The organism is Paenibacillus sp. FSL H3-0469, assembly GCF_038051945.1.
Lineage (GTDB): Bacteria > Bacillota > Bacilli > Paenibacillales > Paenibacillaceae > Paenibacillus_AQ.
On record NZ_CP150302.1, the window covers coordinates 5,128,242 to 5,243,584 of the forward strand.

Annotated in this window: 98 protein-coding genes, 1 pseudogene and 2 riboswitches (2 of these 101 cut by a window edge); of the genes and pseudogenes, 71 read left to right on the top strand and 28 right to left on the bottom strand. The window is 54.8% G+C overall.

Annotated elements, in window-relative coordinates; genetic code table 11:
- From NSS83_RS22600 to ytxJ, 4 genes are all read right to left on the bottom strand, one after another.
- Positions 1-256: the 5' portion of a hypothetical protein gene (locus NSS83_RS22600; protein WP_341182765.1), read on the bottom strand. It extends 200 nt beyond the left edge of the window; only the first 256 of its 456 coding nucleotides appear in the window; the start codon lies at positions 254-256; the stop codon falls past the left edge of the window.
- Positions 257-390: 134 nt separating this feature from the next.
- A riboswitch (cyclic di-AMP (ydaO/yuaA leader) is annotated at positions 391-560 on the bottom strand.
- Between the two features lie 235 nt (positions 561-795).
- Positions 796-2,127: a hypothetical protein gene (locus tag NSS83_RS22605; protein WP_341182763.1), complete on the bottom strand. Its 1,332-nt coding sequence runs from the start codon at positions 2,125-2,127 to the stop codon at positions 796-798.
- Positions 2,128-2,234: 107 nt separating this feature from the next.
- Positions 2,235-2,477: a glutaredoxin family protein gene (locus NSS83_RS22610; protein WP_341182762.1), complete on the bottom strand. Its 243-nt coding sequence runs from the start codon at positions 2,475-2,477 to the stop codon at positions 2,235-2,237.
- Entirely contained in the window at positions 2,474-2,800 is a 327-nt protein-coding gene (gene ytxJ / locus NSS83_RS22615) for a bacillithiol system redox-active protein YtxJ (RefSeq protein WP_036700214.1), read from the bottom strand. The genes NSS83_RS22610 and ytxJ overlap by 4 nt, the downstream gene beginning before the upstream one ends.
- Before the next feature lie 229 nt (positions 2,801-3,029).
- On the opposite strand from ytxJ, the gene NSS83_RS22620 reads away from it, so the two are divergent.
- The gene (locus tag NSS83_RS22620) at positions 3,030-3,752 is read left to right on the top strand and encodes an SDR family NAD(P)-dependent oxidoreductase (RefSeq protein WP_341182761.1); all 723 of its coding nucleotides are present in this window, start codon (positions 3,030-3,032) and stop codon (positions 3,750-3,752) included.
- Between the two features lie 48 nt (positions 3,753-3,800).
- Positions 3,801-4,436, top strand: coding sequence for a ThuA domain-containing protein (locus NSS83_RS22625; RefSeq protein WP_341346514.1), 636 nt, complete (start codon positions 3,801-3,803; stop codon positions 4,434-4,436).
- Between the two features lie 106 nt (positions 4,437-4,542).
- Here NSS83_RS22625 and NSS83_RS22630 read toward each other — a convergent pair whose 3' ends face one another.
- Positions 4,543-5,430: a CHAD domain-containing protein gene (locus tag NSS83_RS22630; RefSeq protein WP_341182759.1), complete on the bottom strand. Its 888-nt coding sequence runs from the start codon at positions 5,428-5,430 to the stop codon at positions 4,543-4,545.
- 224 nt (positions 5,431-5,654) lie between these two features.
- Between NSS83_RS22630 and NSS83_RS22635 the strand changes: the two genes are divergently transcribed.
- Positions 5,655-6,560: a lipoate--protein ligase family protein gene (locus NSS83_RS22635; protein ID WP_341346515.1), complete on the top strand. Its 906-nt coding sequence runs from the start codon at positions 5,655-5,657 to the stop codon at positions 6,558-6,560.
- Between the two features lie 350 nt (positions 6,561-6,910).
- On the opposite strand, the gene NSS83_RS22640 is transcribed toward NSS83_RS22635, so the two are convergent.
- Entirely contained in the window at positions 6,911-7,693 is a 783-nt protein-coding gene (locus NSS83_RS22640; protein ID WP_341346516.1) for a carbon-nitrogen family hydrolase, read from the bottom strand.
- A 107-nt stretch (positions 7,694-7,800) separates the two neighbouring features.
- Here NSS83_RS22640 and NSS83_RS22645 point away from each other — a divergent pair, with 107 nt between their 5' ends.
- The 8 genes from NSS83_RS22645 to NSS83_RS22680 all read left to right on the top strand — a co-directional run bounded on the left by NSS83_RS22645 (position 7,801) and on the right by NSS83_RS22680 (position 15,085).
- Positions 7,801-8,229 (top strand): MarR family transcriptional regulator, encoded by a 429-nt coding sequence (locus NSS83_RS22645; RefSeq protein WP_341182756.1) that lies wholly within the window; start codon positions 7,801-7,803, stop codon positions 8,227-8,229.
- Between the two features lie 39 nt (positions 8,230-8,268).
- Positions 8,269-8,904, top strand: coding sequence for a nitroreductase family protein (locus NSS83_RS22650; protein WP_341182755.1), 636 nt, complete (start codon positions 8,269-8,271; stop codon positions 8,902-8,904).
- A 24-nt stretch (positions 8,905-8,928) separates the two neighbouring features.
- Positions 8,929-9,225, top strand: a complete 297-nt coding sequence (locus NSS83_RS22655; RefSeq protein WP_341182754.1) for a putative quinol monooxygenase — start codon at positions 8,929-8,931, stop codon at positions 9,223-9,225.
- A 209-nt stretch (positions 9,226-9,434) separates the two neighbouring features.
- A complete protein-coding gene (locus NSS83_RS22660) occupies positions 9,435-11,063 on the top strand; it encodes a phosphatidylserine/phosphatidylglycerophosphate/cardiolipin synthase family protein (protein ID WP_341346517.1) in 1,629 nt (542 codons plus the stop codon).
- A 67-nt stretch (positions 11,064-11,130) separates the two neighbouring features.
- A complete protein-coding gene (locus NSS83_RS22665) occupies positions 11,131-11,511 on the top strand; it encodes a hypothetical protein (RefSeq protein WP_341346518.1) in 381 nt (126 codons plus the stop codon).
- 116 nt (positions 11,512-11,627) lie between these two features.
- Positions 11,628-11,954 carry a metalloregulator ArsR/SmtB family transcription factor gene (locus NSS83_RS22670; protein ID WP_036700195.1) on the top strand — a complete coding sequence of 109 codons (327 nt, stop codon included), beginning with the start codon at positions 11,628-11,630 and terminating at the stop codon, positions 11,952-11,954.
- Positions 11,955-12,060: 106 nt separating this feature from the next.
- Positions 12,061-13,839: a SulP family inorganic anion transporter gene (locus tag NSS83_RS22675; RefSeq protein ID WP_341346519.1), complete on the top strand. Its 1,779-nt coding sequence runs from the start codon at positions 12,061-12,063 to the stop codon at positions 13,837-13,839.
- 538 nt (positions 13,840-14,377) lie between these two features.
- Positions 14,378-15,085 (top strand): DUF1361 domain-containing protein, encoded by a 708-nt coding sequence (locus NSS83_RS22680; RefSeq protein ID WP_341346520.1) that lies wholly within the window; start codon positions 14,378-14,380, stop codon positions 15,083-15,085.
- Here NSS83_RS22680 and NSS83_RS22685 read toward each other — a convergent pair.
- On the bottom strand, positions 15,082-15,441 hold the full coding sequence (locus tag NSS83_RS22685; RefSeq protein WP_341346521.1) for an MGMT family protein: 360 nt from the start codon (positions 15,439-15,441) through the stop codon (positions 15,082-15,084). The two genes, NSS83_RS22680 and NSS83_RS22685, sit on opposite strands and share 4 nt — an antisense overlap.
- A 276-nt stretch (positions 15,442-15,717) precedes the next feature.
- Between NSS83_RS22685 and NSS83_RS22690 the strand changes: the two genes are divergently transcribed.
- The 10 genes from NSS83_RS22690 to NSS83_RS22735 all read left to right on the top strand — a co-directional run bounded on the left by NSS83_RS22690 (position 15,718) and on the right by NSS83_RS22735 (position 25,672).
- The gene (locus tag NSS83_RS22690; protein ID WP_341346522.1) at positions 15,718-17,265 is read left to right on the top strand and encodes a spore germination protein; all 1,548 of its coding nucleotides are present in this window, start codon (positions 15,718-15,720) and stop codon (positions 17,263-17,265) included.
- On the top strand, positions 17,262-18,419 hold the full coding sequence (locus NSS83_RS22695; protein ID WP_341346523.1) for a Ger(x)C family spore germination protein: 1,158 nt from the start codon (positions 17,262-17,264) through the stop codon (positions 18,417-18,419). Before NSS83_RS22690 ends, NSS83_RS22695 begins: the two co-directional genes overlap by 4 nt.
- A 2-nt stretch (positions 18,420-18,421) precedes the next feature.
- Positions 18,422-18,625 carry a hypothetical protein gene (locus NSS83_RS22700; protein ID WP_341346524.1) on the top strand — a complete coding sequence of 68 codons (204 nt, stop codon included), beginning with the start codon at positions 18,422-18,424 and terminating at the stop codon, positions 18,623-18,625.
- 27 nt (positions 18,626-18,652) lie between these two features.
- Positions 18,653-19,777, top strand: a complete 1,125-nt coding sequence (locus tag NSS83_RS22705) for an endospore germination permease (RefSeq protein WP_341346525.1) — start codon at positions 18,653-18,655, stop codon at positions 19,775-19,777.
- Between the two features lie 128 nt (positions 19,778-19,905).
- A complete protein-coding gene (locus tag NSS83_RS22710; RefSeq protein ID WP_341346526.1) occupies positions 19,906-20,526 on the top strand; it encodes a hypothetical protein in 621 nt (206 codons plus the stop codon).
- A gap of 15 nt (positions 20,527-20,541) precedes the next feature.
- Positions 20,542-20,838 (top strand): antibiotic biosynthesis monooxygenase, encoded by a 297-nt coding sequence (locus NSS83_RS22715; protein WP_341182747.1) that lies wholly within the window; start codon positions 20,542-20,544, stop codon positions 20,836-20,838.
- 16 nt (positions 20,839-20,854) lie between these two features.
- Positions 20,855-21,655: an aminoglycoside phosphotransferase family protein gene (locus NSS83_RS22720; RefSeq protein ID WP_341182746.1), complete on the top strand. Its 801-nt coding sequence runs from the start codon at positions 20,855-20,857 to the stop codon at positions 21,653-21,655.
- 40 nt (positions 21,656-21,695) lie between these two features.
- A complete protein-coding gene (locus tag NSS83_RS22725) occupies positions 21,696-22,241 on the top strand; it encodes a DUF1697 domain-containing protein (RefSeq protein WP_341346527.1) in 546 nt (181 codons plus the stop codon).
- 161 nt (positions 22,242-22,402) lie between these two features.
- Positions 22,403-24,604, top strand: a complete 2,202-nt coding sequence (locus NSS83_RS22730) for a glycosyltransferase family 39 protein (RefSeq protein WP_341346528.1) — start codon at positions 22,403-22,405, stop codon at positions 24,602-24,604.
- Between the two features lie 84 nt (positions 24,605-24,688).
- Positions 24,689-25,672 (top strand): glycosyltransferase family 2 protein, encoded by a 984-nt coding sequence (locus NSS83_RS22735; protein ID WP_341182743.1) that lies wholly within the window; start codon positions 24,689-24,691, stop codon positions 25,670-25,672.
- A gap of 280 nt (positions 25,673-25,952) precedes the next feature.
- Here NSS83_RS22735 and NSS83_RS22740 read toward each other — a convergent pair whose 3' ends face one another.
- From NSS83_RS22740 to NSS83_RS22750, 3 genes are all read right to left on the bottom strand, one after another.
- Complete coding sequence (locus tag NSS83_RS22740) at positions 25,953-26,519, bottom strand: FAD-dependent oxidoreductase (RefSeq protein WP_341182741.1); 567 nt, start codon at positions 26,517-26,519, stop codon at positions 25,953-25,955.
- 230 nt (positions 26,520-26,749) lie between these two features.
- Positions 26,750-28,219, bottom strand: coding sequence for a HAMP domain-containing sensor histidine kinase (locus NSS83_RS22745; RefSeq protein WP_341346529.1), 1,470 nt, complete (start codon positions 28,217-28,219; stop codon positions 26,750-26,752).
- Positions 28,216-28,902 carry a response regulator transcription factor gene (locus NSS83_RS22750; RefSeq protein ID WP_341346530.1) on the bottom strand — a complete coding sequence of 229 codons (687 nt, stop codon included), beginning with the start codon at positions 28,900-28,902 and terminating at the stop codon, positions 28,216-28,218. The genes NSS83_RS22745 and NSS83_RS22750 overlap by 4 nt, the downstream gene beginning before the upstream one ends.
- A gap of 489 nt (positions 28,903-29,391) precedes the next feature.
- Here NSS83_RS22750 and NSS83_RS22755 point away from each other — a divergent pair, with 489 nt between their 5' ends.
- The 3 genes from NSS83_RS22755 (at position 29,392) to NSS83_RS22765 (ending at position 34,223) form a co-directional block, all read left to right on the top strand.
- Positions 29,392-30,555, top strand: a complete 1,164-nt coding sequence (locus NSS83_RS22755) for a glucose-1-phosphate adenylyltransferase (RefSeq protein ID WP_341182738.1) — start codon at positions 29,392-29,394, stop codon at positions 30,553-30,555.
- Positions 30,556-30,579: 24 nt separating this feature from the next.
- Positions 30,580-31,683, top strand: a complete 1,104-nt coding sequence (gene glgD / locus NSS83_RS22760; RefSeq protein WP_341182737.1) for a glucose-1-phosphate adenylyltransferase subunit GlgD — start codon at positions 30,580-30,582, stop codon at positions 31,681-31,683.
- A 107-nt stretch (positions 31,684-31,790) separates the two neighbouring features.
- Positions 31,791-34,223 (top strand): glycogen/starch/alpha-glucan phosphorylase, encoded by a 2,433-nt coding sequence (locus NSS83_RS22765; protein WP_341182736.1) that lies wholly within the window; start codon positions 31,791-31,793, stop codon positions 34,221-34,223.
- Positions 34,224-34,458: 235 nt separating this feature from the next.
- On the opposite strand, the gene NSS83_RS22770 is transcribed toward NSS83_RS22765, so the two are convergent.
- Complete coding sequence (locus NSS83_RS22770) at positions 34,459-34,938, bottom strand: GAF domain-containing protein (protein ID WP_341182735.1); 480 nt, start codon at positions 34,936-34,938, stop codon at positions 34,459-34,461.
- Positions 34,939-35,169: 231 nt separating this feature from the next.
- On the opposite strand from NSS83_RS22770, the gene NSS83_RS22775 reads away from it, so the two are divergent.
- From NSS83_RS22775 to NSS83_RS22785, 3 genes are all read left to right on the top strand, one after another.
- The gene (locus NSS83_RS22775; protein ID WP_036700151.1) at positions 35,170-35,469 is read left to right on the top strand and encodes a hypothetical protein; all 300 of its coding nucleotides are present in this window, start codon (positions 35,170-35,172) and stop codon (positions 35,467-35,469) included.
- A gap of 179 nt (positions 35,470-35,648) precedes the next feature.
- Positions 35,649-36,227 carry a GNAT family protein gene (locus NSS83_RS22780; protein ID WP_341182734.1) on the top strand — a complete coding sequence of 193 codons (579 nt, stop codon included), beginning with the start codon at positions 35,649-35,651 and terminating at the stop codon, positions 36,225-36,227.
- A 9-nt stretch (positions 36,228-36,236) separates the two neighbouring features.
- Entirely contained in the window at positions 36,237-37,751 is a 1,515-nt protein-coding gene (locus NSS83_RS22785; protein WP_341182733.1) for an MDR family MFS transporter, read from the top strand.
- A 147-nt stretch (positions 37,752-37,898) separates the two neighbouring features.
- On the opposite strand, the gene NSS83_RS22790 is transcribed toward NSS83_RS22785, so the two are convergent.
- The gene (locus tag NSS83_RS22790) at positions 37,899-38,366 is read right to left on the bottom strand and encodes a MarR family transcriptional regulator (protein WP_340757330.1); all 468 of its coding nucleotides are present in this window, start codon (positions 38,364-38,366) and stop codon (positions 37,899-37,901) included.
- A gap of 335 nt (positions 38,367-38,701) precedes the next feature.
- Here NSS83_RS22790 and NSS83_RS22795 point away from each other — a divergent pair, with 335 nt between their 5' ends.
- Together NSS83_RS22795 and NSS83_RS22800 are read left to right on the top strand one after the other, a co-directional pair.
- Positions 38,702-39,499 (top strand): ABC transporter ATP-binding protein, encoded by a 798-nt coding sequence (locus NSS83_RS22795; protein WP_341346531.1) that lies wholly within the window; start codon positions 38,702-38,704, stop codon positions 39,497-39,499.
- On the top strand, positions 39,478-40,746 hold the full coding sequence (locus NSS83_RS22800) for an ABC transporter permease (protein ID WP_341346532.1): 1,269 nt from the start codon (positions 39,478-39,480) through the stop codon (positions 40,744-40,746). The genes NSS83_RS22795 and NSS83_RS22800 overlap by 22 nt, the downstream gene beginning before the upstream one ends.
- A gap of 138 nt (positions 40,747-40,884) precedes the next feature.
- On the opposite strand, the gene NSS83_RS22805 is transcribed toward NSS83_RS22800, so the two are convergent.
- Positions 40,885-42,144, bottom strand: coding sequence for an NAD(P)/FAD-dependent oxidoreductase (locus NSS83_RS22805; RefSeq protein WP_341182730.1), 1,260 nt, complete (start codon positions 42,142-42,144; stop codon positions 40,885-40,887).
- A 197-nt stretch (positions 42,145-42,341) separates the two neighbouring features.
- On the opposite strand from NSS83_RS22805, the gene NSS83_RS22810 reads away from it, so the two are divergent.
- From NSS83_RS22810 to nadE, 3 genes are all read left to right on the top strand, one after another.
- Positions 42,342-44,027: an ATP-binding protein gene (locus NSS83_RS22810; RefSeq protein ID WP_341182729.1), complete on the top strand. Its 1,686-nt coding sequence runs from the start codon at positions 42,342-42,344 to the stop codon at positions 44,025-44,027.
- A gap of 182 nt (positions 44,028-44,209) precedes the next feature.
- Positions 44,210-44,644 (top strand): BrxA/BrxB family bacilliredoxin, encoded by a 435-nt coding sequence (locus tag NSS83_RS22815; RefSeq protein WP_341182728.1) that lies wholly within the window; start codon positions 44,210-44,212, stop codon positions 44,642-44,644.
- Between the two features lie 146 nt (positions 44,645-44,790).
- Complete coding sequence (nadE, locus tag NSS83_RS22820) at positions 44,791-45,600, top strand: ammonia-dependent NAD(+) synthetase (RefSeq protein ID WP_341346533.1); 810 nt, start codon at positions 44,791-44,793, stop codon at positions 45,598-45,600.
- Between the two features lie 75 nt (positions 45,601-45,675).
- Here the strand turns inward: nadE and NSS83_RS22825 are convergent, their stop codons facing one another.
- Positions 45,676-46,494, bottom strand: coding sequence for an alpha/beta fold hydrolase (locus NSS83_RS22825; RefSeq protein ID WP_341346534.1), 819 nt, complete (start codon positions 46,492-46,494; stop codon positions 45,676-45,678).
- A gap of 281 nt (positions 46,495-46,775) precedes the next feature.
- On the opposite strand from NSS83_RS22825, the gene acpS reads away from it, so the two are divergent.
- The 13 genes from acpS (at position 46,776) to NSS83_RS22890 (ending at position 66,853) form a co-directional block, all read left to right on the top strand.
- Positions 46,776-47,180 carry a holo-ACP synthase gene (gene acpS / locus NSS83_RS22830; protein WP_341182725.1) on the top strand — a complete coding sequence of 135 codons (405 nt, stop codon included), beginning with the start codon at positions 46,776-46,778 and terminating at the stop codon, positions 47,178-47,180.
- Between the two features lie 31 nt (positions 47,181-47,211).
- Positions 47,212-48,585 (top strand): A/G-specific adenine glycosylase, encoded by a 1,374-nt coding sequence (gene mutY, locus NSS83_RS22835; protein ID WP_341346535.1) that lies wholly within the window; start codon positions 47,212-47,214, stop codon positions 48,583-48,585.
- A gap of 843 nt (positions 48,586-49,428) precedes the next feature.
- Positions 49,429-50,466, top strand: coding sequence for a LacI family DNA-binding transcriptional regulator (locus NSS83_RS22840; RefSeq protein ID WP_341182722.1), 1,038 nt, complete (start codon positions 49,429-49,431; stop codon positions 50,464-50,466).
- Positions 50,467-51,264: 798 nt separating this feature from the next.
- Positions 51,265-52,680 (top strand): extracellular solute-binding protein, encoded by a 1,416-nt coding sequence (locus NSS83_RS22845; protein ID WP_036700024.1) that lies wholly within the window; start codon positions 51,265-51,267, stop codon positions 52,678-52,680.
- 156 nt (positions 52,681-52,836) lie between these two features.
- Positions 52,837-55,746 (top strand): extracellular solute-binding protein, encoded by a 2,910-nt coding sequence (locus NSS83_RS22850; protein WP_341346536.1) that lies wholly within the window; start codon positions 52,837-52,839, stop codon positions 55,744-55,746.
- A gap of 12 nt (positions 55,747-55,758) precedes the next feature.
- Positions 55,759-56,724 (top strand): sugar ABC transporter permease, encoded by a 966-nt coding sequence (locus tag NSS83_RS22855; protein WP_036700028.1) that lies wholly within the window; start codon positions 55,759-55,761, stop codon positions 56,722-56,724.
- Between the two features lie 5 nt (positions 56,725-56,729).
- Positions 56,730-57,593 (top strand): carbohydrate ABC transporter permease, encoded by an 864-nt coding sequence (locus tag NSS83_RS22860; RefSeq protein ID WP_341346537.1) that lies wholly within the window; start codon positions 56,730-56,732, stop codon positions 57,591-57,593.
- Positions 57,594-57,612: 19 nt separating this feature from the next.
- The gene (locus tag NSS83_RS22865; RefSeq protein WP_341346538.1) at positions 57,613-59,055 is read left to right on the top strand and encodes a tetratricopeptide repeat protein; all 1,443 of its coding nucleotides are present in this window, start codon (positions 57,613-57,615) and stop codon (positions 59,053-59,055) included.
- Positions 59,042-59,665, top strand: a complete 624-nt coding sequence (locus NSS83_RS22870; RefSeq protein WP_341182718.1) for a Yip1 family protein — start codon at positions 59,042-59,044, stop codon at positions 59,663-59,665. Before NSS83_RS22865 ends, NSS83_RS22870 begins: the two co-directional genes overlap by 14 nt.
- Before the next feature lie 18 nt (positions 59,666-59,683).
- A complete protein-coding gene (locus NSS83_RS22875) occupies positions 59,684-62,224 on the top strand; it encodes a DUF5696 domain-containing protein (RefSeq protein ID WP_341346539.1) in 2,541 nt (846 codons plus the stop codon).
- Positions 62,224-63,123 carry a sugar ABC transporter permease gene (locus NSS83_RS22880; protein ID WP_076085557.1) on the top strand — a complete coding sequence of 300 codons (900 nt, stop codon included), beginning with the start codon at positions 62,224-62,226 and terminating at the stop codon, positions 63,121-63,123. The genes NSS83_RS22875 and NSS83_RS22880 overlap by 1 nt, the downstream gene beginning before the upstream one ends.
- 22 nt (positions 63,124-63,145) lie before the next feature.
- Positions 63,146-64,159 (top strand): carbohydrate ABC transporter permease, encoded by a 1,014-nt coding sequence (locus NSS83_RS22885; protein WP_341346540.1) that lies wholly within the window; start codon positions 63,146-63,148, stop codon positions 64,157-64,159.
- 15 nt (positions 64,160-64,174) lie between these two features.
- Positions 64,175-66,853, top strand: coding sequence for a glycoside hydrolase (locus tag NSS83_RS22890; RefSeq protein ID WP_341346541.1), 2,679 nt, complete (start codon positions 64,175-64,177; stop codon positions 66,851-66,853).
- Positions 66,854-67,054: 201 nt separating this feature from the next.
- Here NSS83_RS22890 and NSS83_RS22895 read toward each other — a convergent pair whose 3' ends face one another.
- Positions 67,055-67,663, bottom strand: coding sequence for a superoxide dismutase (locus tag NSS83_RS22895; protein ID WP_341182715.1), 609 nt, complete (start codon positions 67,661-67,663; stop codon positions 67,055-67,057).
- A gap of 416 nt (positions 67,664-68,079) precedes the next feature.
- Here NSS83_RS22895 and NSS83_RS22900 point away from each other — a divergent pair, with 416 nt between their 5' ends.
- The 5 genes and pseudogenes from NSS83_RS22900 (at position 68,080) to folE (ending at position 71,571) form a co-directional block, all read left to right on the top strand.
- Positions 68,080-68,499 (top strand): GNAT family N-acetyltransferase, encoded by a 420-nt coding sequence (locus NSS83_RS22900; RefSeq protein ID WP_341182714.1) that lies wholly within the window; start codon positions 68,080-68,082, stop codon positions 68,497-68,499.
- Between the two features lie 204 nt (positions 68,500-68,703).
- Positions 68,704-69,321: a signal peptidase I gene (gene lepB, locus NSS83_RS22905; RefSeq protein WP_341346542.1), complete on the top strand. Its 618-nt coding sequence runs from the start codon at positions 68,704-68,706 to the stop codon at positions 69,319-69,321.
- 35 nt (positions 69,322-69,356) lie between these two features.
- Positions 69,357-70,547, top strand: a pseudogene (queG, locus tag NSS83_RS22910) (tRNA epoxyqueuosine(34) reductase QueG); the annotation flags it as partial.
- Positions 70,548-70,666: 119 nt separating this feature from the next.
- Positions 70,667-70,912 (top strand): YneF family protein, encoded by a 246-nt coding sequence (locus tag NSS83_RS22915; RefSeq protein WP_076161298.1) that lies wholly within the window; start codon positions 70,667-70,669, stop codon positions 70,910-70,912.
- A gap of 65 nt (positions 70,913-70,977) precedes the next feature.
- On the top strand, positions 70,978-71,571 hold the full coding sequence (gene folE, locus NSS83_RS22920) for a GTP cyclohydrolase I FolE (protein WP_341182712.1): 594 nt from the start codon (positions 70,978-70,980) through the stop codon (positions 71,569-71,571).
- Between the two features lie 418 nt (positions 71,572-71,989).
- Here the strand turns inward: folE and NSS83_RS22925 are convergent, their stop codons facing one another.
- Both NSS83_RS22925 and NSS83_RS22930 read right to left on the bottom strand, forming a co-directional pair.
- Positions 71,990-73,177, bottom strand: a complete 1,188-nt coding sequence (locus NSS83_RS22925; protein ID WP_341182711.1) for a Fe-Mn family superoxide dismutase — start codon at positions 73,175-73,177, stop codon at positions 71,990-71,992.
- Between the two features lie 186 nt (positions 73,178-73,363).
- Positions 73,364-74,362 carry an alpha/beta fold hydrolase gene (locus tag NSS83_RS22930; protein WP_341185147.1) on the bottom strand — a complete coding sequence of 333 codons (999 nt, stop codon included), beginning with the start codon at positions 74,360-74,362 and terminating at the stop codon, positions 73,364-73,366.
- A 285-nt stretch (positions 74,363-74,647) separates the two neighbouring features.
- Between NSS83_RS22930 and NSS83_RS22935 the strand changes: the two genes are divergently transcribed.
- The 3 genes from NSS83_RS22935 (at position 74,648) to NSS83_RS22945 (ending at position 79,025) form a co-directional block, all read left to right on the top strand.
- Positions 74,648-75,400, top strand: a complete 753-nt coding sequence (locus NSS83_RS22935; RefSeq protein WP_341182710.1) for an IclR family transcriptional regulator — start codon at positions 74,648-74,650, stop codon at positions 75,398-75,400.
- 165 nt (positions 75,401-75,565) lie between these two features.
- On the top strand, positions 75,566-77,785 hold the full coding sequence (locus NSS83_RS22940; RefSeq protein ID WP_341182709.1) for a helix-turn-helix transcriptional regulator: 2,220 nt from the start codon (positions 75,566-75,568) through the stop codon (positions 77,783-77,785).
- Positions 77,786-78,005: 220 nt separating this feature from the next.
- Positions 78,006-79,025 carry an ABC transporter substrate-binding protein gene (locus NSS83_RS22945; RefSeq protein WP_341182708.1) on the top strand — a complete coding sequence of 340 codons (1,020 nt, stop codon included), beginning with the start codon at positions 78,006-78,008 and terminating at the stop codon, positions 79,023-79,025.
- Positions 79,026-79,119: 94 nt separating this feature from the next.
- Here the strand turns inward: NSS83_RS22945 and acnA are convergent, their stop codons facing one another.
- Positions 79,120-81,864, bottom strand: coding sequence for an aconitate hydratase AcnA (acnA, locus tag NSS83_RS22950; RefSeq protein ID WP_341182707.1), 2,745 nt, complete (start codon positions 81,862-81,864; stop codon positions 79,120-79,122).
- Between the two features lie 309 nt (positions 81,865-82,173).
- Between acnA and NSS83_RS22955 the strand changes: the two genes are divergently transcribed.
- The 8 genes from NSS83_RS22955 to def all read left to right on the top strand — a co-directional run bounded on the left by NSS83_RS22955 (position 82,174) and on the right by def (position 89,225).
- Complete coding sequence (locus NSS83_RS22955) at positions 82,174-83,202, top strand: amidase domain-containing protein (protein WP_341182706.1); 1,029 nt, start codon at positions 82,174-82,176, stop codon at positions 83,200-83,202.
- A 19-nt stretch (positions 83,203-83,221) separates the two neighbouring features.
- Positions 83,222-84,313: a D-alanine--D-alanine ligase gene (locus NSS83_RS22960; protein WP_341182705.1), complete on the top strand. Its 1,092-nt coding sequence runs from the start codon at positions 83,222-83,224 to the stop codon at positions 84,311-84,313.
- 47 nt (positions 84,314-84,360) lie between these two features.
- A complete protein-coding gene (locus tag NSS83_RS22965; protein ID WP_341182704.1) occupies positions 84,361-84,678 on the top strand; it encodes a hypothetical protein in 318 nt (105 codons plus the stop codon).
- Positions 84,675-85,682, top strand: coding sequence for a UV DNA damage repair endonuclease UvsE (uvsE, locus tag NSS83_RS22970; protein ID WP_341182703.1), 1,008 nt, complete (start codon positions 84,675-84,677; stop codon positions 85,680-85,682). The genes NSS83_RS22965 and uvsE overlap by 4 nt, the downstream gene beginning before the upstream one ends.
- Before the next feature lie 180 nt (positions 85,683-85,862).
- Entirely contained in the window at positions 85,863-86,750 is an 888-nt protein-coding gene (locus NSS83_RS22975) for an inositol monophosphatase family protein (RefSeq protein WP_341182702.1), read from the top strand.
- A 16-nt stretch (positions 86,751-86,766) separates the two neighbouring features.
- The gene (locus NSS83_RS22980) at positions 86,767-87,057 is read left to right on the top strand and encodes a hypothetical protein (RefSeq protein ID WP_341182701.1); all 291 of its coding nucleotides are present in this window, start codon (positions 86,767-86,769) and stop codon (positions 87,055-87,057) included.
- A 207-nt stretch (positions 87,058-87,264) separates the two neighbouring features.
- Complete coding sequence (locus tag NSS83_RS22985) at positions 87,265-88,557, top strand: stalk domain-containing protein (RefSeq protein ID WP_341182700.1); 1,293 nt, start codon at positions 87,265-87,267, stop codon at positions 88,555-88,557.
- A 104-nt stretch (positions 88,558-88,661) separates the two neighbouring features.
- Positions 88,662-89,225 (top strand): peptide deformylase, encoded by a 564-nt coding sequence (def, locus tag NSS83_RS22990; RefSeq protein ID WP_341185146.1) that lies wholly within the window; start codon positions 88,662-88,664, stop codon positions 89,223-89,225.
- 432 nt (positions 89,226-89,657) lie between these two features.
- Here the strand turns inward: def and NSS83_RS22995 are convergent, their stop codons facing one another.
- Together NSS83_RS22995 and NSS83_RS23000 are read right to left on the bottom strand one after the other, a co-directional pair.
- Positions 89,658-90,974 carry a glutamate-1-semialdehyde 2,1-aminomutase gene (locus NSS83_RS22995; RefSeq protein WP_341346543.1) on the bottom strand — a complete coding sequence of 439 codons (1,317 nt, stop codon included), beginning with the start codon at positions 90,972-90,974 and terminating at the stop codon, positions 89,658-89,660.
- 105 nt (positions 90,975-91,079) lie between these two features.
- Positions 91,080-92,138, bottom strand: a complete 1,059-nt coding sequence (locus NSS83_RS23000) for an LCP family protein (RefSeq protein ID WP_341182698.1) — start codon at positions 92,136-92,138, stop codon at positions 91,080-91,082.
- Positions 92,139-92,240: 102 nt separating this feature from the next.
- Here NSS83_RS23000 and bcp point away from each other — a divergent pair, with 102 nt between their 5' ends.
- Entirely contained in the window at positions 92,241-92,702 is a 462-nt protein-coding gene (bcp, locus tag NSS83_RS23005; RefSeq protein WP_341346544.1) for a thioredoxin-dependent thiol peroxidase, read from the top strand.
- A 120-nt stretch (positions 92,703-92,822) separates the two neighbouring features.
- Positions 92,823-97,109, top strand: a complete 4,287-nt coding sequence (locus NSS83_RS23010; RefSeq protein WP_341346545.1) for an acyl-CoA dehydratase activase-related protein — start codon at positions 92,823-92,825, stop codon at positions 97,107-97,109.
- A 222-nt stretch (positions 97,110-97,331) separates the two neighbouring features.
- Here the strand turns inward: NSS83_RS23010 and NSS83_RS23015 are convergent, their stop codons facing one another.
- Entirely contained in the window at positions 97,332-98,015 is a 684-nt protein-coding gene (locus NSS83_RS23015) for a DinB family protein (protein WP_341346546.1), read from the bottom strand.
- A 130-nt stretch (positions 98,016-98,145) separates the two neighbouring features.
- On the opposite strand from NSS83_RS23015, the gene NSS83_RS23020 reads away from it, so the two are divergent.
- Positions 98,146-98,598, top strand: a complete 453-nt coding sequence (locus NSS83_RS23020) for a MarR family transcriptional regulator (protein WP_341346547.1) — start codon at positions 98,146-98,148, stop codon at positions 98,596-98,598.
- Positions 98,595-100,127 (top strand): DHA2 family efflux MFS transporter permease subunit, encoded by a 1,533-nt coding sequence (locus tag NSS83_RS23025; RefSeq protein ID WP_341346548.1) that lies wholly within the window; start codon positions 98,595-98,597, stop codon positions 100,125-100,127. The genes NSS83_RS23020 and NSS83_RS23025 overlap by 4 nt, the downstream gene beginning before the upstream one ends.
- Positions 100,128-100,405: 278 nt before the next feature.
- Here the strand turns inward: NSS83_RS23025 and NSS83_RS23030 are convergent, their stop codons facing one another.
- Both NSS83_RS23030 and NSS83_RS23035 read right to left on the bottom strand, forming a co-directional pair.
- A complete protein-coding gene (locus NSS83_RS23030; RefSeq protein WP_341346549.1) occupies positions 100,406-101,359 on the bottom strand; it encodes a YafY family protein in 954 nt (317 codons plus the stop codon).
- Positions 101,360-101,397: 38 nt separating this feature from the next.
- Positions 101,398-102,078, bottom strand: coding sequence for a DedA family protein (locus tag NSS83_RS23035; RefSeq protein WP_076161329.1), 681 nt, complete (start codon positions 102,076-102,078; stop codon positions 101,398-101,400).
- Between the two features lie 108 nt (positions 102,079-102,186).
- On the opposite strand from NSS83_RS23035, the gene NSS83_RS23040 reads away from it, so the two are divergent.
- The 3 genes from NSS83_RS23040 (at position 102,187) to NSS83_RS23050 (ending at position 107,671) form a co-directional block, all read left to right on the top strand.
- On the top strand, positions 102,187-103,611 hold the full coding sequence (locus NSS83_RS23040; protein WP_341346550.1) for a polysaccharide deacetylase: 1,425 nt from the start codon (positions 102,187-102,189) through the stop codon (positions 103,609-103,611).
- 210 nt (positions 103,612-103,821) lie between these two features.
- Positions 103,822-105,312: a DUF58 domain-containing protein gene (locus tag NSS83_RS23045; protein WP_341346551.1), complete on the top strand. Its 1,491-nt coding sequence runs from the start codon at positions 103,822-103,824 to the stop codon at positions 105,310-105,312.
- Positions 105,281-107,671 carry a transglutaminase domain-containing protein gene (locus NSS83_RS23050; protein WP_341182688.1) on the top strand — a complete coding sequence of 797 codons (2,391 nt, stop codon included), beginning with the start codon at positions 105,281-105,283 and terminating at the stop codon, positions 107,669-107,671. The genes NSS83_RS23045 and NSS83_RS23050 overlap by 32 nt, the downstream gene beginning before the upstream one ends.
- Positions 107,672-107,718: 47 nt before the next feature.
- Here NSS83_RS23050 and NSS83_RS23055 read toward each other — a convergent pair whose 3' ends face one another.
- Positions 107,719-107,967, bottom strand: coding sequence for a hypothetical protein (locus NSS83_RS23055; protein ID WP_341182687.1), 249 nt, complete (start codon positions 107,965-107,967; stop codon positions 107,719-107,721).
- Positions 107,968-108,262: 295 nt separating this feature from the next.
- Between NSS83_RS23055 and guaA the strand changes: the two genes are divergently transcribed.
- Complete coding sequence (guaA, locus tag NSS83_RS23060) at positions 108,263-109,801, top strand: glutamine-hydrolyzing GMP synthase (RefSeq protein WP_341182686.1); 1,539 nt, start codon at positions 108,263-108,265, stop codon at positions 109,799-109,801.
- A 118-nt stretch (positions 109,802-109,919) separates the two neighbouring features.
- Here guaA and NSS83_RS23065 read toward each other — a convergent pair whose 3' ends face one another.
- The 4 genes from NSS83_RS23065 to rsgA form a co-directional block, all read right to left on the bottom strand.
- Positions 109,920-110,429, bottom strand: coding sequence for a DUF3278 domain-containing protein (locus NSS83_RS23065; protein WP_341182685.1), 510 nt, complete (start codon positions 110,427-110,429; stop codon positions 109,920-109,922).
- A complete protein-coding gene (locus NSS83_RS23070; protein ID WP_341182684.1) occupies positions 110,419-110,622 on the bottom strand; it encodes a helix-turn-helix transcriptional regulator in 204 nt (67 codons plus the stop codon). Before NSS83_RS23070 ends, NSS83_RS23065 begins: the two co-directional genes overlap by 11 nt.
- A gap of 150 nt (positions 110,623-110,772) precedes the next feature.
- The gene (locus tag NSS83_RS23075; protein WP_341346552.1) at positions 110,773-111,780 is read right to left on the bottom strand and encodes an aminoglycoside phosphotransferase family protein; all 1,008 of its coding nucleotides are present in this window, start codon (positions 111,778-111,780) and stop codon (positions 110,773-110,775) included.
- Positions 111,777-112,850 carry a ribosome small subunit-dependent GTPase A gene (rsgA, locus tag NSS83_RS23080; RefSeq protein WP_341346553.1) on the bottom strand — a complete coding sequence of 358 codons (1,074 nt, stop codon included), beginning with the start codon at positions 112,848-112,850 and terminating at the stop codon, positions 111,777-111,779. Before rsgA ends, NSS83_RS23075 begins: the two co-directional genes overlap by 4 nt.
- Before the next feature lie 538 nt (positions 112,851-113,388).
- A riboswitch (purine riboswitch) is annotated at positions 113,389-113,488 on the top strand.
- A gap of 128 nt (positions 113,489-113,616) precedes the next feature.
- On the opposite strand from rsgA, the gene NSS83_RS23085 reads away from it, so the two are divergent.
- Together NSS83_RS23085 and NSS83_RS23090 are read left to right on the top strand one after the other, a co-directional pair.
- Positions 113,617-115,017 (top strand): NCS2 family permease, encoded by a 1,401-nt coding sequence (locus NSS83_RS23085; protein WP_341182681.1) that lies wholly within the window; start codon positions 113,617-113,619, stop codon positions 115,015-115,017.
- A 157-nt stretch (positions 115,018-115,174) separates the two neighbouring features.
- Positions 115,175-115,343 carry the start of a hypothetical protein gene (locus NSS83_RS23090; protein ID WP_341346554.1) on the top strand. Its footprint extends 1,832 nt past the window's final position, so the window shows 169 of its 2,001 coding nt (coding positions 1-169); its start codon is at positions 115,175-115,177; its stop codon lies off the right edge, out of view.

The following is a 115,343-nucleotide window of genomic DNA, read 5'->3' on the forward strand; positions in this document are numbered from 1 at the left end:
GGCTACGATCCCGGGTGAGCATGGCACATTGGCGGATGCACTCTCTGTAGGCAGCCGCAGCAGCACCGTCCCCGGAGAGGCTGCCCTTCAGCCATAGTGGATGGAGTGCCACGAAGGTGGCGGTGGTTGCTTGTTCGGCACGGGCGCCTTTTTCCAGCAGCAGACAGCTAAGCGCATAGACGGGCCCGCTATATTGCTGGGTGTAGTGGTTGAATCCGGCAGCAGCTGTTAGTTTGGGCGGTAAGGGGTCAGGCATGTGGTCACGTTCCTTTCTGAATCTATACTGTGCAGTTCATTCCAGTGCGCAAAAAACCGCAGGCAGAGGAGGACCTCTGCCTGCGGTTTTGGGTAACAGGCATAAGACGCCTGGCACAAAAGCTTGGCGGATCAGGGCTCTCTCCTTACGCTTACGAGGTTAGCTGTCGGATTCGGACGGTGAGAGTCGCCCTACCTGCCGGAGACCTGCGCGTGGCATTCTCCTTCGGATTCACCCCAAGTCGGCCAGACGGCCGGATGGTTCCCCCGTTTTCCACATGACGGAAATTCAGCGTGCATGCATTGCTCATTTTCATGAATACACTCATTTGCTTTCAACACGAATCATACACTTTTCGGAGGTGGGTTGTAAAAATGGAAAAGAGTGCTATTCGCCTTATTTTCAGCAAATGGCTGAATGGCTGTGCATAGGGAAGCCAAAACTCACATTTGTAGCAGATTATCTGCCATTTATCTCGCTCAAGCGCTGTTTTTTATTTTTGGCAGACGGCGGTGGGGATGAAGGCCCCTTGTATTAGACTACCACCACAGCGGAACCTTCTGATTCTTCCAGGCAATGATCCGCTTCACCTCACGAACGGTTCCTGTTGTAATCGCATAGTTGCTTCGCTGCGCTGCATGAAGGTCCAGGAAGTGCAGCATCCCTCCATAAGTCCCTACAGCCAGCAGAGTCTCATCCCGATTGACAGCTAAGCCTGAAATAGTGCTTCCGGCATAATAACGCCACAGCTCCCGCCCCTCTGCATCAATGAGCCTCAAGTAGCCATAGGCATCGCCAATCACAACACCATTCTTCAGCGCTGCCGCCGCATACACCCGGGCTTCCTCGTTAACAAGCGGATATTCCTGATCTGCCGGGAGTTCTCCTCCTTCCACATCTTCAAGGGGAACGGCAAGGGTAACGCCATTATAGAAGTGGCAGGAATTGTACCATACGCTATGCTGGTCCTTTGTAAATATTGTATAGTGCGGGTAACTGGATTCCGGATTGAATAGGTGAACCTGCCCTGAAGTTGTGTCATATAAAAGATGATCACTGCCCTGGCTGCCATAGGCAATCCATCTTCCATCCGGAGAGACGGCACCATGCGGCATGTCAATTTCAATATGCTCCAGCTCATCTGCTTTATATTCTTCGAGATCCGGATGCAGCAGCTTCACCTCCCAGGGCTTCTCCTGCGATTGCTGGACCAGGAAAATCCCCTGGCTCGTAACAAGCAATAACGCCCCGCCCCCGTTAAAAGGAATGACCTGCTCCAAGGGTAACGCCTGGTCCAGGCTCTCTATGTCCAAGACGGGAAAGTCCGGGTCCAGTGCTTGAATCGTTCCATTCAGCTCACGCCATGAGAGGGTGGCTACAACTGTACCCTGAAGTGTGCTGTTCATAGAATGCATAATGGTAATCCCCTGAGTTCCGGCGAGCGCATAGAACTGATTATCAGGAGATGCCCCAACCAGGCTATACTCGCCGAATACGGAAATAACATCCTTATGTACAGCCACAACTGCTTTCTTCTCCCAAGGGGTGCCGGTGCTGAATACCACAGCATCATCACTGATGAAATGGATACTGCGGATCGCCTGCATCTCCTTCTGAAAGTGGCCGGAGAGCGGCCACGTTGCCGCCGGCAATTGCGCCCGCAGCTCAGCAATCTCACCGCGCTCATTAGCTCCCCGAATCATCTTATAGATTTTGGCAGCGAGGGCACCGCGTGTATCCTCTGCGGGTTCATTTCCCGCTTTGTCCCAGCCTTCAGTCAGTCCTTTATGTACGAATTGGTTAACGTCGCGCGCATAACGCTGCCCTTCTTCACGCCATTTAGCAGCCTGCTCATCTTGTAGCCAGTTCAATTGATCAGTCCTCCTGTTCCAGATATATATAAATATACATATTTTACATCAATGAATCGCAAAAAAAAGGTGCTGCTCCTCTTGAGAGGAGAGCACCTTTGTGTATATTACAGAACAGCAGCATCCATAAGCTCCTGGAGCTCAGGAAGATTGAAGCCCTTGACTGCGCGGTCCCCGGATACAGTGACTGGAATGCCCATGAAGCCCAGCTTCTCCACTTCCTCCTGATAGACCGAGCTTGTCATCACATCCCGCACCTCGAAGGGAATGCCTTTGCTCTCCAGCAGCTGCTTGACCTGATTGCATTCGCTGCAGCCGTAGGTCGAATAGACAATTACGTTCGCGCTCATTGTTCCACTGCTTCCTTTATCGCTTTTTGGGTAATCTTCCAGTGTGAGGTGTTCCAGCGGACTTCGCTGTCCTCCAGCAGGAAGATTTGCGGGGATTCATGCTTGATCCCGAAATCCTCAGCAATTTGATTGGAGACAGGACGGTCTTCGATCACATGGACAACGGCTGCAGGAGTATCTGAATGCTGGGCATAGGCCTGGAATTCCTCGTTGGCCTTGGCGCTGATCGGGCAGGTGGTGCTGTGCTTGAAGAGCAGTTTTTTGCCAGGCTGCCCGATATATTGCTCTAGTTCTTCCTTGGTGTGAATTTGTTGAATAGACATCGGAGGATCACCTTCCTGGGTAAGAGTTAATGAAACCTGTTGTCAACAATTGTGTTGTTAACAACTATTAGTCATGATTGTAGCATAGTTCAAAATTAAAGCAAAAGTAAAGTTCTGCTTAGCCCGGCCCCTCCCTTGCAGGATGTTGTTAACGGCCCGAGGCCATGCTAATGTGAGAGGGATGAACCTAGGCTCGGTGCATAATCATGCAGATATGAGGGGGGAGCTCATGAAAAGGGTTGCTTGTGTTACCGGTGCTGACCGTGGACTGGGATTTTGCCTCGTTCGATCTCTTTTGGAGAGTAAGTACATGGTGTTTGCCGGACAGTATTTGCCGGACCCTGCGGCATTGGAAGCTTTGAAAGCGCAATACCCGGATAGCCTGAGGCTGGTCCCTCTTGATATCGGCAATGCAGGGAGCGTAAAGGAGGCTGCACGGAGTATTGCCGGGAGTACAGGGCACCTTGATATAATTATCAATAACGCGGGGATTATCCACCGGTCGGATGATGCAACGGTGCTCGTGGATATGGATGATGAAGCAATGGCGGAGATTTATAACGTGAACACGCTGGGTGCGCTAAGGGTGAGCAATGCATTGATGGGCTTACTGCTGCAAGGCCGCCAGCGTCTGGTGGTTAATATCTCATCGGAGGCCGGAAGCATCGGACGGAACAAGCGGATCAATATGTATGGCTATTGTATGTCCAAGGCAGCGCTTAATATGCAGTCTTCGCTGCTGCACAATCATCTGCGTGCGATGGGCGGACAAGTGATGGTCTTCCATCCCGGCTGGCTGCAGACCTATATGAACGGGGAGAAGGATGCGAAGGCGCCTGTAACTCCTGAAGAATCGGCAGGCAAGATTATGACGATCGTTCATAACCATAAGATGTATCTGGCCGAAGAACCGGCTTATATTGATCTGGACGGCAATCTCTGGCCCTGGTGATACGAACATTCAGACAGGCTATCTTGGCAAAAGAGAGGTGTGTACATCATGTCTTCATACAAAGCACTGGCGTTCGGCAGCTATACTGAAGTGAAGTACCATCCCTTCGAGGGAGTAGACCGTGAACTGGAGCAGCTCCTTGAGCCCGAGTTCCAGGTGGTCTCCACCGAGGATTACGGACGGATGAACCGGGCAGAGCTGGCAGAATGCAGACTGGTGATCTCCTATACGGAGTTCTCCGAGGAGCAATTACCCGCTGCGCAGAGCGGGGCCCTGCTCGCTTATGTGGCTGGCGGCGGCGGGCTGCTTGTCGTGCACAACGGCATATCCCTGCAGCGTAATCAGGAGCTTGGGGCGATGCTGGGTGCCCGGTTCACCCATCATCCGGCGTTCACAGCGCTGCAGATGAAGGTGACTGCGCCGGAGCACCCGATTATGGAGGGGATCTCTGATTTTGTGATAGAGGACGAGCCTTATTATTTCGAGCGGCATCCCCATTTCGGGACAACGGTGTTGGCCGAATATCCGCATGACGGAGCGATGAGACCGGCTGCATGGTGCCATGCCTTCGGTGAAGGCCGGGTGGTCTATCTGATGCCTGGGCATCATCTGCCTTCCTTCTCCTCAGAGCCGCTGCGCCGGATGATCCGCAGAGGCGGATTGTGGGCTGCCGGAATGCTGTAATACGTGACGCTTATGATAAAAGGCAGGATACCGCTTGGATAACATGCGGTGTCCTGCCTTTGTGTAAGAAATGGGATGATCAGCTATGATGCCCTATTTCGGGGGCTTAAGCATCAGCAACAGGGACGACCCCGTTCTGATGAAGAGCCTCCAGTATCTCTGCCCGCAGCGTATCGGTGAAGGCGGCCCAGACTTTTTTGCCGACATCCAGCTCTTCGCGTCCAATCGATTGCAGCGTCTCCAGCCACACCCGCTTGTCATTAATGAGTCCGAGCTGGTCCTGGATGTCCTTATAGAAGGCTTCATGGGCATGGAATTTCTGATCCAGCGCAAAAGCAGCCGCATTCGCCGTATACCGCAGTTCCTTGGCGGCGATCCGCAGCTCATGCAGAGCTTCGAAGGCTTCCTGCGATTCGGCTGCCGGACCCTTGAAGAGGGTCTTGCAGGCTTTTTTCTTTTGTTCAAAGGCGACTTCAAGCTCGCGCATGGCGACATTGGCGTCTTTTTTGGCAGCGAGAGGCTCTAGCCCTGTCTTAATAAAAGGTGTCCACAGCGCTTCGAGCGCTTGGCCGGACAGCTTGGGCAGTGCCTTCTTCAGCTTCTTGCGGGCGGCCTTCCGTGTATCCTTCTGGTGTTCTATTACCGCCTTCAGCAGCTTGGCAGTCTTCTTATCGCCCGCCGCCTCCGCCGCCTTGCGCCGGTCCTCAAATGACCCGATCAGCACATCTGCATCACGGACTCTGCCGAGCTTCTTCTGGGCCTGCTTGAAGCTGGCGTACAATTCTGCCGTTGCAGTATGGCCCGGATCAAGAATGGACAACAGGGTCAGCAGCTTGCGGCTATTGATTCTGGCCTGATGAATATCCTCATCGTTGAACCCTTTGCGTGCATCCTTGCTGTAGTCCTGAAAATTAATATACAGCTTGTGCATGGCCTGTTCCCATTGCCTGGATTTACTTAGTTGCCTGTCCTTTGCCTGTGGTTCGGTTGTCATGCAGCATCACTCCTAGAGGTTGTGTATAGCATGAGCTTATGCGCGAATCTTATGGCTGGTATATTCTTCTTTACTACATTAAGGATAACGGGTTCGCTCCGTCATTTCAAATCTGTAAGGGTATACAAGGCCGGTTGTACGGTGCGGGGAGAGATCGGTTACAATGTGAATAGTTAACGGAGTTAAGATTAGCGCAGGTCTTATAGATAGAAAGGGGAATCAGCATGCGGAGTGAACCTTATGATGTACTGGAGAATGGGGCGGCGGGAAGGCTGCCGGAGCAGATGGTCCTCTTCACGCATACCGGCGGTGAGGCAGGGGAAGAGAGAGAAGAGGCATCTGCGGAGGATATGCTGATTCCGTTCGCTTTTGAAGAGGTGCTGTGCCGTGATGTCGGGGCCGGGAGGGTCCCGCCGGTGCTGCATCTCTGGAGCCACCCCGGAGGAGTCGCGCTGGGGCTGCGGGACAGCAAGCTGCCCCGCGCAGCAGAGGCGATGCAGGCGCTGGAGCAGCAGGGCATCCGTACGGCAGTCCGCCATTCGGGCGGCGCTGCGGTACCGCTGGATGCGGGAGTAATCAACGTGTCCCTCCTGCTGCCGAAGCCTGCGGGCAAGCTGGACTTCCACGATGATTTCCGGCTGCTGGCTTCGGTCATTACCGAAGCGGTAGCTGCGGGCTATCCGCAGGCAGCCGCGCAGATCCGGGCGGAGGAAGTCACTGGGTCGTATTGCCCCGGTGACTTCGATCTGGCGATCGGCGGCCGCAAGTTCTGCGGCATCGCCCAGCGCAGACAGAGCAGCGCGTACTTCGTCCACGCGTTCGTGATTGTGTCCGGCCCGGGGCTCGCACGCGGTGAGCGTATCCGCCGCTTCTATCAGGAGGCAGCGGACGGCGATGCCTCCCTGGACTATCCGCGCGTGCGGCCGGAGACCATCGCCGCGCTCGCGGAGCTTGGCGGCCCGTCTTCGGCGGCCGAATTCACCGCGGGCATCCGGCAGGCAGTTGCCGGCCGGGGAACCCGCCTGCTGCCGTCGGATCTGCTGCAGCAGGAGACGGGCTACAGCCTGCGGTACAGCGACCCGCAGGTGCTTGAAGCAGCGCGTATGCTGCGCGAGAGGTATGCCCGCTGAGGCGGGCGGCTTCTGGCGGCAGCTGTGGCCGGATGTATGCGAAAAATCGAACACAATGTGCGGTTAGAGGGCGCACGGGCCGAATGTATGCGAAAAACAGCATACAATGTACAGGCTGGAATGTGCGCGGCCTGAATGTATGCGGAAAACAGCATACATTCGGTAGGCTGGGGTGTGCGCGGTGCGAATGTATGTGGAAAACAGCATACAATGGGCAGGTGAGGGTGTGCGAGGCCCGAATGTATGCGAAAAACAGCATACAATGGCCAGGCCGGAGACAGTCCAAGAGGATGACCGCGTGGGCAATAGATGGAGCCCCGCGATCATCCTCTACGTTTGTACCGTCCAAACTACATATACAACTCCGGACGCCGGTCCGCGAAGACCGGAATCTGCCCCCGTACCTCCCGGACCCGGGCAAGGTCAAGCTCGCCGCTGAGGATCTCTTCGCCGGCGGCGGCCTCGCTGACAATCTCGCCCCACGGGTCGATGATCAGGGAATGTCCGGCGAAGGTATTCGCCGGATCAGCGCCCGCCCGGTTACAGGCCACCACGTAGCACTGGTTCTCAATCGCCCGGCTGATCAGCAGCGCGCGCCAATGAGCTAAGCGGGGCAGCGGCCATTCGGCGCTGATGAACAGGATCTCGGCCCCTCCCGCCATATGGACCCGGACCCATTCCGGGAACCGGATGTCGTAGCAGATCAGCCCGGCGCAGGAGATACCGTCCAGCGTGAACAGTCCTTTTGTACCGCCGGGCTGGAGGTAGAGATGCTCCTCCATCAGCTTGAACAGATGAAGCTTGCTATACTCCCCGGTGCACGCCCCGCTGCGGTCAAAGACATACATACTGTTCGTAATGCCGCCGTTCTCCTGCCTGACGGCAATAGAGCCGGCGACGATATTCACGCCGTATTCCCGGGCCAGACCTGACATCAAGGCACCTGTGGTCTGTCCGCCGGGGTCCGCGATCTCACCCAGCCGGGTCAGATCATATCCCGTTGTCCATAGCTCGGGAAGAATAATGCAGTCCGGCCGGCCAGCGGCAGCCTCACGAATTTTGCGCCCGGCGGCAGCATAATTCACCTCCGGTTTGCCAAATGCTATATCGAGCTGAATCAGGGCTATTCTCATACAGCAGCCTCCTCCAAAAATTATTAGTTGACGGGTCAACGAATTGGGTGTAAAGTATGTTTTGTCGAAAAGGTTTTGCACAATTTACTTGCGTTAGGGGGTTAATCTTGAGCAAAGTTCAGCCGGATGAACATAAGATCTTTCAACTGCTGCAGGCCCTGCACAAAGAAATCGGCCCCAAATTCGAGCGCTGTGCCGGCATGACGCCAACCCGCTTCAGGCTGCTGCAAGAGCTGTACCGGACTTCCGAGATCAGTCAGATTGCACTGCAAAAGCTTCTGGAAATCGACGCAGCAGCAGTTACCCGCCACCTGAAGGGACTTGAAGAGAACGGGATGATTGCCCGCCGCAATAATCCATCTGATAACCGGGTGACGCTAGTCTCCCTGACCGGTCAGGGCCGGGATCATATCCATGACTACCGGGAGAGCAAGACCGAGTTCATCAGCGATCTGCTGAACGGATTCAATGAACAGGAGCGCACGGTGCTCGCAGAGATGCTTACCCGGCTGCAGCATAATATCAATGTACTGTAGCTGTAACCTATAATCAAACCCATAAAGGAGCACTTTCACATGAACACTACCAAAAACAATGATTTCACCAGCATTATTACAGGACGCCGCTCGATCCGCAAATATGATCCAGCGGTTAAAATCAGCAAAGAGGAAATGACAGAGATTCTTACAGAGGCTACACTGGCTCCTTCATCCGTGAACATGCAGCCTTGGCGTTTTGTGATCATCGAAAGCCCGGAAGCCAAAGCGAAGCTGGCCCCTATTGCCAAGTTCAACCAGACTCAAGTCGAAACCTCTGCAGCGGTGATTGCCGTATTCGGTGATATGAATAACTTCGATTACGCTGAACAAATCTACGGAACGGCTGTTGAACGCGGACTTATGCCTGCCGAGGTCAAAGAAAGACAGCTTGCCGCCCTCGGCGCCCACTTCGCCAAGCTGCCCGCAGATGTGAATAGAGAGACTGTGATGATTGACGCCGGTCTGGTCTCCATGCAACTGATGCTGTCCGCCCGCGCACACGGGTATGACACTAATCCGATCGGCGGATTCGAAAAGGATCAGATCGCTGAAATGTTTGGTATGGACAAAGAGCGCTACATTCCGGTTATGCTGATCTCGATCGGCAAAGCGCTGGAGGAAGGCTACGCCTCCGTCCGTCTGCCTATCGACACGATTGCTCAGTGGAAATAAATCTATTCTAGGAGGAATAACCCCATGTTAATTATCCATGCCCTGCTTCATGTGAATCCTGCACGGGAGGAAGAGTTCCTGGCCACAGCGAAGACGCTGATTGCCGCCACGCACGAAGAAGAGGGGAACCTGTCCTACGAGCTGTATAAGCATGCAGCAGACGGAAGCCTGTATCTTATGGTTGAGACCTGGCGTGACCAGGCAGCCATTGCCGCTCATAATACAAGCCCGCACTTCACCGCCTTTGCCGCCAAAGCGGGAGAGTTTCTGACTGCACCGCTTGATGTTAAGGTGTATAGTGCTGAGGAATTGAGCAAATAATGGAATTCCGGGATGCTCCGGCAGTCTAATGACTGCTGCGGCATCCTTTTTTTGTTTTGGGGTCCCCGCAAAGCACCTGAGTCATCTTATTTTGAATGACACCATGCCGTTTATAAAACGTACAAGCCGGGTATCTTACCTTACCCTGACTTGACTTGTCATTTGCTGGCGAAGGAAGGCGCGGGAAGAACGAAGGAGATGAAGACAGCATGACTAGTGTACATAACAATCACCGGTTAACCTCAATTTCTGCTGCTGCGGACCAGGACAAACAGCTCCAGCAGGATCTCATAGATTACGTGAATTATCACATTTCGGGCGGCTCCCTGGCTTCGCTTACCGAAGGTGCGGAGGAGGCTGAGCCGGCTTTTGCCCCTCTTTTGCAAAGTGATACCGCGCGCGCTTACCGACAGGAGTGCGGGGGCGTCATAACCGATATGCAGCAGCTCGGGCAGCTGCCGGGTATAAGCCTGGAATGGCTTAATCAGCTCGCGGACACAGTAGCGGGACTCGATTCCGGCAAGCTCAGGGCTCTGGCCCCGCAGACCACCCGGCATAACCGGGTAGAGCCTTATGTGAACGGCCCGCAATGCCTGGACATGCTGCTCGGCGAGATCCGCAAGGCTGAACGTTATATTCATCTGTCTGTCATGCTGTTCTTCAATGACCATTCGGGGAACCTTATCGCGGATGAGCTGCTTCATGCGCTTGAGCGCGGGGTCCAGGTTAGAATCATGGTGAATTATACGGTCACTGCGCTCGGATACGGCCAGAATCTGGAGGTAGGGCAATTCTCCGGCATTGCCGGGCGTCTGGAGCAGGCGGGTGCGAAGCTGCTGGATACCTTCCACTCCTATTACGGTGCGGAGGAATGGGCTGCAAAGCGCAAGGTGCTAAAGTCACAGGGCGTGCCTGAGAGCATCCTTTTTCTGCAGGATAAGGTACAGGAGGATGTGGAAGTGACCGGGCTGAATGTGATCGACCACCGCAAATTCATGATTATAGACGGAATAACTTCTATTATCGGCAGTCTGAATATCGGGGACCAGTATACCTTTGCGACACCTATTCAGGAAGCCCCGGACCAGCAGGTAGATGGACGTCCGCTAGGTATCCCTGCGAAGGAAGAGGAATGGCATGACGGCTGCTTCCGCATTCAGGGGGCTGTGGCCCAGTCGCTGAACGCTGTTTTTCATTCCAGATGGCTGCTGCTCGGGGGAGATCACTTTGACCTTACTTCACCCTTCTATCGTCCTGCTGTGGACTATGCGTTCGGGGAGGAGGAGTGTACACTCTTCGCGAGCTTTCCCGGCAACCCGGTGAATCTGATTCAGCAATATATTCTGGATGTGATCTCCTATGCAGCCGATGAGACCCTTATTGTGAATCCGTATCTAATCGATCAGGCCTTCTGGGACCGGCTGGGTGAAGTGGGGCCGGAGCGTGCCTGCCATCTCGTCATTTGCAATCCGCTGGAGGTTAATGACCATCCGACGAACCGGGCGGCAGTGCGCAGCAACATGTACGTTCCCTTTTGTAACGGCGTAACCTTCTATGATTATAGTGCGACTGAACGCTTCTCCCACTGGAAAATCATCTACGACCACAGAGCGCAGGCGGTATTTCACGGCTCTTATAATATAAATGAACGGAGTGCCTGCCATGATTACGAGCTGGGCCTGCTGGTAAAAGGCAGAGATCTCGCGGAGAAGGTGAAGCGCATGATTGATTATGACCTCAGCGTCTCCCGCAAGATCACAGACAAACACGAGTTCTTCAAGCATCCCTGGCTGCATCCCAGCACCTATCTGAACAAAGCGACGCAGAATTACACCTGATATCCTCTCCGGCGCCGGGTCATGTATAATGGCGTTATACCAATGAACGAAGATGGAGCTAATGAAGATGAACATACACATTCTTGGACAAGGTCCCCGGACCGGGGAAATCAGATTCGCAGCAGGGGAATGGGGAGAAGCCAGAGCCATCTGGTGCGGGCCGCCTGTACAGCCGGGTGAGGAATGGCAGGCAGAATGGGAGCTGCCGGCGCTGTTCATGAGCTGGGTCGATATTGTGCCGGCTCCCGGCGGTGCCTTTGGCCTGAGAACCGAAGGGGACATGGTTATCCTGACGGGCGTGCTGGAAAATATAGAGGAGGACGGCGCGGGCTATCTGCGGATCGGCCGCGACCTGATTATGTTCGAATGCCTGGGCGAACCCATGGCGCTGGGCGGGTTCGTTGAGCTGAGGACCCGTGAAGCGAGGCTGTATCCCGTGAATCTGTAAGGGCCGCAAGGCCCCCGGCTTACGAACGATTTCCTGCCCCGGCATAGCCACCTTCAGCCAAATGCGCTAATATAATATAGATTGAAACAAGTAACAGCATAAGGAGCAGAAGTCTGATGAACAGCGATATTCAACAATTTAAGACGGAATTCTTCAAAGCGCTGGCTCACCCGATGCGGATTCGGATTCTGGAGCTGCTTAGCGAAGGCGAGAAGAATGTGAACGAGCTGCAGGCGATCCTGGGCTCCGAGGGCTCTGCGGTATCCCAGCAGCTGGCCGTTCTCCGGGCCAAAAATGTGGTCACCAGCGTCAAGGAAGGGACCACTGTCATCTATGCCCTCCGTGATCCTCTGATCAAGGAGCTTCTGGCTGTAGCCAGACAGATTTTCGACAATCATCTGGTGAGTACCATCTCCCTGCTTGAAGGCATCCGCAGCGAATAACCCCGGCTTCCGGGGGCGGATTACCCCGTTGACAAGAGCAGCGGGCAGGAGTAATGTGGATATTATATTCAAATAATCAGATATTCAGAGAAAAGAAGGTTATAGGATGACAGGGTGGGGCCGATTCAAAGGCTATAACATTGCTTCGCTGCGCAAGGATATCATTTCAGGGACAATCGTCGGCGTTATTGCCATCCCGCTCGGGATGGCATTTGCTATTGCTTCCGGTGTGAAGCCGGAGTACGGAATTTATACAACCATTGTGGCCGGAATACTGATTTCCTTATTCGGCGGGTCCAGGTTCCAGATTGGCGGACCTACGGGTGCATTCATTCCTATTTTATTCGCCATTGCGATGCAGTACGGGTATGAGAATCTGCTGATTGCCGGAATGATGGCCGGGGTGATTCTTGTCTTGATGGGTGTTCTGCGGCTGGGGGTATTGATTAAGTTCATTCCGAAGCCGGTGACCATTGGTTTTACGGCCGGGATTGCCGTTATTATTTTCAGCGGGCAGATTGCGAACTTTCTTGGCCTGAGGGATATGAAGCGGCATGAGAGCTTTATCGACAATATGAAGGAGATCGGGGCGCATCTCTCCACAATCAATCTGTATAGCATTCTGACTGCGGGGGTATGTCTCGCCGTAGTGGTGCTGGGGTTGCGGTTTGCCCCGAAGGTGCCGGGTTCTCTGATCGGACTGTTGTGTGCCACGGTTATCGCTGCCCTGTTCTTCAGCGGCAAGGTGACGACCATCGGCTCTGCCTATGGAGATATCCCGAATACACTTCCTAGCTTTCACTTCCCGGTCATTACATGGGAGAAAATCAAGCTGCTGATCCGGCCGGCCTTTGTCATTGCGCTGCTGGGGGCCATTGAGTCTCTGCTCTCCGCAGTCGTGGCTGACGGTATGTCGGGCACACGCCATGACAGCAACCGGGAGCTGATCGGCCAGGGGGTCGCCAATATCGCTGCGCCGTTATTCGGCGGGATACCGGCTACGGGTGCGATTGCCAGAACCGCTACCAATATCCGCAGCGGTGCCGCTTCTCCACTATCCGGGATCATTCACGGCGTGGTCGTGTTCCTGATCCTGCTGCTGTTCGCCCCGTACGCCTCCAGCATTCCGCTGGCAGCGATGGCCCCGATTCTGATGGTCGTAGCCTGGAATATGAGTGAACGCAAGGAATTCCTCCACCTGCTGAAGCTGAAGACCGGGGATTCGCTGGTGCTGGCGATTACCTTCCTGCTGACGGTATTCGCCGATCTGACCGTGGCGGTTGAGGTGGGGCTGATTCTGGCTGTTGTCCTCTTCGTGAAGCGTATGGGCGAGGTACACAGAATCTCCAAGGTGCTGCCTGACCCGTCTTCCGTCAAGGTTGAGGCCCATATGGTAACCGAGAGCCACGACTGTCCGCAGATCGGAATCTACAATGTGGAGGGACCGCTGTTCTTCGGAGCCGCTTACCGCTTCGACCACACCATGCCCGAGCTCGGCCCGGATCAGCCTAAGCTTATCCTGCTGCGCATGGGCAAGGTCCCGCTGATGGATACGACAGGCGAGGCCAATCTGGCAGCGCTGGTGAAGGAATTGCAGGCGGCAGGCGGCAGGCTGATGATCTCAGGCATCCAGAGCCAGCCGCTGGAGCTGCTGAAGAGAACAGGTCTATATGACCGGATCGGTGCCTCACAGTTCTATGATCATACCGGGGAAGCGATTAATGATGCGCTGGGCAGCGTGAACCCCAGCCGTTGCCGGGGCTGCGCGCATGCGGCCTTCAGAGAATGCAGCGCCCTCTCGGGGCTGGAGGATTCCTCCTCGCGCAGCGCCACCTTCAAGGGGCGCACTCCGGCGGTGGCCCGCAAGCTGAGCGGCGGGGTATAACCCGCGCGGTGCAGGGCTGACGCGGGTACAAGGCGACCTTGGCTGCCGGTCCGCAGGCAGCAGTTGCAGCTAGGGTAAATCATACACAAGCAGTGTTTCCCTTCGGGGTGGCGCTGCTTTTTTATTTTTGGGGTAAGGGCCAGTAACATTTATAGATAAATCCTGCACAAAATGCAACAATGCTGCCCAATAGAAGCGGCTTATGCTGAAATCCTGCACAAAATGCAACAACTCCGGCGCTAACTTGCTCTAACTACCGGAAATCCTGCAAATTATGCAACATTGCTTCCTAGCCAGTAACATTTATAGATAAATCCTGCATAATGTGCAACATTGCTGTTTCATACAAGCGGCTGGTGAGAGAGAGAAAAGTCTCAGGAGTGGCAGAGTTAGGCGGAGGTGGCGCATAGGCCAGATGTATGTGAAAAACCGAATACAATGCGCAGCGTGAGGGTACTGCCCCCGATATTGGACACTCCCGCCCCATATTTGTACAATTACATCATTGGACTATATCAAGGTAAGGAGATTATCCTTCATGAAAGAACTGAATTACACCAAGGTCTTCATCCTTCTGGCTGCTATGACGGCGGCATCGCTTGCGGTGTACCGCGTAGTTTCGCTGCAGACGGATACGTTCTATGCCTTTCTGATCTGGAATCTGTTTCTGGCCTGGGTGCCGTTCTTCTTCTCCATGGCCGCGCATGAGCTGGATAAGCGGAAGATCGGGGGGCTGCTGATTCTGCCGCTGGGCGTAGCCTGGCTGCTGTTTTTTCCGAATGCGCCTTATATTATGACCGATCTGATCCATCTGACCGTCCGCAAAAGCAAGTATATCGTCGGCGGAACGATCCAGAACCGGTACTGGTATGATCTGACCACCCTCCTCCTGTTCACCTGGAGCGGCTGGCTGACCGGATTCTTCTCCCTGTACCAGTTCCAGCACGTGATATACCGGAAAAGCAACATGCTGCTCTCGTGGGTCTTCGTCCTATTCGCCTGTGTCATGGGCGGCTACGGCGTCTTGCTCGGCCGAGTCTACCGGCTGAACAGCTGGGATGTGCTGACGGACCGCCATCAGCTCTACCGGCTGGTCATGGACAGTCTGAACCGGCAGTCTGTGTTCTTCAGCCTGTTCGTCGCCTTTGTGCTGCTGGTGATCTATGCCACGATGTATTGCCTGCTGAACGGGCTGGGGGGCGGAGACCGCAGGAGTTATTCCGGGGGCCGGAGGAAGATAGGTTAAGCTTCCCCTTCATCGCCGAGGTCAGCCGTAAGCTCCATCTCCAGCTCAAGAGCGGGAACATACTGGTAGCGCTCCAGGTCAACCACGCCCTGTTCATCGAAGACAACGCCCTCGCCGGTTAAGTACAGCTGCTGCAGGGAGGAGGATTCGTCTTCGGTGAGCGAGATCATGCCTTTGGCGTTGATGACCCTGTGCCACGGCAGCTTGTACTTTCTGCTCATGGAGTGCAGAATGCGCACGACCTGCCGTGCTGCCCGGGGGCTTCCGGCCGCCCGGGCAATTCCGCCGTAGGTCATGACGGAGCCTTCCGGAATCGATTGAATGATGAGGATAACTTTTCGCGTGAATGGTGTCATCTTGCGGGCTCCTTTAAATTCTCAGTCTGTAACAATACTGTACTAACCATAACATAAAGCGGCTGCTGCAAGGAGCTTTGGCACTGGTGGAGCAGCAACTGACAATCTCATACGAAGCTTGGCCTAAGCCAGCCCCTCTGTTACAGAGCGGGCTTATTTGCTGTGCCGTTCAAGGGCTAGGCGGCTTCTGCTCTTCCATTCAGCAAATTCTGGCGAATAGGAGTTAGAGAGACGGGGGATAATCAGAGCAATAGATCTCTGACAGGAGTGATAGCGGTGAAGAACAAGCATTCTGCACTGAATAGTGAAGCTGCCGGTACCCTGTCCGCGCATCCTCCGCTAAGCCCTTCGCTGGAGGAGACGGTGGAACGGCTGCGGAAGATTTTCAATAACGACGGGACACTAAGAGTAAGGATCATAGAGAACAGCCAGGGCGCTCCCGTCCGCTGCGGATTAATCTATGTCGATGGAATGGTGGACCGGAATCTGATTCAGACAGGAATCATCAAGCCGGTGCTTGCTTACCAGCCCGCAGAAGAAGAGTACCGGAACCCCAAGGTTCTGATGGAAAGAATCCGCCTGACCGTTATTGATACGCCTGATGTCACGGCCACCGGGGAGCTGGAGGGATTGATCGGAGCGGTCGTCAGCGGGAAGGCGTTGCTGCTCCTGGATGGCTATGCCGGAGGGTTGGTTATCAATGTTCAGGGATGGGATTCCAGAGCGATAGAAGAGCCTACTACAGAAAAAGCAGTGCGCGGCCCCCGTGAGGGGTTCACCGAATCGCTGCTTGTCAATCTGACCCTGATCCGCCGCAGAGTGCAGGACCCGGATCTGAAATTTGAATTCACGCAAATCGGAACACGCAGCAAGACGCAGACCTGTATCTGCTATATGGAGAGCCTGGCCTCTCCTGCCATTATTAAGGAGCTGTATGACAGGCTGGAGAAGGTGGAGCTTGATCTGATTCTGGATACGGGTTATTTGTCCGAGCTGATCCGCGACGAGCCTTATTCTCCGTTTGAAACTGTGGGAAATACCGAGCGGCCGGACACACTGGTAAGCAAAATTCTGGAGGGCCGGGTTGCGGTGCTCATCGAAGGTACCCCTTTTGCGCTGACTGTCCCTTATGTATTCGTAGAGAACTTCCAGGCCAGTGAGGATTATTATATCAATTATTATTTTGCATCGTTTAACCGTGTGCTTCGAGTGATGGGCGCCTTCATGTCGATCAGTATTCCGGCCGGTTATATTGCCCTGGTGACCTATGCCCAGGAGATGGTCCCCACTCTGCTGCTGCTAAGCATTGCGACCGCAAGGCAATCGGTGCCTTTTCCAACCATAGTTGAAGCGCTGCTTATGTTGACCATCTTCGAGGTGCTGCGGGAAGCGGGCGCGCGGATACCGACTTCGATTGGGCAGGCGGTAAGCATTGTCGGAGCGCTGGTACTGGGCCAGGCTGCTGTGGATGCACGGATTGTCAGTGCGCCGATGGTCATCGTGGTGGGCTTGACAGGGATAACGACCCTGCTGAATCCAAGACTGACCGGGCCGCTGATCATGGCCAGACTGCTGCTGCTGGGCACCACCTTTTTCCTCGGCCTCTACGGATATTTCTTCGGTCTGCTCGGTCTGGTCATTCATCTGATGAGTCTGCGCTCCTTCGGGGTCTCTTATATGCTGGGAGTCGGCTCAATCCGCCCGCAGGATATTAAGGATACAACCATCCGTGCCCCCTGGTGGGATATGAATCTGCGGCCGGCGATGATTGGAATGCGCAACCGGAGACGGAAGCCGCCGAAAAGACCGGCGAAGCGGTCATGAGGTCCCTGCGAAGAAGGATCGCCTCTCTGATCTCACTGTTGCTGCTGCTGAGCCTGGGACTCACCGGATGCTGGAATTATGCCGAGGTGGATGATATGGCGATTGTAGCCGGGGTGGCCATTGATAAGGATGAGGATGGGAAGCTGCTGCTTACAGCAGAGATCGTAGATACTGGCGGGGCAGCCGACAAGGCTCAGGCGGGCTATAAAATGGTCAGCCTCAGCGGGAATACGATGTTTGAAATCGTCCGCAATATGATCTCTATGACCGGCAAGAAGCTGTTCTGGAGTCATGCCAAGGCAATAATCATCAGTGAGGAAGCGGCCAGAGAGGGGCTGGTGAAAGTCATTGACTGGTACAGCCGGGACACGGAGACCCGTTCGGATGTGTTCATCTTCATATCAGGAGAGAAGACGGCCCGCGAGGTGCTCAATCTGAACAGTACCACAGAAGCGATTCTGTCTTTTGAATTGGCCCAGATGATGCATGACGAGAAGTATATGAACATCGCTCCGGCTGTGGAGATCTGGGATTTCATTGACAAGCTGGAGACTTCGGGGATTAATGCGACAGCGCCAATCATTCATATTCACCGGAAAAATGGTGAGAGGAGCGAAAGGGTGGCAGGCACCGCCGTATTCGCGAAGGACCGGATGGTGGGCAAACTGAGCGGCGATGAGACGAAGACGATGCTTATGATCAAAAATGTACTGCAGGGAGGGGTGCTGGTTGTGGATGATAAGCGGGGAGATCCGGCGTATTCCCTGGAGATTATCTCCAATCAGACCAAGCTGAAGCACCAAATGGTAGATGGCAGGCTCCAGATGGAGATTCGTACGGTCACCAAGACAGGGCTGGATGAGGTGATGACCACGGAAGGACTACTTAAAGGTGAGACTATTCAGGATATCGAGCAAAGGGCCGCTGAGGAGCTGCAGGCAGATATTCTTGCGTTAGTTCATAAGATGCAGCAGCAATATGACGCTGATATTTTTGGCTTTGGCGAGAGCCTGTATGAGAACCAGCCCAAGCTCTGGGCGGAGGTGGAGGATCACTGGCCTGAGGCCTTTGCCGGTCTTGAAGTGAACGTCAAGTCCAAGGTGACGATACAGAGCAGTGCCAAGACTTCACGGGCTATCAGGCTGGGGGATTAGACATGGTCATCTACGTGGTATTGATCTACGCACTGATAGCTGTAATTGATCCATACGGGCTGCTGAAGAAGAGAATGAAGCGGGATTTCCTGGTCTGTTCTGCCCTGTACCTGATCTCCTTCGTGCTGGCCTTCGCACTCTCGATGCGCTGGGAGATACCCAGTCCGTCCCCGCTGTTTGTGGATTGGATCAAAAGGCTATATTAGAGCGTGACGCTGAAGGAGGAGGAGAGTGTGAGCAAAGAGATTATCCCGGCTGGCCAGTCCATCAGCATCGCTGTATTATTTATCACCGGCGCTTCCCTGTTCCTGGGAACCTCGTCACAGTCCGGCAACAGCAGCTGGATTGCCCAGCTCCTGGCCATTCTGCTGGCGGTTCCCCTCATGCTGATCTATGCGAGACTCCATGTCCTCTTTCCGGGCAAGGATCTGTATGACATGCTGATTGAAGTGTTCGGCTCCGTCCTGGGACGGATGCTCTGTTGTCTGTATATCTGGTATGCTTTACATCTGGGAGCGCTGGTGCTGCGCAATTTCGGGGAGTTCAGCAAGACCGTGGCTTTAACCGCAACTCCGATGCTCGCACCTATGCTTATGATTGGCCTGCTCTGTATCTGGGTGGTCCACGCCGGGATTGAGGTGCTAGGAAGAAGCGCCAAATTCCTGCTGCTCTTCTCGCTGATTGTAATTGTGGTCTTACAACTACTCTCTGTACCCAAGTTTGAATACCATCATCTGAAGCCTTTCCTCCATACCAGATTCGACCTTATTCTTGCAGATACAGCAGGCTCGTTCACCTTCCCTTTTGCCGAGATTGTAGTCTTCCTGGGCGCGTTCAGCGCCATTCCGGCCAAGGGCTCTGCCAAGCGGGTGCTGGTCAGCAGCACTTTGATTGCAGGAGGGATCATTATTATGATTACACTGCGCAATCTGCTGATGCTGGGTCCTGATATTCTGTCCGGTCTGTACTTCCCCTCTTACGTGGCAGTCAGCCGGATTAATATCGGTGATTTCGTTACCCGGATCGAGGGCTCGGCGGCCATTGTGTTTGTTACGGCGCTCTTCGTCAAGGTCAGTCTGTGTCTGTATGTAACCTGTAACGGGGTAGCGAAGGTATTCAAGCTGGGGAGCTACCGGTCTGTAGTGCTGCAGATGGGACTGATCATGATCTATCTGTCGGATTTCATCTATTCCAATATTATGGAAATGGAAGAGTTCGCCTATCACATCTACAAGGTATATGCCCTCCCGTTCGAAGTGGTGATCCCTGTGGTACTGTGGCTTACAGCCGAACTTCTTGCCCGCAGAAGGAGCAGCAGGCACAAGGCTCTTCCAGAGCAGCAGCCGGAAGGTTCATAGAGCAGAGCAGCGTCATCTCTTCAGCCCCGCCCTGCGGGGCTGTCCGGTTTTCAACCTGTGCTGAAGTTAGCTATAATGAGAGATAAGAGAGAATCTCATAGAACAGGTAAGAAAGGCGTGGATTACAGATGAGCGTATCCAGCATTGTAATGTCCTCACATTGGGGCAGAGAGGTCAGACATAAGCTTATTACGCAAGGCTCCAAGGTGCTGGCCGTGGTGTTTCCGGGACAGAATTATTCCGCCGAGCGGCCGCTGCTGGATTATGCAGGCAAGCTGGCCCGGGAATACGGCTGTGACCTGCTGCTGCTCGAATACGGCTATCAGGCTGCCAGAGTAGCCTTCAAGCGCGAAGAGATTGATATTGTTGCCGAGGAATGCAAGATTGCGCTGGCTTCACTTCCCGACTATGAGCAGTTCCTGTTCATCAGTAAGAGTATGGGCACGATCATTGCAGGTAAGGCGGCGTCGGAGCCTGGAATGGGCGAGAAGGTCTCGCATTTGTTCCTTACCCCTGTTCCCGAGAGCCTTCCGTTCATCCGGCAGAGCCGGGGCAGTGTGATTTACGGCGGGAGTGACCCGATGTTCACCGGGCAGCATCCTGCCGAGCTTAGCAGTATGAAGCAGGTAAGGGTCTACAGAATTGACGATGCCAATCACGCGCTGGAAGTGGGTAGCGTCAACGAATCGCTGGCTGTGCTGCTGGTTATTATTAATTTCTATCATGAGTTTTTCCGCGATTCACTATAAAAGGGAGATGAGAGCATGATTACAGAAGCGGCAATGCTGCAGGTGAAGCCGGGACAGACTCATTCCTTCGAGCAGAGCTTCAAGGAGGCCTCCCCGCTGATTGCTTCAATTGACGGGTATTTAGGCCATGAGCTTCAGCACTGTATGGAAGATGAGCACAAGTATCTGCTGATTGTCCGCTGGCGCAGCCTGGAGGATCATACGGTAGGCTTCAGGGAATCGCCCCAGTATCAGGAGTGGAAGGCGCTGCTGCATCATTATTACAGCCCTTTTCCTGTAGTAGAGCATTATACGAAGGTTAGTCTGGATTAGTGGAGAGGGTACGTATATGCAGGGGAAGGTAATCGGTCAAGGCAGAACGGCTGAAGTGATGGAGTATGGGGAAGAGAGAATCCTTAAGCTGTACCGCGAGGATGTTCCGGAAGAGCATGTGGACTTGGAATACCGCATCAGTAAATGGGTCTATGAACAAGGTGTTGCTACTCCGCAGCCCCATGAGCGGGTAGTTGTAGAGGGCAAACAGGGAATTGTATATCAGCAGATCGCCGGTCCTACCCTGCTGCAGCAGATGAACCGGAAGCCTTGGCTGAACTTCAGCGGCTTCAAACAGATGGCCGCCCTGCATTACAGCCTCCATCAGCTTGACGGCATGGGCGAAGCCGGAGCGCAGAAGAAGCGCCTGGAGCAGCAGATTATCGCGGCACCCATGCTTGAGACAGAGGAGAAAACACAGATTCTGTCCCGGCTTGCCCGGCTGCCGGACGGGGAGAAGCTATGTCATGGCGATTTCCACCCGGATAATATCCTGCTGGACGATAAGCTGTGGGTCATTGACTGGATGACCGGCGTCCGCGGCAATCCTGCTGCAGATGTGGCGCGGTCAGTAATCATGTTCAGTATCGGGGCCATGCCTCCGCAGGCTTCCGTGTTCGCTAAGGGGTTCCTGGGGTTCGCCAGAAAACGGCTGACCGCACAATATGTCGGCAGGTATCTGAAGCTGTCAGGCTTGGCACATGAGGAGATCGAAGCGTGGATACTGCCGGTAGCGGCGGCACGGCTCGTAGAAGGCCTTCCGGTTCCCGAGAAGGAGCTGCTGGTCCGCGAGATCCGCAGACGCCTGAGAGCATAGACCTGCCGGTAACAGACTGTATAGGGGAGGCAGACCACAGATGAATACATACATTGCCTTGCTGCGCGGCATCAATGTCGGCGGCAACAAAGTGATCAAAATGCAGGATCTGAAGGCCGCGCTCGGGACACTTCCATTCATGAATGTACGCACTTATATTCAGAGCGGCAATGTTATATTTGAGAGTGAAGCGTTAACCGGCGACGGGCTGGCGGAGATGATTAGCGTGAAGATTCTGGAGACCTTCGGCTTTGAAGTGCCGGTGATCATCCGTTCTCTGGAGGAGCTGGAAGCAGTTATTGCCGGCAATCCGTTCCCGCAGAGTGAACAGGAAGCCTACAAGCGCCTGTACGTCTCTTTCCTGGCAGCGGAGCCAGCCGCTGAAGCGCTGGAGAAGCTCCGCCCCTATGAGGATGGAGCTGATAAGCTGCGGGTGATCGGCAGGGAGCTGTATGCCCTCTATGAAGTGAGTGTAAGCGAGTCGCCGCTGTTCAAGGTGCCGTTCGACAAGCTGCTGGAAACGGCGCTTACCGCGCGCAACTGGAACACCCTGAACAAGGTAGCGGCGCTGGCCCGTAAGCCGTAAAGGAAATAGTAGCTCTACCAAATACCCCACCGGGACATCTCCTGGCGGGGTATTTGGCGTGTCCGGCACGTTCAGCAAACATTCAGCGGGCATTCATTACGGGTTAAGGTACAGATGCCATAATACACCTAAGAAATGAACGAATCGGAGTGGATCATACAATGAAATTACTGAAGAGGCCGGGTATCGATGTTGTCCTGCTAATGATTATGCTGCTGGCAGCCGTCCTGTACGGATACGGAATCTGGAATGACCAGTATGCCAATACGTACTATACAACCGCAGTGGGCAGCATGCTGCAGAGCTTTCATAACTTCTTCTTCGCTTCCCTGGATTCGGCAGGGTCTGTAACGGTTGATAAGCCGCCGGTAACCTTCTGGCTGCAGACCTTAAGCGCGCTGGTCTTCGGCCTGCATGGCTGGAGTGTCATTCTGCCGCAGGTGCTCAGCGGTGTGGGCTCGGTACTCTTAGTCTATCTGCTGGTGAAGCCTACTTTCGGACGGGCGGCGGCACGGCTTGCAGCGCTCGTTATGGCCGCTACTCCGGTAGCAGCGGCGGTAAGCCGGACGAACAATATTGATACGCTGCTGGTGTTCACACTGCTGCTGGCGGCATGGTTCCTGTTCAGAGGCACCCGGACCCACCGGCTTGGCAGCCTGCTGGCAGCCTTCGGACTCATCGGTGTCGCTTTCAATGAGAAGATGCTGCAGGCGTATATGGTTCTTCCGGCCTTTTATCTATTCTATCTCCTGGCAGCCAAGGTGAACTGGAAGAAGAAAACCGGCACCCTTGCAGCCTGCACGGCCTTACTACTGGCAGTGTCTCTATCCTGGGCGGTAATTGTCGATTCCATTCCGGCGGATGAGCGTCCTTACATCGGGAGCAGCGGCACCAATTCTGTGCTGAATCTGGCTTTTGGCTATAACGGTGTGTCCCGTCTGACCGGTGACCGCAGCACTGGCGGCGGTGGAGGCGGCTTCGGTGGCTTTGGCGGTGGCGGCATGCCAGAAATGAACGGGGAAATGCCGGACTTTAACGGTCAATTCCCGCCCATGGATGGAGCTGGCGGGCAAGGGACGATGACCGGCCGTGATTCCGCCGCCGTGGACAATCAGAGCCGTGACAGCGGCGGGGCTGCCTCAGGCCAGGACGGACGCGGTGGCGGAATGGTGCCGGGCGGACAGGACGGCGGGCGGCGCGGAGAAGGAGAGAACGGAGGATTCGGCGGGTTCGGAAGCCCGAACGGACGCGGTGGGATGAACGGCGGCGGTGGCGGCATGTTCAACACAGGCACTGCCGGTCCGCTAAGGCTGTTCCAGCAGGAGCTGTCCGGCCAGGCGAGCTGGCTGCTGCCGTTCGTGCTGCTTGGCAGCATCGGGATCTTGGCCAGCCTGCGCCGCAGGAGCTTCACCCGGCAGCATAAGGAAGCCCTGTTCTGGCTGGCCTGGCTGGTTCCGGTCATGGGATTCTTCAGCATCGCCAGCTTCTTCCACCAGTACTACCTGATCATGATGGCTCCGCCGGTGGCGGCGCTGGCAGGTGCAGGCTGGTCTCAGCTCTGGAGCTACTATAAGGAGCGGAAGACCTGGCTGTCCTGGCTGCTGCCCGCAGCGGTGCTGGCTACAACGGCGCTTGAGGTATACATTATCCGTCCGTATAACGATACTATCGGCAGCGGGTGGTCCGTAGGCATACTGGCAGCAGGTATTGCAATGACAGTAGTGCTGATCATTCTGCGGCTGCTGAAGGCGGTACGGGGTAAGCCTTCCTGGTTACATGCCGCTGCGGTAACAGGATTTCTGGTGCTGCTGATTGGCCCGCTCTACTGGGCTTTCACACCGATTGCCTATGGCAATAATAGCATGACGCCGGCAGCAGGTCCGGATAGCGGAAGTTCCTTCAGCTTCGGTAGGGGGAATATAAGCAACATGGGCAACGCGCCTGGCGTGGACACCAGGGCCGGAATGGGCGGCATGGGGGGAAGGAATAACGCCGCTGGTATTAATGAGTCTCTGATGGGCTATCTCAAGGAGCATAATACCGGCGAGAAATATCTGTTCGCAGCGATGGATTATGGTACGGCAGGCCCTTATATCATCGACGAAGGGGAGCAGGTTGTTATCCTGAACGGCTTCAATGCGTCAGATACGCCTTACACCCCGGACACCCTGAAGGCGCTTGTGGCGAGCGGGCAGGTGAAGTACTTCCTCGTCACCAACGGCGGCATGGGCGGGGGGCGTGGCGGCAGCTCGGAGATTACGGAATGGATTACCAAGAACGGCACGGAGGTTCCGGCCGCAGACTGGCAGGGAACACAGAACAGCGGCAATGCCGGAACCCTTTATGAGATAACCCTGAACTAACCTGCGGAAGCAGGAGATCAGGAAGCGCGTATATCCGGCCCTTTGCCGGCGCGCTTCCTTACTACTTTTGAGGAGGAGCTGCCCATGAGTGTTCAAGTGCGCTATTCCATTATTATACCGATGTTCAATGAAGAGGCTGTTATTCAGGAGACGTACCGGCGCATCAAAAAAGTAATGGGCACAACAGGCGAGCCCTACGAGCTGATCTTCGTCAATGACGGCAGCACCGACAACTGCGCACAGATGATCGAGGAGTACAGCTATTGGGATGAAAGTGTGAAGCTGATCGATCTGTCCCGCAATTTCGGGCATCAGGTCGCTATTACGGCAGGGATGGATTATGCGCTGGGCGATGCGGTTGTGATCATTGACGCGGATCTCCAGGACCCGCCCGAGCTGATTCCGGAGATGATTGCGGAGTGGAAGCAGGGCTACCAGGTTGTGTATGCCAAGAGAATCAAGCGAAACGGAGAGTCCCTGTTCAAAAAATGGACGGCCAGCTTATTTTACCGGGTGCTGCGTTATTCGACAGATATCTCCATTCCGGTGGATACCGGCGATTTCCGCCTGATGGACCGCAGGGTCTGCGACGAGCTGAAACGTCTGCCCGAGAAGAACCGCTTCGTGCGCGGTCTCGTCAGCTGGGTTGGATTCCGCCAGAAGGCGATAGAATACGAGCGGGAGGAGCGTCTGGCCGGAGAGACCAAATATCCGTTCAGGCGGATGCTGAAGCTGTCGCTGGACGGGATTACCTCCTTTTCTTATAAGCCGCTGAAGCTGGCGGGCGTTCTTGGAGCACTGCTGTCCGTATCCGGCTTTCTGTACCTGATGTATGTGCTGTACCTGGCACTCTTTACGGATGCGGCCGTGAAGGGCTGGGCATCGATGATCGGAATCACCTTGACCTTCAACGGGTTCGTGCTGCTCATGCTGGGTATTCTGGGCGAGTATGTCGGACGGATCTATGATGAATCGAAGGGCCGTCCCCTCTACATCGTTCAGGAGTTCTACAGCGGCAGGCCGCAGCAGAGCACGCAGGAGCAGAGAGTCGCCAATCTCAACAAATAACCATATTTCTTAAGTAAGCGAACTTACTTGTGAGGTAGCCCCATTTCTTTTGGCTGGATTTATTCAAATATTGGATCTGTTGTAATTAATACAACAGATCGCCTTTTGGATGAATTAAAGTGAAATCTATTGTAGAAAATGCAATTGGAGCTAGTACATGCACTACGGTCGTAGCGCTAACTCAGATAGACGAGCATGTCTTACTCAAATAAAAAGGGGCTGTCCCAATAGTCATGTAATGACCATTGGGACAGCCTTTTGGTGACTAGTTGCAACCAACCTATGCTTTCAGCAAATCGTGATCGACATAACGTGCGCCGTTCAGCTCACTGATAATGTTGACGGCAACCTTGGCGCCGTCCCCGGCAGTGATAATGGCGTGTACGCTCATTCCGGCAACGGTTCCGGCGGCCCAGATCCCGTCGATATTGGTTTTGCCTTCCGGAGTGGCGGCAATCACCGTCTTGATTCTTGGCTCCGTACCCTCCTTGGTGGTTACCCCGGCTGCGGCAGCCAGATCCGTCAGTACACCTGTCGCCAGCACGACATGCTTAGCCTCATAAGTAGCTCCGCTCTCTGTGCCGATGACGAAGCCCTCACCGCTGGCTTCAAGCGATGTCGCCTGTCCGGCGACCAGCTCGGCCCCGAACTTCACGGCCTGTTTATGTCCGGTCTCTACCAGCTCAGGTCCGCCGATCTCACTAATTCCGTAATAATTCTCATACCAGCCTCTGCGGGTCATACCTTTGTCATTGTCAATCAGCAGTGTTTTTTTGCCGGCCTTGGCAGCGAACAGGGCGGCGCTTGCACCGGCAGGACCGGCACCGATAATGGCGATTTCATACATGAGATAACCTCCTAAAAGTTTTGATAGCATACTCTTCATTGAATCACATCGCAAAACTTGCTTCGGAAGCATATGCCTAAGTTTTGATAGCATACTCTTCATTGAATCACATCGCAAAACTTGCTTCGGAAGCATATGCCTAAGTTTTGATAGCATAAGCCTCATTGAATCACATCGCAAGACTCGCTTCATTCCTGCTTACTATTATATCGCTATTTACAGCTCATTGGCTAATCACGCAGGCAGGGAAGAAAGACCTTAAAGGCAGCCCCCTCACCCGGGGTGCTGGATACAGTAACGTCCCCCTGATGCGCTTCGGCAATGGACCTCGTAATCGATAATCCAAGCCCGGAGCCGCCGTATTTGCGTGTGCGGGAGGAATCGCTGCGGTAGAAGCGGTCGAAGACATGCGGGAGATGCTCCGCAGAGATGCCGGAGCCGTTATCCTTCACGGTCAGCTCTGCCCGTTCTCCCTCAGCGTGCAGCGATATATGGATGATGCCCTTGAGCGCATCGGTATGCTGAACCGCATTGTGGAATAGATTAAGAAGGACCTGTCTGATCTGGTCAGGATCAACCAGGCAACGGATGCCGCAGGCCAGGTCGAAGACGACCTGCCGCTCTCCGGCCAGCACCCGGAGTTGCGCCTGCATGTCGTCGATCAGCTCGCCCAGCAGTACCTGCTTGACCCGCAGCCGGGGCGCGCCGTCCATCCGGGCGAGCAGAAGCAGGTCCTCCACCAGCTTGTTGATGCGTTTGGCTTCACCGTGCATGCTGTTCAGCGCGCTGTAGAGCTGTTCCCGGTTATCGGCAGCTCCGCGCAGAAGTACCTCCAGGAAGCCGTAGATGGATGTCAGCGGCGTCCGCAGCTCATGGGAAGCATCTGCAGCGAACCGGCGCATCTGCTCTTTCGCCTCCCGCTCATTCTTGAACGAAATCTCCAGCCGCTCCAGCATGCCGTTGAAGGACTGGGCGAGCTGGTCGATCTCAAGCTGGCCCTGCTCCTCAGGGAACCGCACATTCAGGTTGCCGGCATCAATAATCTGGGCTGAACGCCCCATGTTGGATAAGGGGACCAGCGTTTTGCGCAGGGCAGGCAAATACAGCAGCAGCCCGGCCAGCAGAGCCGTTACCGACAATGCGCCGAAGATAAGCAGCTGCTGCAGGATGACATCCTTCAGCGGTCCGGTCTCCACCGTCATCTGCAGGAGCATCCGGGCAGCACCGGGCCTGCCGAGATTCATGAAGACCGCCAGATGCCGGCTGCCATCCCCGGCGGTAATCAGCTGGTAACTCCCGCCCCTCTTGTCCTGGGGGAGCTTCAACAGCTGGTCATAGGCCTCATTACTCATTCTCGGTGCAGGCGAAGCAGACAGGGTCTCCTCCTTCAAATCCATAAAGCTGCCGTCCTGATTATAGATAGCGAGGGTAGTATGGGCGTCGAGCAGCAGGGGGCGCCGGTCTCCCCCGGGCCGTCTGTTACCTGCATTATTGAAGATTTCAAATGGCACAGAGCGTATCTGGGTCTCCATCGCCTCTGCCCGGTTGCTGTATATGAAATTCCGCATGAGTACATACTGGAGTGTGCCAATCAGTATAAGCAATCCTGAGAGAATGAGCAGCGAGGCGGCGAGCAGCTGCTTGCGCAGGGAAGGCGGAGCATGGAATCTGCCCGTGAATCTATGGGTCCGGGCAGTCATACCAGATCCACCCGGTACCCGGCCCCGCGCAGGGTGCGGATGATCCGGTGCTCCTTGTCGCCGAGCTTCTCCCGGAGGGAGCGGATATAGACCTCCACGATATTCTCCTCCCCGCCGAAGTCATAGCCCCACACCTTGTCGAGAATCATCGGCTTGCTCAGGACCAGCCCGTGGTTAATTACCAGATACTGCAGCAGCTCATATTCAGTCGGAGACAGCTCCAGCACCTCATCCTTATGGCGGATCTCCTTGCGGCGGCCGTCAATCCGGAAGGGGCCGCACCGGACCTCGCCGAGCAGGCCGGGGAACTGGTTGCGCAGCCGGGCCTGAATCCGGGCCAGCAGCTCCTCGAAGCTGAACGGCTTCACCATGTAATCATCTGCGCCCAGAGACAGGCCCGTCACGCGGTCGTCCACCTCATCCTTGGCGGTCAGCATGATGATCGCCACCTCCGCTTCCTCGGAACGGAGGCACCGGCAGACCTCGAATCCGTCCATGCCGGGCATCATTACATCAAGGATAACAACATGCGGCTTGAAGTCGGCTGCCGCTGCCAGGGCTTCAGCGCCATCTGCGGCGGTCTGTACCTCAAAGCCTTCGTTCATTAGGCCCAGCTCCAGAAACTGAAGGATATGAGGCTCATCATCCACCAAGAGTAGCCGGACACCTTGTGGCGCTTTCATTAGCATTTCCTCCATTTTAAGTAAGTATAGTTAGTGTAGTATGTCCATAGTATGAATTCCCCGGTTGAACGTTTGCTGAAAATAGGCCTTTGGAGCCACGGATTCGATTCATTCCGGCCGATTGCGGTTAATCATAATGGTTATCTTATTATAGAAATATATTAACGCCATTCATCTGAAAAATAGTTATAAATTTAAAGTTTAAGGCAGGCAATAAAGGGTTTTGACGGCGGATCTAGAACACTTTAGAATATAAGGATACAAGCTGGTTTTTGCGCTTTATCACTCTGCTTAACCGGTAACCGGTCCTGTTCAGCTGTTTTCCTCCCCGTATAATTCGTATTCATCCTGTCACTGCATTTCTTTTGGGCTACATCTTTTCATAACACTTCTTTTTAGGGTATCTATTTAGGTCTACACTTCACAGCATAACTCATTCAACCTAATTTATTACATGTTACATTACCCATAAGTCAAGGAGGCTCTTCCATGAAGAAAAAAGAGATGGTAGCCATGCTATTGGCGGGAGGCCAAGGGAAAAGATTGAAAAGTTTGACCAAATCGATTGCCAAACCGGCTGTATATTTCGGAGGAACCTACCGCATCATCGATTTCCCTCTAAGTAACTGCTCGAATTCAGGCATCGATACCGTGGGTGTGCTGACACAATATGAACCGCTGGTGCTGCATTCGTATATCGGGGTCGGCAGCGACTGGGACCTGAACCGCAAGGATGGCGGCGTATTCGTCTTGCCTCCGCATGAACGGGAGAACGGAAGCAGCTGGTACCGGGGAACGGCAGATGCGATCTACCGCAATCTCAAGTTCGTGGATCAGTTCGATCCGGAGCATGTGTTAATCCTGTCGGGAGACCATATTTACAAGATGGATTATCATGCCATGCTGCAATATCACAAATCCAAGAACGCTGACTGCACCATCTCGGTCATTGACGTACCGCTGGAGGAAGCGAGCCGCTTCGGCATATTGAATACAGAAGATGATCTCAAAATTTACGAGTTTGATGAGAAGCCGGCCCAGCCTAAGAGCACGCTTGCCTCTATGGGTGTATATATTTTCAAATGGGATGTTCTGCGCAAACATCTGCTTGAGGACGGAGAGAACACCGACTCGTCGCATGACTTCGGCAAAGATATTATACCGATGATGCTGGGTGAAGGCCAATCCCTGTATGCTTATCCATTTGAAGGCTACTGGAGAGATGTGGGTACGGTAGATAGCCTGTGGGAAGCGAATATGGATCTTCTGAGCGATACACCTCCCCTGAACCTGAATGATACCGGCTGGAGAATTTTCACCCGCAATCCGAATCAGCCTGCACAATATGTGGCACCGGGAGCCAAGGTATCGAGCTGCATTATTAATGAGGGCTGCATTGTGCATGGCGAGGTGAAGCATTCGGTACTCTTCTACGGGGTAGAAGTTGGCGAAGGCAGTGTAATTACCGATTCTGTCATTATGCCCAAGGTGAAGATCGGCAAGAACGTGAGAATTCACAAAGCGATCATTAGTCAGAACACGGTCATTGAGGATAATATGGAAATCGGCGTCGACCGGGAGAATGAGGATGAAATTCTACTGATCGACAGACGAAGCAAGAAGCTCAAATCTGTAGCAGCCAAAACCATATAACCACAAGAGGACGGGGGATTAACGATGAAAGAGCTTATGGGCGTAATTAATCTTGATCATGAACTGGATAATCTCAATGAATTGACCTATTTCCGCTGCGGAGCAGCGGTCCCCTTCGCCAGCCGTTACCGGCTGATCGACTTCGTCTTGTCGAACATGATGCGTGCGGAGCTGGAGAGCGTAGGGCTGTTCGTCCGCCGCAAATACCGCTCACTGATGGATCATCTGGGCGACGGCAAATCGTGGGATATGAACCGCAAGCATGGCGGACTGTTCATCCTGCCGCCGGACTGGAATGACCCTACGGACACTTCCATCGGCGATCTCCAGCATTATCATAACAATCTCGATTTCTTCAAAAGGGCTGCGGCCAAATATATCGTCTTCTCCGGCAGCCAGCATATCAACACGGTGGATCTGCAGGACCTCTATCAGTATCACCTGGAACAGGGTGCAGACGTAACGATGGTCTACAAGCAGATCGATGAGCTTCTGCCCGAGCATGACCCCTGCCTGCGGGTCGAGCTTAATGACGACAACCTCGTTACGAATATTCACCATGAGAAGCATCATCCGAATGTGTATCTGGACATCTTTATTATGGAGAAGAAGCTGTTCCTGGAGCAGGTGGAGCATTGTATCGCCCATGGCGAGAGCTATTTCTTCCGCGATGCGATTCAGAAGAACCGCCACAAATTCAAAATTTCCGGCTATGAATATAAGGGTTATCATGCCGTTATCAATTCCCTGGAGAGCTACTATAAGAACAGCCTGGAGCTGCTGAAGCAGGAGAATTACTTCGGCCTGTTCAAAGAGAATCCGGTACAGACCAAGATTAAATACGAAGCGCCTACCCGTTATCTGGATAGCGCGTCGGTCAGCAACTCGCTGGTGGCCAACGGCTGTGTAATCGCCGGGTCGGTGGAGAACAGCGTTATTTTCCGGGGCGTACAGATTCGTAAGGGTGCGAGAATTATTAATTCTGTGATTATGCAGAAATGCGTCATTGAAGAGAATGCCGTGATTGAGAATGTTATTATGGACAAAGATGTGCATCTCAGCAAAGACCGGATACTCGTTGGAGACAGCAGGCGTCCATTTGTCATAGCCAAGAGCAGCAAGATATAATATCTGGATCAGGGGAAATGTGCCGCTAGGGGCATTTCTTCTGATCCAGTGTTGTAATAGGCACTATTATCAACAAATACATGCATTCTGTAAGGAGGAACCTGCTGTTGTTCAACGATAAAGAGACTTTCAAACAAGTGTTCCGCGAGAAACTCATCGGGAAATTAGGCAAGCCGCTTGAAGAAGCTTCGAACGCCGACATTTATAATATTCTCGGCAACATGATCCGCGAGAATGCCGGTAAGGACTGGGCGGCCACCAATCAGAAGTTCAAGATCGACAAGGATAAGCAGGTATACTATTTCTCCATGGAATTCCTGATCGGCAGGCTGCTGGGCAATAACCTGCTGAACATGGGTGTGCTGGAGGTCGTTCGCGAGGGCCTTGCGGATCTGGGATTCTGTCTGCAGGATATCGAAGAGGTCGAAGCCGATGCCGGCCTGGGCAACGGGGGGCTCGGGCGCTTGGCCGCCTGCTTCCTGGATTCGCTCGCTTCCCTGCAATATGCAGGACACGGCTGCGGCATCCGTTATAAATACGGCTTGTTCGAGCAGAAGATTGTAGACGGCTATCAGGTGGAGCTCCCGGATTACTGGCTGCAGAATGATAACGTGTGGGAAGTCCGCCGTGAAGATAAGCAGGTAGAGGTGCATTTCTGGGGACATGTGGACACCCGCTGGGAGAATGATGAGCTTGTGTTCGAGCACAAGGATTATGAGGCTGTACGGGCGGTTCCGTATGATATCCCGGTTATCGGTGCAGACCGCAGACATGTGAACACGCTGCGGAACTGGAGTGCCGAGTCCATCACCCAGCCATCGAGAGTTTTCGGTGCTCAGGGCGGTACGGATTATCACAAATTCCTGGAATACAAGCGTTCGGTGGAGTCCATCTCTGAATTCCTGTATCCCGATGATTCCCAGTACGAAGGCAAGCTGCTTCGTCTGAAGCAGCAGTACTTCATGTGCAGTGCCGGCCTGCAGAGTATTATCCGGACCTTCGCCAAGACAGGCCTGCCGATTGACAGCCTGCCTGACAAGGTAGCCCTGCATATCAATGACACTCACCCTACGCTGGTGATCCCTGAGCTGATGCGCATTCTGATGGATGTCTATAATCTGGGCTGGGATCAGGCCTGGAGCATGACTACCCGGATGGTATCGTATACTAACCATACCATTCTGAGCGAAGCCCTGGAGAAGTGGCCGATCGGCATGGTCAGAGAGCTGCTTCCGCGCATCTTCCTGATTATTGAAGAGATTAACGCCCGCTTCTGCGGCGAGCTGATGAGCAAATATCCTGGAGACCAGGACCGGATCAATCAGATGGCGATCATCCATGACGATCAGGTACGCATGGCACATCTGGCGATTGTCGCCAGCCACAGTGTCAACGGTGTAGCGGCGCTGCATACGGAGATTCTGCAAAAGCGTGAGATGCGGCTGTTCAATGAGATGTATCCGCACCGCTTCAATAACAAGACCAACGGCATTACGCACCGCCGCTGGCTGCAGCATGCCAATCCCGAGCTTGCCGGACTGATCAGCGAGTCGATCGGCACCCGCTGGATGCATCAGCCCCAGGAGATGATCGGACTGATCAAATACAGTGAGGATGCCTCCTTCCAGGAGCAGGTGGCCGCCATCAAACGCCGCAACAAGCTGCACCTGGCTGAATATATCACGAAAAAGCACGGTATTGCGGTAGATCCTGACTCGATCTTCGATGTACAGGTCAAGCGCCTGCATGCCTATAAGCGTCAGCTGCTGAACGTGCTTCATATTATGCATTTGTATAATCAGATCAAGGATAATCCATCCATTAATATCGTGCCGCGGACCTTCATCTTCGGTGCCAAGGCTGCTCCAAGCTATCATCTGGCCAAGCGGATCATTAAACTGATCAATACGGTGGCTGATGTAGTGAACAAAGACCCGGACATTAACGGGAAGATCCGTATCTTCTTCCTGGAGAATTATTCTGTATCGCTGGCGGAGAAGATTATTCCGGCCGCTGATGTCAGCGAGCAGATCTCCACGGCGAGCAAGGAAGCCTCCGGTACCGGCAATATGAAGTTCATGATGAACGGTGCGCTGACGATTGGAACCATGGACGGGGCTAATGTGGAAATGCATGAGATGGTAGGGGACAATAATATGTTCCTGTTCGGCCTCCGTGCAGAGCAGGTACTTGATTATTACCAGTACGGCGGATACCACGCCCGTGATATTTACAATGGCGACGGCCGGGTAAAAGAAGTCTTGGATCAGCTAATCGTCCCAGGCCCCTTCAGTTCCCATGCCCAGGAGTTCGATACGCTCTTCCAGTCGCTGATTGACAACAATGACGAATTCTTCGTGCTTAAGGATTTCGCCAGCTATGTGGAGACCCATGTCAAGATTGACCTGGCTTACCGGAATCAGAAGGAGTGGCTGAAGAAGTCCATCATCAATATCGGCCATTCCGGCAAGTTCTCCAGCGACAACACGATTAGCCGCTACGCCGCCGAGATCTGGCATATCGATCCGGTCCGGCTGTAACGCCATAGGTACGGCCTGCAGCTTCATAGCCGCAGCTTCGGGCGGTGTAACCAGAGCAGCAAAAGCCGCCCCATCCAGGAATCATTCCTGCGGTGGGGCGGCTTTTTTGATAGATAAGAATTGATATGTTTTGGGGTCCCCGCAAAGTACCTGAGTCATCATCAAAGCTAAGCTCCACTTTGCGGGGTTATTTTGAGTTTCAGGGCTTATTTGCTGCTGATAATGAAGGCTATCTTTACAGCACCTCGGATACCATGGCTGCGAACCGTTCGAGGAAGCGGCGCTCCTCGTCGTCGAAGCGGTGCTTGAGCGGGCTGTCGATATCCAATACGCCATAAAGGGTGTCCCCTTTGACCAGCGGAACAACTATTTCACTGTTAGAGGCAGCATCACAGGCAATATGCCCCGGGAAGGCATGGACATCGCCGACCACTAGTGTGCGGCGTTCAGCGGCTGCGGTTCCGCAGACACCGCGGCCCATCGGAATCCGGATGCAGGCCGGAAGTCCCTGGAAGGGTCCGAGCACCAGCTCTTTGCCGTCAAACAAGTAGAAACCGGTCCAGTTGGTGTCCGGCAGAGAGAGCTTTAACAGCGCCGAAGCGTTGGCCAAGTTGGCAATGGCGTTCGGTTCACCCTCCATCAGTGCCCCGAGCTGGCTGAGAACGGCCTCGAACCGTTCGCTGCGAGTGCCATCATAAGGCATGGCTTGAAACATGAAGCATCACCTTCCTGTACCTTGAGTCAGTATGAATCCCATAACTGTTAACTATCAAGATAGTACAGGGAAGCGTGATACGTCAAGTACAATCAAGGATTAACAGGTATTTCCGCTTAGTGGAAGAAGAGGAAGAAGTAAGAACCCTTGAAGTGAGGATGTTTCCGGGAACTCAGGGCAGGGTAATGCTTTTATAAATACAGCAGGCTAGGTAGCCAGAAGGAGTGAAACATGCGCGCTGATGTACAGAACTTGTTTATTGGAATCCATATGCTATATTGTGCACATGAGAAGGATCTGACACTAACGGAAATGCTGCCGGAGCTGGAGAACCTGGGGTACCGGGTGGCGGAGCGCGAAGTGAAACAGGAGCTGGAACGGCTGACCCAGGAGAATTTCCTCACCGCCCATGGCGACGCTTATAGTGTCACGGGAACGGGAATCGAAGAATTCAAAGCCATTCAGGCCAAGCTTGGGGTACTGTGCACCGAAGTGCTTAAGCCGGTTAAGGCAGCGGGTGCGTCGGGTTAATTCTGAATGCTGCTGCACGGAATGTAACATAACATTTGGTATAAGGTACAGCGTCTGACCGTGTGGCGGCAAGCCATAGGGTCAGACGCTGTTTGTGATGGGTAAGCGGAAGTGACAGGTAAACGCGCCGCCCGGGCAGAATAAGATGTATACTGGTAGGGTTGAAAGGGGACGGGAACATGTATGTGTGCGGAGGGGTTATCCCGGAATTAAGCGGACGGAGGGTGCATCTGCGGGCGATGCTGCCTGCGGACGCGCAGGCGCTGTTCGGGATTTGGAGCCATCCGGCGGTAGCGCCTTGGCTGGATGGCCCGCCTCTGTCCTCTGTGGAGGATGCAGAAGCACTGATTGCCTTGCTGGCGGAGTGGGCCGCGGAGGAAGAGAGCCTGCGCTGGAGCATCCTTGACCCGGAAGGCAGTGTCATCGGCAGCTGCGGCTATAACCACTGGCAGCTTCAAGGCGCTTACCGGGGAGAGATCGGCTTCGAGCTGTCACCGGCAGCCATGCGCCGGGGGTACATGCGGGAAGCGCTGGAGCTGGTGCTTGCGTTCGGCTTTCAGAGCATGGGGCTGAACCGGATGGAAGCCCTGTGCCACCCGGACAACCTTCGCGCAGAGCGGCTGCTCACGGGACTTGGCTTCCGGCAGGAAGGGCTTCTGCGGCAATACCGGCATACGGCGTCCGGCTATCAGGATGTAGTGATGTACTCCCTGCTGCAAGGCGATACGGGCGCAGGAGAGAGAACAGAGAGAACATAGAGAGAGGGTATGGATTCATTGAGTTCACTGGGGGAAAAGCAGCGAAAGTTAATATTGACAGGCGTACTGCTGGCCACATTTCTGGCAGCGATTGAAGGGACGGTAACGGGTCCGGCGGGACCGGCTATCGTAGGGGATTTTCAGGGGATGCAGTGGCTGAGCTGGATCTTTACAGCTTATCTGCTGGCGATGGCAGTGACCACGCCGATTTTTGGTAAGCTGAGTGATCTGATCGGGAGGAAGCCCGTGTTCATAGGCGGCGCTGTAGTCTTCCTCGCAGGCTCGCTGTTATGCGGGATCTCGCAGAGTATGGAACAGCTGATCATTTACCGGGGGATTCAGGGGATCGGTGCCGGGGCGCTGATTCCGATGACTTTTACCATTATCGGAGATATCTATAGCCTGAAGGAAAGGGCGAAGACGCAGGGGCTGCTTAGCTCGGTGTGGGGAATTTCTTCGCTGGTCGGACCGCTGCTTGGCGGTTATGTAGTGGATTACTTAAGCTGGCGCTGGGTATTCGTGTTCAATCTGCCCTTCGGCCTGCTGTCGATTATCTTCATCTCGCGTTACCTGAAGGAAGAGAAGGTCCGTCGCAAGACGAAGATCGATGTAGCCGGAGTGCTGCTGTTCGCTGCAGGGATGGGGGCGCTGCTGTTTGGTCTGACGACAGGGGGGCAGAGTCTGCCTTGGACTTCTCCGCTGCTCCTGGCTATTCTCCTCGCGGCTGTCCTGCTGCTGGTGGTGTTCCTGTTCGTGGAGCGCCGGGCCGCCGAGCCGATGCTGCCGCTGGAGCTGTTCTCCATCCGTAATATTGCAGTCTCTACAGGTGCAAATCTGCTGGTCAGTACGCTCATTATCGGCCTGTCTACGTATGTTCCGCTGTGGGTACAGGGTGTATTCGGCAAAAGCGCCGCCCTCTCAGGCCTGCTCCTGGCACCGATGTCGGTCGGCTGGATGCTGGGCTCCATTGCGGGCGGGCGGATGATTCTGCGCGCAGGCACGCGCCGCACGGGAATGCTCGGCTTGTCACTGATTGTTATCGCGGCTGTCGGACTAACGCTGATGAATGCAGACTCCTCCCAGCTGCTGCTTCTGATACTGATGCTGTGCTGCGGGGTGGGCTTCGGCTATGCCTCGACCGTCTTCACCATTATCGCCCAGTCCTCGGTGCAGCATGAGCAGCGCGGTGCGTCTACGGCACTGAACACCTTCACCCGCTCACTCGGGCAGACGGTGGGGGTGGCGATCTTCGGTTCGTGGCTGAACTTCAGCATTGACCGTAAGCTGGCGGAACAGCCGGGAGCCGCCGCCTCCGGCGCGGATATCAACCAGCTGCTTAACCCGCATAGCGGAAGCGTACTGCCTAAGGAAGCCTGGAGCAGTCTGCAAGGTGCGCTGGAGGGCGGTCTGCACTCCCTGTTCATCGTAATGGCGGTGTTCGCTGTGATCTCCCTGGTGATCTCGGTGCGTCTTGACCAAGGGGTGCCTTCCATACAGGAAGCAAGCACACCGTCGAAGCGTTAAGCTTGAAGTCTTAGCACGGATTGTCCTGATTATTGTATGCGAAAAAAACAAAGGGCTGTTCCAAGCAGCTGTTTCATGCTTTTTGGAACAACCCATATTCGGCTGAATTAGTGAATAGATTCACAACCGCTGATTCCTCAACTACCCTTATTTGCGCGGGAGCGGGGAAAGCTTCTCGGCTTGCAGGCCCATCTTCTTCAGCAGCACAATCATCTGTTCCTTCTCTTCGTCGCTGAGTCCGCTGAAGGCCAGATGCAGGCGCTCCGAGTACTTCGGATACATCTCGTTCATCAGACGTTCGCCCTCTGTAGTCAGCTCGGCAAAAATAACGCGGCGGTCACTAGGGCAAGGCTTGCGCTGCAGGTACCCGCGTTCTTCCAGCTTGTCGATCACATAAGTAACGTTGCCGCTCTGAAGCAGCAGCTTGGCACCGATCTGCTGGATCGGCTGCGATCCTTTGTAATAGAGAACCTCCATAACTGCGAAGGCGGTCGGGTTGAAGCCTTCGATCTTGCTGCCGGTTACAGCATGCTCGTTAATGCTCTTGAAGGACTTGGCAAAAACTCTGTACAAATGCAGGGTCAACTGAGTATCGCGTTCATAGGATTGTATCATGCTTCTCCACCTCTATTGTTAATCGTACGGGCTTATCCGCACGGTTTGGAATACTTGCTTCCTGATATCTAGTTTTACAATACGTCAAACAAAGATTGAAGAACATGTCATTTGTCACAATAAGCACACTTTTAATAATAAAAAATTGAACAATCTTTTGAAGGTGCTAAAAAAATGTATACCTGTGCGAAATTTGAAGTCGGCCACCGGTAGTCCGTATAATGAAGGCTACAGACTGCGGGACGGGTGAAGGGTGAAAATTATTGCAGCAAAGGCCTGTCTATGGTGCTATGATCGCATTATATTCAATGATGATACAGGGGATGGAGATAGAGATGGAAGAGACAGAAGGTCTGGATGAACAGAAGGCTCCGAAGCAGACGGAGGACCTGATCAACAAGTATTACGACGACGACGATGATGAGGATGAAGAGGATACCGTGCTTGATGTGGTGATTGAGGAAGCGGGCTATGAGGCAGGAGACATCCGCATCTCAGGAATCTCCTTCCAGGTGAAGAAGGGTGAGCTGCTGGGACTGATCGGACCGAACGGGGCCGGCAAAAGCACTACCATCAAGACGCTGCTTGGTCTGCTGAAGCATGCCAAGGCCCGGGTGAAACTGGGCGGCGAGAACCAGTCCTACGCCTACGTACCGGAGCAGCCGGTATTCTACGAGGACCTTACGCTGTGGGAGCATTTGGATCTGGCCGCTGCCGCGTACGGCTTAAGCTATGAAGCCTTCGAGTCTACGGCGGAACAGCTGCTGGTACAGTTCAGCATGACCCATGTGCGGGATGATCTGCCGGCGGGCTTCTCCAAGGGGATGAAACAGAAGATGATGCTCATGCTCGGCTTCCTGGTACAGCCGGATGTCTATATAGTGGATGAGCCGTTCATCGGGCTTGATCCCAGGGCCACCAAGGATTTCCTGCGGCTGCTGGAGGCGGAGCGGGAGCGCGGTGCCGGGGTGCTGATGTCCACGCATGTTCTGGATACAGCGGAGAAAATCTGCGACAGCTTCATTCTGATCTCCGGAGGCAAAATTGCCGCCGAGGGGACACTTGCGGAGATACGCGGGGAAGCGGGGCTGCCGGAGGGATCGCTGTTTGATTGCTTCGACGAATTAACATGAGCCGGAATTCATTTGCGTTCCCGGCTGCAAGGAATCTCTTAAGACGAAGACTGTTCTCCCATTTCCGGGAGCAGACGGCTATTATCCGTACGGCTGTAGACTGGACAGTCCTGCTGTATATCCTCATCCCGGGGGGCCTCCTCGGGGGCCGCTTCTATTATGGCTACTGGAACGGTGATCTTCCGGGCTGGTTCAGCCATGTCCCCTTTGTGGTCGTGCCTTCGCTGCTGGCCATTCTGCTGGCTACGGGAGGCATCGTGCTGCTGCTCCAGGAAGGGGATCTGCTGTTCCTGCGGCAGCGGCAGAACTGGATCAGCACGATCCTCAGGGGCGGAATGGTCTATAGTCTAGCGGTAACTGCGCTGAAGATGGCGGCGGTATACGTCATTCTGCTGCCGTTTCTGATCCGCGGCTATGATCTGAGCGCGGCAAGCGCCTATGGCTTGCTGGCGCTGACGATAGCCTGCAGTTGGGCCGTTAAGCTGCTGGGCCATATCGTCAAGGTGCAGCGGCAGGGCTTCCGCCGCCGGCTGTGGCTGATCCTGGCGGTGGCCGTACCCTGCGGGATCTACCTGCGTCTCGCACTCTTCTGGAAGGACAGCCCGGCCCTTCTGTTCCTTGCGGCTGCCGCCTACGCGGCAGTGACCGTCCTGGCCTTCAGAGCCCGCCTGCGCCTGCGCGGCACGTTCATGAATGATGTGCGCGAGGACTACAAGCAGCGGATGAGCATTGCAGCGATTCTGCTGCGCCGTGTGCTGGATAAGCCGCGCCCGACACGCTACAAGCCCTGGATCTTCCGCAAGTCACAGCCGCTGCTGGCTTCGAAGTTGCCTGAGAGCCGCTTCGCCGCCGCAGGGATCAAGGCGATGCTGCGCAATCCGGCCCATCTCAAGTTGTATTTGCAATTCACCGGGGTGTCGCTGGTGGCAATATTTATTGTGCCGGTAGTGCTGAAATGGCTGCTGTACGCCATCTTGACTTGCCTGATGGCCTATTGGCTGACCTCCTTCTGGAATCTGTTCTCCGGGGATGACTATATCGGCATTCTGCCGTTCACCAAGGTGCAGAAGGCGGATGCCGGTTCCAAGGCGATGCCTATCCTGCTGACGCCCTTCGCCGTCTTATGCTCAGCAGTACTCTGCATTCCGGCCTACGGCTGGTGGGGCTTGCTGATCTTCATCCCTGTCGGGGCTGCCGCCGGAATCTGGATCGGCCGCATATTCAGTGTCATAAGGTTTGCCAGATAACAGCAAGAAGCCTTCCTCCACAAGCCGGGGGAAGGCTTCTTGCTGTTAGGTCTGTTATGGCAGCATTCCGGAGGCTGATATATGCTTCCCGGATGCCACACCAGGGAGCCGCTACATACAGGCGCTGCTTATCCGCTTTTACTGCTCCGCCGCATGCTTGCCGGCCGTATAGCCGGTGGAGAAGGCAGCGGTAATATTATAGCCGCCGGTATAACCGTGAATATCAAGAATCTCACCGCAGAAATAGAGGCCTGCGGTCAGCTTGGACTGCATGGTCTTGGGGTTGATCTCCTTGAGCGCAACTCCCCCGCCGGTCACGAAGGCTTCCGCAAGGGAACGTGTCCCATGAACCTGAACGGGCATCCTCTTCACCAGGGCAGCCAGCGCCCCAAGGCCAGTCTTGGGCAGATGATGGCCTGTAATCTCCCCATCAAGCCCCCCCTTCGCCAGCAGCAGCGGGATCAGGCGCTCGGGCAGGAGTCCCTTCAGCGAGTTGCGGATAGCCTTCTTCGGCTCCAGATCGAGCTTATTCTGGAGCATAGATTCCGCCTCCTGGAGGGACAGGTCCGGGAACAGGTCGATGGACATCTCCACGGTGTCGGTTCCCGACTTCTGCTGAACCTGGCGCAGGAACTGGCTGCAGCGCAGCGCAATCGGGCCGGATAAGCCGAAATGGGTGAAGATCATATCTCCCCGGTGGGAGATCACCTTCTTGCCCCTCAGATTCCAGACGCTCAGCGTGACATCGCGGAGGGACAAGCCCTGCAGCTCCCCGGATTTGATCCACGGCTCCCTGGAGAGAATAGGGACCTCAGTCGGGAACAGCTCCGTGATCGTATGTCCGGCAGCGGCAGCCCAAGGGTACCCATCGCCGGTAGATCCGGTCTGCGGCACGGACTTGCCTCCGGTGGCGATAATGACAGCCTTCGCGCTGAAGGCCTTGCCTGACTCCAGGCGGATGCCCCGGACGGCCCCTTCCTCGTAGAGCACCTCACGGACCGGGCTGTCCGTCATGATCTGCACGCCAAGACTACGGACCTTGCCAACTAGCGCAGAGACTACGCTTGCGGCCTTGTCCGATACAGGGAACATCCGCCCGTTATCCTCCTCCTTCAAGGCGATGCCCAGCCCCTCAAAAAAATCTATAATATCCCGGTTGTTGAAATGGTCAAACGAGCTGTATAAAAAACGGCCGTTGCCCGGTATATGGGCGATCAGCTCTGAGGTCTCCTTTATATTGGTAACATTGCAGCGCCCGCCGCCCGAAATCCCCAGCTTGCGGCCGAGCTTCGCCCCTTTGTCGATCAGAAGTACGGACGCCCCGTGTCCGGCTGCGGCTACGCTGGCCATCAGCCCGGACGGGCCGCCTCCAATGACGATTACATCATAGCTATTCATTCATTTGCTCCTTTTGCTTATTGCTACACTCTATTAACGGCATCATACCATTCCAGACGGAGTGTAGCCAGATCCTGAGTGTCGAAACCTGATTATCGTTGTCAGGAAAGCGCGGTTATGCTTTAATCTAAGTGGAAAAGGAATTTTAACCAATTTGAGGAGTGATTGCAATTATTTATGCGGTAAAGGATATTTTATTGCAAATATCAGCTGCCTGCATGTTCCTGTTTCTTTTTCAGTGGAGGCTGGACCGGGGCGATCCCCTGCGCCGGAACATCAGGTTCCCCGATGATCATATCTTTCTGATGATCTGCTGCGCGCTGGGCATTACGCTGTGCATGGCCCTATCGGCTACGATGTTCGGGGTGGTCTATTTGAATCTGGCGATTCTCCCGGCCTATATCGGGATCTTATATGGTAACCTGCCCTCCAGCGTGTACCTGGCACTGTATTTCTTCTTCTGTACTGCATTATTTTCGATGCCGTCAGGGATAGAGCATCTTTTCTTGAATACAGGGGTGCTGATGTATCCGCTGCTCTTCGGCATGTCCGGGCTGTTCAAGAAATCCGCGATTCCCGGCAAAATCGGCATTCTGTGGGGCGCGCTTTTTCCGAGCATGCTGTTCATTGTCATTGTACCGAATATGCAGGGCCGGAGCATCCTTAATATCCATCCTGCTGAAGCTGCCCTGGCCGGGTTATATGCCTTGACGGCCTTAATTCTGGGCGCCTTGTTTATCGTCTATATCGATAAGGCCTGGGACAAGCTGCAGGTCAAGATACAGATGCAGGGAATCTCGGAGAAATTCCAGTGGGAATCGGAGAAGTTGCAGCAGATCACGAATGTGGTGCCGCTGAATATTATGGAGTTCGATGACAACGGGTATGTGACGGAGCTGAATGAATACATGCTGACTCTGATGCAGCGTCATTGCCCCCTGTTGACCAGAGAGGTTATTTTGTCGAGTCCGGCAAGAGAGGTCTTCGGCCAAAGCATGGATCAGGCTACCCTGGCCCGGTTAGAGGGCGTTCTGCGCAGCAGACAGCGTTCCAATACGAAGATCAGGGTCGATTCGATGACCTATCATATTTTTACCGCGCCGCTCCAGCATGAATCAGGGCTGCCGGGCGGAGTCGTCATGATTATTCAGGATTTGACGGAAGAGGAGAAAATCCGCAGCGAGCTTGACAATGTCGAGCGCCTGTCGCTGGTCGGGCAGATGGCTGCGGGAATTACGCACGAGATCCGTAACCCGATGGCGGTAGTACGCGGCTTCCTGCAGCTGATGCGGGAAAAGAGCCCGGAGGATCTCCATTCCTATTATCATATTGTTATGGAGGAGCTGGACCGGGCCAACAGCATCATCAATGACTTTCTGTCGCTGGCACAGACCCGTGTATCGGACAAGGAGCCGGCCGGCCTCCAACCTATTCTGGAGGAGCTTACGCCGCTGATCTGGGCGGATGCCAATCTTCGCGGCCAAAGTGTAGAACTGAAGATCAGTCCTACGATGCCGCTGCTAGAGCTCAATGTCCGGGAGATTAAGCAGCTGATTCTGAATCTGGCCCGCAACGCCATGGAGGCGATGGAGGCCAAGGGCGTACTGACGCTGGCTGCCTGTGAGCATGAGGATACCGTGCTGCTGATTATAACGGATACCGGAAGCGGTATGCCCGAGAGCCAGCTGCAACAATTGTTCACCCCGTTCTTCACCACTAAGAGCCAGGGGACAGGTCTTGGCCTGTCGCTCTGTCTTAGTATTGCAGAGCGGCATAACGGGACGATCCGGGTAGAATCGGAGGTCGGTTGCGGGACCTCGGTCATCGTTACTTTTCCGGTAGAATCCAGAGAGGGAGCGCTCCAGAGCCCTGTATATATGTAGCGGATTCCGGGAGGACGGGCACCGTTTCGGGGCTGTGCAGCGGCAGGCTGGAGCAGGCTGCTTCTCTTGCTTTCGCAGAGTATGTATGTATAATAAAGTTAGCAAGTAGTGCTGGAACGCGGTAACGTTATCCGGGTCCAGGGCCGTATCTCAATTCAAGTGATGAAGGAGAGTGCAGAGAAATGTCCATGTCTTTTAATCAATATATGAGAGATTCTATTCAACCTATGCGCGACGATCTGACAAGCATCGGATTTCAGGAGCTGTTGACCCCGGAGGATGTGGAAGCAGCCCTTCCGGCAGCCAAGGGAACTTCGCTGGTTGTTGTTAACTCCGTATGCGGCTGTGCCGCCGGACAGTGCCGTCCAGGGGTAGCCCAGGCGCTGCAGAACGAGATTCTGCCGGATCACCTGTTCACCGTATTTGCCGGTCAGGAGAAGGAAGCTACCGCCAAGGCACGTGAATATTTCGCTCCGTATCCGCCATCATCCCCGTCCATCGCCCTGATGAAAGACGGCGAGCTGGTTCACTTCATCGAACGTCACGGTGTGGAAGACCGTTCGGCCGCCGAGATTGCTGCGGAGCTGAAGGAAGTTTTTGACCGTGTGTGCCAGTAATAATGAACTGCAGCCTGAGGGCAGCAGCATGAATAAGTAATGATCCCGCATCAGCCAGCCGTCAGCCGGAGGCTTGGCTCATGCGGGATTTTTTTTCTACTTGTAATAGGGCTAGGGAATACAATTCTAAGAAACGGGGTGGTCCTGTGAGTCTGCAGGAAGAGATTATTGCTACGCTGGGAGTTAAGCCGGTAATTGATACGGATGCGGAGATACGTAAGCGTGTAGATTTTCTGAAAGCGTATGCGCTCCAGGCGGGGGCCAGAGGTCTGCTGATTGCGATTAGCGGAGGTGTGGATAGCGCGGTGGCTGCGGGTCTGTGCAAGCAGGCTACGGACGAGATGACGGCGGAGCAAGGCAAGGAGTATATGACACTCGGGGTATTCCAGCCCTACGGGGAGCAGGAGGATATTGAGCACAGCTATGCGGTGGCCCGGGCTTTTGAGTTGACCCATACGGTGGAGACCAATATCGAAGAAGCGGTGAACGAGATCGCCCTGGAGGTCGAGCATAGCCTGAAGGCCCTGGGACAGCACAAGCATATTACCCATCAGGGCAAGGGGAATGTAAAAGCGAGAACGCGGATGGTGATGCAGTATGCGCTTGCTTTTGAGAACAATCTGCTGGTGGTGGGTACCGATCATGCTTCTGAAGCCATTACCGGATTCTATACGAAGTGGGGCGATGGTGCCGTCGATATTACACCGCTCTCTTCCCTGAACAAACGGCAGGTACGTCAGCTGGCTGCGGCACTTGGCGTGCCGGCGGATATCGTGACCAAAGCGCCGACGGCCGGACTCTGGCCGGGCCAGACGGATGAGACAGAGCTTGGAATCACCTATGAGGAGAACAGCGATTATCTGGAGGGGAAGACCGTCAGCCGTGAAGCGGCTGAGAAGCTGGAGCGCTTCTTCCGGAGAACGGCGCATAAGCGCGATAGTATTCCGGGGATCTAAGCAGGTTATGCCGGAGCCGCCGGGGCGCTGTGTTTGATGCAGACGCTCCGGCGGTTTTTTGGTAAGAGTAAGAATCTACTTCGCCAGTACCCGGTTGATGAATTCTCTGGTAGCGGATATCGCCTGTTCCAACTGGGGTGTCGTTCCGGAAAAAGGATGAACGGTGCAAAAGGTATGATTGCCGCCTGGAATCTGCACCCATTCAATATCCGGCCGCAGCCTGATCAATTGCCCGGAGCCGCGGCGCAGATGCTCTCCGTCCTCACTGCCTTGAATCAGAACGGCCGGGAAGCTGGCCTGCTTCATCCGCTCCATAATCTGGTAACGCTCCGCCTGCTGCTCCAGATCCTCTATAATGATGGCATCCAGCGGCATTTGCTGTCCGGTCCGTCCGTTGAGCACATGGGTCCGGCCCTTTTCCCGCATCTCACTCTTCTGCTGCTCTGTGAACAGATCCAGGTTAGTGATCCCGTTCCAGGAGATGACCCCGGCGATTTCTGCCGGATGATCCAGTGCGTAGAGGAGTGAGTCGCCCCCGCCGCGGCTATGCCCTAGCAGGAACAGCGGGAGGCTGCCGAACCTGTGGTGCTGGCTCAGATAAGAGAGCAGGATCTCCATATCCTTGATCTCACGCTGGTAGGTGTTGCGGGCGAATTTGTCCAGCTCGGTGAAATTCTGCAGATCCTCGCCGATGCCGGCATGGGAGAAGTTGAAGGTGATTACTTCATGCTCGTCGCTGAGCGCCTGTGCCGTATACGGGAACATCCCCCAATCCTTAAAGCCTTTATAGCCGTGAGCGATGACTATCACACTGCGGGCCTCTCCCTGGGCGGGAAAATGGGAACAGCGAAGCACCGCATCCTCACCTGCGGGTAATTCAAAATTACGGGACATAAGGTATTCTTCCTTTCCTACATATCTTGGAACTGGCGGTTGTACTTCTTTACCTGATATACCTGATTTGTGCGTGATAGACTTTCAGTTTTTTTTCTTTTAAGATAGCAGAAAGCTGACGCTAAGACTATTATTAATAATACTTGGTCAAGATGCTGACAGGCTTCACTGTTACATGAGATCTGTGGAGTCCTAGCAAGATCATATCATTAGACGCAGGGTAAGGATAGAAGGTAATATAAGAGGGTTAAGGAATGCAGAGACAGGAGAGGTGTGGGAGTGTGATTTACGGAATCGGGCATGATGTGCTGGAAATCGGCAGGGTTGCCGGGATTACGGAGGGCAGCCTGGGCAGCCGCTTCTCCCGGAGAATTCTGACCCGGCAGGAGCTGGCGCTGGCCGCAGGCAAAGGCGCAAAGACCGCGGAATTCATCGCCGGAAGATTCTCGGCCAAGGAAGCGGTTGTGAAGGCGCTCGGCTGCGGAATCGGTCAGATGGTGGGTTTTCAGGACATTGAGATTCTGCCGGATGCACTGGGCAAACCAGTAGCCATCCTGTCTGCGGAGGCCTGGTCCCGGCTGGGGCTGCCGAAGGAGGAGTATGTCATTCATCTCACTATTACGCACAGCCGCGGACTGGCCTCTGCCTTCGCGGTGGTGGAGCGGACACCCGGCTACAGCCTGTAACTATATAATATGAACGGCAAGGAGAATAACGATGAACACAGATGAGAAGCACATAGAAGCGCAGCAGGAAGCCAAGTTATTCTTCAGCCGGTTCCTGCTGGAATGGTACCACCTCCAGAAGCGGGACCTGCCGTGGCGGCGCCACCGCAACCCGTATTACATCTGGATCTCAGAGATTATGCTGCAGCAGACCCGGGTAGATACGGTAATTCCTTATTTCAACCGTTTCATTGAGCAATTCCCGACTGTAGAGGCGCTCGCTGATGCACCGGAGGAAGAGGTGCTGAAGTGCTGGGAGGGACTTGGCTACTACTCACGTGCCCGGAATCTCCAGCATGCCGCGAAGCAGGTCAAGGAGCTGTACGGAGGTCAGGTACCGGATGACCGCGATGCCGTATTCGGCCTCAAGGGCGTAGGCCCGTATACCGCCGGTGCTATTCTGAGCATCGCGTTCAACCGGCCGGAGCCGGCGGTGGATGGCAATGTGATGCGTGTCTTATCCCGGTATTTTCTGATTGAGGATGACATTGCCAAAGGCCCGACCCGTGTGAAAATGGAAAAGCTCGCCGCCGAGCTCATCCCCGAAGGGGAGGCGGGCAGCTTCAATCAGGCGCTGATGGAGCTTGGCGCGCTCATCTGCACGCCGAAATCACCGCGCTGCCTTCCGTGCCCGGTGATGGAGCACTGCGCCGCGCGGCTGGCGGGCTGCGAGGCCTCGCTGCCCGTCAAGACCAAGGCGAAGCCGCCGCGTCCGGAGGAGCGGCTGGCTGCTCTGGTGGAGGGCCGCGGCGAGCACGCGGGCCGGGTACTGATCCGGCAGCGGCCGGCTAGCGGGCTTTTGGCCCGCATGTGGGAGCTGCCGCACTGGCCTGCGCCGCCTGCTGAGGCCGGCGGCGCGCGAGGTGCGCTGCTGCCGGAAGCGGCAGCGCTGGACCGGCTGCGCCGGTCCATGAGCCAGGCCGGGATTCACGCCCGGCCTGAGGGGCACTGGATGGCTGCGGAGCATACATTCAGCCATATTGTGTGGACCCTGCAGGTGTACCGCTGCAGGGAAGAGGCGGCGCTGCCGCTGGCAGCGGAGAGCCGCGCCGTGTACGGGGCGGCGCAAGCGGAGCGCGGCGACAGCCCGCTGGGCGCGGACGCTGAAGCGGCACATGCGGAGCGTGCGGATGGCGCGCTGGGGGTGGACGCTGGGGCGGCACATGCGGAGCGCGTGGCTGCGGCGCTGGGGATACAGCTTGCGGAAGACGCACCGCTGGCGCTGTTCGACAGCGGGGATGCCGCAGCCGATGCGGCAGACAGCGGAGCGCAGCGCTGGATCAGCCGCGAGGACATGAAGAATTACGCCTTTCCGAATGTGTTCCTCAAGCTGCTGAACAGCTATTTCGATGAGCAAGAGACGTAGGCTCTAAGCCACAACTGTGATGTTGTTACCCGCTGAGCGATACAGTCCACCGAGATATGAGTATCACTGCTGCCGGTTGCAGTGTAAAGATTAGTATGTTTAGTGCTGAACGAGGGTGCTTCTCTTATCTTCTCACCAACGCTGCAACGGCTGCCGTCCTTCTAAAAAGAGTGCCTCCGCTTCCGTGTGCTGTTGAGCAAATTGTGGCTATCGGATGTGGACAAACTGGAACTATATATTACCTGACCTCAACAGCCGAAAGTATAGTATATGTGCGCCACTAACGGAAGTGAGCCGCCGCACGGCGCAATCAAAGGGATAAATCCCATTAAATGAGCCGAAAGTGAGCCGCACGGTGAAATCAAAGGGATAAATCCCATTAAAAGTACCGAAAGTGAAGCCGCACAGTGAAATCAAAGGGATAAATCCCATTGAATGTGCCGAAAGTGGGCTGCACGGTGAAATCAAAGGGATAAATCCCATTGAATGTGCCGAAAGTGGAGCCGCACGGTGCAATCAAAGGGATAAATCCCATTAAAAGTATCCAAAGTAGGCAGCAGGCGTAAATGAGGAGCACAAATACCCCTGAATTGGTCAAAAGCGGGCGGTTGAGCAAAATGAGGAGCACGAATGCCCCTGAATTAGCCAAAAGCGGGCGATTAGCTGAAATGAGGGGCACAAATGCCCCTCAAATCCGCTGTACCCATCCCCCGCGCCCTACCCCTGCCCTCCTCACCCTGGCTCTCAGCCGACTTCCCCACCTCACCCCAACCCAACCCCCGCACCCATCCGCCCCGGATGTAAGTTGCATAAGCCAGGAACGAGAGACCAAGGAGGTAAAGGATGAAGACGATTACCATATATGATATCGCCAAGGAGGCCCAGGTGTCCGTAGCCACAGTCTCCCGTGTCCTCAACAATACAGCTCCGGTCAAGGAGAGCACCCGGGAGATCATCATGGCTGTGATTGAGAAGCACCAGTTTCAGCCGAACGCGCTTGCCCGCAGTCTGCTCAAGAAGGAGACCGGCACGATCGCCATGATTTTGCCTGACATCACCAACCCCTTTTTCCCGGAAGTCTTCTGGGGAGCCGAAAATGTAGCCAGAGAGAAGCATTATACCTTCTTCCTCTGCGATACGGCGGGTGAGCATAGCCGCGAGTCGGAGTACCTTAGCATTCTTCGGGAGAAAAGAGTGGACGGGATTATTTTCCTGGGCGGCAGAATTAACCTGAACCAGTGCCCGCCGGCGTTGTCACAGGAAGTCGTGGAGCTGTCGAAGCATGTGCCGATCGTGCTGGTCAACGGTAATCTGCCCCGGAGCGGCCTGCACCGCATTTATACCGATGAAGAGGAAGGGGCCGCACTGGCCACCCAGCATCTGCTGGACCTGGGGCACCGGAGAATCGGGTTCCTCGGGGGAATGGAGGAGACCTCCACAACCCAAGTGAAGCTGAAGTCTGTGAGGATGAAGCTGAAAGAACAGGGGCTTACGCTGCGCAAGGATTGGGTCATGTTCCACGACTTCTCGATCGAGGGCGGGCGGGCGCTGATGGACCGGATGCTGGAGCAGGAGGACCGGCCGACAGCGGTGCTGTGTGTGAATGATTTTACAGCTATCGGGGCGTTGAAGTCTGCCACCCAGCATGGGCTGAAGATACCGGAGGATCTGTCGATCGTCGGGTTCGACGACTCGCCCTTGTCCAGAGCGGTAATTCCGGAGCTGACCACGGTGTCGCAGAACACCAACCAGCTGGGGGAGCTGTCTGTAGAGATGCTTCATGAGCTGATCAGCGGCAGAAATCCCAAGAAACGGACGGTACTCCAGCCAAAGCTGGTGGTACGCGACAGCACGGGACGCCCGAAAAATCCTGCAGAATAGTTCTTAGAATAGCCAGCAATATCACCCGCCGGAAGCTGCTTACCAACCAAGTCTGCCGCGCACGTATTCGAGTATGTTCATCCAGGGGCGGTCAAGAACTTTCCAGGCGTATGTGGAGTGCGTCAGCACGAGGGGGCCTGTATACTGGAAAGTTTTTAGATTGAAGCATGAAATTTGTGTAAAGTAGGATTGACCAGCGGATAACCAGAAGTTATAATGAAATGGATTTCATGAAACCCATTTCATTATTTTTTAGATTTTGAGTAAGCGGTTACTCTAGCGGTACATAAGGGACAAGGCGAGTTAGCGAATTTGCTGACAATTTGAAAAATAAAAGAAATTCGCAGCCGTAACCAACCAGTTACCCTGTATTTCCCACAAGAGAAGCCGCCTTCAGAGGGACGGCATGACCCGTGCACAGCTAATCCGTGTATTCCCTCTGAAGCAGTACCGCTCTTAATGGAACGTCATGGGCCGTACAACAAGCCGTCTCCGTCCCTCCAGAGAAGTACTACCTTCAGAGCGACGGCATAGCCCATGTATCGCCGCGTATTTCTCTCTGTACCGGCACCGCCCTTAGAGAGCGGCAATAACCGTATCCAAGCTCATTTACCAAGTTTTTTACCATTTCCAGGCTTATCTTAAGAGCTTATATGCTGGCATACGCCACTATATAAATATGACATTGTGAAGGGAGCGGGGGGGACGGACGCAGACATGCTTGGATCATTTCAATCTTGAATCAGTTCAATCTTGGTTTGGCTTAACATCACTGAAATTAGGGGAGCGTGGCGAACAGTGAAACAGTTAAAGAAGAAAAGCTCGGCTTGGCTCATGCTGCTGACAGCCGTAGTTACACTTGTAACCGGTTGCAGCGGCGGGAATAATGCGGCTGCACCGGCAACACCGGCGGCGGAGGCGACTCAGGCTCCGGCAGCCAGTGAAACGCCAGCAGCGGCAACGGAAGCGCCTTCGGCAACACCGGCTGCCAATCTGAACGGGCGGGAGATCCGCATTTCCCACTGGTGGGATGCCACTCCTGTCGGGGATTCAGAGGCAGATGAGCTTGCCCGCGAGCGGATCAAAGCGGTGGAAGAGAAATACAACGTCAAGATTAAATACCTGAATACAGAGTATTGGTCCACCGCTGAGAAGCTGTCCTCTTCCGTTATGGCAAGCGATCCGTTTGCCGAAATTGTCCGGCTGCCGGACGGCTTCATCTGGGGCCTGATGCATGGCGGCTTCCTTACACCGCTGGATGATTATCTGAAGGATTCACTCATCGATCAGAGCGTGATTGATTCCATGCGCTTCGGCGGCGACAAGGTCTATGGCCTGGAGAGCTGGTACAGCCCGAACGACAGCGGCGTGTTCTACAACAAGCGTATTTTCAAGGAAGCAGGCCTGAAGGACCCGCAGCAGCTGATGGATGAGGATAACTGGAACTGGAATACGATGCTTGATGCGGCGAAGAAGCTGACGATTGACAAGAACGGGGACGGGAAGATGGATCAGTACGGTCTGGCCGGAGCCCATTATGTAATCTCAGAGCTATTGATCGCCAGCAACGGCGGCAAAATCTATGACGAAGCTACCCAGAAGGCGGTCTTTGACTCACCGGCATCGATGGAAGCGCTTAACTTCCTTCATAAGCTCTATACCCAGGATAAGGTATTCAAGCCTAACGAGGGCAATGACTGGGAAGATCCGGCTAAGTATTTTGGAGAAGGAACGGTGGCTATGTATCCGGGCGGTCTCTGGGAAATCGAGGGGCGTATTCTCGGCAAGATGAAGGATGAATGGGGATATGTCTATATTCCAAAAGGCCCGCAGGCCGATAAGTACTACGATCCGCTGGGCCAGACAGCAGCCTATGCCATTCCCAAAGGGGTCAAGGATGCGGATACCATCGTGAAGATTTGGGAGGATCTGCAGCCGTTCGACAGCTGGCAGGAGAACCGCAGATTGTCGATGGAGAATGTTTTGCCGGATGAAGCCTCTATCGCCAATGCGATGAATGATGAAGGTAAGGTGGAGCGGGTCTTCGGCGGACGTTACGGCGGTCTTGGCGTCAAGGATCAGCTCGATAAGGTGACTGAGAAATTTCTGAAGGGCGAGATTACACCGTCCACCGGGGTGGCCCAAGTCATTGGAACGGCGCAGGCCGCAGCCAAGAAGGTACTGAGCGGTGAGCAGGATAAAGAGAAGAAATAGGGAACAGGACAGCTTATAACAAGGGTAATACCTGCTTGTCCTGCGCAATACCTGCTGTGGTAGTCCGCAGAATCGGCAGCCGCCCTTATAGGGCGGCGTAGCCGTGTGCACCTGTATCACTCTTAATTTGCAAGTCTGCTAGAGGAGGGAACCCGAGTGAGAATATCATTATCCCGGCGGATGATGAACCGGACACTTGTAACCGTCATGCTGATCTCCATGATGGCGCTGCCTGCGGCAAGTGCAGAGCTGCCTGCTGCCCAGGCACAAGGTGTGACGGGGAACGGGCAGGAGATGCGGCAGCCGCCTGAGGGCAGCTATGAGCATTATCTGCAGCAATACGAGGGCGGGGAGCAGCCCCGTGAAGAAATTATGCTGAAGGGAGCCGATTATACCGGGGCCGAGGGGATGAGCCCGGAGGTGCTGACGGAGCTTGGCGGTGAGACGGGAAGATACGTCAGAACGGAGGAGAGCGGTTCGGTGGAGTGGCAGCTGGATGTGCCGAAGTCCGGGCTGTACCACATCTCTGTCCGGTATTATCCGGTGAAGGGCAAAAGCTCGGCGATTGAACGTGAGCTGCTGATCGACGGCAAGCTGCCGTTCACCAGCGCCCGCAATCTGTCCTTCGGGCGGATCTGGGTCAATGAGAACCCGGTGATCCAGCAGGATAACCGGGATAACGATCTCCGGCCGCGCCAGATTGAGGCCCCGGCCTGGCAGGAGACCCTGCTGAGAGATACGGAAGGCTACTATGAGGAGCCTTACCAATTCTATCTGTCGGCCGGAAGGCACACCTTGACGATGGTATCCAGCAGAGAACCGATGGTCATCGACTATATTAAGCTGCACAGCTACGCTGCACCCGCTGCCTACGCAGAGGTGAAGCAGAGCTACGAGGCCAAGGGATATAAGGCCACCAGCGGGCACGCGGTGAAGGTGCAGGGGGAAGCGGCGGCCTACAAGTCCTCCCCGACCCTGTATCCGGTCACAGACCGCTCAAGCCCTTCAACAGAGCCGTACGATGTCTCCAAGATCAGAATGAATACCATTGGCGGCAACAACTGGCGGGTACCGGGCCAATGGATCGCCTGGGAGGTGGAAGCGCCGGAGGACGGTCTGTACAACATCACCATCAAAGGCCGGCAGGAGCTGCTAAGAGGGATATATTCCACACGCTCTATGCGGATTGACGGAGAGATTCCGTTCCGGGAGATGCTGCAGATTCCGTTCTACTATGATTCGGATTGGCAGATGAACCGGCTGGGGAACGATGAGGAGCCTTATTTATTCTATTTAAGTAAAGGGAAACACGAATTGCAGCTGGAGGTCAGCCTTGGAGCCATTGCGCCGCTCTTGCGCCAGGTGGAGGCCAGTGTGCTGGACATTAATGCGATGTACCGCAAAATCCTGATGATTACAGGCAATGTGCCGGATCCGTACCGCGATTACAGGCTGGAGGAGCAAATCCCGGATATGACGGCGGTCTTCCGTGAGCAGAGCAAGATTCTGTATGGTGTATCGGAAGAGCTGGTCCGGCTTACAGGGGAAAAGAGTGATAAAACCGCAACCTTGAATAAAACTGCCTATCAGCTGGCGGACATGGCCGATAAGCCGGAAACGGTGCAAAAGCGGCTGTCGCAGTTCAAAATCAACGTGGGCAGCGTAGGCTCCTGGATTCTGGAGGTACGGGAGCAGCCGCTGGAAATTGATTACCTGCTGCTGTCTTCGCCGGAAGTGAAGCTGCCAAAGGCGAATGCTTCCGGGTTCAGGAAGCTTGTGCATGAGGTGTCGTCCTTCACCCATTCGTTCTTCGAGGATTACAACACCATTGGCAATACCACGGAGAACGGAGAGACCATTGATGTATGGATCGGAACCGGCCGCGACCAGGCGCAGGTGCTGAAGGCAATGATTGATGATACATTTACCCCGCTCACCGGCATCGGTGTCAATCTGAAGCTGGTGAGTCCGAATGTGCTGCTGCGCGCCTCGCTGGCCGGGGAAGGCCCGGATGTGGCGATGCAGGTCGGCAATGATATGCCGGTGAACTTCGGGATGCGCAAAGCGGCAGAGGATCTGTCGAAGTATCCCGGCTATGAGGAAGTGGTGAAGCAGTTCAGAGACAGCGCGCTCGTGCCGTACCGGTTCGAGAATCAGGTCTTTGCCCTGCCGGAGCAGCAGATCTTCAACATGCTGTTCTACCGGAAGGATATTCTGCAGGAGCTGAATCTTGAGCCGCCGCAGACCTGGGATGAGGTATATGCAATGATTCCGGTGCTGCAGAAGCACCGGATGGATATGGCGCTGCCGCTCGCGCAGACGACAGGCGTGCCGGTGCTGGAGGTCAACCGCGCCTATGCCATGCTGCTCTATCAGATGGGCGGGTCCTTTTATCTGAATAACGGAGCGAAGAGCGGACTGGATACAGAGACCGGGCTGGCTGCCTTCAAGGACTGGACCAATTTCTATACCAGCTACAAGCTGCCGCTGATCTTCGACTTCCCGATGCGGTTCCGCACCGGCGAGATGCCGGTCGGCATTCAAGACTATACCTTCTATAACTATCTGAGCGTATCCGCGCCGGAGATTAAGGGGCTATGGGAATTCATTCCGGTTCCGGGCACGAAGCAGCCGGACGGCAGTATCCGCAGGGATGTGGCCAGCGGGGGCACCGCCGCATTGATGCTTAAGCAGGCTAAGAACAAGGATGCCGCCTGGGAATTCATGAAGTGGTGGGTAGACAAGGATTCGCAGGTCCGCTTCGGCCGGGAGATGGAGGGCCTCATGGGCGCGGCTGCGCGGTATCCGACCGCCAACGTTGAAGCGCTTAAGGAGCTGCCGTGGCCGACAAGCGATTACCGCCATCTGGAGGAGCAGTGGCAATGGGTGCAGGGTGTGCCTGAGGTGCCGGGCGGTTACTTCACGGGCCGACATCTGGACAATGCGCTGCGCGAGGTCATCAACAATGGAACGAATACCGCCGATGCCCTGTACGATTATGTGCAGGAGATCGACTATGAGATTGATCAGAAGAGAGCAGAGTTCGATTTGAAACGAAGGGAATAGGGAGGGACTCTTGTGCAGAAAGTCAAAAATACGGCCGAACCCTTGATTCAGCCCCGGCTGTCCCCTTCCGGGCTGCGTAATTACTGGGCATTGTTCGGCAAGGATGTGCGGCGGGATAAACACCTGTATATCCTGCTGGCTCCATATATGGTGCTGTTTCTGTTGTTTACCGTGCTGCCGGTGGTGATATCGATCATCTTCAGCTTCACGCACTTCAACATGCTGGAGATGCCGCGCTGGATCGGCTGGGAGAATTATTCCAAGCTGCTCTGGAACGATGATGTGTTCCTGATCGGGGTCAAGAATACGCTGATTTTCTCAGTGGTTACCGGACCGGTCAGCTATATCGCCTGTTTTCTGTTTGCCTGGCTGATCAATGAGCTGAACCCCAAGCTGCGGGCGTTTATGACCCTGATCTTTTTTGCGCCGTCCATTTCGGGGAATGTATTCTTCATCTGGCAGATTATCTTCTCCAGTGACTCCTACGGGATTATCAACGGCTTTCTGATGCAGCTTGGTGTAATTTATGAGCCGATCCAATGGCTGCAGGACCCCAAGTATATGCTGGGGATCATCATGCTGGTACAGCTCTGGCTAAGTCTGGGGACCAGCTTCCTGGCCTTCATCGCCGGACTGCAGACCGTTGACAAGACGTTATATGAAGCAGGGGCTGTGGACGGTGTCAAAAACCGCTGGCAGGAGCTGTGGTTCATTACGCTGCCTTCCATGCGCCCGCAGCTGATGTTCGGCGCGGTCATTCAGATCACGGCGTCGCTGGCAGTTGCCGATGTGGCTATGGCGCTGGCAGGCTTCCCGAGTGTGCAATACGGGGCGCATACGATTGTAACCCATCTGGTGGACTACGGTACGATCCGCTTCGAGATGGGCTATGCCTCGGCGATTGCCACCGTGCTGTTCGTGATGATGCTGGGCAGCAATCTGATTGTCCAAAAGCTGCTGAAGAGGGTGGGTGAATAAGCGGGATGAAGCTGGCGATACGTCTGAACAAAAAAGTAAACCGTTCCTGGCAGGTCGATGCCCTGCTGTTCCTGGCCCTGGCCGGATTCGGATCATTCATGGCGATTCCGTTAATTTATGTCATTAACAATGCGTTCAAGCCACTGGATGAGCTGTTTATTTTCCCGCCTACGCTGTTTGTACGCAATGCCACGCTTGAGAACTTCGCCAATCTGTTTCAGGTGATGAAAAATTCCTGGGTGCCGTTCTCCAGATATATATTTAACACCGTATTCATTACCGCCGCCGGTACAGCCGGGCATATCCTGCTGGCCTCGGCGGCGGCTTACCCGCTGGCAAAGCATAGATTCCGCGGCTCTAAGGTGCTGTTCACCGTGGTTGTCCTGTCGCTGATGTTCTCGCCGCATGTCACCGCGATACCGAACTATATGATTATGTCCGCTCTGGGCTGGATGGACACCTACCAGGCGGTTATCGTTCCTGCCTTTGCCTATCCGCTGGGACTCTATCTAATGAAGCAGTTCATGGAGCAGATCCCGGATGCGCTGCTGGAGGCGGCGAAGATTGACGGGGCAAGTGAATACCGCATTTTCTGGCAGGTCGTCATGCCGCTGGTGAAGCCGGCCTGGCTGACGCTGCTCATCCTGATGATGCAGATGCTGTGGGGCACGGACGGCGGCAGCTTCATCTACAGCGAGCAGCTCAAGACGCTGCATTACGCGATGGGCCAGATTATTCAGGGCGGGATCGCCCGTGCAGGAGTCGGGGCTGCAGTAGCGGTGATTATGATGACGGTGCCGATTGTGACGTTCATTCTGTCACAGAGCAATGTGATTCAGACGATGGCTTCGTCCGGCATGAAGGACTGAAGCGATGGAGGCGTTAGGGTTGAGAATAAAGTCATCGATACTGGTGCTTGTATCCGTGCTGCTGCTTGTGAGCCTGTGTCCAAGGCCGGCCGGGGCTGCGCCGTATGAAGGATATACCTACTCCTACTGGGGCGAGGCGGTTCAGTCGCCGATTGCCTATCTTCCTTCGAGGGCCATCGGCGGGCTAGAGGCAGGAACAGGAGCCTGGAATGCTCCGGGGGACCTGTTCGTTTCGGCGGAGGGGCTGCTGTACGTGCTCGATTCCGGGAACGGGCGGATTGTGGTGCTGGATAAGGAGTGGAACACACTCCGTGTTATCGAAGGCTTCCAGAACGGGGAGAAGAAGGACAGCTTCAATAACCCGGAGGGACTCTTCGTTACGGACGCCGGCCGGATCTACGTGGCAGATACGGAGAATGGGCGGCTGGTCGAGCTGGACGGCACAGGGACCTTCGTGCGGGAGATTGGACCGCCGAAGGCGGATGTGATCGGAGCGGGTTTTGAATATTTTCCGCGGAAGGTGATTGTTGATAAGGCAGGCCGCATCTATGTGGTTGGCAGAGGGGTCTATGAAGGGCTGATCGAGTTCGACAGCGACGGGCAGTTCACGGGCTTCATGGGCACGAACAAGGTGCAGTTTGATCCGGTGGATCTGTTCTGGAAGTCGGTATCGACCAAGGAGCAGCGCGAGAAGATGGTGCAGTTCATTCCGCTGGAATTCAATAATACCGATGTCGATGAGGATGGCTTCATCTATACCACTACAGTGGATAAGAAGACCTTTTCTCCGGTAAAAAGACTGAATCCCTCCGGCATCGATGTCCTGCGGGTCAGCAAAGAGATCCCGCCCATCGGCGATCTGAGCCGGGACCGCTCCGCCTTCATTGATATTGATGTGACCGGAAACGGAGTCTACCGGGTACTGGACTCCACGCGCGGGCGGGTGTTCACCTACAATGAGGACGGCAAGCTGCTGTATGTCATCGGTCAACTAGGCAGCCAGCTCGGTACCTTCAAGAACCCGGCGGCGGTGGAGAGCTATGAGAATGCAATCTATGTACTGGACCGTGATCTGGGGAGAATTACCGAGTTCACAGTGACTCAGTTCGGCAGCATGGTCAATGAAGCCAACACCCTGTACAGCTCCGGTAAGCATGATGAAGCCGCTAAGCTGTGGCGGGAGGTGCTGAAGCTGGATGCCAACTATGAGATGGCGTATGTCGGCATCGGCAAATCGCTGCTCCGCCAAGGCGAATATAAGGAGGCTATGACTTATCTGAAGCTGGGTAATGACCGCGAATATTACTCCAAGGCGCTTGGGAAATACCGCAGGGAGTATATGCGCGATTATTTCAGCCTCTATATGACCGGAATAATAGCCGTGCTGCTGGGCGGCTACGTCATCGTCCGCCTGGTAAAGCGGCCGAGAAAGGAAGGGAGGGTTCAGGATGCCGTTTCTTAAGGACATTAAATATTCACTGCATGTAGCAGTGCACCCCTTCGATGGATTCTGGGATCTGAAATACGAAAATAAGGGCAAGCTGCGCATGGCACTGGGCATTCTTATGGCCCTTACCCTGACTATGATTGTGAAGCGCCAATATGTAGGCTATGTGGTCAATTATAATCACCCGCTTGCACTGAACAGCATCAATGAGCTCAAGTATATTATTTTCCCGTTCCTGCTCTGGTGCCTGGCGAACTGGTCCCTGACGACGCTGATGGACGGGGAAGGGAAGTTCGGAGAGATCGTCATTACGACAGGCTACGCCCTGCTTCCGCTGATTCTGATCAACATTCCCAATATCCTGCTCAGCAACGTGATCACGCTGCGGGAGGCTTCCTTCTATCATTTGCTGGATGCTCTGGCCACGCTCTGGTTCGTATGGCTCTTGTTCATCGGGACCATGACCGTTCATCAGTACACGGTGCTCAAAACGATTACAACCATGCTGCTGACGCTGGCTGTGGTGGGCATCATCATCTTCCTGGGCCTGCTGTTCTTCAATCTGATCCAGCAAATTGTCAGTTTTGTCTATACCGTCTACCAGGAGCTTTCACTTCGCGGATAAGAAAGGAGGAGCCAGGCTTTGAAGAAGAAGCTAACCATCATTGCAATTGTACTTATGCTAAGCGGGGCAGCCGTTCTGCCTTACGCGGACTTGGCGGAATCCGCACCTGAAGCGGAAGCGGCGGTACAGTTTGAAGTGCAGAGCGGGCAGAATACCCGCACCCCGGAAGCGCCGGAGCTATCCGCAGATCTGAAGGCGGCCCTGGACAACGAGTATTTGACCCTGTATCTGAATCAGACGACTACGGAGGTTGCCGTTAAGGATAAGAAGAGCGGAGCGATCTGGTATTCTAACCCGCAGGACCGTGAACAGGACGCTGTTGCCACCGGCTATAACAAATCCAAGCTGAATGTGCAGGTAGAGCTGACCTACTATGACAGTAAGGGCAATCTCATGAACTACGACAACTACACCCACAGTGTGCAGAGTGGCCAGTTCACCATCGAGGAATCAGCCGATAGCCTGAACATCGTGTACACACTGGGGGAGGTCAAGAGCAACATCGACGGCATTCCCAAATACATCAGTGAAGAACGCTTCCGTACCCTGATCATCGGCCGCCTTGAGAAGGAGAGCGACAAGAAGGAGATTGAGAAGCGGTTCAGGTACGATGAATCGAGTAAGCGGTATGAGCGAAGAGATACCTCCTTCAAGGGAGTGGGGCTGAAGAAGGTAACCACCTTGTTTGGGCAGATTGGCTATGATGAGGCGCAAATCGCCATCGATAAAGCCGCCTACGGTGAAGAGGATGACGGAGCCGCCCTGGTGACACTTCCCCTGGAATACCGGCTGGACGGGAAGCAGCTGAAAGTAGGCATCCCGGGCGACAAGGTGCGGTATCCGGATACCATGCACATTCAGACATTGTCGCTGCTTCCGTTTTTTGGGGCGAGCGGGACAAAGGATGAAGGCTACAGCCTGGTGCCGGACGGCTCCGGGTCACTGATACACTTCAATAATAACAAGCTCTATGCTACCCCTTACCGTACAGCGATGTACGGGCCGGATGCTGCGCTGACCCAGCTGGGGCAAGTGCAGAAGGAGGAGACCGCAAGGCTGCCTGTATTCGGCATGAAGGTTGAAGACCGGGGCTTCCTGGCGGTGATCGAGAGCGGGGACGCGGTTGCGGCTGTGGAGGCAGATGTCAGCGGGCGGCTGAATCAGTATAACAATGTCTTCTCCAGCTATACGCTGGGCAGTCTGGAGGAAGTGACACTGACCAACGGCTGGCGCTCCAGTACAGTGAAGCAATTTCAGGCGGGGATCTACCCCGGAGATATCACTGTAGCGTACAGCTTCCTTGATCAGGAGGAAGCCAGCTATTCAGGTATGGCCGCGCATTACCGGGAGTACTTAATCGAACATACCGGGATGGCAAGGCTGGACGGGACAGAGAACGTTCCCTTTTACCTGGAATTGATCGGCGGCATTCCGAAGAAGAAATTCTTCCTGGGCATTCCTTACAGCGCTTATGAGCCGCTTACCTCCTTCAAGGAGGCCAAGGCCATTCTGGAGCAGATGCAGGAGAAGGGGATCGGGGACATTCAACTGCGGTATACCGGATGGTTCAACGGCGGCATCAACCATAATTACCCGAAGGGCGTATCTGTAGACAGCAAGCTTGGCGGGACCGGTGGGCTTAAGGAGCTGCAGGCCTACGCACAGGATAAGGGGATTACACTGTATCCCGATGCTTCTTTCCTGCAGACCTTTCCGGAAGCCAAGGGACTCCGCAAGTCACAGGCCTCCCGGCTGATTACGGGTAAGCTGGCGCATACGTATCCCTTCGACTTCTCCATGCTGAAGCTGGATGTGCAGGAGCCCTCCGGTTATGTCGTCAGCCCCCGGGTATTGCCGGGTGTGGTAGACGGCTTCCTTGGGGATTATGCAGAGCTTGGAGTAGACGGCTTGTCCCTGCGGGATCTCGGCAGCGGGCTGAATTCCGATTTCAATGCGGAGGAACTGGTTGACCGCCAGCAGGCCGAGGGAATCGTCAAGGAGCAGATGGAGCGTATGAGCAGCTCGGTGCCCCGCCTGATGGTGGAAGGCGGCAATGCGTACGCGGCTCCCTTCGCCCGCCATATAGTGGCTGCGCCCATGCAGAGCAGCGGGTTCAATATTACGGATGAGAGCATCCCTTTCTTCCAGATGGTATACCACGGTTATCTGCAATATGCCGGAACTGCCTGGAATATGGCTGACGATCAGGATGCATCGCTCAGTCTGCTGAAGGCGCTGGAGACCGGGAGCGCACCGTATTACACCTGGTTCTATGCTGATCCTTCCGCGATCAAAATGACGGGCTTTGGCAGCCTCTACTCCGCCGATTACCGCAGCTGGATTGACCAGGCAGCCGGGCAGTATCAGGCGTTGAGCCTTGTGCTGAAGAATGTCCAGTCCCAGACGATCAGAGAGCATAAGAAGCTGGCGGAAGGTGTCTATCAGACGACTTATGAAGCAGGCACCACGATTATAGTCAATTACAACCGTGCGCCGGTGAGTGTGGGCGGAGTAACCATAGACGGACGGAATTACCGGGTAGGAGGTGAGCAGCAATAATGAAGCTTAAGAAGCTGTCCCTGGAGCAAAAAAACAGATATTACGGCTTGTACTTCATCCTTCCCTGGTTCGCGGGCTTCTGCTTCCTGTTCCTGACGCCGCTGCTGTCTTCCCTGCGGTTCAGCCTCAGTAACCTGCAGGTCAATGATGAGGGCTTCACGCTGAAGTATATCGGACTCGCGAACTTCCGGGAGGCGCTGTTCTCCCATGAATCCTATGTCCGGACATTAACGGAATCCGTGATGAATATCGTGCTGAACACCCCGCTTATTCTGATTTTCAGCCTGTTTTTCGCCGTGCTGCTCAATCAGAAGTTCCATGGCAGAGTGCTGGCCCGGGCGATCTTCTTCCTGCCGGTCATTCTGGCCTCGGGTATTATCGCCAGCATTGAGAACGGGGACCTGATGCAGTCTGTTGTGCGCAGCGCCAGTGATTCCACGGGCGGAGGCCTGTCGGTGATCAAGAATCTGGAGCTGACCACGCTGCTGATCGAATCCGGTCTGAGCCCCACCGTGGTGCAGTATCTGACTGGAGCGGTGAGCCGGATCTATGAGATTGTCAGCCAATCGGGCGTGCAGATCCTGATCTTTTTGGCGGGGCTGCAATCGATCTCACCTTCCCTGTATGAGGCGGCAAAGATTGAAGGCTCCACCGGCTATGAGGCGTTCTGGAAAATTACGTTTCCGATGATCGGTCCGCTGATTCTGACGAATCTAGTCTACACCATCATCGACAGCTTCATCAGTGACCAGACCAGCCGCATGGTGGTGGATACAGCGTTCAAGAGCTTCAATTTCGGGCTGAGCGCAGCCATGTCCTGGATGTATTTTGCCATCATTGCACTGCTGTTGTGGATTACGACGGCGCTGATTTCACGTAAAGTCTTTTATCAAGACTAGCGGTTAGGAAGGAGGAGCATTCATGAAGACAGAGACCGCAGCAATGCCGCACCGATCCAGGAAAGAGCAGCTGCACAGGCTGGCCTCGGCCGCCTATTGGGTGGAATTTTCGAAAAAATGGTTGTGGGTCATCGCCCGCTTTGTGCTGGTCTTCGGCATCTCGTTCGTCATCCTGTACCCGATCCTGCTGAAGCTGTCGATTGCGTTCAAGAGTATGGACGATTTGTATGATTCCACCGTAATCTGGGTTCCGCAGGCCTTCACTCTGGAGAACTTCAGGCTGGTCTTCAAGGCGATGAACTATCCGGTAGTTCTGCGGAACACCATGCTGTTGTCCTCAGCGGTCATGGTGCTTCAGACAATTATCTGTGTGCTGGCCGGTTACGGCTTTGCCCGGATTAAGTTCAAGGGGAGCGGGCTGCTGTTCGCCGCAGTAATCTTTACGATTCTGGTCCCGTCCCAGACGATCATGATCCCGCTGTACCTGCATTTCAAGAACTTTGACCTGTTCGGTCTGATTGAGCTGTTCACAGGGAAACCGGCGAACCTGATCAATACGTATTGGCCGTTTATTATTTCTTCGATGCTCGGTATGGGCGTTAAAACAGGGCTGTATGTCTATATTTTCCGCCAGTTCTTCAAGGGTATTCCACGGGAGATTGAGGAAGCGGCCTATGTGGACGGAGCCGGCTATTTCACCACCTTCGCCCGGGTGATTCTGCCTAATGCCATTCCGTCGATGGTAACGGTGATGCTGTTCTCCTTCGTGTGGCAGTGGAATGATTCATTCTTCACCAATATGTATCTGAACGAACCGAAGGTTATGTCATCGATGATGTCTTCGGCGGGCTACGGCATTGCTACCTACATGACTGGCGGCGGCCAGGCGGCAAATTCGCTGGTTCAGGACCCGTTCTTCATGTCCATGATGATGAATACGAGTGTGCTGATGGCGATTCTGCCGCTGATTATCCTCTATGTATTCGTTCAGCGGCATTTCGTGGAGAGTGTGGAGCGTTCCGGTCTGGTTGGTTAGGAGGAGGATAGGAGCATGAAGCGGCTGGCAGTTACGGCGGTTATCGGCGTTGTTCTAGTGTGTATTGTTGTTGTTGTTGTTGTAATTCTGTTCAGTAATAGGAAAGAGGAGGAAATCCCTGTGCAGCACCAGAAACCGCCTGATGCGGCAGTTACGATAGACGGTAATCTCCGCTATCAGACTATCGATAACTTTGGCGCGTCCGACGCCTGGTCCATGGACCCCCTGGGGAAGGAGTGGACCGAAGAGAATAAGAACAAGGTGGCAGATTTGCTGTTCTCACGCAGCAGAGGGATCGGGCTGTCGGCCTGGCGCTTCAATATAGGCGCAGGCTCGGCGGAGACCGATCAGGCGATCATTCCAGATCCGTGGCGAAGAACGGAAGCCTTCAAAATAACGGAGGAAGAGCCGTACGACTGGAGCAGGCAGGCAGGCCAGCAGTGGTTCCTGCGGGCGGCCAGGGAGCGCGGAGTCGAATCCCTGATTGCCTTCGTCAACAGCCCGCCGGTCTGGATGACCAGGAACGGTCATGCCCAGCCTGATCCAGAGGTAGGGTCCAGTAATTTGAAGGAAGGCTCTGAAGCTGCTTTCGCCTCCTTCCTGATTGATGTGCTGGAGCATTTCAAGCAGGAAGGGCTGGAGTTCGATTATATCAGCCCCGTTAACGAGCCGACCTGGGATTGGAATCATGCGCAGCAGGAAGCCAGCCGGTATAACAATGACGACCTGAAGCGGGTGATTCTGGAGCTGCACGCCCAGCTCCGCGCCAGCGGACTGGAATCACAGATCAGTGCCCCGGACGGGGTAGAGATTACCTCTCTGCTGGATGATGAGCACTACCGGGAATTTACAGGCAGCGGTGTCTATTCCAGCGGGGCTAACAGCCTGGGGCTGGGGAAATACCGTGAATATATTAAGGACCTCTTAGGTGATCCTGTGCTGAAGGAAGCGGTAGGCAATAAGATCGCCTCGCATTCCTACTGGTCCGATTACAGCCATTCCGGCGATGACCGCCTGGTTAAGCTAAGACAGCTGCTGGCTGGGAATCTGAAGCAATATGATCCTGAGGCCAAGTACTGGGTTACCGAATACTGCATTATGGGCGATTATGGACCGGGGCGGGATCTGGGAATGGAGCCGGCGCTACAGGTGGCGCGCACCATACACTTTGATCTGACCGAGGCGGATGCAGCCGCATGGCAGTGGTGGACCGCAGTCTCCAAGGTAGATTACAAGGACGGTTTGGTGTACACCGATTACACTCAGCCTGGGGATGATCAGAACATACTGACCTCTAAGATCTTGTGGTCGCTCGGCAATTACAGCAAGTTCATCCGCCCAGGAGCGGTGCGGATTGCGCTCTCCGGTCTGAGCCAGGAGGCCGGAAGCGAGCTGCTCGGCTCGGCTTACGTGCACGAGGAGGAGCAGAGCATGACGGCGGTGCTGGTGAATGACAGCCTGGAGGAGAAGCGGGTGCAGCTCACCTTGAGCGGACTGGGACTGAAGGCATCTGCCTTGCGTTCCTATGTAACCAATGCGCAGCTGGATCTGGCGCGCGGCGAGGATGTGGACGCTGATGTAGCTGCTAATGGGACAGCAGCTGGGGAGCAGGTATTCCAGGCCGTTATCCCGGCCAAGTCGGTGGTGACCCTGGTGGCAGGCGGGCCGGAGTTAGAGGAGGATACCGGCCAGCCGGGTGAGGTTGCAGGAACTCAGGTTACCGGGACGCAGGCTGCACAGGATATTCCGGCGGCGGGGGACTATGCAGGCTATCTGTTCAGCTATTTCACCGGCGAAGGGACCGAAGATGGCGAGCAGGTATACTTCGCCCTCAGCGAAGGCAATGACCCGCTGCATTGGAAGGAGCTGAATGGCGGGAAGCCCGTGCTTAGGTCCAGCTTGGGTAACAAGGGGGTCAGGGACCCGTTCATCATCCGTTCACCTGAAGGGGACCGGTTCTATCTCATCGCCACCGATCTGAAGATCAACGGTAACTGGGATTGGGGTGCAGCCCAGACACAGGGCAGCCGGGCAATTATCGTGTGGGAATCGGATAATCTCGTGGACTGGTCGGAGCCTTGGGAAGCCCAGGTCTCACCTGAGGAAGCAGGGAATACCTGGGCACCTGAGGTGATCTATGACCAGGAGAGAGGGGAATATATCGTATTCTGGGCCTCGCGGATGTATGCTGATTCCACTCACACCGGGGAGGCCTACCAGACAATCATGTACAGCAAGACACGCGATTTCCGCGTGTTCTCAGAGCCGCAGGTCTATATGGACTACGGGTATTCGATCATTGATACCACTATGGCTGCATATAACGGGAAGATTTACAGATTCACCAAGGATGAGCGCGAGCAAGGCCCGGAATCCCCTTTTGGCAAAATGGTGTTCCAGGAGTCCCTGGATTCCATATTTGCACCTGAGGCGAAGCGGCTTAGCGGGAGTGTTGGCGCACTGAAGGGCATTGAAGGTCCAACCCTGTTCAAATCCAACACGGAGAAGAAGTGGTATCTGTTTGTGGATGAATTCGGAGGCAGAGGGTACATCCCGCTGGAGACGGAAGATCTGGATTCCGGCAAGTGGACGGTATCCTCTAATTATAAGCTGCCGGCCAGCCCCCGCCATGGAACGGTAATTCCGGTCACCCGGCGTGAATACGATGCTCTGAACGCCAAGTTCATGCAATGATTTCAGGCCTGGCTTAGCGTGGCAAGTGGAAACGGCATTGCCGTCCTTTTAAAGGACGGTACCGTTTCAGCGAGAAATAGAAGGATAATTTAGCATGTGCAACATCTAAATTCTTATATTTTATACAAAAAACAGGTTCACCCTTGCCGTTACGGCAGAGGTGAACCTGTTTGCTTAGAGCATCATGCTGAAAGCTGATGCTTATTTCGCGCTTTCGTAACGCTTGCCGACTTCTTCCCAGTTCACTACGTTCCAGAACGCCTTGATGTAGTCAGGACGTTTGTTCTGGTAGTTCAGGTAGTAGGCATGCTCCCATACATCGAGGCCGAGGATTGGAGTTGCGCCTTCGCTGATCGGGTTGTCCTGGTTCGGTGTGCTGGTCACAGCAAGCTTGCCGTCCTTCACAACGAGCCAAGCCCAGCCGCTGCCGAAGCGTGTAGTAGCCGCAGTAGCGAAGTCTTCCTTGAATTTATTGAAACCGCCCAGCTCGCTGTCAATGGCAGCAGCCAGTGCGCCAGTAGGTGCGCCGCCGCCGTTCGGTCCAATCACTTCCCAGAACAGGGTATGGTTGGCATGTCCACCGCCGTTGTTGCGGACCGCTGTGCGGATCGCTTCCGGTACAGCGTTCAGGTCGGTCAGAAGCTCATCGATGCTTTTGTTTTGCAGTTCGGGTGCCTTTTCCAGTGCGGCGTTCAGGTTCGTCACATAAGTGTTATGGTGCCTGTCATGATGAATCTCCATCGTCAATGCGTCGATGTGTGGTTCAAGTGCGTTGTTCGGATACGGAAGTGCCGGTAATTGAAAAGCCATGGAAAAATCCCTCCTGATTATATGTTGGTTTTGGTATATATCCGTTGAGATACTACTATTAAAACGCATCTGGAACAATAATGCAACACTAAATAAACATTATTGTTTAAAAAGTATTTTTTCGTCCTCAGCTCACCGAAAGTGTTAAGCCTATGTTAAACTGATAAGACTCGTAACCGGGACGTTTTGACTACTAGAATTTCCTAATACATGTTAAATATGAAACTATATTGAATGTAAACGCTTTATATCAAGCGCTTTCAAAAGAAAAATGATGATAACGCGAGAAAAGTGTGCTTTAATAGAGACAAAAGCAGGTATTCCTCGGTTTTTGATGCTTTTTTCCGTTTTATACTGTTATGGAAACTCCTTCTTTTTGTAAAATCATAAGCCATAGAAAAGGGAGACTTGAAAGTATGCACGTTCGTTCCTTTCAATTAAGCGATGTAACTCCAGTGACTGAATTGCTGCAGACCGCATTATCGGAAGAATGTTTCGAGAGCACGATCGAGCCCTTCTCCAGGCAATTGTCATGGGATTCTGATCTCATTGTAGTTGCTGAGGATGAAGGAGAAATCATCGGTGCGCTGATTGGTACGATTGAGAAGAATCACGGCTGTTATTTCCGCATTGCCGTCCATCCGGATTACCGCCGCAGAGGAGTCGGCAAGAGTCTTGTAGCGGCTATGGAGAGCAGATTTCAGGCGCGGAAGGTCAGCGGCATTTATGTTGCCGTCGATGAACACAATTCTTTTGCAATGCCTCTCTATGAAGCCATGGGTTATGACGAGAACCACATCTTCAAATCCGTGCGCAAGCTAAGCATTGTCGGGTAACTGTTGCTGAACCGCTGCTGTAAGCGGAATCAAAGGTCAGAGTAGAGAACTGTTGCAGGGCGGATACTTTGAATATGGGTATTCCTGCATAGTCTGTTTCATTATACTAAAGCATATCTTCCCTATGTCCATTGCAAATGGGCGGGAGATATGCTTTTCTATTGTTAAGGAACGGATAACCCAATCGAAGCAAGTAGGTGGCCTATGAACCGGGAGCTTGAAGAAGATTTCATGCGCAGCCGTAGACAAAGATACAGATCAGTAACGCATAACAAGTCCAGACAGAAGTCCGGAAGAACGTGGATCAAGGATATGCGGGAGTGGATCATTACGGCGGGGATTGTGTTCGCTGTGATGTCGCTGCTTAATATCTATGTGTTCAATGTGTCTACTGTAATCGGCCAATCCATGCAGCCTACCCTGTATCAGGGAGAGAAGCTGATTATTAATAAAATCGCCCTCAGCTTCGGGAATCCGGGCCGCGGGGAGGTTGTCGTCCTTCATGATCCCAGTACGGGACCCAGCCGCAAGGAATATCTGGTCAAGCGGGTAATCGGCATTCCCGGCGATATCATTGAAGTGCGGAACCAGCAGCTCTATCTCAACGGCAAGCTGCTGGATGAGCCATACATTGATACGTCTATAGAAGATCCCGATTTCAGCAGCCTGACGGTGCAAGCGGGGACCTACTTTGTCATGGGGGACAACCGGCATGCCGGAGCCAGCAAGGACAGCCGTTATTTCGGCGCTGTCGCAGGGGAGAGTATCGTGGGTAAGGTATCCCTGATCTGGTGGCCTATCTCTAAGATGAAGGCCCTGTAGAGCAACCTTATTCAATCTATAAAGGAGAGGCGGATATGCACCTCAACATCCAGAAAGGTTACGCTCCGCCTCCTTCCAGGTGGGAGGAACTTAAGGCTGAGATTAAGGCGGCTGCAGCTGAGCTCGGTATTGATGATATCGGGTTCACCACTGCGGAGCCGTTTTTATATTTGAAGAACATTCTCCAGGAGCATCGGGACAACGGCTATGAATCCGGGTTCGAGGAGCCGGATCTGGACAAGCGGACCGTTCCGGCCCTGCAGTCCGGGGAGCAGCCGCTCTCCATCATTGCCATTGCGGTGGCCTATCCCTCCAAAATGGAGGACCCGCCCAAATCCGAGCCGGGTGCGCGCAGAGGTATCCTGGCCCGCGCCTCCTGGGGCCAGGATTACCATCATGTGCTTCGGGAAGCGCTGGCGAAGCTGGAGAGCTTCATCCGTCAGCGCGTCCCGGATGCCGTGCTTGAGAGTATGGTGGATACGGGAGCGCTTGTAGACCGGGCTGTAGCAGAGCGGGCGGGCATAGGCTTCAGCGCCAAGAACTGTGCCATAATCTCACCCAAGTGGGGATCATGGATCTATCTGGGGGAGATGGTGACGAATCTCCCGCTTCCCCCGGACCAGCCTGTAGAGGAGGGCTGCGGCGATTGCACCAAATGCATCGACGCCTGCCCTACCGGCGCGCTGGTCGGCCCGGGGCAGCTCAATGCCCAGGCCTGTATCTCCTTCCTGACCCAGACGAAGGGCTTCCTGAGCGATCACTATATGACCAAGATCGGCAACCGGCTGTACGGCTGCGACACCTGCCAGATTGTCTGCCCGCATAACCGGGGCAAGAACTGGAACCACCGCCCGCAGCTTCTGCCTGACCCTGAGGTGGTTAAGCCGCTGCTGATGCCGATTCTGGACCTCAGCAACCGGGAGTTCAAGGAGAAGTTCGGCAGCAGCTCGGCGGCATGGCGCGGCAAGAAGCCGATCCAGCGCAACGCGGTCATTGCGCTGGGCAATTTCAAGGAGGCTTCGGCGGTGCCGAAGCTGACGGAGCTTCTGCTGAAGGAGCCCCGGCCGGAAATGCGCGGAACCTCGGCCTGGGCGCTCAGCCGCATCGGCGGCGAAGAAGCGCTGGCGGCTGTTGAGCAGGCGCTGAAGAGCGAAGAGGACAGCACGGTGTGCGACATGCTGGAGCAGGCTGTAGGCAAACTCCGGGAGCAGGGAGCGGCAGACGAAGAATGAACCGGCCGGCAGCGGGATTTGCCAATTGCTGTCCAGTTGTTGAAATGCTATGATAGATTCGCGTGCCTGAATAGGGTTATCGCCAGACAATAGAGTACAAAGGTGGATTACAGATGAATATTGCATTGCCTATTATTACGCTTGTGGTAGGTCTGATTGGCGGATTCTTCATCGGTGTGTATTATCTGCGCAGACAGATGACAACGATGCAGAATGATCCTGAAATGCTGCAGAAGGTTGCCAAGCAAATGGGGTATAACCTGAACGGGAAGCAAATGCAGCGTGCCCAGCAGATGATGAAGAATGGTAATCCGCCGGGACGGCCTGCTGCGGGCAAAGGAAATTCCCGCAAGAAGTAATGTAATAATGAGGAACGTATGAAATAGATAAGAGTCAGCTGCAGGTGCGGAAGGAGGGAGTTTTCATGGGGGGCATCAAGGAGTACAAGAACGGGAAGGTTTCTGTAAACCGGGAGCAGATTGAATATCATGTAGAGAAGATTCTGGAATTAATCGGTGAGGATACCAGCCGTGAAGGCCTACTGGAAACACCGGCCAGAGTGACCCGGATGTATGAAGAGATCTTCGGCGGTTATTCCGTTGATCCGCGCGAAGCGCTGGGCGTAACCTTCGACGAGTCTCATGAAGAGCTGGTCATTGTGAAGGATATTGTCTACTATAGCCAATGCGAGCATCACATGGCTCCATTCTTCGGCAAGGTGCATATCGGCTATGTTCCCAGCGGCCGCATTGCCGGACTCAGCAAGCTGGCCCGGCTCGTAGAAGCGGTCAGCCGCCGGTTACAGGTGCAGGAACGTATCACAGCCCAGATCGCCGACATCATGACCGAGGTGCTGAATCCGCACGGTGTCATGGTTGTAGTCGAAGGGGAGCATCTGTGCATGTGTGCCCGGGGCGTGAAGAAGCCGGGCAGTAAGACGGTTACGATGGCCACCCGCGGCTCATTCCGCGAGGACGCTGCGGCAAGAGCAGAGTTCCTGGCCCTGATCAAGGAATAGGAACGGATAAGCCCGCCTGCCACTTCGACAGTGGCGGCGGGCTTTTTTTGCGCGGGGAATGCGTGGGGCGACACGCCACAGCTTCTAATAAATTTAGAAAAATCCTGCAAGAAGTACAACAATGCTGTCCGATAGAAGCGCCCTATGCGGAAATCATGCACGAAATGCAACAAATGCAGCGCTAACTTGCTATAAGCACCTAAATTCCTGCAAATGATACAACAATACACCGCAACCAGTCATATTTCTAGAAAAATCCTGCAAAAATTGCAACAATGCTGCCTCAAACAAGCGGTCAGTGAGAGTGAATGCCCTCAGAATTGACCATAGAAATAGATACGCAGAACACCGCCATGAGAGGGGAAAATCCATCAGGATTTATGCGGCATGCGGCGGAAACCGAAGACACCACAGAGCCTTAGAAAGGCTCCCAGACCAGCTTGCGGGCAGCCCCGTAGCGCTCGGCGACATAAGGCCAGTTGACGACTCTCCACCAGTCCTGGATGTAATCGGCGCGGTTGTTCTGATGCTTGAGGTAATAGGCATGCTCCCACACATCGAGTGCCAGCAGCGGAACGACATCCCATTGGGACAGGTTCTGATGCTTCTCAGCCGTCAGAATCTCCAGTCTGCGGCTGCGCGGGCTCCAGACCAAGAGGGTCCATCCGCCGCCCTCGACTTTACCCGCGGCCTCAGTGAACTGGGCCTTGAAGGCTTCGTAGCTTCCAAAGCTGCGTTCTATGGCGTCCAGCAGGGCACCGGAGGGCCGGCCGCCTCCTTGCGGGGACATGACATTCCAGAAGATCGTATGCAGATAGTGTCCGGCCCCATTGAAAGCAAGCTCCCGCTCCCAATGCTTAACCAGATCGAAGTCGCCGCTCAGGCGCGCTTCCGCCAGCTTGTTCTCCGCCTTGTTCAGGCCGTCTACATAGCTCTGGTGATGCTTGTCGTGATGGATGATCATCGTCTTCTCGTCAATATACGGCTCCAGTGCATTATAAGCATAAGGCAGAGGGGGAAGCGTATGCCCGCCGATGGGAACCGGGCCTGCCTCGCGGGATTCCCATAACGGAACTGCGAAGCTTCCTGTTCCCTGAAGACTTTCTCCGCTTGCAGCCGGAGCGGGTGAAGGAGCGGCTTCAGCCTGCGCCGGCGGATTCATCCGCAGCATCCCGGGCCCGTAGTCCGCAGGGGTCAGAGCAGCCAGCACAGCGAGGAAGTATTCAGACTCCCGGATGAAGTGCAGCAGCGTGGTTCCTGCCAGGGGGAAGGCATTGACGGCGGCGCTGGCTGCCTTCATGGCCTTAAGATGCCTGATGAATTCGGCGGATTGGTCGCAGGCGGTGTGCAGCAGCAGCCCGGCTTCGGCGGATGGACTCCCGGGACCGCCAGTGTCCGGTGCCTGCGGAGTGGAAAGCAGATGCTGGGCCGCCTGTTCTGTAGCCAGGAATACAATGGCCCAGTCCTCCAGCAGCTTCACATAAGGCTCCTCCAGGCGTGGGATGATCTGGATTAGAACCTCGGCATGCTCCTTCTCCTGTTTTTTCCAGAAGGCGATTTCCCCTAGAATCTGTACTGGCGGCGGTGCAACGAATACATATGGCATGACATGTAGTCCTCCCGTCCTAAAGTTTCATCGGTCCATTATATGCGGGAGAGGAACAGCTTATGAGACTAGCCTGTGCGGGGAATCGCGGTGGACTGAAGGTCCTGGTGCCACGCACAGTAAAAGGCATGCACAGAATGTATCACAAGATACATCTGCACATGCCTTAGGGTAACGATAAGAAGCTTATTTGCTTGCGGTTGGATTGCTGTGGCTCCCGCCGATCTGGGCCAGCTGTACATTCCCGAGAAAAGCGGATACCCGCCGCAGATACTCACGCGGGTGCTCGCGGAACAGCAGCTCATGATGGCTGTTCTCCACAATCCATGAATCCGAATACGGATTGCTCTGGTTCGCCGCCAGCTCCTCGGCAATCGGATAAGGTGCCTTATCGTCCTTAGTGCCATGCATGAACAGCACCGGGAACGGATAATCCTCCGATTTGACCTTGGAATAAGGAATCTGATTCAGTCCTGTGCCGTTCAGCACCGGGAAGAGCATCTCCATAATCTCCAGCGAAGGCTGGCGGGGAAGATTGATGTTCTGCTTGATGTTATGGTACAGGGTGTCCGGCTCCAGCAGGAAGGTGCTGTCCAAAATCATCGCATCCACATCTTTGGTTACAAGTCCTGCCTGCAGGGCGGTGCCTGCGCCCATCGAGAAGCCCCAGACCACAATCTGGTCTGCCCCCTGCTCCTTGGCGAACTCAATGGCTCCGAGCAGCTGCTGGGATTCCTTTTTGCCGCCGGTTGCGATATCCCTGTCGGTCTTGGAGGCGAAGCCGTAGTCGAACATGACGACATTGAATCTCAGGCTGTGCGCATAGTGGGCCAGATCATACATGGGAACCCAGCTCTCTTCGCGGTTTGCGCCGTAGCCGTGACTGAAGACAATGGTCTTGGTAGCTCCCTTGGAAGGAATATACCATCCCTCCATCATCCGGCTGCCGTCCTTGGCAGGGAAGCTGATATCCTCGTAAGCGAGCCCCTTGGCCTGATAAGGATTGGAGTAGAGCGGGGCTACGGTAGGATTCGAGAGTACCCAGGCGATATAGGCATGCAGAGCGATGAAGCAGAATACAAAGAAGAAGAATACGGATAACAGCAGGGCCACAATGATGTGCTTGACGCGTATCATCCGAATCGGAATTAAGGTTGACGAAGCAGGCTTATCCTCGTTAGGCATACGGGAGACCGGCGCGCCGGGATGACTAGTTGCCAGATTCATAAGGTCCCCTCCTGGAAAAATTCAAGATTCAGAGCATGAATAGTTCATATATTTAATCGTAAATTTATGCCCTTACAAAGTCAATGGAAATGGTTCTTTTGTAATGTAACTGTAAACTGCGGACGGCTGATTATGGATACGGAATCTGCTGGACTTTATTTAGGCTTTTGCACTAAGATAGGGATATCTTAATAATTATGTAACCGGGTTTCAATAGGTGAAACATGTGAAGGGGAGATCGGGGTGGAAGACCGGAAGCTGACTGTACGCGCCGTAGAACGTGCGCTGGATATATTACTGTGCTTTACTCAGGATAATGATGATTATGACCTTAGTCTCACGGAGATCTCTGCGAAGATCGGCCTGCATAAAAGCACAGTGCACCGTCTGTTGACTACACTGGAGGAGAAGGGCTTCCTGCAGCGGGACGAGGGGACTGACAAATACCGCCTGGGTATCCGCATCTGGGAGCTGTCCACACATCTTCCGACGCTGAACGAGCCGGCGGCTCTTCTGCTGCCCGCCATGGAGCGGCTGCGCGACCGCCTGGGCGAGACAGTCAGCCTGTATCTGCGCGACAATCTGGAGCGTGTGCGCATTCAGGCGGTGCAGAGCCGCCAGGCTATCCGCCGGGTAGCCCAGATCGGTGCAAGGCTGCCGCTCTCGGTAGGCGCATCCAGCAAGGTGCTGGCTGCTTACGCGCCGCCTGAAGTGCAGGTCAGGCTGCTGGCCGACCCCGCATGGCCGGACAGCGTAGACCGCAGCCTGTACCTGGAGCAGCTGAAGGAGATTACCCGCCGCGGCTATGCGACCAGCTTCGAGGAACGGGAGCCGGGAGCGGCAGCCGTGGCTGTGCCCATCGCCGGCCGGGCCGGGGGCGTGGTAGCAGCGCTCTCGCTGTCCGGCCCGGTCAGCCGTCTGTCGCGGGAGACTCTGGAGGAATATGCTGTCATTTTAGCTGAGGCCGCTGCTGAAATGGGCCTAATGATGAGCTGAGCTGGAGGCCTCCGGCAGCAGATCCGCGCAGGAAAACTTTAGGAAATGCAGGCTATTCAGCCTTCGACATTCATTGTATATCTAGTTAAAATGGACTATCATTAGTAATGATTAGCTAAATTGAGATTGAAGAAATAAGAGGAATCCAGTGCACGAGGTGATGGGATGAAAGTAGTTATACCCGATTCACTGATGGGAGAAATTCAAGAGCTCCAGGATACGTTCGGCTCTGTTACGGGTCAGGCGCTTGTGCTTACGGATCAGGCCGGGAATGTGGTTACCCGCCCAACGCTGTCCGGAATATTCTATCAGAAGATGTTTAAATCTTTACAGGTCATAGAGCGGCCCTTCGAGCCTGCATTGCTCAGATTGGGCCCCTTATCATATCCTGCCATACTTGAGGAGTGGGTCCCCGGGCTGAAGTATGTGGTCAGTCCGCTGGTTCCTGACTATGGACAGACGTACTATTTATGGTCCGGCTTATATATGGAAGAAGGCACCCGCGGGCTTGTGCTGCAGGCGTTCGAGGCCAAGATGCGGAATCACCCTGACTATGACATGCTGAAGGATGTACTGGCCGTCATGCCTGAGCTTAGCCGGGAAGGCATCGTCAGCATCAGGGGGAAATTGAGTGTGCTCGGGAATGTGCTCTCCAAATTGCTGGCGGGGTGCGCAGTGAAGCCGCTGGAACAGAGACGGGGTCTGCTGATTTCCCAGCTGTTATCCAATCTGGAGAGTGAGTTCCTGAAGATAGAGGTTGTGCTGCAGCAGATGGCCGGTACGTTATCTGATGCAGAGCTGTATGCCTTTGCCCAAGAGGAGGAGGCCGGCCAGTTCAAGGTGAAATATTCTGCCGGCAAAGAAGCAGGACTCCTCATGAATGCCGGGTTCCAGCAAGGAGACGGTTTTCTGGGGCAGGCAGTTCTGGGCATGGAGCCCAGGCATTGGCAGAGCGTTGCCCAAGATTCGAGATCGTTATTCTTCACCCAGCGCGGGATGACGCAGCCGGAATATTTGTCATGCTATCCGGTGAGAATTCACAGCGGGAAGAGAGCGTTGCTGCTCGCTGTGGGCTTTGGGAAGAGCCGCCTGATACAGGACTATGCCCAGTACGAGCAGAATGTTACTGCGCTCCTGGGCTTATCCGGACGGGGAGAGCAGCTGGTACAGCGTGAAGCCCTGCGCAGGGAGGCCACCCTGCGTTTGAAGGAAGCTGCCCGCCTGCTGCCGCAGGCCGCATCCACACAGGAGCTGGGCGCCGGGCTGCTGGATATGATTATGGGCATGCCTTTCTTCCCGTCATCGGTGCTCGTATTCTTCGAGGAGCAGCCGGACGATACCCATTACGCCAAGGGGTGGAGGACGGAGGAGATTATGCCGTATGTCCAGGACCTCCAGTCCCGTTACTCCTCGCAGGCCTTTCTCTCTTCTGCGATCATCAACGGGGAGGTGGAGGGGCAGGTCCTGCTCGAATGTCCGCTGATTGCCGAGAAGGTATTCAAGGGCATTCTGTCTGTGGGCTTCAGACGCCGCAGCGAAGCTGAGGAGTGGCTGTCCTTAACGGGCTGTCTTGCCAGTCTGGCGAGCACTTCGATCCGTCTGATCGAGAAGGAAGCCAGACATATGAAGCAGGCAGGGGTCTTCACCAGCCAGACGCTTCATTATCTCCAGCTCAGTAATCCCGAGCTGCACCGCCTGTCGGCAGAGGCTTCTGCTATGGCGTATGAGCTTGCCCGTTATACAGGGCTGCCGGAGCGGGAGTCAGAGCAGATGAGAACGGCTGCGCTGCTGGCTCCGTTCAGGCTGGAATTCCTGCATGGGTACGGATTCTACCTGGAAGAGCTTTCTTTGCTGAAGCAGGTGGACCAGTTTGCTTCGTTCTATTTTGAGATCAATAAGCCTTCGGTCTCTGTCACTGCCCAACTGCTCGTGCTGGTGCTTCATCATTCAGGCAAAGGCGCAGACAAGGAGCTGCTGGCGGACGCGGATCTGGAGTGGCTGAACCCCTCCCGCTTCTATCTGGATGACCATGTGGTCGGGGAGCTATACACTGAGCCGCGCAATACCTTCCAATCCTTTTTGCGCAGCCGCTCGGAAGCGATGCCCGTCAAAAGAGGTGTGTCTGCAGGGAAGCTGCTGAACAGTACAGCGCTGAAGACGCCCAAGGAGGAATGGGGAATCTCACCGCGTGAGGAGGAAGTGCTGGAGCTGATTATTCTGGGCAAGACGAATAAGGAGATTGCCAGCGCCTTGTTTATCAGCGAGCATACCGTCAAGAATCATCTAAGCCGCATTTTTAATAAAATGAACGTAACGGACCGTTCACAGATCATAGCTCTGGTCTATAAAAGAATATTCGATTCCGAACGTATCGAGATGTCCTGAAGGTCTCCTGAGGCTGCGATAATTTATCCGCTTATTTCAGAGAAATGAAATCCCCTTTCCAGCGAAAGGGGATTTTTCGCCGAAACGGTACCGTCCCTTAAAAGGACGGTACCGTTTCCACTTGCTGCGGAAAAGTCCGGGGAGTTGTCAGTCTGCAAACTCTGTGATATATTACTAATGATAATGATTATCAATATCATATATACATAGGGGGATTATCTTGCGATACTCTAAACAAAGTCTTGTCCTGATTGTTTTTACTCTCGTCATGGCTGTCCTGCTGGCAGCCTGCGGTTCATCGGCTAACTCCGGCTCTGGCTCCGGGACGGCAGCGAATGCACCTGCACCTGCAGCTTCTGAAGCACCCACGGCTGCTCCGGCTACTGGAAATTCTTCCGCTGAAGCAGAGATGGTTACTTTCCAGGATGGTGCCGGTGAGGTTCAAGTGCCTAAGAATCCACAGAGAATCGTGGATACTACAGCCTTTTATACAGGATATCTCCTGGCGCTGGGTGTGAAGCCGGTAGGGGTCATGCAAGGAGCCAAGGATAGTCCGTATCTTGCAGAGATGCTTGAAGGGGCAGAAGGGCTTGGTGATGATGTCACCCCGGAGAATATCCTGGCCCTGGAACCTGACCTGATTATTGTGTATACCGGAACAGAAGGCATCGATAAGCTGAAGGAAATCGCGCCTGTGGTACAGATTAAATATGGCGCTAAGAATTATAAGGATCAGATGCTCGACTACGGCAAGCTGGTGAACAAAAATGATGAAGCCAAGGCCTGGATCGCCCAGTGGGAGGCCCGCATTGCTGAGTTGAAGCCGCAGGTACAGGCTGCTGTTGGCAATAAGACCGTATCCATCCTGAATCCATATGCCAAGGGGCTGTATGTCTTCGGGCATAACTATGGCCGGGGCGGTGAGATTCTGTATGGTGAGTTCGGGCTGAAGGCTCCCGCAGAAGCGCAGAAGGAGGCCATCGACAGCGGAACAGGCTGGGCTTCCATTTCTATGGAGAAGCTGCCGGACTATGCCGGAGATATTATTTTCACCTGCCCATGGTCAGGGGATACTACAGACCCGAAGATTGTCTATGACAATCCGCTGTGGAAGGGGCTTCCGGCGGTCAAGGCAGGAAATGTATTCCAGCTGAATCCTGCCGCCGATACGTACAATGACCCGATCTCCCTGGAGAAACAGCTGGATTTCATTACGACCAGCCTGCTGTCGGTCAAATAGGGCATTCCTGAATAAGACAAAAAGCTGCGCCGGTATCAGACTGAAATCTGATACCGGCGCAGCTTGTATAATGATCTAGCCTTATGAAGCTGTCTTATTCTACCGGCTGAGCCGCTTCTGAAGCTGTAGCATCTGCCAGCATCTGGCGGAGTACCGTCTGCAGAATACCGCCATTGCGGTAGTAGTCGATATCTACGCTGCTGTCGAGACGGGCAATGACCGGGAAGTCGAACTGGGTGCCGTCTTCACGGGTAGCAGTGACTGTCAGCTCCTGTCCGGGAAGGACATGGTTGTCAAGACCGGTAATGTCGAAGGTCTCGCGTCCGGTCAGTCCCATGCTGCTCCAGCCATGGCCTTCCTGGAACTGCAGCGGCAGCACGCCCATGCCGACGAGATTGCTGCGGTGAATCCGCTCGAAGCTCTCAGCGATGACGGCTTTGACTCCGAGAAGGAGTGTTCCCTTGGCGGCCCAGTCGCGGGAGCTGCCTGTGCCGTATTCTTTACCGGCGATAACGATCAGGTTCTGTCCGGCCGACTGGTACAGCATGGAGGCGTCATAGATCGACATGACCTCATCGCTTGGCAGGAAGGTGGTTACGCCGCCTTCTGTTCCAGGAGCCACTGCATTGCGGATACGGATGTTGGCGAAGGTACCGCGCATCATCACCTCATGATTCCCGCGGCGCGAGCCGTAGGAGTTGAAGTCGGCGCGTTCCACGCCATGTCCCCGCAGATATTCTCCGGCCGGACCGGATGCTGTGATATTCCCGGCCGGTGAGATATGGTCGGTAGTGACGGAATCGCCAAGCAGCGCAAGTACACGCGAGCTTCTGATATCCTTAATGTCAGAGGCACCGTCTGCCAGATGCTCGAAGAATGGCGGATTCTGAATGTAGGTGGAGTTGCTGTCCCATTCATACAGCTCGCCTTCCGGTACCGGAATGTTATTCCAGCGTTCATTGGCCGTGAATACATTCTCATATTTGCTGCGGAACATTTCAGGACTGAGCGAGCGCAGGGTGGCTTCGCGGATCTCGGCTGTAGTCGGCCAGATATCGGCCAGGAAGACAGGCTCACCCTGCGGGTCATAGCCCAGCGGCTCGGTCTTCAGGTCAATATTCACTGTGCCGGCCAGAGCGTAAGCGACAACCAGCGGCGGTGAAGCGAGATAGTTGGCTTTGACCTGGGCATGCACGCGGCCCTCGAAGTTACGGTTCCCGGAGATGACTGCGGCAACCGTCATATCATGCTCGGTAATGGCTTCGCTGACTTCATCCGGCAGCGGGCCGGAGTTACCGATACAAGTGGCGCAGCCGTAGCCGGCCAGGTAGAAGCCGAGCGCTTCCAGCGGCTTCAGCAGATCCGCCTTCTGCAGATATTCCGTAACGACCAGCGATCCGGGAGTCAGGCTGCTTTTGACATATCCGGGCTTGGTCAGACCGCGTTCTACAGCCTTCTTGGCAAGCAGTCCTGCGCCCAGCATTACGCTCGGGTTGGAGGTGTTCGTACAGCTCGTGATGGCTGCAATGACAACCGCTCCTGTTGAGAGCTTGCTGCTGCTTCCGTTCTTGTGCTGAATCTCAACTTCTTCGGCAATCTTCTCGTCGCTGAGGCCATAGCCGCCCTTATCGACAGGTGTACGGATAATGCCTTCGAAATTCTCCTTCATATGGGTAAGCTCTACCCGGTCCTGCGGACGCTTCGGTCCGGCCAGGCTGGGAACCACAGAAGCCAGATCCAGCTCAATGATATCGCTGAACGTAGGGTCCGGTGTCTCTGCGGTGCGGAACATGCCCTGCGCCTTATAATAATCCCCTACCAGCTCTACCAGCTCATCCGGGCGTCCGGTGCTGCGCAGATAGGCCAGCGTCTCATCGTCTACAGGGAAGAAGCCGATCGTTGCACCGTATTCAGGAGCCATGTTGGCTACTGTCGCACGGTCTGCCAGACTGATGTTCGCCAGACCCGGGCCGTAGAATTCGACGAACTTGCCGACTACGCCTTTTTTGCGCAGCATTTGGGTAACGGTAAGGGCCAGATCGGTAGCTGTAGCGCCTTCCATCAGACTGCCGGTCAGCTTGAAGCCGACGACATCCGGGGTAACGAAATACAGCGGCTGTCCGAGCATTCCTGCTTCAGCCTCAATTCCGCCGACGCCCCAGCCCACTACGCCAAGGCCGTTGATCATTGTCGTATGGGAATCCGTGCCGACCAGGGAATCCGGGTAGACAACGGTCTCTCCGTCAATGGTCTTGGTGGCCGCCACAGAAGCCAGATACTCCAGATTCACCTGATGCACAATTCCGGTTGCCGGAGGAACCGCACGGAAATTATTGAAGGCGGTCTGTGCCCAGCGCAGGAAGCGGTAGCGCTCCTCATTACGCTCGAATTCTACGTTCATATTATATTCAAGGGCATCCGCCGTTCCGAACGCATCAACCATAACGGAATGGTCAATAACAAGGTCAACCGGTACAAGCGGGTTGATCTTCTTCGGGTCCCCGCCCGCCTTCTTGACGGTATCGCGCATAGCCGCGAGATCGACAACTACAGGCACGCCGGTGAAATCCTGCAGGACAATCCGGGCAGGAATGAACGGGATTTCCTTATTGCGGTCAATGCCGCCGGACCAGTTAGCCAGCTGCTTGACATGTTCTTCGGTAATCGCCCGTCCGTCATATTGGCGGACAGCCGCTTCGAGTAATACCTTAATGGAGAATGGCAGGGAGGAAATGTCGCCTGTACCTTGCTCCTCCAGAGCGTTCAAATGATAGTAGCGATAAGTTTTGCCACCTGATTTCAGGTTCTTGGCCAATGAGAAATGGTCCTTGCTTGGCATATATGCGCCTCCTCGTTTCATCTGGTGAAACTACATTTCATAATTTATATACTTTAAGTATAACGTTTACAATGGGGGGAGTAAAGTTTTTTTTGCTCCTTGATGTAAGGTATATTCAGGGTTCACACAGATGCATAGAACCCTCTGCCCCCTGACTTCCCTGCAGTTAAATCGCTCCCGCTTCCGTATAGGTGCAAGCAATCCTTCATATACATAGGACAGCAGCCATAATGGCGGTGATACCGTGAAGGAATATTCTTAGCTTACATCATATACATTCTTATCTGTGAACGAAAGGGCGGAGTATGAATGGAGCAGCAGTGGAAGAAAAGTCTCTATGTCTATGTGGACCAGCTGAACAAGGGGCGGGTTGCACCTGGCGCTGAGCCGCGCCACACCACGATCAGGGACCCCCGGTTCCTGGACGAACAGCGCACGCGTTCCCGCCGGATCGCCCAGTGGTACACCCGCCGGGGCATTACTCCGCTGCGCGGGGAGACGGGGGTGCGGACGCTGCGGACCGTGCGGCAGAACCCAGCTGAGGTGGTCGCCGATGTGGCGCTGCACAGCGCCTTCTATTACGAGAAGGGCGGGATGACGCACCGTGAGGATGTGGTGGAGTCGGAACGCCTGACCTTTGTACGTGAAAAGGACGGCTGGGAAATTGTGAACGTGGAGCGCCGTGTGCCTGAGCGGAATGGGGTACGCAAGGTGGTGGAGAAGGACCCGGCTCTGCGGCTCTCGGAGTGGGGAGAGGCTCTGTCCGATCCGCGTCCGTCCCAGCCGCTGCTGAACCGCCGTGTCCTGAAGGGCGCTAGTGGTGTTCGAGAGGTGCGCTACCGCCGGGAAGAAGCCGCAGCCTATGCTGACCTTTGGTGGAAGGAAGGGAACCCGGAGTTCGAGATTTTTGAGGTGGACTGCACCAATTACGTCTCTCAATGTCTCTTTGCAGGGGGAGCACCTATCAACTATACTGGTAAAAGAGAAACGGGCTGGTGGTACAAGGGCTATAATGGAGCCCAGGAATGGTGGAGCTTCAGCTGGGCGGTCTCCGACAGCCTGAAGCGTTATCTGAGCGGGAGCCGGGGAAGCGGGCTGCGTGCAGAGATTGTCGAGCGGCCGGAGCAGCTTCAACTGGGCGACATTATTCAGTATGACTGGGACGGGAACGGACATTATCAGCACAGCACGATTGTTACCGCATTTGATGCGGGAGGGCAGCCGCTGGTGAATGCGCGGACGGTTAGCAGCCGTCACCGCTTCTGGGATTACAAGGATTCCTACGCCTGGACGGACCGGACGGCTTATCGTTTTTTTCATATTAATGACTATTTATAGTTCAGAAAGAGGTTAATGCATGGGGAACGCTAAAACTACCGTAGGACTGGTGTACGGCGGCAAATCCGGAGAGCATGAGGTATCGCTGCAGACGGCTTATGCGGTTATGAACGCTTTTGACTACGATAAATATGAGATTATTCCGTTCTATATCTCCAAGCAGGGGGTATGGAAGGTAGGTGCAGTGCTGGAGGCTCCCTTCCCCGCAATTGAGCAGCTTAAGCTCTCCGGGGTGGCTGGTGATATGGGCACGGCTCTGAATGCCTTGTTCAGCGGGCTCAGCGGAGGCGAGCAGGTCATCGACGTGATGTTCCCGCTGCTGCATGGTACGAACGGCGAAGACGGCACCATTCAGGGACTGTTCGAGATGGCGAATATCCCGTACATCGGTGCAGGGGTACTGGCTTCATCAGCGGGCATGGATAAGGTCGTTATGAAGAAGCTGTTCGGCGAGGCGGGGCTGGAGCAATGTGACTATTGCTACTTCAATGCTGTGAGCTGGAGACAGCGCAAGCATGAGCTGATTATAGATCTGGAGGATAAGCTGGGGTATCCGGTCTTCGTCAAGCCAGCCAACCTGGGCTCCAGCGTAGGAATCTCCAAGGCTACCGACAAGGAAAGTCTGATCAAGGCTGTGGACTATGCTTTCCGTTATGACACGAAGGTGATTATTGAGGAGTTCGTGGATGCGCGGGAAGTGGAGGTGGCGGTACTCGGCAATGAGGAGCCGGAGGCTTCGGTTCCGGGTGAAATCGTCTCTTCCGGTGAATATTATGATTATGCGGCCAAATACACTGACGGCAAGTCACAGATGCTTATCCCGGCACCTGTCGATCCCGAGGTAGCGGATCGTCTGCGGGAGTCGGCGATACTGGCCTTCAAGGCTATTGAGGGCAGCGGGATTACCCGGGCCGACTTCTTCCTGCGGAAGTCTGACGGCAAGATTCTTATTAATGAAGTGAATACCATGCCCGGCTTCACCCCGTTCAGCATGTATCCTCTGCTGTGGCGTGAGACCGGTGTGTCCTATAAAGTACTGCTGGACCGTATGATCGGGCTGGCGCTGGAGCGTTACCGGTTCAGACAGGGCCTGAAGTACGATAATGAATAAACCACGTTGATCGGCGGGAGTATTCCAGCCGGGAAGGAGAGAGGTGCATGGGGTTTCAATCAGAATTCAATTCGGTGTGCAAGTTCAAGAATGAGCAGGAGCTGTACGAACTGCTGGAGTACGGACGTACCAAAATGGTGAAGCAGGGCTTCCGTGTCTATCCGACCGGCCAGAAGGTGATCGCCTATACCCCGGAGAATGTAGCGGTGGCCATTGTCAAAATTTCTGCGTCGATCGCAGAAATCAATTTTCAGGGCAATGAGGTTACGGCGGTGGAAATGGATCTGGTCCGTAAGCTGAATGAGGAAGAGTCACGCGTACAGACGGCTCTTGCCTTCGAGATGTTCTTCGGGGAAGAGGGATGATCGTCCGCTTCGGCTATGTCGCCATGTCTACGGTGATTCCTGACTGTTCTCCCTCCAAAACGATGACTATGGCAAGCTTTAACAAACTGGGCGACCGGGAGGCGGGCCTTCGTAAGCTGGAATCCATCGCCCGGATGAATCTGCATAATACGCTCCGTCTGCTGAAGCATAATGTCGGCTCGGATATTAAGGTCTACAGGCTCACCTCCAAGCTGGTTCCGCTGGCAACCCATCCTGATCTGGCGGACTGGAATCCGCTGGCTGCTCTTGCGGAGGAATTCGCTGAGGTGGGTAGCTATGTGAAGAAGCACGGGCTGCGTGTCAGCTTCCACCCGGATCACTTCACGGTGCTGAGTACACCGCGGCCGGAGGTGCTTGCAAGCTCGATCCGTGATCTGCAGCATCATACAGATATGCTGGACTCGATGGGGCTGCCGGCGACGGCTAAGAGCAATATCCACATCGGCGGCGCCTACGGGGACAAGCCTTTGTCTGCGGAACGCTTCTGCGTGCAATGCTCTGCACTGCCGCTTGCACTTAGAGAGCGGATGACACTGGAGAACGACGACAAGACGTTCAACGCGGTGGAGACGCTGGAGGTGTGCCGCAGAGTGGGACTGCCGATGGTGCTGGATATCCATCACCAATGGGTCAACAATGAAGGCGAGTTCCCCTGGGAGCTGTGGCCGGAGATTCTGAAGACATGGACAAGCCCTCTGGCGCTGAAGGATGTGCCGCCTGGCGCTCATCTGCCGCCGAAGATTCACGTGTCCAGCCCGCGCAGCCCGTCTGATCCGCGCAGCCATGCCGATGGGGTGGAGCCGGCACCGCTGGTTGCTTTTCTGAAACGGATTGCTGCGGATACTCCCGCCGTAGATGTGATGATTGAGGCGAAGCTCAAGGATGGCGCCCTGTTCGGTCTGATGGAGGAGATGAAGGGACTGGCTGAGGGCGGGAATGGAATTATGGTACTAAACGGAGCCAGCGTGAATATAGAACCATAACTGGCAAAAAACTTGACAGTTAGGCTTTATAGCGGTGCCAGCCATGACTTGATAAGTCAGCTGAAATGAGGTACGTTGAAAGAAAGTTGAGCAAGCATGTTCTAAGGCAGAGAAATGGTATCCTGCGGAAACAGTGTTCCCCGGGAGAACAATCATGCGCAAAGAAAGCGGAGTGAAGAGATGAGTCCTGTAAGTCCTGATAACCGAAATGAACGGCAGCCCTATGTAGTTACAAGCAAGGGACATACGGCGGCAGCCATCAATGCTGCGGCCAAAGCGGGGGAATGGATCAAGAGCAGACAAGGCCAGGTGAAGGAGCTGGGCAGTAAGACATCGGCCCAGGATCTGGTCACGGAGGTCGATAAGGGTGTGGAGCAGATGATCCGCCGGCTAATCCTGACCCATTATCCCGACCATGCCATCCTTGGCGAGGAGGGTGTTGAGCCTGGTGCGGAGGCATTGACGGCCGCCCTGGATGAAGCGCGGGAGCATGAGTACCTGTGGATCGTCGATCCGATAGACGGCACGACCAATTTCGTGCACGGCTTCCCGTTCTATTGCGTATCGATTGCTCTGGTGGTTAAGGGAGAGCTTACGGTAGGCGTGATCTATGATCCGATCCGGGACGAGATGTTCGTGGCCGAGAAGGGGAAGGGTGCATACATGCACGGGATTCCTACGAAGGTATCAGCGGAGACACTGCCGGGTAACAGCCTGATCGCTATGGGCTTCCCGCCGGACCGCGTGTTGGCCCAGCCGGCGAATATGGCCGGGCTGCAGCAGATTATGCCGCAGGTTCGCGGCATTCGTGCAGGAGGATCGGCGGCACTCCATCTGGCTTATGTTGCTGCCGGACGAGTGGACGGGTATTGGGAGGTTGGACTGAGCCCTTGGGATTGCGCGGCCGGGGTGCTGCTGGTGCTGGAATCCGGCGGCAAGGTCACGAATACGCTGGGCGATCCCTACGATATCAGCACACGCCATGTAGTCGCAAGCAATGGACGAATTCATGATTATCTGGTTACGTCCCTGCAGGCTGCAGATGCCACAGGCTTCAAGAAGCAGTAGGAGGGCTTACACTGTTATGAATGAGAATGAAGATCTGGAGCGGAGACTAAGCGAGCTTCTGGAGGACGGCGAGATGCAGCAGGCGGACCGGCAGGCCAAGGAGATCCGTCAGATTTCGCCCAAGTATGAGATTCGCATACAGACTACACTTGACCCTATAGTCGAAGAGACGCTTCGTTACCGCAAAATCGCTTATGAGCTGGATGACCGGTATGATAAATATGTGAAACGCTCAGACCAGGCAAGCGGTCAGCCAAGCACTGGCGGACCGAAGAAATCTTCAGAATCGGGCAGCGGGGAGCAATAAGCTGCTGCTGTTATCCCAGGAGCGGTTTTCCGAATAATCGGAAGACCGCTCTTTTGTGCAAATATAAGAATCTATATGTTTCACACGATAGATTATCCTTCTATTTCTCGCTGAAACGGTACCGTCCTTTAAAAGGATGGCAAAGCCGTTTCCACTTGTGCGAGGCGGGATGTTAGAATAGAATTATACTAATTTAGGAGGAATACGATGCTGAAGACATGGAGAAGGTTAATATCAGCTTCTACTAGCGGACTGCTGTTGTTCACCGTATTAATTAATGTGCATGCAGGTCCGGCGGATGCTGCTGCAGCAGCCGTGGCGCAAGGAACGGAGCAGGATGTCTTTCGTATCGTAGCACTTGGAGATTCCATTACTGCCGGGTATGAGCCTGGAATGACTGATCCCAGCGTGAAGCCGTACGGATACGCTGAGCGATTACTGGAGCAGGGCTGGTATCATGGGAGAAGTGAGCTTAAGAATTATGGCATCTTGGGCCTTAAGACAGCGGGACTGCTTCAATACACCGGAGCTATTAAGGACGGTGCGGCCATTACGCCGGAGGCCATTCAGCCAGGGCTGTCTGATCCGCGTACCTTGCAATTTGCCGCGCTGGCCCCGCAGATTAGAACAGAGCTCGCTGCGGCGGATCTCATTACCATTACCATCGGCGGTAATGATGTCAGCAGCCTGTTCTTGAATTACAAGACGCTGACTGATGCCGATTTCGCTTCCCAGCTTGCGGAGCGTCTGACGGAATACAGCAGTAATGTAACAGCGCTGCTGAAGAATGTCCGGGAAGTGAATCCGCAGGCAACCATTCTGCTGGCCGACCAGTATCAGCCTGCTCCAAAAATCGCTCTGGGGGCTTCGTATGACAAACTGATGAATGCAGCTGCACAGTTCACCATCGCGGCTGAGAATATCGCGGCTACCCTGAACCAGGCAGGCGCTCCTCTTAAGGTAGCTCATGTAGCCGCGAAGTTCGCCGGTGTAGAGGGATCGCTAACTCATATCATCGGAGCCGGGGCGGCAGACTTCCATCCTACGCAGCTTGGATATGAACGGATTGCTTCTGTATTTGCTGAGCTGCAGTGGGGGGAATACCGTACGCCGGCAGTAACGGCGATGGCTTCGGAGACAGCACCGATGTCCATCGTGGTGAAGGGTAAGGAGCTGAATACACCCAATAAGCCCATTCTGAAGAACGGGCAAAACTTCCTGGCGCTGAAGGATATTCTGAATGCGGTCTCGGCGGACGGCAAATGGGATAACAAAACCTCCAGCGCGACCGTAATTTACGGCGGAAGAACGGTGGTTATTACAATCGGCTCGAAGACCATTAAGGTGAACGGTGCGGATGTGGCGATTGATACTCCAGCTTTTCTGCACAAGGTCGGTAAAGAGGATAAAACCTATCTTCCGCTCGCCGCGCTCGCTACCGGACTGGGCTTCGATGTGAATTACAGCAGCAAACTGCGGACAGCTTTCATTAATCCGTAGTCGCGCATAATCTAACCATAGCATCATCAAATCAGTCCCGTAGTGGAAAAGGTGGATGAACCCAGTTGTCTAGTATAAAGTATAATGCGGATTACATCATCACGATGGAGGATATCATACGGGAAGGCGACCCTGTCCTGCGTTCGGTAACGCAGCCTGTACAGTTGCCGCTGCAGGCGGAGGACCGCGGTGCGCTGCAGAGCATGATGCAGTTCCTGAAGAACAGTCAGGATGCCGAGATGGCTGCCAAATATAAGCTGCGCTCAGGGGTAGGCTTATCCGCCAATCAGATCGGACTATCGAAGCGGATGTTTGTCATGTATTTGAAGGATGATAACGGCAAAAATGTGGAATATACCTGGGTGAATCCTAAGATTACCAGCCATTCGATGGCCATGGTCTATCTGCCGGAGAGCGAGGGCTGCCTGTCTGTAGACCGGCCGGTGCACGGCTTCGTACCGCGTTATGAGTCTGTGAAGGTCAGGGGCTTTGATCTGAACGGCGAGGTGATAACCCAGAAATTCAAGGGTTATCAGGCGATCATTATCCAGCATGAGATGGATCATCTGGACGGAATGATGTTCTACGACCGGATCAATCCGCAGAATCCGTTCAAGCTTCCGCAGGATGTGGAGATCCGCAGCCTGTATGAGCAGAAGGGCAAGTAGCGGAGGGTGGCGGATGAGCCTCGCTTAAACGCTGTATCTGTTCGTAGCGTATCTGTCCGTTTGGATAAGCCAATCGACTTTTAAATGATGAATGAGGGGGTGTCTCAGGCCATGTGCATGGCTGTTGAGACACCCCCTCATTGTTATGCAGGAGCCCTGCCGAACCGGGACGCTCCTGTATAGGAAAGGCTCTATTATCCTGCGTGATGGACTGGGAGGCCCTTATCCAGAGAAAAATTACAAATCCTCAGGCTAGGCGGACACGGAGGACGTTAACTTATCACTTTTTGGTCTCTATCAGCTGAAAAGACAGGGTTAAGAGCTTCTGAGTCCGCGCTAGGCGTAAAAACCGGATTTATCGCAACAATAGCGTCTTCTCTGTCCGCATAGGTCTATGATAAGCGTATTGAGGAGCATGGCCGGCGCTGCGGATTACTTCTCCGCAGCCATAGCCGCGAACGAAGCCTCTGCTGCTTCGAGGGTGAGGTCGATGTCGGCATCCGTATGGGCGGTGGTCAGGAACCACGCCTCATATTTGGACGGGGCCAGGTTGATGCCCCGGCTCAGCATATGCCGGAAGAAGCTGGCGAACATTTCACCATCGGTATCCTGTGCTTCTTCATAATTCGTAATGGGATGGCTGCAAAAATGTGTGGAGAAGGCGCCGCGAATCCGGTTGATGGTGAGCGGAATGCCGTGACGGTCAGCGGAGGTCTGAAGTCCTTCGGTCAGCCGGATGGCCAGACGCTCCATCTCGTCATAGACGCCTTCTGCGCTAAGCACCTCCAGGCAGGCAATTCCTGCCGAGATCGAGGCAGGGTTACCGGCCATCGTGCCGGCCTGATAAGCAGGGCCGAGCGGAGCGACCTGCTCCATGACATGCTTGCGTCCGCCGTAAGCACCGATCGGCAGCCCGCCGCCGATGATTTTGCCGAGGGCCGTCAGATCGGGAATAATCTCCTCATGATTCGCAAGACCGGCATAGGTCTGGGTGGAGCCATAGTGGAAACGGAAAGCGGTAATCACTTCATCATAGATAACCAGGGAGCCGTTCTCGTGCGTCAGCTTGCACAGGCCTTCCAGGAAGCCCGGCTGCGGCATAACCATACCGAAGTTGCCGACAATCGGCTCAACCATAACGGCAGCCACATCCTGGCCCCATTTCTCCAATGCTTCACGCAGGGCATCCAGATCATTAAAGGGAACGGTGATGACCTCTTGGGCGATGCTGGCCGGAACGCCTGCGCTGTCTGGAATACCCAGGGTCGACGGGCCTGAGCCTGCGGCTACAAGCACAAGGTCAGAGTGGCCGTGATAGCAGCCGGCGAATTTGATGATTTTGCTGCGCTTGGTGTAGGCGCGGGCGACGCGGATGGTCGTCATGACGGCTTCTGTACCGGAGTTGACGAAGCGTACTTTGTCCATCGAAGGAATGGCTTCCTTCAGCATCTTGGCCAGCTTGATCTCAAGCCGGGTTGGTGTTCCGTAGAGCAGTCCGTTCTGCGCGGCCTCTGTAATGGCAGTGGTGATATGCGGGTGGGCATGTCCGGTTATGATCGGGCCGTAGGCGGCCAGATAATCAATATATTCATTGCCGTCCTCATCCCAGAAGCGTGAGCCTCCGGCGTGTTTCATGAAGACAGGAGCTCCTCCGCCTACGGCCTTAAAGGAGCGGGAGGGGCTGTTCACACCCCCGACAATATGCTGGAGAGCTTCCTCGTATAACTGTTCTGATGTGCTGCGGTTCATAGATAATGTTCCTTTCTTCTTGGCTTGCGCCCATGGGAAAGGGCGAACCGCGGCTGATTCCCGCTGTCCGCCCGCCCCGTGTGCCAAGCATGGTTATATTGGATGTTACTTTGTTACCGGTGATGCTGTAGGACTGCTGCCTGGTGAAGCCTCTGCTCCAGGAGTTGGCGATGGTTCCGGTGCAGTGAGTGTATCCTCTACGAACTGCTTCAGTGCCTTCTCGCTGCTGAAGCTTATCACCTGGGAGCCGTCCTTGAGGGTCTTCTCCCGGATCAGCTTCATCGGCGGAATCTGCTCGCTGCCGCCCATAGAGCTGTCATAACCTACAGCGCCCAGCTTCCACATGTCGCTCGCGTCAAGGTTCGTGTCGATATAAGGCGTAACCTGACCGAGAATATTCGGCAGCTTGATGATCGAAGTGGTACTGATCACCTTGTCCGCCACCGCCTTAAGGAAGCCGCGCTGGCGCTCGGTCCGGGTGAAGTCGGAGGTGGCATCATGGCGGAAGCGTACATACTGCAGCGCCATTTTGCCATCCAGGTGCTGGAAGCCTTTTTTGAGATCAATATCGTATTCAGGCCCGTCTGCCTTAGTGGTGTAGCGCATGTCCTTCTCGACCTCATAGTCCACACCGCCCACGGCATCCACCAGCTTAATGAAGCCCTGGAAATCGGTATAGACATAATATTGAATCGGAATGCCGAGCAGGTCGCTTACCGTCTGCATCGCCGTATTGGGTCCGTAAGTAATGGCGGCATTGATCCGCTGGGTCCCGTGGTCGGGAATATCAACATACGTATCGCGCAGAATAGAGAAGACATAGAATTTCTTCTTCACCGGGTCCAGAGAGGCCACCAGCATGGTGTCGGAACGCGGCACCTCGCCCTTCTTCACCCCGCGGCCATCCACGCCCATGAGCAGAATGTTAACCGGCTCTGTGCCCTCCCATTCAGGGGGCTGAACCGCCTCCGCCGAGGCTGTAGGAACATTAGCAAACGGAGAAGCTTCGCCTGTTTTATGAAGGTTATCCAACTGGTTGTAAATAGCAGTGAAATAGTAAACCAGACCTCCGATAATTAAAAGGAGTATGATTGCCAGAGTCCAGAGCAGCGTTTTCTTCTTTGACTTGCCGGCTTTTGCGTGCCGGTTCTTTCTTGGCGGCATTTCGTTCGTCCTTTCCAGTTCACATTCTCTACATTATAATTTCTTTTGGGAAGACACGCAATTTCAGAAATCATTAACCATATTACAAGGAGTGAATAATAAATGAATATCACTATAGGCGACAAGGTTCCGGACTTCACACTCCCTGCGTCAACAGGTGGCAGCATCAGCTTAAGCGACTATCGCGGCAGGAAGGTGCTGCTCTATTTCTATCCCAAGGACAGTACTCCGGCCTGCACTCAAGAGGCCTGCGATTTCCGGGATGCCCATGATACCCTTGCCGCTAATGGGGCAGTTGTACTTGGAATCAGCGCCGATCCTCTAGCCTCGCACAGCAAATTTATTGCCAAGAACAGCCTGCCCTTTCCGCTATTGTCCGATGAGGACCATGCAGTGAGCGAATTGTTCGGGGTATGGCAGCTTAAGAAGCTCTACGGCAAGGAATTCATGGGCATTGTCCGCTCTACTTTTCTAATTGATGAGGAAGGCATTCTGAGCGCAGAGTGGCGAAAGGTCAGAGTGAAGGGCCATGTAGAGGCCGCATTAGAACAAATCGTGAAATAATTAAGTATGCTGGGAATTAATTGTATTTGTCTGTTACTTTTCTAACAGCTATAGCCACGCTCACTCGTGATATAGTTGCCTCATATTACTTCAAATTTGGAGCAAGGTATGGGGGATGGCATGAAGAGACTGCGTATTGGGCTTGACGTCGGATCAACTACGGCCAAATTGGTAGTTATGCAGCGGGATATCATTATATATCAGGATTATGTGCGTCATTTCAGTGATATAAAAAAGGCGGCGGTCACCTTGCTCTCAGAGGTTCAGCAGAGGTTCCCCGGCAGTGAAGCAGCGCTCACCGTTAGCGGCTCCTCCGGGTTATCCCTGTCTAAGCTAGGGGAGATTCCGTTTGTCCAGGAGGTTATTGCCTGCACGAGGGCGATCAGCGGACGGATTCCAGAATGTGATACCGCGATTGAGCTGGGCGGCGAGGATGCCAAAATCATCTATCTCAGCGGCGGCATTGAGCAGCGGATGAACACAGCCTGTGCAGGCGGTACAGGGGCATTCATCGATCAGATGGCCTCTCTGCTGCAGACGGACCCTGCCGGGCTGAATGCGCTTGCGGTGAAGCATGAGCGGATCTATCCCATCGCTTCGCGCTGCGGGGTATTTGCCAAGAGCGATGTGCAGCCGCTGCTGAATGAAGGAGCGCGGCGAGAGGATGTGGCGGCCTCGATCTTCCAGAGCATCGTGAACCAGACCATCAGCGGCTTGGCCTGCGGACGTCCGATCCGCGGGCGTGTTGCTTTTCTCGGGGGACCGTTGACCTTCCTGTCCGCTCTGCGGGACCGGTTCACGGAGACGCTTGGACTGAAGAAGGAGGAGGTGCTGTTCCCGGAGCACTCGCAATACTTCGTGGCCATCGGTTCGGCGCTTGCCGCGTCAGATCCTGTGTTCCTGCCGCTCGGCGGCTGGATTGCCCGGATCATGGCTGTAGACTTCTCGCAGGACCGCGCGGAGGATGCAGAGCTGGCGCCGCTGTTCAGAGCGCCGGATGATCTGGCGCAGTTCCGGCTACGCCACGGAAAGGCGACAGCACCGCGCTCTGCGCTGGCCGCTTACCGGGGATCGGTCTATCTCGGTATAGATGCCGGCTCGACCACGACAAAGCTGGTAGTTACCGGAGCGGGGGATGAGATTCTGCATACCTTCTATGGCAGCAATGGCGGCAATCCGTTGCAGTCGGTCACTGACGCGCTGAAGGAGCTCTACCGGATTCTGCCCTCTGGCTGCTACATTGCTGGGGCTTACACAACCGGTTATGGAGAGGGTCTGGTCAAGGCGGCGCTGCGGATGGACGGCGGAGAAGTAGAGACGGTGGCCCATTACAAGGCAGCCTCCCGGTTCATGCCGGAGGTCGACTTCATCCTCGATATCGGCGGCCAGGACATGAAGTGCATCAAGATCCGCGGGGGAGCCATCGACAGCCTGATGCTCAATGAAGCCTGCTCGGCGGGCTGCGGCTCCTTCCTGGAGAGCTTTGCTTCCGCGCTGGAGCTTGGCATAGAGGAGTTCGCCGCTGCGGCGCTCGAATCGAAGGCACCGGTGAATCTCGGCTCGCGTTGTACCGTGTTCATGAATTCCAAGGTGAAGCAGGTCCAGAAGGAGGGGGCTACGCTTGCCGATCTCTCGGCCGGGCTGGCTTACTCCGTGGTGAAGAATGCGCTGCAAAAGGTGATCAAGATCCGTAATCCGGAGGATTTGGGCCGGAATATTATCGTCCAGGGCGGCACCTTCTACAATGAAGCCGTCCTGCGGGCTTTTGAGCTGCTGACCGGAAGAACGGTAGTCAGACCTGATATCGCCGGCGTGATGGGCGCTTACGGCTGTGCGCTGATGGCCAGAGAACAGGCTGCGCCGGAAGGAATCAGCACGATTCTCGGACCGGAGGAGCTGGAGGGCTTCCAGTATTCCGTCGCTCCAGGCCGCTGCAGCCGCTGTGCCAACAACTGTGCGCTGACCATCAGCCGGTTCCCGGACAAGAGCTTCCATGTGACGGGGAACCGCTGTGAACGCGGCGCAGGCGGCAAGAAAGAGAAGAACACGCTGCCGAACCTGATGCAATATAAATATGAGCGGTTCTTCGCCTACGAGGGCTTGCCTGAAGTGGCAGCGCTCCGGGGAACGGTTGGACTTCCGCGCACAATGAATATGTTCGAGAATTACCCCTTCTGGCATACCTTTTTCACCTCGCTGCGCTACCGGACCGTGCTGTCTCCGAAGTCTAGTAAGAAGCTGTATGAGAGCGGAATGGATACCATTCCTTCGGAATCCATCTGCTATCCGGCCAAAATGGCCCACGGGCATGTACAGCAGCTGATCGGCCTGGGCGTGGACTTCATCTTTTACCCGGCGGTGGTGTATGAGAAGAAGGAGGATGATGCGGCACAGAATCACTTCAACTGCCCGGTGGTTGCCTCCTACCCCGAGGTGATCCGCAATAATATGGACGGCCTGAAGGAGCAGGGGGTTCCGCTGGTCAGCCCGTTCCTGACCTTCGACGATATTCCGGCGCTGACCCGGGTGCTGGCGCGAACCTTCGCCGAGGTGCCTAAGGAGGAGATTGCGGCTGCTGTCCAGGCGGGACTGGCGGAAGCGGAGCAGGCGAAGAACGATGTGCGCACCAAGGGCGAGGAGACGCTGGTCTTCCTCACGGAGACAGGCACGAAGGGGATTCTGCTCTGCGGACATCCGTATCATGCCGACCCTGAGATCAACCACGGGATTGCTGATATGATTACCGGTATGGGACTTGCGGTGCTGACCGAGGATTCGATCTGCCATCTGGACCGCAGCGAAGGGGATGTTGGCGTAGTGAATCAGTGGACCTACCATGCGCGGATGTACCGCGCGGCCCGGCTGGCGGCGGGAAGAACTGATCTGGAGCTGGTCCAGCTCACCTCCTTCGGCTGCGGGATCGATGCGATTACCTGCGATGCAGTTCAGGAGATTATGGAGCGTCACAACAAGGTCTACACGCTTATCAAAATCGATGAAATCAGCAACCTTGGAGCCGCGCGGATTCGCCTGCGTTCGCTTCAGGCCGCGATGCGTGAGCGCGAGAGAGGCGAGGTTAAGCCGCAGCTGCTCTACAAGCCGCAAGTCAATGTGCCGTTCACCAAAGAAATGAAGGATACCTATACCATCCTTGCCCCGCAGATGTCGCCGATTCATTTCGAGCTGTTCGAACGGGTCTTCCAGGATGCGGGCTACCGGCTGAAAATTCTGGAATCGACCGGTCCGCAGGAGACGGAGGAAGGCCTCCGGTACGTCAACAATGATGCCTGTTATCCGGCGATTGTAACGATCGGGCAGATGCTGTCGGCACTGAAGAGCGGCGATTATGACCCGGACCGGACGGCTGTAATCATGTCGCAGACCGGAGGCGGCTGCCGGGCGACGAACTACATCTCTCTGCTGCGCAAGGCGCTGAAGGATGCCGATCTGGGGCAGATCCCGGTGATCTCCCTGAATGCCTCCGGGATGGAGAACCAGCCGGGCTTCCGCATCAGCCTGAAGCTGGCGAACCGCCTGATCGCCGCAGCCTGCTACGGAGATCTGATGATGCGCCTGCTGCACCGCTTCAGACCGTATGAAGCGGTGCCGGGAAGCGCAGAGGAATTATTCCGCGAAGGAATGGGCCGCTGCAAGGGCAGCCTGTCAAACTTCTCGTTCCGCGAATATAAGCGGCTGACCCGTGAGATTGTAGCCGGGTTCTCGCGGCTGCCGGTCATCCCGGCGGATAAGCCCAAGGTGGGCATTGTCGGGGAAATTCTGATCAAATTCCATCCGGATGCCAACAACCATATCATCGACATGATTGAGGCCGAAGGCGGAGAGGCCGTGATGCCTGATTTCCTGGACTTCATTTTCTATTGTGTCTACAATCCGATCTACAAGGCCGAGCAATTCGGTAAAAGCAAGCGGCTGGGTTATATCAATCCCATGCTGATCTCCTATCTCGAAATCTACCGCAAGCCGGTCAAGGTAGCGCTGGAGCAGGCTGGACTATCCAAAGGCCGGGAAAATATCTACGGTCTGGCCGAGAAGGCAAGCCGCCTCGTGTCGGTTGGCAACCAGATGGGCGAAGGCTGGTTCCTGACGGCCGAGATGATGGATCTATTGGATAACGGCGTGAACAATATTGCCTGCATTCAGCCTTTTGCCTGCCTGCCGAATCATATTACCGGGCGCGGGATGATTAAGGGGCTTAAGGATCTATACCCTGGCGCGAACATCGTCGCCATTGATTATGATGCCGGAGTCAGCGTGGTCAACCAGGCCAACCGGATTAAGCTGATGATGTCGATTGCCAGCGGAATTGCAGCCGGCACTCAGCCGTCACCGGACGAGGTGGCACAACTGGTGCCAGTCATGGCCGGTGGTGTGGGCTGCCAGGGGTAGAGCCAGCCGGCTGCGAATAAGTAGCGGTTGAATAGATTAAGAGCGGACCGGAGGGAACTCCGGTCCGCTTTTTTTCGGGATTTCGTGCAAAGAGTTGAGGATAAGTGCTCGGAAACTGGTCTAATGGGTAAAGAGGGGAGCCTAAATACGAGTGAGCCCAATGTAGTCGGAAAACCGACTATATTGGGCAGGCACGGAGCACGTGGGCCGAATCCCCCAGAGTCACTTCTGCAGCTTCTGCTTCACCCGCATCGCTTTGTTCAGATGGACGAAGTTATGCCGGGTAGCCGGCATCAGCACATGACCGGCAAAGGTTTTGCCGCCCCAATAATCCATTAGCCACTGCTCGCTGTCCAGTACGGCCTTCTCTTCCCGGACTCTCTCGAATTGCGCCGGAGTTGCCTTCATCCCGAGCTGTCCCGGCTCCAGAGCAGACAGGATGGAACGGGTTCTACGGGCGACATCGCGACGGTACTCGGATAGCGCTCCGAGATTCACCTCTCTACTGAGAGTAGCGACATCCTCTTCACTCATTCCGTTGCCGGAATGAACGTAAGGAACCTCCAGCCTCCGGGTATACTGACCGGAGTATAGCACCTGCTCACGGTCTGCCCCCAGGATGTTCATGGTGATATCCTCAATCCGTGCACTGTGCCAGAGATGCCAGACTATAGAATTACGGCTGCCGGGTGTCTGCACCGGGTAGCTGCGCACGGTGGACACCAGCAGCTTGTCCCATAAGGTATCCTCATAGGTTACCTGTTCCCCGCTGCCTTCAGAGGCGTAGAGGGCAGAATGCAGCTCCAGAATGATAGCTATGGCTTCAGTATGCGCCTCCGGCTTGGTGATGATCCTGGGCAACATTTTATGCTGCCTGTTCCAGTGATTTCGTTGTTCTGTATTCATGTTTAATCCTCGCTTTCCGTAATTTTTCAGAAAATTTCTGCAAGAAAATCATTGACGGATAAATAGGTAAATTGTAAAATAGTTCGTATGCGAAGTATTATTGTGCATTATGCTTGTGGAGGGATAAGGCTTGGAAGAAAAGGAAAAGCAACTGGACGATATTCTGTCCTCTTTCCGCTGCATTACCCATAATTTCCAGCAGCTGCTGTGGAAGGATGCAGAGGAGCTTAACATCACATCTACCCAGCTGATGGTATTGCGTAAGTTATCCTTGCATCCCGATATCGGGATCACGGAGCTGGCCGATCTTCTGCATCTGGGCAACAGCGCAGCCAGCGGTGTAGTGGACCGGATGGTGAAGGCCGGACTGATTACCAGAGAACGCTCGCAGAGCGACAGACGAATATTCAAGCTGGCGATGACTGAGAAAGGCAAGGAGATCCGTCTGCTCAGCAGACAGTCACTCCGAAGACATTTGCAGCCCTTGGCAAATATTCCTGCGGAGGATGTACAGGAGCTGCTGCGGCTGCATGGTGAAATTATCCGAATTCTAGAACAAGGGAGAGACAACAAGAAGCTATGAGTACAATTACAGCCGGTAATGCACCGTCCAAGACGGTCCGCAGAGGCCCAATTATCGCAGCGCTCCTGATCGGCGCCTTCGTGGCGCTATTGAATCAGACACTGATGAATGTGGCACTGCCCAAAATGATGGAGGATCTGAATATTCTCGCCAATACGGCCCAATGGCTGACGACAGGGTTCATGCTGGTTAACGGTGTGCTTGTGCCGATCAGCGCCTATCTGGTGGAGAAATTTACGACCCGTCAGTTGTTTACGACAGCAATGATGTTATTTTCGATAGGTACTCTAGTCTGTGCAATAGGAACAGGCTTTGAGATGATTATGGTCGGCAGAGTCATTCAGGCCGTGGGTGCCGGAATTCTGATGCCGCTGATGAACATTGTGTTCCTGCGCATTTTCCCGATTGAAGAACGGGGCAAGGCGATGGGACTGATGGCGGTTGCGATGATTTTTGCTCCGGCTGTCGGCCCTACCTTGTCCGGTTGGGTCGTGCAGAACTATTCCTGGCGCGTGCTGTTCTACATCGTGCTTCCGCTGGCCATTTTCTCGATGCTGCTCGGTATGAAGACTATGCAGAATGTCGGTAAGCTGACTTCTCCGAAGCTGGATAAAACTGGTGTGATCTTATCGACCCTGGGCTTCGGCGGGCTGCTCTACGGCTTCAGTGATGCCGGAACAGACGGCTGGGGAAGCACGACGGTTATTCTCTGCCTGATCCTGGGTATCGTATCCATGGGGCTGTTCGTATGGCGTGAGCTGACCACGGATAAGCCGCTGCTTGAGTTCCGCATTTTCCGCTACAACATGTTCTCCCTGACCACCGTGATTAACATTATCGTCACCATGGCTATGTATGCAGGGATGATCCTGCTGCCGATTTATCTGCAGACGATCCGAGGCTTCACACCGATGGAATCCGGACTGATGCTGCTGCCGGGTGCGATTCTGATGGGCGTGATGTCACCGATCACCGGAATTATATTTGATAAAATCGGCGCCAGATGGCTGGCAGTTATCGGCCTTGCTATCACCACTGTGACTACCTGGGAATTCAGCCAGATCAGCACCACTACCACCTATACTCACCTGATTCTGACGTATACGGCCCGCATGTTCGGGATGTCGATGCTGATGATGCCTATCGTCACCGCCGGGCTGAACCAGCTGCCGCAGCGTCTGGCTTCCCATGGTACAGCCATGTCCAACACCCTGCGTACCGTAGGCGGCGCACTGGGGATGGCCCTGTTCGTCAGCCTGATGACTAACCGTACGAAGAGTAACATTACCGATGCACTGGTAAGCGGAGCGGTGTCGAAGACCGATAAGGCTGCGATGCTGAAGCTTACACAGGACGCAACGATTAACGGGATTACCCACGCGTTCGCTGTAGCAACCTGGGTGACTGTTGTTGCTCTGGTACTGGCGCTGTTCATCCGCAAGACCTCACCGCAGCCTGACTTCCTGAAGACGGAAGAAGCGGAAGGCGGACAGCCGCAGCCGAACCTGACGAAATCACAGAGAGCCTAATCCTGTATACATTACAAAAAAGACGATCCGGTATAACCGTTAACGGTTACCGGGTCGTCTTTTTGCGTCTGCGAACCAGGGTGGAATTGCCCCACTGTCCTTCATGTTCCCCAGTCTCCCAGTCCAAAACCGGCTTCTCCCTTAGAGTATAAACCGGCAAACCTGACAACATGGATTCAGGTTCGAATGCGGATGGAAAAAGATTGTACATGCTTGAATGCGGGTGGAGTAAAGAGGAGGTCATGCGATGGCGAATTGAAAATGCTAAGGGGCGGCGGTTATTGCCGCTCCGGCAAGTCTGATGAATATGCCGCCGCGACGCCGCGGGCCACCTCGCCTAATCTGCGGCGGACATGCTCCGGTCCCAGCACCTCCAGGACGGTCCCGAAGCTTAGCAGGAAGCCGTACAGCCAGTCATTCTCAGGGTACTGGAGTGTGAGGGTATATCCGCCGGTAGCATCCCGCTGGAGCGTCTCACAGTCGAAGTATTCCTCGGCTAGATGCTTGCCTTCCGGCGTGAAACGCAGCGTGACGGGCGTGAGATTCTGCGATTCCCTCCAGGCACTGCTCCACGGCAGCTCTGTAAGCGGGATATCCTGGCGGATATAGTGCCTGTTCTCCTTTACCAGCGCTTTCATCCGCAGCAGCTTGAAGAGGCGGAAATCCTGACGTTCCTGGCAGAACCCGTATAAGTACCAGAACTGTCCCTTAAGGACCAGCGTATATGGCTCGATTGTACGCAGACTTACCCTGCCTTCGGCCGTTATGTATTCAAAAGTGACCATGACCTCTTCCTCCAAGGCTTCTTTAAGGAGGTTCAGCCGCTCCTCCAGCGGAGCTGTCAGCTCCCAAGGGGAGAAATCGACGATCATTTGGGTGGTTTTGCTGCGGAAGGCGGCGATCTGGGAGGGAGGGACAACGCTGCTGATCTTCTCCATCAATAGCTGGTGACCCTCTCCTCCGATAGAGGAGGCGCTTTGCAGCGCACTGAATATATCGGCCAGCTCGCGTTGCGATAACACATTGCGGTCCAGCCGGTAGCCCTGCATGAGGCCGATGCCGCCCCCTGAGCCCTGAAAGGTTACCACAGGGATACCTGCGCTGTTAATGCTGTCTATATCGCGGTAAATCGTACGCACGGAGACCTCGAACATATCGGCCAGCTCCTTGGCCTGAATCAGCGGCCGGTTGAGCAGCAGAATGACAATGGAGAGCAGACGGTCTATTTTCACAGGGATACCTTCTTTCAGGCGTTAGGTGAGGTTCTGATTCAGCGGGTCTTGGAGGTTTCTTTAACCTTCACTTGGACCTTGGGTTCAAGCGTAGCCACTGGCTTGCGCCGGCGCAGCCGGAGAGAAATGGCAGCCCGGTAACGGTAGACGACAATCAGCGCGGCGATGGCCAGCACACCTACCGCAATCCAAAGGGCGTAGGATTCGATCAGGTGGAAGATGCCCATCCACTGCGGGCCGAAGATTTTGCCGATTCCGAGGAATAACACTACCCAGAATATTGCGCCCCCATAGGCATACATAGCGAATTTACGGAAGGGCAGGGCGATAATCCCGGCAAAATAGCCAGTGAAGTGGCGGACGCCGGGGATGAAATAGCCGATGGAGATCAGCACGCTGCCGTATTTCTCGAACCAGCGCTGTGTCTTTTCCAGCTTGGCGGGAGAGAACATGAACCATTTGCCGTACCGCTGGATAAAGGGCAGACCGGCCTTCAGTCCGATGAAATAAGTGATGGTCATCCCGATTGTAGTGCCTAAGAAGGCTACGATTACCAGTGTGAAGAAATCCAGCCTCCCCGTGAAAGAGAGAAATCCTGCGAAGGCCATCGTGGTCTCCCCGGGAAAAGGCAGGGCGATAAATTCGAGCAAAAGCCCGAAGAACAATACGCTATATCCATAGCTCGCAAACAATTCCTGTATCCATTTCAGCATATCCATAGATTCTTCACTCTCCAAAGGCTGCGCGCCTATTCTATTCTGAAGCTTGTCTTCATACAATCTACCAAATGGTGCAGGTGCGCCAATAGAATGCTGGAGGTAGAGAAGATGAAGGACAATCGGGAAAATCCTATCCGCCGCATCATGATCTGCGGGTTGCTCGTTATTGCTGTTGTGCTGAGTCTAGGTGTGTCAGCCTATGGAGGGCAGGGGAATTCTTCCGGTTCGCGGAGCACGTACTCCCTGCAGGCTGAAGCAGGCAGTGCGTTACCTCTACTCTCTAAGAATAATGCTCCGGCTGTCCCGGTGCAAGATTTGCGCCCGGCAGCGGCCAGAATGACAACCGCAGAATTGCGGCAGCCGCACGTTTTAAGCGGTTCAGCCTCTAGGGCAGGTACGCAGCGTCCTGCTCCCGCTATACAGCAAGTATCTGCTGCTGCGGGGAAAGCTGCTCCAGCAGCCGGACACCGCAAGGAGAAGGTGGTCTATCTGACTTTTGACGACGGGCCAAGCGCAGTTACTCCTAAGGTGCTTAGCATATTGCAGGAGCAGGGGGTTAAAGCGACCTTCTTCGTGCTTGGGGATCAGGCCACAGGCCGTCCCGAGCTGATCAAGGCCATCTGGGAGCAGGGTCATGCTATCGGCAACCATACCTATAATCATAATTATCATGATTTATATAGCGGCTTCAAGGAGTTCTGGCGCCAAATCAAACAGACGGAGGAAACGGTACGTGAGATCACAGGCATCCGTCCGCAGCTGGTCCGTGCGCCGGGCGGCACGTTCGGCCATTTCGACAGCACATATTTCAATCTGCTGAAGCAGGCAGGCTACGGGGTGATGGACTGGACTGTGGACAGCGGGGATTCCCGCCGCCGGGGAGTGCCTGCTGCGGAGATTCTACAGGCTTCTGTGGCTGACTTGACCTCTTCCAGTGTGGTATTGCTGCTGCATGACGGATCGGGCCATGAACAGAGCGCCAAAGCGCTGCCGGCTATCATTGAACGCTACAGAGCAGCTGGTTATGAGTTCGGTGTTCTGGATGCGCAGAGTGATCCCGTACAGTTCAGGGTGTCCTCCAAGGCAGCCTCTCTTCATAGGAGCAAACCGTCACAGGATTGGATATCGGCCAATATTGCCCCGAATGCAGAGTTGCTTGCACCAGGCAAGGCGCTTGCACTTGAGATTGGAGGGATGGAGACCAAGCTGAAGCCCGGAGAGTACCGTCTCCAGGACGGACAGTACTATGTTCCGCTACGCGCCACCGTAGAACGGCTGGGTGGACGGGTTGGCTGGAATGCGGTTACCCGGAGCGCAGCTGTCAGCTGGAACGGCCGCAGCATGACGTTAGACTCACAGAAGCAGGAGGTGGGCATTCACTGGCCGGACGGTACAGCAGAGTACAAGGCGGCACAGGTGCAGCTCCAAGGCTCCTCCCTCTGGGTCCCCCTGCGTATGCTGCTGGAGGCGGCAGGTCATCCGGGTGCAGAAGCCTTTGTTAATGCAGAGGAGCGCAGGGTTACTGCAGCTTAAGGCGGATATCCGCGTTGGAAGGTGTGCTGGACGGAGGGGACGGCAAGGAGAGCAGAAAACAGGGGGAGCTTGCGGGGAAAAGCGGCTGCTGAATGTCTGGGCATCCTTTTTCGTGGAAAGAATAGATAGCAACAGGCCTCAGCAAGTAGTATAGCCAGAGAAAGTACAGGCTGCCGGGGGCTAGTCTATGACCATGGAAGGGTGTCCTCCTTGTCCTCATCATCATTGACGGATCCGAAATCACAGGTATTTTCACAGCAGAACAGGTACGGGAATGCAGAGATTGCCGGGTTCCCCCGGAAGCGCATCCGCCGCGCAGTCAAGGAGTGGGGGCGAATGCTGCTCCTGATGGCGGTTACCGGAGGGCTGTATATGTGGCGCGGCGGAGAATCGCTCCTGCTGCTGCTGACAGCTGGCGGAGTGGTTATGTCCGGCGGCCTGCTGATGCAGCTCTGCGGTCCACGGCGAGTTAGTGTCCAGCGCACGATTACTCCTGCGCATCTGTCTGCGGGGGATGACGCTATTGTGGAGGTTCAGATTTCTTTTGCCGCCAGAATCCCGCTGCCCTGGATGATTGTGACCGATTACTGGAGCGGGGGAAGCCATCAGGAGCTGCTGTTTCCCGGCTTCCGGCGCTCGTTCAACTATTCGTATGAGCTGCTGTCTGTCCCCAGAGGGGTGCATCAGCTTCACGGGTGCAGTGTAACCTGGGGAGATCTGCCTGGGCTGTTTACAGGCGGCTGCCAGCCGGGCGGCAAGGCGGGCTTCAAAGTGCTGCCAAGAGCTCTAGATATGGGCGCAGCAGTGCCGGACACCGGCTTGCTGTCCGGAGACCGTGCATCCGGGAGGGGGAACCACAGCAGCCCGCAAGCAGCGGATATCCGTGATTATGCGCCGGGTGATCCGTTCAGCCGGATTCACTGGAAGAGCAGCGCCCGTAAAGGCAACCTGCAGAGCAGAGTGCCGGAACGTGAATCGGGGCAGATGACCTGCATCGTGCTTGCGAGCAGTCCGGCGGATTATGAGGTTCCCGGCGGTGCGTATGCTCCCCGCAGCCAGCGGAGGTCGGTGATCCCGGCCTTCGAACAGGCGGTATCGGCTACTATGGGGCTGCTGCTCTCTGCCGAGCGCTCCGGCAGCTACATCCAGCTCTTCAGTGGAGGCTGGCCTGAAGGAATGGCCAGGCATGAGGGGGTGGGCCAGATCCCCGGGAGGGTCCGGGAACTGCTTACAGAAATTGCCCCCTCCGGTTCACAGAGTCTCAGCAGATTGCTGGAGGACGCGTCGCAGAGCTGGATTCCCGGGATGACGGTATCCGTCATTACCGGCCGGCTGGAGGAAGAGTCGGCGAGAACGCTGGCCCGCTTCCTGGTTCAGGGAATCAGGGTGGAGCTGTATTATGTCTGGGACCAGCCTTCTAAGGGCCGGACTCCCGGTAATCCTGTGCGGAGCCCGGCCGGAGCAGCGGGGACAATGCCGGAGCTATCCCGCAGCAGCAGGCTAGCACCGGGAGGGTGGGAACCAGCCGGACAGCAGGATTCAGCAGCTTACGGGAACAGCAGACCGCCTGCCTCGGATACGATTGCGGGAAGTCTAATGCGGCTTGGCGCGAGGGTTCACTGTCTGAGCCATGCTGCTCCTGCACAAGGGTACAAGGGGGCGGAGCCTGATGAATTTCCGGATAACTCCACCTCCTGCTAGTGCGGGTACGGATGGCGCCAGTCCGAAAGACTCCACCCACAGCAGGCAGCTCCGCTACGGAAGCATCGTGTTTACATTGGCAGAGATGCAGGAATCGGACCTTGCAGAGAACAGCCCCGCAGGTAAAAGAGAGAACAGCCCCCTGTACTATCGCGGCCTGTTCTCTTTGGCGATTATGGGCGTCTTTGGGCTGTGGCTGCTGCCGCTCTACAAATTGTCTGCGGCAGCGGACCATACACAGCTCCTGCGGCTTCTGATGCTCTCGGCAGCAGCACTGCTCGCCTGGGGCTGTCTGCTGTTACCCCGTCTTGTACAGGTGAGCGGGCAGTTTCTGCTAATCTTTATGACCTGGTATGGCCTCTGTGCTGCTGCGGGAGGCGGGGGCGGGTGGCTAAAGGTCTATGCCATGGAGAAAAGCGGACAGGATGCCCTGCTGCTGCTCTCCGGTAGGATCTCTGCATTAAGCGAGGACAGCAGGCTGCTGATTCTGGTGCTGGGCTGGGGACTGCTGGTGTCCTCCGTCCAGCAGCTCGCGCTGTACAGAGGAAGTATTGCGCTGTTCACCGGTGTAACGCTGGTGTATCTGCTGGTGCTGGATATGGGCTATGCCGTTAATACTTCCGGGGATGTACTGGTCACGGCGGGGCTGATCCTGTGGCTGCGGGCCTTAAGCGGCCTGCTCCATCTGCAAGAACGGACAGGGAGGCAGTTTCTTCCTTACGCCCGCTGGGGAGCCAGGGCGTTATCGGCGGCTGTGCTGGTGACGCTGGCCGCCTGGATAGCCGGCCAAGGGCTGGGCGCACGCCCGGCTGCCCCGGTTACACTGCAGCCGGTCCTGGACAAGCTGGAGCACTGGGCTGCGGCGCAGAGACCGGAGGACGCAGACGGACCTATAGCTGGCAGCACCGGCTATAGCATGGAGGACAGAGAGCTTGGCATGCCCCTGACACCAAGCACGGAGGCAGCCTTCACAGTCACTGCTTCCCGTCCCTACTACTCGCGGGGGGAGAGCATGGCGTATTATGACGGGCGCCGCTGGATCAGGAGCGGTGCCGCGTATTCAGCGCTGAATCTGCCCCGCCTGTCCGGGGCGCTGCCCGCTCTGGCGAATGCTTCATCCGCCGGGGGGCAGACCCTCATCCAGCGGGTTCAGCTCGCTGCGCCTTCCACTGGAGGTGTGCCGCTGTTCAGTGCAGGCGCTATCACAGATGTGCAGAACATCCGGCTTGCGGACGGAAGCCAGCTGGGTTACGTGCTGGCCAGCCCGGACAGGCTCAGCTTCCGCTTGCCGGAAGTCTACGGCTCCGCAGGGGTTACGGAGTATACCGTCAAGTCTGTTCTGCCGCCAAGTGATCCTGCAGTCCTGCGGACGCTGAGGGGGAGTGATCCCCAAGAGGTCCGCAGCCAGTATTTGCAGCTCCCTGCTGCTCTGCCGCCCAGAGTGCGTGCACTGGCCGGCGATCTTACCGCTGCTGCGGCGAGCCGTTACGATGCTGCCGTAGCTGTAGCCGGCTATCTTCAAGAAGGCTACACCTATTCGCTGAAGACCCGCGTGCCGCCGTCCGGTGCCGATTTCACCGATGATTTCCTGTTCGGGACCCGTCAGGGCTATTGTGTGCATTTTGCCACTGCGATGACGGTCCTGCTGCGCAGCAGCGGCATTCCGGCGCGGTATGTCCAGGGCTACGGCCCGGGAACCGCCGTGCCCGGCTCTGTGCCGCAGCGCTACAGCGTGACCGGCGGCGATGCCCACGCCTGGGTCGAGGTCTATTTTCCCGGCGCGGGCTGGGTCCCCTTCGACCCCACGCCCTCCGCCGCTGCCGCCGCTGCCCCCGGCGCGGCTGCTACGGACCCGGCGGCTGCCGCCGCGCCGCCGGACACCCGCCGCTCCGCTGCGCTGCACGCGGATGCGCTCACCGCCGCCCTGCCGCAGGCGGGCGGCCCGGACCGTGCGCCGCTTGCGCTGGCGGCGCTGGTGCTGGCTGCCGCCATCCGCTGGCGGCGCAGCCTGGCCCTGCTGCCGGCGGTGCGCCGCGCCGGCAGGCTTGGCCGTGAGCGGCAGCTGCGCGCGGCCGCTCTGGCCTGGCACGGGCTGGCGGCGCGGTATGGGCCGCCGCTGCCCGGGGTTACCGCCAGGGAGTACGCAGACTCCCTGGCTATCGAGGACGGGCGGCTGCGCGCCGCCGTCCGGGGGTTTGTACGCCAGTGGGAGACCCTGGCGTATGGCGGCGCCGGAGGCGGCGTGTCCTCTACGCCTTTCGCGCCTATGTCGCCCTCGTCGCCACCCAGCGCTGCCGATACCACAGACATAGAGGCTTTCATGGCCCGGTGCCTGATGATCACTTTCCATCTAACCTGATCGAGAAGCGGCGTCCCTGCATTTGCAGCGGACGTCTTTGTGACGGTTCAGCTTGCCGCTACAAATGTAATCGAAAAACCGACCACATTTACCACTGCATGGGCACGAGGACCAAATGTAATCGAAAAACCGACCACATTTAGCGCTGCGTGGGCACGAGGACCAAATGTAATCGAAAAACCGACCACATTTAGCGCTGCATGGGCACGAGGACCAAATGTAATCGAAAAACCGACCACATTTAGAGCTGCGTGGGCATGAGGACCAAATGTAATCGAAAAACCGAATACATTCAAATGCACGCTTCCCATAGTAGCGCAATACTACCAGTCACGGCTGTAATTCTTCACTGTATTTCCATAACATAGAGACAGGCTCCCGTTAGCAGTGAATCGGCAGACACTTGCTCATCTGCAGGTATTCCGTATTGTCATGGCCGCGAGCCTGTTCTGCTACCTTTGCCCCGTGCAGGCATTACCTCCTCCACCCTGCCACAGCTATCCCAAAACCTTAAAACAGAGGGACCCCATTTCCTTGACGCTGAGAATTAACCATGAGTATAATGAATCCAATAATCAAGGGAGGCAAGTAATGAACAAGCCAAATGAAATAATCGTTGTTCTGGATTTCGGGGGACAGTATAACCAGCTTATCGCGCGCAGAATTCGTGACCTGGGGGTATACAGCGAGCTTCTGCCCTACAATACACCGATGGAGAAGATTAAGGCCTTATCGCCCAAAGGGATTGTATTCTCAGGCGGGCCAAGCAGTGTCTATGCGGAGAATGCACCACATGTAGACCCGGCGATTTACGAGCTCGGGCTGCCGATCTTCGGTATCTGCTATGGGATGCAACTGATGGCACAGCAGCAGGGAGGCAAGGTGGAACGCTCCGCCAAGCGCGAGTACGGCAAAGCAGATGTGGAATTCGCACCCAGCTCCGTGCTGGCAGCGGGCCTTGAGAGCAAGCAGACGGTATGGATGAGCCACGGCGACCATGTAGTGGAGCTTCCGGAGGGCTTTAAGCTGGATGCCGGTACAGAGAGTGCGCCGATTGCAGCCATGAGCAATGATGCACGCAAATTCTTCGCCGTTCAGTTCCATCCTGAGGTACGCCACTCCGTGAAGGGGAATGAGATGATCTCGAACTTCCTGTACGAGGTCTGCGGCTGCGAGGGCAAATGGACAATGGAGTCGTTCATCGAGGATGCTGTGAAGGACATCCGTGATAAAGTCGGCGACAAGAAGGTGCTCTGCGCACTCAGCGGCGGCGTGGATTCCTCTGTTGTGGCGATGCTGATTCACCGGGCGATCGGCGACCAGCTGACTTGTATGTTCATCGACCACGGCCTTCTGCGCAAAGGTGAAGCGGAGAGCGTCATGGAGACTTTTGTCGGCAAGTTCGATATCCATGTTGTCAAAATCGACGCCCGCGACCGCTTCCTCGGCAAGCTGGCCGGTGTCTCCGATCCCGAACAGAAACGTAAAATCATCGGCAATGAGTTCATCTACTGCTTCGACGAAGAATCGGCCAAGCTGGGTGACTTCGCGTTCCTGGCCCAAGGTACACTGTATACCGACATCGTAGAGAGCGGTACGGCAACTGCACAGACCATCAAGTCGCACCACAATGTGGGCGGGCTGCCGGAAGATATGAAATTCAGTCTGATCGAACCGCTGAACACCCTCTTTAAGGATGAAGTCCGTAAGCTGGGCGAAGAGCTGGGCATGCCGCATGCGATCGTATGGCGTCAGCCTTTCCCGGGTCCGGGTCTGGCAATTCGTGTGCTGGGCGAAGTGACCGAAGAGAAGCTGACCATCGTCCGCGATTCCGACTATATTCTGCGTGAAGAGATTGCCAAGGCGGGTCTCGACCGCGAGATCTGGCAGTATTTCACTGCACTTCCTAACATGAAAAGCGTTGGCGTAATGGGTGACGAGCGTACGTATTCCTACACCGTCGGCATTCGTGCGGTAACCTCCATCGACGGCATGACCGCTGACTGGGCACGTATCCCTTGGGATGTACTGGAGAAAATCTCCGTGCGCATCGTCAACGAAGTCGACAACGTGAACCGCATCGTCTACGACATTACCTCCAAGCCGCCAGCGACTATTGAGTGGGAATAGACATAGGTTAAAATTAAAACTCTCTTCTACCGGCAGGCTTCTGCCAATAGAAGAGAGTTTTTTGTCGGATACGGTACCGTCCTTTAAAAAATCATCAAAGCTGTTCCCGCTTGTATTTCTATACGATTTTTTTAATATTTCTCTTTTGAAGAAAATATGTAATGATGCCAAAGGCAGCGCCTGCAGTACACCAGATCAGAATGTTGAACAAGCGGATGTCAATCTTATCACCAGCTAACGCCGGGAACAGGAACTCCATCAGGACGAACATAGTAATGCCCCACTGGGCACCGGCCAAGAAAAACTTTTTCTTCAATGCTTTAATGATTTGTTCATAATCTGCATCGGTGTCATATTCCGTTTCGGCAACTCCGGTTTTGCGGAGCCGGATCAGGATGTAGTACGCTACGAACTGCTGAACAATGAACAGAGCCATAGTTCCGAACGTGAAGGTGTGGTTGAGGGTATCAATAATTAAGCTGATGAGCATCAGACCGGATGTCAGATACAAGGCTTGCATGCAGGCAACGGCAAGAATCCGGTGGATCTCTGCCCGCTGATACTCATCTCTTTCCTCCGAATATCCAATAAATGGCTTCAACATTCTCTTCTCTATTTTACTCAGCATTACTATTTACCTCCCAGAAAAGTGTATTTAAATCAGAGTTCAGGGCCTTGGCCAGCTTAACGCATAAATCCAATGAAGGATTATACTTGTCATTCTCAATCAGATTGACCGTCTGCCGGGCAACTCCGACCTCCTTCGACAGAGCAAGCTGCGACATACCGGAGCGTTTTCTGTATTCGGCAACCCTGTTCATATCGATTCCTCCTTGAAAAAAAGTCGCATATATATGACTAATCGTTTGTTCATCATACTCTCCATAAGTTTATGTGTCAAATATATATGACAAGAAAGAACTCCAAAACCCTATATTAGGCTTTGGAGTTCTTCCCGCTTAGGCGGACAGCTACAAGCTCTTCAATTCATAAATCTTCTCTAGCGTACGAAGATTCTCCGCCTTCCCGTCATCCTCCTCCGTATGGAGATACCCTTCCACCATCCGGTATCCGAATACGAGCAGGATGAATTCGTAGACGCAGTGGCCGGCAAGCGGGGCAATCTCTCCCGCATATTCTGCGAAGCCCCGGTAATAAGCAGGGACACACCGCTGGTAGTATTCAACCATGTGATCAAGATCCGCCTCATCCGCAATCAGGCTGGCGATGTCCTCGCCGAGGTAGCCCCAGCCCGAGGTATCCCAATCAATCAGCGCGATGGTCCCGCCGGTATAGATGATGTTGGTTACCCAGAAGTCCCGGTGGCACAGTACGAGGGGCAACTTTTCAATCCGGGCAAAAATATCGTCCGACTGCTCGTCGATGTCGATGAGCATTTGCCGGATATGCTGCGGGAAGTCACATTCCTCCGAACGGATATAGTCGTAGACGAGCGGCCAGGACCGGTAATGCAGATAGGTGTTCTTCATGAGATCCGCATGGCTCAGGTTGGTCAGACTCTGCAGCACTTCAGGCTGCGCTGCGTATAATTTGCCTTGATAGCGTCCCAGCTCCAGTGCCGCCTGTTCATACATATCACCGGTCAGCTCCAGGCCGGAGATGCCATCCATATATTCCAGCCATAACCTCATTTCATCCCCGGCTTCATTCATCTCAGCGTGATAACACACCGGCCAGCGGAAGGATTCCGTGAAGGTTGCACCGAGTGGCGAAGCGTAGAGGTCATATTCCCGCCGCCAGGAATGCGGATCATCGTATCGTTCCCATTTCTTCTGGATTTTCAGCACAATACGGTACGGCAGCTGCTCTCCGTCAGCCGTTTCGGCTGTTCCGGTAACCAGCTGCACATCCCCCAAGGTCCCGCCATGTAGCTGTAACGTCTGGTAGTCAGCAGCTGTAATCGTTGTTTTGAAAAGCGCACTTAGTGCAGTATATAACGCTTCAGTTGGAATCTTCATTTTTTTCGTCCTCCGTTTTTCTTCATTTGCTTGCGCTGCATAGCAGCTGACTGATTGCGGGCATCCTTGCCCCTGAGATAGTTAGTTCTGTTCTGCACGAATTGGTTCTCCTGCTGCTGGGCCATGTAACGCTCCCAGCGTTCACGCGGCAAGGAACCGTCCGCAAGAGCGGCAAGAACGGCGCAGCCCGGCTCGGCCTCATGGCGGCAATCCTTGAACCGGCATGCGGAGAACCGTTCCTCCACATCACTGAAGCCGGCAGAGATGCCTTCGTCAGCGCTGAATAATCCAAGCTCACGCATCCCTGGGGTATCGATTACCATTGCGCCCGAGGGGAGCATGAATAGTTGACGGTGTGTAGTTGTATGCCGTCCCCGGCTGTCTTCCTCCCGGATGGCACTGACCTTCATCACATCCCGTTCCATCAGGGCGTTGAGCAGTGAAGATTTTCCGACCCCGGACATACCGAGGAAGACGACAGTCGAACCTGGCTTAAGATAGACATCAAGCTCATTCAGCCCGTGACCGTTATGACTGGACACTGCATGCACCGGCACATCCGGCATGCTCTGCTGGACTTCTGCCAGCGGGCGGCTCCAGTCTCCAGTAAGGTCTGCCTTCGTCAGAATGACCACTGGCTGGCCCCCGCTCTGCCTGGCCTGGGTCAGATAACGCATCATACGGGTGACATTGAAATCCCAGTTCAGGGAGGACAGAATAAATACATAGTCAAAGTTGGTGGCCACGACCTGCTCCAGAATAGTTTTGGTATAACCGGCGGCATGACCCGAATAATTCGCCCGCGAGAACTTGGAGCGGCGGGGGAGCAGCGTAACGATGAGTGAATCTCCGCTCCCATTCGGGAGAAGCAGGACGAAATCACCGACAGACGGGAAGTCCTCCCGGGTTTCTGCACTGTGATAGAAGGTGCCTTTGAGCACAGCCGTTACCTCGCCCTGTGCGGTTATAACGGTAAACCGCTCCCGCTGGAGCTCTGTAATTCTTCCGGGCAATAGTCCTGAAGGAATTTCCTCTATTTCTGTATATCCATAGGTTTTTAGATCAATCATGATTTTGGGTTTAGCTCCTTTTAAAGTTGTTTTGTGGACGCAAAAATGCCGCGGAACAGCAGCCTCAAGAAGAAGCTGCTGATCTGCGGCATCAGGATGCAAAGAAGATACGACCTTCATCGTATCCCGCAAACAGCAATATTCACGAAAGGTTACTTGGGATGGCATACCAAATAATACGGGCTTTGCCCGCCTTTTTAAGAAGCATGCCTGCTATGCAGTTCTAAACTGAAACCACCATATAAGTAGTAGCCAATTCAAACATCCCCTTTCGGATAAGGAACTTGTAGGAAAATTGATTGCTTATCGCTAAGCTCATTCAGGTTAACATATGTTGGCGCGCTAATCCATGTAGAGATTAATTATAATTAATTTAGTAAGGACCTCTCCGCATTTAGGCTGCAATGTTTGGGGAATTCTCTCTGAACCAAGCGGGATTTGTCATAAAAATGTTCAATTTACGAACATTTATGTAAACCTGACGGGCAATGTTCGTATTTACCATTGACAAGGCATGTCATCTCCCCCTAAAATGATAAAGCGCTACAGCAAATATATTCGTATAATTCCGGGGATCGGCCCGGAAGTCTCTACGAGGTCACCGTAATGACCTGGCTACGATTAAGAAGAGCAGCTTGTTCTGGGATGACCGGCAATGGTCCGGGATTTCGGGCAGCGATCTCTTTTTTCGGGCCGGTGTCTTCCCAGATGCCGGCTTTCTGTGTTGCTGTATTGGCACAACATACAACCTTAGGGGGAGAACCATTTGAACCGCTTTTTCAAACTGAAAGAGAACGGCACCACAGTACGTACAGAGATCATGGCCGGTATAACCACGTTTATGGCAATGGCTTATATTCTGTCGGTTAATCCAAGCACTCTGACTGCCTTCGGCCGCATTGATATGGGCTGGTATTCCGTATTCCTTGCGACGGCGCTGGCAGCCGGTATTTTCACCATTGCCATGGGGGTATTCATTAACTTCCCGGTCGCTCTGGCACCTGGTATGGGCCTTAACGCATATTTCGCTTCCGTAGTCTTATCCTCTGCCACCACTGAACATGAGTTCACCTGGCAGATGGGTCTTACCGCCGTATTTATCTCCGGGATTATCTTCATCCTCCTGACCATTACCCGGGTCCGGCAAATTCTGCTCACTGCCATTCCTGACAGCCTGAAGCATGCGATCACTGTAGGTATAGGGATGTTCATCACCATTATCGGCTTGAAGAACAGCGGACTGATGACTATCGGCGTCGAAGCCGGAAGTGATATCGCCGCTAACAAATTTACAGATGTACTTTCTTTTGAAACTGTAATTCATATGGGCAGCCTGGAGAACACCAATGTCCAGCTCGTGATTATCGGACTGCTGCTGATCTCTATTCTGATGGTATTGCGCGTTCGCGGTGCTATTCTGTTCGGAATTCTCGGAACTACCGTGGCTGCAATCCTCATGGGTGCTGTAGATTTCAGTTCACTGAGCAATCCGCAGACGCCATGGGTGCCTGACTTCACACAGCTGAACTTCTGGGAATTCGACTGGGAAGGTATTATGCACACCGGTATCGTATCGGCGATTGCCACCTTTACCTTCGTAGAATTGTTTGATACCTTCGGTACGCTGGTAGGTACTGCTGAACGTGCCGGAATCATGAAGAACCCTGAAGAGGGCAAAAAGCGTGTCGGAAATGCCATGTTCGTAGATGCGGTAGCTGTTGCGGGCGGTGCGATGCTGGGTACTTCCACCACTACCGCTTACGTTGAGAGTGCAGCCGGTGTAGCTGAAGGCGGACGTACGGGTCTGACTGCAGTAACTACAGGGATCTGCTTCCTGCTTGCCCTGTTCCTGGCTCCGGTAGTCGCACTGATCCCTGGTCCGGCCACAGCAGCAGCGCTGATTATTGTTGGTGTACTCATGGCTCAATCGATCCGTGACATTGACTTCCAGGACATGGTACTGGCAATTCCGGCCTTCCTGACCTTCGTAATCATGCCGTTTACGTATAACATTGCCAACGGAATTTCATTCGGGATTGTTACTTATGTTATTCTGGCTTGTGTTGCGAATATCGCCGGCAAGAAGAAATATGATATCCACTGGATGATGTGGGTGCTGGCGGTGCTGATCATTCTGCGTTATGTTCTGATCGGCAGCCAAGGCTAATAAGCTCCACGGATTCTGACTTCCAATCTGCGGTCTCTTCATTATATGAAGAGGCCGTTTTCTTTTTTGTTCTTGTAAGGGGCACGCGCCCGGGAGAAGCTGGGCTTTACCCTTTTCATTAACCAATATTTAGATTATATTGTTGAAGAGGTGATAAATGGTGTCCGGTGTATTCAATCGAGTGTACAAGTCCTTCCGTAGCCAGCCCTGGCCAGTGCTGCTGTTCCTGCTTGGGGCAATGGTCCGTATTCTATACATAACTTCTATTCCACCGGGACTGAATCAGGACGAAGCCTCTATCGGCTATGATGCCTATGCCATATTGC

Coding starts and splice junctions, on each gene's coding strand:
- NSS83_RS22610 (WP_341182762.1), bottom strand. CDS start 2,477: ATGAGCGCGAACGTAATTGTCTATTCGACCTACGGCTGCAGCGAATGC.
- ytxJ (WP_036700214.1), bottom strand. CDS start 2,800: ATGTCTATTCAACAAATTCACACCAAGGAAGAACTAGAGCAATATATC.
- NSS83_RS22620 (WP_341182761.1), top strand. CDS start 3,030: ATGAAAAGGGTTGCTTGTGTTACCGGTGCTGACCGTGGACTGGGATTT.
- NSS83_RS22625 (WP_341346514.1), top strand. CDS start 3,801: ATGTCTTCATACAAAGCACTGGCGTTCGGCAGCTATACTGAAGTGAAG.
- NSS83_RS22630 (WP_341182759.1), bottom strand. CDS start 5,430: ATGACAACCGAACCACAGGCAAAGGACAGGCAACTAAGTAAATCCAGG.
- NSS83_RS22635 (WP_341346515.1), top strand. CDS start 5,655: ATGCGGAGTGAACCTTATGATGTACTGGAGAATGGGGCGGCGGGAAGG.
- NSS83_RS22640 (WP_341346516.1), bottom strand. CDS start 7,693: ATGAGAATAGCCCTGATTCAGCTCGATATAGCATTTGGCAAACCGGAG.
- NSS83_RS22650 (WP_341182755.1), top strand. CDS start 8,269: ATGAACACTACCAAAAACAATGATTTCACCAGCATTATTACAGGACGC.
- NSS83_RS22655 (WP_341182754.1), top strand. CDS start 8,929: ATGTTAATTATCCATGCCCTGCTTCATGTGAATCCTGCACGGGAGGAA.
- NSS83_RS22660 (WP_341346517.1), top strand. CDS start 9,435: ATGACTAGTGTACATAACAATCACCGGTTAACCTCAATTTCTGCTGCT.
- NSS83_RS22665 (WP_341346518.1), top strand. CDS start 11,131: ATGAACATACACATTCTTGGACAAGGTCCCCGGACCGGGGAAATCAGA.
- NSS83_RS22670 (WP_036700195.1), top strand. CDS start 11,628: ATGAACAGCGATATTCAACAATTTAAGACGGAATTCTTCAAAGCGCTG.
- NSS83_RS22675 (WP_341346519.1), top strand. CDS start 12,061: ATGACAGGGTGGGGCCGATTCAAAGGCTATAACATTGCTTCGCTGCGC.
- NSS83_RS22680 (WP_341346520.1), top strand. CDS start 14,378: ATGAAAGAACTGAATTACACCAAGGTCTTCATCCTTCTGGCTGCTATG.
- NSS83_RS22685 (WP_341346521.1), bottom strand. CDS start 15,441: ATGACACCATTCACGCGAAAAGTTATCCTCATCATTCAATCGATTCCG.
- NSS83_RS22695 (WP_341346523.1), top strand. CDS start 17,262: ATGAGGTCCCTGCGAAGAAGGATCGCCTCTCTGATCTCACTGTTGCTG.
- NSS83_RS22700 (WP_341346524.1), top strand. CDS start 18,422: ATGGTCATCTACGTGGTATTGATCTACGCACTGATAGCTGTAATTGAT.
- NSS83_RS22710 (WP_341346526.1), top strand. CDS start 19,906: ATGAGCGTATCCAGCATTGTAATGTCCTCACATTGGGGCAGAGAGGTC.
- NSS83_RS22715 (WP_341182747.1), top strand. CDS start 20,542: ATGATTACAGAAGCGGCAATGCTGCAGGTGAAGCCGGGACAGACTCAT.
- NSS83_RS22720 (WP_341182746.1), top strand. CDS start 20,855: ATGCAGGGGAAGGTAATCGGTCAAGGCAGAACGGCTGAAGTGATGGAG.
- NSS83_RS22725 (WP_341346527.1), top strand. CDS start 21,696: ATGAATACATACATTGCCTTGCTGCGCGGCATCAATGTCGGCGGCAAC.
- NSS83_RS22730 (WP_341346528.1), top strand. CDS start 22,403: ATGAAATTACTGAAGAGGCCGGGTATCGATGTTGTCCTGCTAATGATT.
- NSS83_RS22735 (WP_341182743.1), top strand. CDS start 24,689: ATGAGTGTTCAAGTGCGCTATTCCATTATTATACCGATGTTCAATGAA.
- NSS83_RS22740 (WP_341182741.1), bottom strand. CDS start 26,519: ATGTATGAAATCGCCATTATCGGTGCCGGTCCTGCCGGTGCAAGCGCC.
- NSS83_RS22745 (WP_341346529.1), bottom strand. CDS start 28,219: ATGACTGCCCGGACCCATAGATTCACGGGCAGATTCCATGCTCCGCCT.
- NSS83_RS22750 (WP_341346530.1), bottom strand. CDS start 28,902: ATGAAAGCGCCACAAGGTGTCCGGCTACTCTTGGTGGATGATGAGCCT.
- NSS83_RS22755 (WP_341182738.1), top strand. CDS start 29,392: ATGAAGAAAAAAGAGATGGTAGCCATGCTATTGGCGGGAGGCCAAGGG.
- glgD (WP_341182737.1), top strand. CDS start 30,580: ATGAAAGAGCTTATGGGCGTAATTAATCTTGATCATGAACTGGATAAT.
- NSS83_RS22770 (WP_341182735.1), bottom strand. CDS start 34,938: ATGTTTCAAGCCATGCCTTATGATGGCACTCGCAGCGAACGGTTCGAG.
- NSS83_RS22775 (WP_036700151.1), top strand. CDS start 35,170: ATGCGCGCTGATGTACAGAACTTGTTTATTGGAATCCATATGCTATAT.
- NSS83_RS22780 (WP_341182734.1), top strand. CDS start 35,649: ATGTATGTGTGCGGAGGGGTTATCCCGGAATTAAGCGGACGGAGGGTG.
- NSS83_RS22785 (WP_341182733.1), top strand. CDS start 36,237: ATGGATTCATTGAGTTCACTGGGGGAAAAGCAGCGAAAGTTAATATTG.
- NSS83_RS22790 (WP_340757330.1), bottom strand. CDS start 38,366: ATGATACAATCCTATGAACGCGATACTCAGTTGACCCTGCATTTGTAC.
- NSS83_RS22795 (WP_341346531.1), top strand. CDS start 38,702: ATGGAAGAGACAGAAGGTCTGGATGAACAGAAGGCTCCGAAGCAGACG.
- NSS83_RS22805 (WP_341182730.1), bottom strand. CDS start 42,144: ATGAATAGCTATGATGTAATCGTCATTGGAGGCGGCCCGTCCGGGCTG.
- NSS83_RS22815 (WP_341182728.1), top strand. CDS start 44,210: ATGTCCATGTCTTTTAATCAATATATGAGAGATTCTATTCAACCTATG.
- NSS83_RS22825 (WP_341346534.1), bottom strand. CDS start 46,494: ATGTCCCGTAATTTTGAATTACCCGCAGGTGAGGATGCGGTGCTTCGC.
- mutY (WP_341346535.1), top strand. CDS start 47,212: ATGAACACAGATGAGAAGCACATAGAAGCGCAGCAGGAAGCCAAGTTA.
- NSS83_RS22840 (WP_341182722.1), top strand. CDS start 49,429: ATGAAGACGATTACCATATATGATATCGCCAAGGAGGCCCAGGTGTCC.
- NSS83_RS22860 (WP_341346537.1), top strand. CDS start 56,730: ATGAAGCTGGCGATACGTCTGAACAAAAAAGTAAACCGTTCCTGGCAG.
- NSS83_RS22870 (WP_341182718.1), top strand. CDS start 59,042: ATGCCGTTTCTTAAGGACATTAAATATTCACTGCATGTAGCAGTGCAC.
- NSS83_RS22880 (WP_076085557.1), top strand. CDS start 62,224: ATGAAGCTTAAGAAGCTGTCCCTGGAGCAAAAAAACAGATATTACGGC.
- NSS83_RS22885 (WP_341346540.1), top strand. CDS start 63,146: ATGAAGACAGAGACCGCAGCAATGCCGCACCGATCCAGGAAAGAGCAG.
- NSS83_RS22890 (WP_341346541.1), top strand. CDS start 64,175: ATGAAGCGGCTGGCAGTTACGGCGGTTATCGGCGTTGTTCTAGTGTGT.
- NSS83_RS22895 (WP_341182715.1), bottom strand. CDS start 67,663: ATGGCTTTTCAATTACCGGCACTTCCGTATCCGAACAACGCACTTGAA.
- NSS83_RS22900 (WP_341182714.1), top strand. CDS start 68,080: ATGCACGTTCGTTCCTTTCAATTAAGCGATGTAACTCCAGTGACTGAA.
- lepB (WP_341346542.1), top strand. CDS start 68,704: ATGAACCGGGAGCTTGAAGAAGATTTCATGCGCAGCCGTAGACAAAGA.
- NSS83_RS22915 (WP_076161298.1), top strand. CDS start 70,667: ATGAATATTGCATTGCCTATTATTACGCTTGTGGTAGGTCTGATTGGC.
- folE (WP_341182712.1), top strand. CDS start 70,978: ATGGGGGGCATCAAGGAGTACAAGAACGGGAAGGTTTCTGTAAACCGG.
- NSS83_RS22925 (WP_341182711.1), bottom strand. CDS start 73,177: ATGCCATATGTATTCGTTGCACCGCCGCCAGTACAGATTCTAGGGGAA.
- NSS83_RS22930 (WP_341185147.1), bottom strand. CDS start 74,362: ATGCCTAACGAGGATAAGCCTGCTTCGTCAACCTTAATTCCGATTCGG.
- NSS83_RS22940 (WP_341182709.1), top strand. CDS start 75,566: ATGAAAGTAGTTATACCCGATTCACTGATGGGAGAAATTCAAGAGCTC.
- acnA (WP_341182707.1), bottom strand. CDS start 81,864: ATGCCAAGCAAGGACCATTTCTCATTGGCCAAGAACCTGAAATCAGGT.
- NSS83_RS22955 (WP_341182706.1), top strand. CDS start 82,174: ATGGAGCAGCAGTGGAAGAAAAGTCTCTATGTCTATGTGGACCAGCTG.
- NSS83_RS22960 (WP_341182705.1), top strand. CDS start 83,222: ATGGGGAACGCTAAAACTACCGTAGGACTGGTGTACGGCGGCAAATCC.
- NSS83_RS22965 (WP_341182704.1), top strand. CDS start 84,361: ATGGGGTTTCAATCAGAATTCAATTCGGTGTGCAAGTTCAAGAATGAG.
- uvsE (WP_341182703.1), top strand. CDS start 84,675: ATGATCGTCCGCTTCGGCTATGTCGCCATGTCTACGGTGATTCCTGAC.
- NSS83_RS22975 (WP_341182702.1), top strand. CDS start 85,863: ATGAGTCCTGTAAGTCCTGATAACCGAAATGAACGGCAGCCCTATGTA.
- NSS83_RS22980 (WP_341182701.1), top strand. CDS start 86,767: ATGAATGAGAATGAAGATCTGGAGCGGAGACTAAGCGAGCTTCTGGAG.
- NSS83_RS22985 (WP_341182700.1), top strand. CDS start 87,265: ATGCTGAAGACATGGAGAAGGTTAATATCAGCTTCTACTAGCGGACTG.
- def (WP_341185146.1), top strand. CDS start 88,662: ATGGAGGATATCATACGGGAAGGCGACCCTGTCCTGCGTTCGGTAACG.
- NSS83_RS22995 (WP_341346543.1), bottom strand. CDS start 90,974: ATGAACCGCAGCACATCAGAACAGTTATACGAGGAAGCTCTCCAGCAT.
- NSS83_RS23000 (WP_341182698.1), bottom strand. CDS start 92,138: ATGCCGCCAAGAAAGAACCGGCACGCAAAAGCCGGCAAGTCAAAGAAG.
- bcp (WP_341346544.1), top strand. CDS start 92,241: ATGAATATCACTATAGGCGACAAGGTTCCGGACTTCACACTCCCTGCG.
- NSS83_RS23010 (WP_341346545.1), top strand. CDS start 92,823: ATGAAGAGACTGCGTATTGGGCTTGACGTCGGATCAACTACGGCCAAA.
- NSS83_RS23015 (WP_341346546.1), bottom strand. CDS start 98,015: ATGAATACAGAACAACGAAATCACTGGAACAGGCAGCATAAAATGTTG.
- NSS83_RS23025 (WP_341346548.1), top strand. CDS start 98,595: ATGAGTACAATTACAGCCGGTAATGCACCGTCCAAGACGGTCCGCAGA.
- NSS83_RS23035 (WP_076161329.1), bottom strand. CDS start 102,078: ATGGATATGCTGAAATGGATACAGGAATTGTTTGCGAGCTATGGATAT.
- NSS83_RS23040 (WP_341346550.1), top strand. CDS start 102,187: ATGAAGGACAATCGGGAAAATCCTATCCGCCGCATCATGATCTGCGGG.
- NSS83_RS23050 (WP_341182688.1), top strand. CDS start 105,281: ATGAATTTCCGGATAACTCCACCTCCTGCTAGTGCGGGTACGGATGGC.
- guaA (WP_341182686.1), top strand. CDS start 108,263: ATGAACAAGCCAAATGAAATAATCGTTGTTCTGGATTTCGGGGGACAG.
- NSS83_RS23065 (WP_341182685.1), bottom strand. CDS start 110,429: ATGCTGAGTAAAATAGAGAAGAGAATGTTGAAGCCATTTATTGGATAT.
- NSS83_RS23070 (WP_341182684.1), bottom strand. CDS start 110,622: ATGAACAGGGTTGCCGAATACAGAAAACGCTCCGGTATGTCGCAGCTT.
- NSS83_RS23075 (WP_341346552.1), bottom strand. CDS start 111,780: ATGAAGATTCCAACTGAAGCGTTATATACTGCACTAAGTGCGCTTTTC.
- rsgA (WP_341346553.1), bottom strand. CDS start 112,850: ATGATTGATCTAAAAACCTATGGATATACAGAAATAGAGGAAATTCCT.